General features: G+C 69.3%; 92 protein-coding genes, 1 tRNA gene, 1 other RNA gene and 1 pseudogene (1 of these 95 cut by a window edge). 38 read left to right on the top strand and 57 right to left on the bottom strand.

Annotation, left to right across the window (positions count from 1 at the left end; translation table 11 throughout):
- The 8 genes and pseudogenes from ABTW64_RS11595 to ABTW64_RS11560 form a co-directional block, all read left to right on the top strand.
- On the top strand, positions 1–752 hold a 752-nt coding region (locus ABTW64_RS11595), incomplete at its 5' end, for a FecCD family ABC transporter permease (RefSeq protein ID WP_350622509.1).
- Between the two features lie 81 nt (positions 753–833).
- Complete coding sequence (locus ABTW64_RS11590; RefSeq protein WP_350622507.1) at positions 834–2,558, top strand: ABC transporter ATP-binding protein; 1,725 nt, start codon at positions 834–836, stop codon at positions 2,556–2,558.
- A 193-nt stretch (positions 2,559–2,751) separates the two neighbouring features.
- Positions 2,752–3,768: a hypothetical protein gene (locus tag ABTW64_RS11585; protein ID WP_350622505.1), complete on the top strand. Its 1,017-nt coding sequence runs from the start codon at positions 2,752–2,754 to the stop codon at positions 3,766–3,768.
- 87 nt (positions 3,769–3,855) lie between these two features.
- Entirely contained in the window at positions 3,856–4,281 is a 426-nt protein-coding gene (locus tag ABTW64_RS11580; protein WP_350622503.1) for a YwiB family protein, read from the top strand.
- Complete coding sequence (argS, locus tag ABTW64_RS11575; protein ID WP_350622501.1) at positions 4,278–5,957, top strand: arginine--tRNA ligase; 1,680 nt, start codon at positions 4,278–4,280, stop codon at positions 5,955–5,957. Before ABTW64_RS11580 ends, argS begins: the two co-directional genes overlap by 4 nt.
- Before the next feature lie 6 nt (positions 5,958–5,963).
- Positions 5,964–6,194, top strand: a pseudogene (locus ABTW64_RS11570) (succinyl-diaminopimelate desuccinylase); the annotation flags it as partial.
- Positions 6,176–7,387, top strand: a complete 1,212-nt coding sequence (locus ABTW64_RS11565; RefSeq protein WP_350622499.1) for a hypothetical protein — start codon at positions 6,176–6,178, stop codon at positions 7,385–7,387. The pseudogene ABTW64_RS11570 and the gene ABTW64_RS11565, both read left to right, overlap by 19 nt.
- Positions 7,388–7,508: 121 nt before the next feature.
- The gene (locus ABTW64_RS11560; protein ID WP_203138100.1) at positions 7,509–7,679 is read left to right on the top strand and encodes a DUF3117 domain-containing protein; all 171 of its coding nucleotides are present in this window, start codon (positions 7,509–7,511) and stop codon (positions 7,677–7,679) included.
- A 64-nt stretch (positions 7,680–7,743) separates the two neighbouring features.
- Here ABTW64_RS11560 and ABTW64_RS11555 read toward each other — a convergent pair whose 3' ends face one another.
- Positions 7,744–8,373, bottom strand: coding sequence for an O-methyltransferase (locus tag ABTW64_RS11555; RefSeq protein WP_350622496.1), 630 nt, complete (start codon positions 8,371–8,373; stop codon positions 7,744–7,746).
- Positions 8,374–8,450: 77 nt separating this feature from the next.
- On the opposite strand from ABTW64_RS11555, the gene ABTW64_RS11550 reads away from it, so the two are divergent.
- Positions 8,451–8,828 carry a twin-arginine translocase TatA/TatE family subunit gene (locus ABTW64_RS11550; RefSeq protein WP_350622494.1) on the top strand — a complete coding sequence of 126 codons (378 nt, stop codon included), beginning with the start codon at positions 8,451–8,453 and terminating at the stop codon, positions 8,826–8,828.
- Between the two features lie 172 nt (positions 8,829–9,000).
- On the opposite strand, the gene ABTW64_RS11545 is transcribed toward ABTW64_RS11550, so the two are convergent.
- From ABTW64_RS11545 to ABTW64_RS11530, 4 genes are all read right to left on the bottom strand, one after another.
- The gene (locus ABTW64_RS11545; RefSeq protein WP_350622492.1) at positions 9,001–10,182 is read right to left on the bottom strand and encodes an Mrp/NBP35 family ATP-binding protein; all 1,182 of its coding nucleotides are present in this window, start codon (positions 10,180–10,182) and stop codon (positions 9,001–9,003) included.
- Complete coding sequence (locus ABTW64_RS11540) at positions 10,179–10,718, bottom strand: DUF1003 domain-containing protein (protein WP_350622490.1); 540 nt, start codon at positions 10,716–10,718, stop codon at positions 10,179–10,181. The genes ABTW64_RS11545 and ABTW64_RS11540 overlap by 4 nt, the downstream gene beginning before the upstream one ends.
- Positions 10,718–12,010 (bottom strand): magnesium transporter MgtE N-terminal domain-containing protein, encoded by a 1,293-nt coding sequence (locus tag ABTW64_RS11535; protein ID WP_350622488.1) that lies wholly within the window; start codon positions 12,008–12,010, stop codon positions 10,718–10,720. The genes ABTW64_RS11540 and ABTW64_RS11535 overlap by 1 nt, the downstream gene beginning before the upstream one ends.
- 63 nt (positions 12,011–12,073) lie before the next feature.
- On the bottom strand, positions 12,074–12,562 hold the full coding sequence (locus tag ABTW64_RS11530; RefSeq protein WP_350622486.1) for an ASCH domain-containing protein: 489 nt from the start codon (positions 12,560–12,562) through the stop codon (positions 12,074–12,076).
- A gap of 75 nt (positions 12,563–12,637) precedes the next feature.
- On the opposite strand from ABTW64_RS11530, the gene ABTW64_RS11525 reads away from it, so the two are divergent.
- Together ABTW64_RS11525 and ABTW64_RS11520 are read left to right on the top strand one after the other, a co-directional pair.
- The gene (locus tag ABTW64_RS11525; protein WP_350622484.1) at positions 12,638–13,360 is read left to right on the top strand and encodes a YflT domain-containing protein; all 723 of its coding nucleotides are present in this window, start codon (positions 12,638–12,640) and stop codon (positions 13,358–13,360) included.
- Positions 13,357–14,016 (top strand): alpha/beta hydrolase family protein, encoded by a 660-nt coding sequence (locus ABTW64_RS11520; protein WP_502892330.1) that lies wholly within the window; start codon positions 13,357–13,359, stop codon positions 14,014–14,016. Before ABTW64_RS11525 ends, ABTW64_RS11520 begins: the two co-directional genes overlap by 4 nt.
- A gap of 17 nt (positions 14,017–14,033) precedes the next feature.
- On the opposite strand, the gene ABTW64_RS11515 is transcribed toward ABTW64_RS11520, so the two are convergent.
- Both ABTW64_RS11515 and ABTW64_RS11510 read right to left on the bottom strand, forming a co-directional pair.
- Entirely contained in the window at positions 14,034–15,032 is a 999-nt protein-coding gene (locus ABTW64_RS11515; RefSeq protein WP_350622482.1) for a DUF2804 family protein, read from the bottom strand.
- Positions 15,033–15,105: 73 nt separating this feature from the next.
- Positions 15,106–16,503 (bottom strand): aminopeptidase P family protein, encoded by a 1,398-nt coding sequence (locus ABTW64_RS11510; protein WP_350622480.1) that lies wholly within the window; start codon positions 16,501–16,503, stop codon positions 15,106–15,108.
- Between the two features lie 62 nt (positions 16,504–16,565).
- Here ABTW64_RS11510 and ABTW64_RS11505 point away from each other — a divergent pair, with 62 nt between their 5' ends.
- Positions 16,566–16,958: a DUF3054 domain-containing protein gene (locus tag ABTW64_RS11505; protein WP_350622478.1), complete on the top strand. Its 393-nt coding sequence runs from the start codon at positions 16,566–16,568 to the stop codon at positions 16,956–16,958.
- A 40-nt stretch (positions 16,959–16,998) separates the two neighbouring features.
- Here ABTW64_RS11505 and ABTW64_RS11500 read toward each other — a convergent pair whose 3' ends face one another.
- A complete protein-coding gene (locus tag ABTW64_RS11500) occupies positions 16,999–18,027 on the bottom strand; it encodes an endonuclease/exonuclease/phosphatase family protein (RefSeq protein ID WP_350622476.1) in 1,029 nt (342 codons plus the stop codon).
- 140 nt (positions 18,028–18,167) lie between these two features.
- Between ABTW64_RS11500 and ABTW64_RS11495 the strand changes: the two genes are divergently transcribed.
- Positions 18,168–19,034: a PHP domain-containing protein gene (locus ABTW64_RS11495; RefSeq protein WP_350622526.1), complete on the top strand. Its 867-nt coding sequence runs from the start codon at positions 18,168–18,170 to the stop codon at positions 19,032–19,034.
- Between the two features lie 125 nt (positions 19,035–19,159).
- Here the strand turns inward: ABTW64_RS11495 and ABTW64_RS11490 are convergent, their stop codons facing one another.
- Complete coding sequence (locus tag ABTW64_RS11490) at positions 19,160–20,614, bottom strand: DEAD/DEAH box helicase (protein WP_350622474.1); 1,455 nt, start codon at positions 20,612–20,614, stop codon at positions 19,160–19,162.
- Positions 20,615–20,792: 178 nt separating this feature from the next.
- Here ABTW64_RS11490 and ABTW64_RS11485 point away from each other — a divergent pair, with 178 nt between their 5' ends.
- Positions 20,793–21,509: a ferritin-like fold-containing protein gene (locus tag ABTW64_RS11485; RefSeq protein ID WP_350622472.1), complete on the top strand. Its 717-nt coding sequence runs from the start codon at positions 20,793–20,795 to the stop codon at positions 21,507–21,509.
- A gap of 98 nt (positions 21,510–21,607) precedes the next feature.
- Entirely contained in the window at positions 21,608–22,786 is a 1,179-nt protein-coding gene (locus ABTW64_RS11480; protein WP_350622470.1) for a MarP family serine protease, read from the top strand.
- A 15-nt stretch (positions 22,787–22,801) separates the two neighbouring features.
- Here the strand turns inward: ABTW64_RS11480 and ABTW64_RS11475 are convergent, their stop codons facing one another.
- Together ABTW64_RS11475 and ABTW64_RS11470 are read right to left on the bottom strand one after the other, a co-directional pair.
- Complete coding sequence (locus ABTW64_RS11475; protein ID WP_350622468.1) at positions 22,802–23,092, bottom strand: hypothetical protein; 291 nt, start codon at positions 23,090–23,092, stop codon at positions 22,802–22,804.
- A gap of 5 nt (positions 23,093–23,097) precedes the next feature.
- A complete protein-coding gene (locus ABTW64_RS11470) occupies positions 23,098–23,322 on the bottom strand; it encodes a DUF3107 domain-containing protein (protein ID WP_350622466.1) in 225 nt (74 codons plus the stop codon).
- A 155-nt stretch (positions 23,323–23,477) separates the two neighbouring features.
- Here ABTW64_RS11470 and ABTW64_RS11465 point away from each other — a divergent pair, with 155 nt between their 5' ends.
- Genes ABTW64_RS11465 through ABTW64_RS11455 form a run of 3 tightly spaced genes read left to right on the top strand, consistent with a single transcriptional unit; the run spans position 23,478 to position 31,104 of the window.
- Entirely contained in the window at positions 23,478–24,251 is a 774-nt protein-coding gene (locus tag ABTW64_RS11465) for a fructosamine kinase family protein (RefSeq protein ID WP_350622464.1), read from the top strand.
- 36 nt (positions 24,252–24,287) lie between these two features.
- Complete coding sequence (locus ABTW64_RS11460; RefSeq protein WP_350622462.1) at positions 24,288–27,545, top strand: PD-(D/E)XK nuclease family protein; 3,258 nt, start codon at positions 24,288–24,290, stop codon at positions 27,543–27,545.
- Positions 27,546–27,585: 40 nt separating this feature from the next.
- Entirely contained in the window at positions 27,586–31,104 is a 3,519-nt protein-coding gene (locus ABTW64_RS11455) for an ATP-dependent helicase (protein ID WP_502892335.1), read from the top strand.
- Here the strand turns inward: ABTW64_RS11455 and ABTW64_RS11450 are convergent.
- A complete protein-coding gene (locus ABTW64_RS11450) occupies positions 31,029–32,351 on the bottom strand; it encodes a phosphotransferase (RefSeq protein ID WP_350622458.1) in 1,323 nt (440 codons plus the stop codon). The genes ABTW64_RS11455 and ABTW64_RS11450 overlap by 76 nt on opposite strands.
- A 250-nt stretch (positions 32,352–32,601) precedes the next feature.
- Here ABTW64_RS11450 and nudC point away from each other — a divergent pair, with 250 nt between their 5' ends.
- Positions 32,602–33,516 (top strand): NAD(+) diphosphatase, encoded by a 915-nt coding sequence (gene nudC / locus ABTW64_RS11445; protein ID WP_350622456.1) that lies wholly within the window; start codon positions 32,602–32,604, stop codon positions 33,514–33,516.
- On the top strand, positions 33,513–35,294 hold the full coding sequence (locus tag ABTW64_RS11440; RefSeq protein ID WP_350622454.1) for an ATP-dependent helicase: 1,782 nt from the start codon (positions 33,513–33,515) through the stop codon (positions 35,292–35,294). Before nudC ends, ABTW64_RS11440 begins: the two co-directional genes overlap by 4 nt.
- An 842-nt stretch (positions 35,295–36,136) precedes the next feature.
- Here the strand turns inward: ABTW64_RS11440 and ABTW64_RS11435 are convergent.
- Positions 36,137–37,579, bottom strand: coding sequence for a zinc-dependent metalloprotease (locus tag ABTW64_RS11435; RefSeq protein WP_350622452.1), 1,443 nt, complete (start codon positions 37,577–37,579; stop codon positions 36,137–36,139).
- 147 nt (positions 37,580–37,726) lie between these two features.
- Between ABTW64_RS11435 and ABTW64_RS11430 the strand changes: the two genes are divergently transcribed.
- From ABTW64_RS11430 to ABTW64_RS11420, 3 genes are all read left to right on the top strand, one after another.
- On the top strand, positions 37,727–38,842 hold the full coding sequence (locus ABTW64_RS11430) for a YlbL family protein (protein ID WP_502892329.1): 1,116 nt from the start codon (positions 37,727–37,729) through the stop codon (positions 38,840–38,842).
- A gap of 75 nt (positions 38,843–38,917) precedes the next feature.
- A complete protein-coding gene (locus ABTW64_RS11425) occupies positions 38,918–41,821 on the top strand; it encodes a UPF0182 family membrane protein (RefSeq protein WP_350622450.1) in 2,904 nt (967 codons plus the stop codon).
- A gap of 183 nt (positions 41,822–42,004) precedes the next feature.
- Positions 42,005–42,078 (top strand) — tRNA-Met (locus tag ABTW64_RS11420).
- Positions 42,079–42,186: 108 nt separating this feature from the next.
- Here the strand turns inward: ABTW64_RS11420 and ABTW64_RS11415 are convergent.
- From ABTW64_RS11415 to dgoD, 3 genes are read right to left on the bottom strand one after another with little or no spacing between them, the layout of a single operon-like run.
- The gene (locus ABTW64_RS11415) at positions 42,187–43,122 is read right to left on the bottom strand and encodes a sugar kinase (RefSeq protein WP_350622448.1); all 936 of its coding nucleotides are present in this window, start codon (positions 43,120–43,122) and stop codon (positions 42,187–42,189) included.
- Positions 43,119–43,751, bottom strand: coding sequence for a bifunctional 4-hydroxy-2-oxoglutarate aldolase/2-dehydro-3-deoxy-phosphogluconate aldolase (locus tag ABTW64_RS11410; protein ID WP_350622446.1), 633 nt, complete (start codon positions 43,749–43,751; stop codon positions 43,119–43,121). The genes ABTW64_RS11415 and ABTW64_RS11410 overlap by 4 nt, the downstream gene beginning before the upstream one ends.
- Positions 43,745–45,004, bottom strand: a complete 1,260-nt coding sequence (dgoD, locus tag ABTW64_RS11405; RefSeq protein WP_350622444.1) for a galactonate dehydratase — start codon at positions 45,002–45,004, stop codon at positions 43,745–43,747. Before dgoD ends, ABTW64_RS11410 begins: the two co-directional genes overlap by 7 nt.
- Here dgoD and ABTW64_RS11400 point away from each other — a divergent pair.
- From ABTW64_RS11400 to ABTW64_RS11380, 5 genes are all read left to right on the top strand, one after another.
- The gene (locus ABTW64_RS11400; protein WP_350622442.1) at positions 45,003–45,746 is read left to right on the top strand and encodes a FadR/GntR family transcriptional regulator; all 744 of its coding nucleotides are present in this window, start codon (positions 45,003–45,005) and stop codon (positions 45,744–45,746) included. The genes dgoD and ABTW64_RS11400 overlap by 2 nt on opposite strands.
- Positions 45,747–45,947: 201 nt before the next feature.
- Positions 45,948–47,303: an ABC transporter substrate-binding protein gene (locus ABTW64_RS11395; RefSeq protein ID WP_350622440.1), complete on the top strand. Its 1,356-nt coding sequence runs from the start codon at positions 45,948–45,950 to the stop codon at positions 47,301–47,303.
- A 73-nt stretch (positions 47,304–47,376) separates the two neighbouring features.
- Positions 47,377–48,294: a carbohydrate ABC transporter permease gene (locus tag ABTW64_RS11390; protein WP_350622438.1), complete on the top strand. Its 918-nt coding sequence runs from the start codon at positions 47,377–47,379 to the stop codon at positions 48,292–48,294.
- A gap of 14 nt (positions 48,295–48,308) precedes the next feature.
- Positions 48,309–49,223 carry a carbohydrate ABC transporter permease gene (locus tag ABTW64_RS11385; RefSeq protein WP_502892334.1) on the top strand — a complete coding sequence of 305 codons (915 nt, stop codon included), beginning with the start codon at positions 48,309–48,311 and terminating at the stop codon, positions 49,221–49,223.
- A complete protein-coding gene (locus tag ABTW64_RS11380; protein WP_350622434.1) occupies positions 49,220–52,204 on the top strand; it encodes a glycoside hydrolase family 2 TIM barrel-domain containing protein in 2,985 nt (994 codons plus the stop codon). The genes ABTW64_RS11385 and ABTW64_RS11380 overlap by 4 nt, the downstream gene beginning before the upstream one ends.
- 105 nt (positions 52,205–52,309) lie before the next feature.
- Here the strand turns inward: ABTW64_RS11380 and ABTW64_RS11375 are convergent, their stop codons facing one another.
- The 10 genes from ABTW64_RS11375 to ABTW64_RS11330 form a co-directional block, all read right to left on the bottom strand.
- Positions 52,310–53,338: an alcohol dehydrogenase catalytic domain-containing protein gene (locus ABTW64_RS11375; protein WP_350622432.1), complete on the bottom strand. Its 1,029-nt coding sequence runs from the start codon at positions 53,336–53,338 to the stop codon at positions 52,310–52,312.
- 16 nt (positions 53,339–53,354) lie between these two features.
- Positions 53,355–54,476 (bottom strand): aminopeptidase, encoded by a 1,122-nt coding sequence (locus ABTW64_RS11370; RefSeq protein WP_350622430.1) that lies wholly within the window; start codon positions 54,474–54,476, stop codon positions 53,355–53,357.
- Positions 54,473–55,960 carry an FGGY-family carbohydrate kinase gene (locus ABTW64_RS11365; RefSeq protein WP_350622428.1) on the bottom strand — a complete coding sequence of 496 codons (1,488 nt, stop codon included), beginning with the start codon at positions 55,958–55,960 and terminating at the stop codon, positions 54,473–54,475. Before ABTW64_RS11365 ends, ABTW64_RS11370 begins: the two co-directional genes overlap by 4 nt.
- A gap of 2 nt (positions 55,961–55,962) precedes the next feature.
- On the bottom strand, positions 55,963–56,769 hold the full coding sequence (locus ABTW64_RS11360; RefSeq protein WP_350622426.1) for a BtpA/SgcQ family protein: 807 nt from the start codon (positions 56,767–56,769) through the stop codon (positions 55,963–55,965).
- A gap of 54 nt (positions 56,770–56,823) precedes the next feature.
- Positions 56,824–57,456: a DAK2 domain-containing protein gene (locus ABTW64_RS11355; RefSeq protein WP_350622424.1), complete on the bottom strand. Its 633-nt coding sequence runs from the start codon at positions 57,454–57,456 to the stop codon at positions 56,824–56,826.
- Between the two features lies 1 nt (position 57,457).
- A complete protein-coding gene (locus ABTW64_RS11350; protein ID WP_350622422.1) occupies positions 57,458–58,459 on the bottom strand; it encodes a dihydroxyacetone kinase subunit DhaK in 1,002 nt (333 codons plus the stop codon).
- Positions 58,456–59,562: an ABC transporter permease gene (locus ABTW64_RS11345; protein WP_350622420.1), complete on the bottom strand. Its 1,107-nt coding sequence runs from the start codon at positions 59,560–59,562 to the stop codon at positions 58,456–58,458. Before ABTW64_RS11345 ends, ABTW64_RS11350 begins: the two co-directional genes overlap by 4 nt.
- On the bottom strand, positions 59,559–60,578 hold the full coding sequence (locus tag ABTW64_RS11340; RefSeq protein ID WP_350622418.1) for an ABC transporter permease: 1,020 nt from the start codon (positions 60,576–60,578) through the stop codon (positions 59,559–59,561). Before ABTW64_RS11340 ends, ABTW64_RS11345 begins: the two co-directional genes overlap by 4 nt.
- Complete coding sequence (locus tag ABTW64_RS11335) at positions 60,578–62,074, bottom strand: sugar ABC transporter ATP-binding protein (RefSeq protein WP_350622416.1); 1,497 nt, start codon at positions 62,072–62,074, stop codon at positions 60,578–60,580. The genes ABTW64_RS11340 and ABTW64_RS11335 overlap by 1 nt, the downstream gene beginning before the upstream one ends.
- 70 nt (positions 62,075–62,144) lie before the next feature.
- On the bottom strand, positions 62,145–63,188 hold the full coding sequence (locus ABTW64_RS11330; RefSeq protein WP_350622414.1) for a substrate-binding domain-containing protein: 1,044 nt from the start codon (positions 63,186–63,188) through the stop codon (positions 62,145–62,147).
- A 156-nt stretch (positions 63,189–63,344) separates the two neighbouring features.
- Between ABTW64_RS11330 and ABTW64_RS11325 the strand changes: the two genes are divergently transcribed.
- Complete coding sequence (locus ABTW64_RS11325; RefSeq protein ID WP_350622412.1) at positions 63,345–64,142, top strand: DeoR/GlpR family DNA-binding transcription regulator; 798 nt, start codon at positions 63,345–63,347, stop codon at positions 64,140–64,142.
- A 31-nt stretch (positions 64,143–64,173) separates the two neighbouring features.
- Here ABTW64_RS11325 and ABTW64_RS11320 read toward each other — a convergent pair whose 3' ends face one another.
- From ABTW64_RS11320 to ABTW64_RS11280, 9 genes are all read right to left on the bottom strand, one after another.
- On the bottom strand, positions 64,174–65,226 hold the full coding sequence (locus ABTW64_RS11320; protein ID WP_350622411.1) for an amidohydrolase family protein: 1,053 nt from the start codon (positions 65,224–65,226) through the stop codon (positions 64,174–64,176).
- 2 nt (positions 65,227–65,228) lie between these two features.
- Positions 65,229–66,986, bottom strand: coding sequence for a thiamine pyrophosphate-requiring protein (locus ABTW64_RS11315; RefSeq protein ID WP_350622409.1), 1,758 nt, complete (start codon positions 66,984–66,986; stop codon positions 65,229–65,231).
- Entirely contained in the window at positions 66,983–68,476 is a 1,494-nt protein-coding gene (locus tag ABTW64_RS11310) for an aldehyde dehydrogenase family protein (RefSeq protein ID WP_350622407.1), read from the bottom strand. The genes ABTW64_RS11315 and ABTW64_RS11310 overlap by 4 nt, the downstream gene beginning before the upstream one ends.
- Positions 68,477–68,506: 30 nt before the next feature.
- A complete protein-coding gene (locus tag ABTW64_RS11305; RefSeq protein WP_350622405.1) occupies positions 68,507–69,316 on the bottom strand; it encodes an ABC transporter ATP-binding protein in 810 nt (269 codons plus the stop codon).
- Positions 69,317–69,324: 8 nt separating this feature from the next.
- Positions 69,325–70,155 carry an ABC transporter permease gene (locus tag ABTW64_RS11300; RefSeq protein ID WP_350622403.1) on the bottom strand — a complete coding sequence of 277 codons (831 nt, stop codon included), beginning with the start codon at positions 70,153–70,155 and terminating at the stop codon, positions 69,325–69,327.
- Positions 70,152–70,964 (bottom strand): ABC transporter permease, encoded by an 813-nt coding sequence (locus ABTW64_RS11295; protein ID WP_350622401.1) that lies wholly within the window; start codon positions 70,962–70,964, stop codon positions 70,152–70,154. Before ABTW64_RS11295 ends, ABTW64_RS11300 begins: the two co-directional genes overlap by 4 nt.
- 41 nt (positions 70,965–71,005) lie before the next feature.
- On the bottom strand, positions 71,006–72,031 hold the full coding sequence (locus ABTW64_RS11290; RefSeq protein WP_350622399.1) for an ABC transporter substrate-binding protein: 1,026 nt from the start codon (positions 72,029–72,031) through the stop codon (positions 71,006–71,008).
- Positions 72,028–73,101, bottom strand: a complete 1,074-nt coding sequence (locus ABTW64_RS11285) for an amidohydrolase family protein (RefSeq protein WP_350622397.1) — start codon at positions 73,099–73,101, stop codon at positions 72,028–72,030. Before ABTW64_RS11285 ends, ABTW64_RS11290 begins: the two co-directional genes overlap by 4 nt.
- Positions 73,102–73,228: 127 nt before the next feature.
- Positions 73,229–73,999, bottom strand: a complete 771-nt coding sequence (locus ABTW64_RS11280) for an IclR family transcriptional regulator (RefSeq protein WP_350622395.1) — start codon at positions 73,997–73,999, stop codon at positions 73,229–73,231.
- 369 nt (positions 74,000–74,368) lie between these two features.
- On the opposite strand from ABTW64_RS11280, the gene ABTW64_RS11275 reads away from it, so the two are divergent.
- Entirely contained in the window at positions 74,369–74,866 is a 498-nt protein-coding gene (locus ABTW64_RS11275) for a DUF6328 family protein (protein WP_350622393.1), read from the top strand.
- Positions 74,863–75,666, top strand: coding sequence for a carbon-nitrogen hydrolase family protein (locus ABTW64_RS11270; protein ID WP_350622391.1), 804 nt, complete (start codon positions 74,863–74,865; stop codon positions 75,664–75,666). Before ABTW64_RS11275 ends, ABTW64_RS11270 begins: the two co-directional genes overlap by 4 nt.
- A 90-nt stretch (positions 75,667–75,756) precedes the next feature.
- Here the strand turns inward: ABTW64_RS11270 and ABTW64_RS11265 are convergent, their stop codons facing one another.
- Positions 75,757–76,959 carry an aminotransferase class I/II-fold pyridoxal phosphate-dependent enzyme gene (locus ABTW64_RS11265; RefSeq protein WP_350622389.1) on the bottom strand — a complete coding sequence of 401 codons (1,203 nt, stop codon included), beginning with the start codon at positions 76,957–76,959 and terminating at the stop codon, positions 75,757–75,759.
- Between the two features lie 136 nt (positions 76,960–77,095).
- Between ABTW64_RS11265 and ABTW64_RS11260 the strand changes: the two genes are divergently transcribed.
- From ABTW64_RS11260 to ABTW64_RS11250, 3 genes are all read left to right on the top strand, one after another.
- Positions 77,096–78,628 (top strand): S1C family serine protease, encoded by a 1,533-nt coding sequence (locus tag ABTW64_RS11260; RefSeq protein WP_350622387.1) that lies wholly within the window; start codon positions 77,096–77,098, stop codon positions 78,626–78,628.
- Between the two features lie 68 nt (positions 78,629–78,696).
- Complete coding sequence (locus ABTW64_RS11255) at positions 78,697–79,989, top strand: CDP-glycerol glycerophosphotransferase family protein (protein WP_350622385.1); 1,293 nt, start codon at positions 78,697–78,699, stop codon at positions 79,987–79,989.
- Entirely contained in the window at positions 79,986–81,467 is a 1,482-nt protein-coding gene (locus ABTW64_RS11250; protein WP_350622383.1) for a CDP-glycerol glycerophosphotransferase family protein, read from the top strand. The genes ABTW64_RS11255 and ABTW64_RS11250 overlap by 4 nt, the downstream gene beginning before the upstream one ends.
- 394 nt (positions 81,468–81,861) lie before the next feature.
- On the opposite strand, the gene ABTW64_RS11245 is transcribed toward ABTW64_RS11250, so the two are convergent.
- A complete protein-coding gene (locus ABTW64_RS11245; protein WP_502892328.1) occupies positions 81,862–83,001 on the bottom strand; it encodes a glycosyltransferase family 2 protein in 1,140 nt (379 codons plus the stop codon).
- A 51-nt stretch (positions 83,002–83,052) separates the two neighbouring features.
- On the opposite strand from ABTW64_RS11245, the gene ABTW64_RS11240 reads away from it, so the two are divergent.
- Positions 83,053–84,297 carry a CDP-glycerol glycerophosphotransferase family protein gene (locus ABTW64_RS11240; protein WP_350622381.1) on the top strand — a complete coding sequence of 415 codons (1,245 nt, stop codon included), beginning with the start codon at positions 83,053–83,055 and terminating at the stop codon, positions 84,295–84,297.
- On the opposite strand, the gene ABTW64_RS11235 is transcribed toward ABTW64_RS11240, so the two are convergent.
- Together ABTW64_RS11235 and ABTW64_RS11230 are read right to left on the bottom strand one after the other, a co-directional pair.
- Positions 84,284–85,711: an MFS transporter gene (locus ABTW64_RS11235; protein WP_350622379.1), complete on the bottom strand. Its 1,428-nt coding sequence runs from the start codon at positions 85,709–85,711 to the stop codon at positions 84,284–84,286. The two genes, ABTW64_RS11240 and ABTW64_RS11235, sit on opposite strands and share 14 nt — an antisense overlap.
- Positions 85,708–87,081, bottom strand: coding sequence for a M20/M25/M40 family metallo-hydrolase (locus ABTW64_RS11230; protein WP_350622377.1), 1,374 nt, complete (start codon positions 87,079–87,081; stop codon positions 85,708–85,710). Before ABTW64_RS11230 ends, ABTW64_RS11235 begins: the two co-directional genes overlap by 4 nt.
- 155 nt (positions 87,082–87,236) lie before the next feature.
- Between ABTW64_RS11230 and ssrA the strand changes: the two genes are divergently transcribed.
- Positions 87,237–87,606, top strand: a transfer-messenger RNA (tmRNA) gene (ssrA, locus tag ABTW64_RS11225).
- A gap of 197 nt (positions 87,607–87,803) precedes the next feature.
- The gene (locus ABTW64_RS11220) at positions 87,804–88,199 is read left to right on the top strand and encodes a hypothetical protein (protein ID WP_350622375.1); all 396 of its coding nucleotides are present in this window, start codon (positions 87,804–87,806) and stop codon (positions 88,197–88,199) included.
- Positions 88,200–88,247: 48 nt separating this feature from the next.
- Here ABTW64_RS11220 and ABTW64_RS11215 read toward each other — a convergent pair whose 3' ends face one another.
- A complete protein-coding gene (locus tag ABTW64_RS11215) occupies positions 88,248–88,523 on the bottom strand; it encodes a hypothetical protein (RefSeq protein ID WP_350622373.1) in 276 nt (91 codons plus the stop codon).
- A gap of 74 nt (positions 88,524–88,597) precedes the next feature.
- Between ABTW64_RS11215 and ABTW64_RS11210 the strand changes: the two genes are divergently transcribed.
- Complete coding sequence (locus ABTW64_RS11210) at positions 88,598–88,909, top strand: DUF7882 family protein (protein WP_350622371.1); 312 nt, start codon at positions 88,598–88,600, stop codon at positions 88,907–88,909.
- Between the two features lie 22 nt (positions 88,910–88,931).
- Here ABTW64_RS11210 and ABTW64_RS11205 read toward each other — a convergent pair whose 3' ends face one another.
- The 17 genes from ABTW64_RS11205 to ABTW64_RS11125 all read right to left on the bottom strand — a co-directional run.
- Positions 88,932–89,108 (bottom strand): hypothetical protein, encoded by a 177-nt coding sequence (locus ABTW64_RS11205; protein WP_350622369.1) that lies wholly within the window; start codon positions 89,106–89,108, stop codon positions 88,932–88,934.
- A 136-nt stretch (positions 89,109–89,244) separates the two neighbouring features.
- A complete protein-coding gene (locus ABTW64_RS11200; protein WP_350622367.1) occupies positions 89,245–90,333 on the bottom strand; it encodes a YhjD/YihY/BrkB family envelope integrity protein in 1,089 nt (362 codons plus the stop codon).
- Positions 90,334–90,428: 95 nt separating this feature from the next.
- The gene (locus ABTW64_RS11195) at positions 90,429–91,004 is read right to left on the bottom strand and encodes a DUF3618 domain-containing protein (protein ID WP_350622365.1); all 576 of its coding nucleotides are present in this window, start codon (positions 91,002–91,004) and stop codon (positions 90,429–90,431) included.
- Entirely contained in the window at positions 91,001–91,417 is a 417-nt protein-coding gene (locus tag ABTW64_RS11190; protein WP_350622363.1) for a phage holin family protein, read from the bottom strand. Before ABTW64_RS11190 ends, ABTW64_RS11195 begins: the two co-directional genes overlap by 4 nt.
- Complete coding sequence (locus ABTW64_RS11185; protein ID WP_350622361.1) at positions 91,407–92,342, bottom strand: hypothetical protein; 936 nt, start codon at positions 92,340–92,342, stop codon at positions 91,407–91,409. The genes ABTW64_RS11190 and ABTW64_RS11185 overlap by 11 nt, the downstream gene beginning before the upstream one ends.
- A 274-nt stretch (positions 92,343–92,616) precedes the next feature.
- Positions 92,617–93,162, bottom strand: coding sequence for a hypothetical protein (locus ABTW64_RS11180; protein ID WP_350622359.1), 546 nt, complete (start codon positions 93,160–93,162; stop codon positions 92,617–92,619).
- On the bottom strand, positions 93,159–94,019 hold the full coding sequence (locus tag ABTW64_RS11175; protein WP_350622357.1) for an inositol monophosphatase family protein: 861 nt from the start codon (positions 94,017–94,019) through the stop codon (positions 93,159–93,161). The genes ABTW64_RS11180 and ABTW64_RS11175 overlap by 4 nt, the downstream gene beginning before the upstream one ends.
- A 111-nt stretch (positions 94,020–94,130) precedes the next feature.
- The gene (locus tag ABTW64_RS11170; protein WP_350622356.1) at positions 94,131–94,823 is read right to left on the bottom strand and encodes a hypothetical protein; all 693 of its coding nucleotides are present in this window, start codon (positions 94,821–94,823) and stop codon (positions 94,131–94,133) included.
- A complete protein-coding gene (locus ABTW64_RS11165) occupies positions 94,820–95,920 on the bottom strand; it encodes a PilN domain-containing protein (RefSeq protein ID WP_350622355.1) in 1,101 nt (366 codons plus the stop codon). The genes ABTW64_RS11170 and ABTW64_RS11165 overlap by 4 nt, the downstream gene beginning before the upstream one ends.
- Positions 95,917–96,930, bottom strand: a complete 1,014-nt coding sequence (gene pilM / locus ABTW64_RS11160; RefSeq protein WP_350622353.1) for a type IV pilus biogenesis protein PilM — start codon at positions 96,928–96,930, stop codon at positions 95,917–95,919. Before pilM ends, ABTW64_RS11165 begins: the two co-directional genes overlap by 4 nt.
- Before the next feature lie 22 nt (positions 96,931–96,952).
- Positions 96,953–97,780 (bottom strand): prepilin peptidase, encoded by an 828-nt coding sequence (locus ABTW64_RS11155; protein WP_350622351.1) that lies wholly within the window; start codon positions 97,778–97,780, stop codon positions 96,953–96,955.
- Positions 97,777–99,384, bottom strand: coding sequence for a hypothetical protein (locus ABTW64_RS11150; RefSeq protein WP_350622349.1), 1,608 nt, complete (start codon positions 99,382–99,384; stop codon positions 97,777–97,779). The genes ABTW64_RS11155 and ABTW64_RS11150 overlap by 4 nt, the downstream gene beginning before the upstream one ends.
- Positions 99,372–99,899, bottom strand: a complete 528-nt coding sequence (locus ABTW64_RS11145) for a prepilin-type N-terminal cleavage/methylation domain-containing protein (RefSeq protein ID WP_350622347.1) — start codon at positions 99,897–99,899, stop codon at positions 99,372–99,374. The genes ABTW64_RS11150 and ABTW64_RS11145 overlap by 13 nt, the downstream gene beginning before the upstream one ends.
- Position 99,900: 1 nt before the next feature.
- Positions 99,901–100,326 carry a hypothetical protein gene (locus ABTW64_RS11140; protein WP_350622345.1) on the bottom strand — a complete coding sequence of 142 codons (426 nt, stop codon included), beginning with the start codon at positions 100,324–100,326 and terminating at the stop codon, positions 99,901–99,903.
- A 77-nt stretch (positions 100,327–100,403) separates the two neighbouring features.
- Positions 100,404–100,841 (bottom strand): type IV pilin protein, encoded by a 438-nt coding sequence (locus tag ABTW64_RS11135; protein ID WP_350622343.1) that lies wholly within the window; start codon positions 100,839–100,841, stop codon positions 100,404–100,406.
- A gap of 147 nt (positions 100,842–100,988) precedes the next feature.
- Positions 100,989–102,218 (bottom strand): type II secretion system F family protein, encoded by a 1,230-nt coding sequence (locus tag ABTW64_RS11130; RefSeq protein ID WP_350622341.1) that lies wholly within the window; start codon positions 102,216–102,218, stop codon positions 100,989–100,991.
- Positions 102,215–102,626, bottom strand: partial view of a type IV pilus twitching motility protein PilT gene (locus ABTW64_RS11125; RefSeq protein WP_350622520.1) — the end only. It continues 767 nt past the right edge of the window; only the last 412 of its 1,179 coding nucleotides appear in the window; its start codon lies off the right edge, out of view; its stop codon occupies positions 102,215–102,217. The genes ABTW64_RS11130 and ABTW64_RS11125 overlap by 4 nt, the downstream gene beginning before the upstream one ends.

Here is a 102,626-nt window from a genome sequence, read left to right as displayed (position 1 = left end):
ATGCACTTGCAGACCCAGGGATTTTAGGGATTAATTCTGGTGCAGGGTTAGTCGTTATGTTATTTATCGCATTTTATCCTGCAACCACAGCGGTACCTGTGCTCGCGTTGCCATTTTTAGCGCTGGTGGGTGCTTCGTTAACAGCAACAATAATATATGGATTGTCTTATAAACGTAATAAAGGTATATTGCCTACGCGTTTAATTTTAACTGGGGTCGCAATATCCGCGGGCATTAGTTCAGCTATGATTGTGCTGACATTACGTTTAAGCCCTGAAAAATACCAGTTTGTTGCTACATGGCTCGCAGGTAGTATTTGGGGTACTACATGGAAGTTCGTATGGACACTACTTCCTTGGATTGTAATTTTGCTTCCCTACATATTCATAAAAGCTAGGGTGCTTGATGTGCTTAATCTTGGCGAAAATACGGCAATGGGCTTGGGCGCAAACGTGTCTAGAGAGCAAATCAAGTTCCTTGCGGCAGCAGTAGGCTTAGCAGCTTCTTGTGTTTCAGTGAGTGGGGGAATTGGCTTCGTAGGTTTAATTGGACCCCATGTGGCAAGACGATTAGTAGGCCCAAGACATCAATACTTGTTGCCAACCTCAGCCCTAGTAGGTAGCTTGCTGGTCATTGCGGCAGATACGATAGGCAGATGGATTTTACAGCCAACTGAAGTACCAACAGGTCTAGTTGTAGCTGTATTGGGTGCACCATTCTTCCTTTACTTATTAGCCAAAGCTAAAGATTAATGAACATAGTAATAAAATGGTAACAAATAGGCTGGAATAAGCAGTTTTTTAAATATTAAAATTTGAAGAGAGAGGGATGACATGCTCAGGCGCTTTTTTGAATATTATCGGCCCTATAAGTGGCTTTTTATTATAGATTTTTCATGTGCAATTTTTGCAGCTTTATTGGAATTGGTGTTTCCGCTCGCAATTAATAAAGTGATTGATGATTTGCTTCCTCAAGGCAATTGGAAAACGATTTTGTATGCCTGCATTATTTTGTTAACGATTTATTTGTTTAGTGCATTTTTAAATTTTGTAGTCACGTATTGGGGACATAAGCTAGGGATTAGTATTGAGTCGGATATGCGTAAAAAGCTGTTTGATCGTGTGCAGAAGTTATCTTTCCGCTTTTTTGACAATACGAAAACAGGACATTTAGTATCGCGTATGACAAATGATTTAATGGATATTGGGGAAATTGCCCACCATGGGCCAGAGGACTTATTTATTGCGATCATGACGTTAACGGGTGCCTTTGGCATTATGTTAGGGATCAATTGGAAGCTGGCAGTATTAACCTTCATCATTGTTCCATTAATGATTTACCTATCGTTGTATTTCAGCCGGAAAATGTCTAGAGCATTTAATAAAATGTTTGCAGATATCGCGGATTATAATGCAAGAGTAGAAAATAACGTAAGTGGAATTCGTGTTGTTCAAGCTTTTGCAAATGAAAATCATGAGATTGAAAAGTTTGCAGTTAATAATGAACGTTTTCGTCTAACTAAACTATTAACGTATCGCATTATGGCATGGAACGCCTCAGTGAGCTTTATTTTAATGCGGTTTGTTAATTTGTTTGTATTAGTCTGTGGGACATGGTTTGTGATTCAAAAAGAAATGAGCTACGGTGAATTTGTTGCTTTTGTGATGTTATCTAATATATTTTTAGGACCGATTAAGCAGATTAACAGTGTCATCGAGACCTACCCGAAAGGGATTGCTGGCTTTAAACGGTATATGGAGCTGTTAGAAACAGAGCCAGATGTAGCAGATGCTCCTAATGCTAAAACGATAACAAATATTAAAGGGAACATTTCCTATAAGGATGTTACCTTTGGTTATGAAAATAAAGATAAAATTTTGAAAAACCTAAACTTACACATCAACGCTGGAGAAACAGTGGCGCTGGTTGGCCCATCAGGTGCGGGTAAAACCACACTTTGTAGCTTATTGCCAAGATTTTATGATGTGGATGAAGGTGCAATTCAAATTGATGGCATTGATATCCGTGATTTAACATTAGAGTCACTCCGTACCCATATTGGGATCGTGCAGCAGGATGTCTTTTTGTTTGATGGTACAATACGTGAAAATATCGCTTATGGTGATTTGAATGCTTCGGAGGAAGCCATTTGGGAGGCGGCAAGACGAGCCCAGCTAGAGGAATTAATATTAGAATATCCGGAAGGCTTAGATACGATGATTGGGGAGCGTGGAGTAAAGCTGTCTGGTGGTCAAAAGCAACGCCTGTCCATTGCACGTATGTTTTTGAAAAATCCTCCGATTTTAATTTTGGATGAAGCGACTTCTGCACTAGATACAGAAACCGAAGCAGCGATTCAGCTTGCTTTGTCTGAGTTGTCCAAAGGCAGAACGACATTGGTCATTGCCCATCGTTTAGCGACCATTAAGGATGCTGATCGGATTGTCGTTGTTGCAGAGCAAGGCGTATTAGAGGAAGGAACACATGAGCAACTACTTCAATTAGAGGGTACTTACAGCCGTCTGCATCGTGCTCAATTTGGTACACAATTCGCTTAATCATTTTATATTAAGAAGCAACTAGAAGCAGAATAGTTATAAATTCCCTCATTCTGAGCGTGCTTATTGGAGCTACGTGTTAAGAATGAGGGTTTTTATCGTATCAAAAGCTATGCTATGATGGGCAGTAGGCAGTATACAGAGGATCAAGAATGAGTATACAATTAGGAATTTCCTTGGAGGAGTTATGCATATGAGGGAACCTCGAAATAAACCACCAAAACCAAGGTCTGCGCTGGCAATCATGTTTATGGTACTATTCACGATTGCGGTTACGACCTATTGGCCTTCTTCTAAGGAGGAGGATCGTGAGAAGGAATCTCCGCCTCCACAGTCAGAAGAAAAAATAAATAAACAAATTACAAACAGCCCCCCACCCTCTAGTGAGCTACATTCTAGTGGTAAGGTAATTAATCCTTATTTACTAGAGCAGCAGTCGTGGAGGGAAAAGGACGTTAAAGCCATTACAATCAAATGGGAGGGGAAGAAGTCTTCACTTTCCAAATATGATACACAAACTATACTTGATGCATTGAGATGGACGGATACGACCATTGCGGAAGCACAGGTTGCAACTGCTACATCTTCTACGTCTTCTATGTTTTCTGCCCAAAATGTACAGGTTCAAATTGATGTTGGGGCAAAGGAACCTATTGTGCTTCCATATGATGTTACCGTGAATGCGTATGAGGTGGATAGCAAATGGTATTATGCAAATGATCAAGTATTATTGCTGATGAATCGGGTGCTGGAACAAGATAAGAAGCTAGCCTTATTTGATCATTTAAAGCAACAAGCGACGATAGAAGAGCAGCAGGCGACTACTGATGAAGCGGATCAAATACAAGCGGAGCAGCTTCAAATTGATGAGCTAGACTTTAAGGGATGGCAGCAAAAATTGACGCAGGAAACAGCGCTTTGGAAAATCCCTTTTTATGATAATGATTCAGTCCAAATTTCTGAAGTGATCAATATTGCTGATGAGATTGTAATGTTACCAGGTCAAATCGTATTTATGGATCGCTCACATAAGACTAAGAACGGGATTAAAATAGGAATGAGTAAAAATGAAGTCGAACGTATACTTGATGTTAAAACATTAAAGCTACCGAGTAGGTGGAGCTACAAAGTTGGCGATTACTATACATTTCATCTTTATTTTGAGCAGGATAAGGTTGCATTTTTAGTTTTAACGCGCCCCTTAGTCTAAACTATAGAGATAGATATAGCATTACAAGAGTGCTAACGGTATAATAAATACCTGTGAGTATTTGAGGGAATGGGGATTATACTAGTTATGTCAGAGAAAAAGAAGGTTCTTATCCAAATTGTGAGTCAGCAGGGATCTGAGCAGACTAGAGGGCAATTTGATGGGGTGATGCAGGTGAAAGGCAACACCTGTTATGTTCAGTACACAGAAGAGCAATCGATGCCTCATCAAGGACAAGTCCGTACGTTACTTAAAATTTCTGATCATAGTCTGAAAATAATTCGCCATGGCAGCGTTGAATCGGAGCAAAGCTTTATTGCCGAGCAGCGTTGTCCAGGTTTTTATCGTTCGCCATACACAAGCTTTAATCTGTCTACACAGACCGATAAGCTAGAAATCCACAATCATGGAAACGAACTAAAGATTACATGGGAGTATGATTTGTATGTGTATGAAGAGCTAAACGGACAGTTCATTAATAGTTTACATATACAGGAGGAAGTGAAATCATGACAATAAGTCCATTAGAACAACTGAACTTAGATGTAAAGCAAGCAATTAGCGATGCAATTGTTGCGGCTGGTTTAGCCTCATTAGAGGAAGTCCCGACGATTACATTAGAAGTTCCAAAAGATAAAGCGCACGGTGATCTCGCTACAAATGCAGCGATGCAGCTTACCCGTATCGCAAGACGGAATCCAAGGCAAATAGCCGAGGAGCTTATTAAGCATATGGACTTAGCCAAAGCAGGCATTGAGCGTGCAGAAATTGCTGGGCCAGGATTTATTAACTTCACAGTAAGCAAAAGCTATTTGTATCCCGTTATTAAACAAGTGTACGAGCAAAATGAACGTTATGGACGTGTGGAGGATGGCGCAGGTCAAAAGGTTGAGATGGAGTTTGTCAGTGCCAATCCTACAGGAAGTCTACATTTGGGTCATGCTCGTGGGGCGGCAGTAGGGGATGCATTGTGCAACATTCTAGATTTTGCAGGTTATGATGTGACACGCGAGTATTATATTAATGATGCAGGCAATCAAATTGTGAATTTGTGCAAATCGATTGAGGCACGTTATTTACAAGCGCTTGGTCAGGACGTTCCAATGCCTGAGGATGGTTACCATGGCGAAGACATTAAAGGTTTTGCTAAGGAGTTAATTGAAGAGCAAGGAGAAGCACTTCTGCAAATGTCAGAGGAAGATCGAATGGAATTCCTGCGTAAATTTGGATTGGAAAAGGAATTAAATAAGATCAAACGTGACTTAGCTCGTTTTCGTGTTGATTTTGATATTTGGTTTAGTGAAACGTCCCTTTATGAGAATAAAAAGGTTGAATTATCTCTAGAGGAGCTCAAAAGCAAAGGACAAGTCTATGAGCATGAAGGTGCGACATGGCTAAGAACAACAGATTATGGCGATGATAAGGATCGTGTTTTGGTGAAAAATGACGGGACGTATACGTATTTAACACCGGACATCGCTTATCATCGTGATAAATATGAACGTGGTTATGACCGCATGTTTAACATTTGGGGAGCAGATCATCATGGTTATGTGCCTCGGATTCGCGCGGCAATGGAAGCATTAGGGAAGGACCCTAATAAATTGACCGTACTCATTGCACAGATGGTGAGCTTGTTCCAAAATGGCGAGAAGGTCAAAATGTCTAAGCGGACAGGCAAAGCGGTTACGATGGTAGATTTGATGGATGAGGTTGGCGTAGATGCGATTCGTTACTTCTTTACGATGCGTAGTATGGATTCTCATCTTGATTTCGATATGGATCTAGCGGTATCGACCTCAAATGACAACCCTGTATTTTACGTACAATATGCACATGCTCGTATTTGCAGCATCTTCCGTCAAGCTGAAGAGCAGGGCATTATCATTGATGACATTAACAAGGTGAACTTTAATAAGCTTACTACAGAGCATGAATATGATTTGCTACGTAAGGTAGGAGAGCTTCCAGAAGAAATCAGTGCTGCGGCTAGTCTTTACGCCCCTCATCGTTTAGTTCGTTATGTGTATGAGTTAGCTTCGTTATTACACAGCTATTATCGTGCAGAACGTGTCATTACTGAGGATATGGAGCAAAGCCTTGCTCGTCTAGCGTTGCTAGGTAGTGTACGTACAGCGATAAAAAATGTATTAACGTTAATTGGTGTTTCTGCACCAGATCGCATGTAATTTAAGCGTCCCGGTCTCGAGGCACCGCTCGCACAGGACTTCCTGCGCGCGGTGGGCGGCACGCCGCGCCCCAAGTACGGGTGGACCGACGTCGCCCGCTTCTCAAAGCTCGGAGTGCCCGCCGTGAACTACGGCCCCGGCGACCCGCTGCTCGCGCATCATGATCAGGAGCGCGTGGCCGTCTCGCAGATCGAGGAGGTCGAGCGGGGGCTGCGGGCGTGGCTGACGTCCCGCTGACGCCCGGGGCGCGTGCCCGCGCCGCGTGGCGGGTGTGGCCCGTCGCCGCGCGAGTCGCGCTGATCTATGCGGCCTCGCGCCTCCTGACCACGGCGATCATGCTCGTCGTCGCGGGCGCCTCTCCCGCCGACTCCCGCTTCGGCTCCGACCCCTCGCTCGCCGATTACGTGCTCGGATGGGACGCCCAGTGGTACTGGACGGTGGCGTTCGGCGGATACCCCAGCGAGCTGCCGCTCGACGAGAGCGGCGTGGTCCGGGAGAACCCCTGGGCCTTCATGCCCGTGTACGCGCATGCCGCGAACATCGTGGGGTTCGGCACGTGGGGAGCCGGCGCGCTGGCGATCTCGCTGGTCGCGGGTTACGCGGCGTGCCTCGCGCTGCACGCCCTGCTGCGGCCGCGCATCGGCGAGGACTCCGCGACGTGGGCCGTCGTGCTCTTCGCCAGCTCGCCGCTGGCGGCGCTGTTCCAGGTGGGATATGCCGAGTCGCTGTTCATGGCCCTGCTCCTGGCGGCCCTGCTGGCCCTCGTGCGGCGCCGATGGGGGTGGCTGTACGTGCTCATCCCGCTGCTCGGATACACGCGACCCGGGGTGCTCGCCTTCGCCCTGCTGCTGGGCCTGTACGGCGTCTGGCGCTGGTGGCATCGTCGCTCCGACTCGCTCGCCGCGCGCGAGATCGCGCACATCGTTGCCCTCGGTGCACTGGCTGTCGCGGTCGGGTTCTCGTGGCAGGTCATCGCCGCTCTCGTCACGGGCGTGCCGGACGCCTACCTCGAGACCGAGCTCGCGTGGCGTCGCAGCTGGATCCCCGGCATCGAGTCGTTCGTGCCCCTCGAGGGATGGGTGCGCGCCGCCGAGTTCTGGTTCGCGCGCTGGGGGCTGCCCGAGTGGAGCGGCTACGTCGCCCTCGCGCTGCTCGTGGGGGGAACCGCGGTGGGGCTGCTCTCGCGGCGGGTGCGCCGGCTGGGACCCGAGATGCAGCTCTGGGCCGTGAGCTACATCCTGTATCTGCTCGCCGTGTTCTTCCCGCAGTCGAGCACGTTCCGGCTGCTGCTGCCGCTCTCGCCGCTGTGGGGCGCGGCACCTCGATCCGCGCTCGGCAGGACCGTCACCCTCGGCGTCTGCGTCGCCGGTCAGTGCCTCTGGATCGCGCTCATGTACGGCCACGGGAATACCTACTGGCAGGTGCCCTGACACATGCCGCAGGGCGCGCGTGATCGGCTGGTATATCGCGTCGGCGATTCGGTCACGAGTGGGCCGGGGCGCTCCAGACCGGTAAACTCACAGGGGGAGACCACGACGAAAGGAAGCCACGATGGCAGCCATGAAGCCCAGAACCGGTGACGGACCGATGGAGGCCGTGAAGGAGGGGCGCCTCATCATCGTGCGCGTTCCGCTCGAGGGTGGCGGCCGTCTGGTCGTCTCGGTGAACGATGACGAGGCCAAGGAGCTGTACGGCGTGCTCGGCGAGGTCGTCGGCGCCTGAAGCCCGGAGAATCAGAAGGGCCGGATCCCCGTGGGGATCCGGCCCTTCTCTCGTTACCGGGCGCTCACTCTGCCACGGTCGTGAGCTGGAGCAGGCCCTCGCCGATCGTCGACAGCGCGGGGATGACCGCGGCCGACCCCTGCGTCTCCTGCAACAGCGTGCGATACGCGGATGTGACGGCGTCGCGCTGCACCGGATCGGCGACGCGACCGTTCAGCACGCGCGGCACCAGCACGGTCCCGCCGGCGCGCGCGAGGCGCAGGCCGTGCTCGACGTACGGGATGACGTTCTCGGGGTCGGCGTCGACCAGCACGATGTCGTACGACGCCTCGTTCATGCGCGGCAGCACATCTGCGGCGCGGCCCGTGATGAACCGCACGCGCGACGACGGGACCCGGGCCTGGGTGAACGCCTGGCGGGCGGCAGCGAGATGCTCGGGCTCGTAGTCGATCGTCGTCAGCACCGCTTTCGGGGCTCCGCGCAGCAGCCAGAGCCCCGAGACGCCCGCGCCCGTGCCAATCTCGATGATCGACCGCGCGGCGGTCGCGGCGGCGATCACGGCGCACTGCGCGCCCACGCCGGCACTGATCGGCGCCGCACCGAGCTCGAGGGCATGCAGGCGTGCGCGTGCGATGTGGTCCGGCTCGACGACCGTCTCCCGTGCGAAGCGCGCGATCGCGTCATGCTCGCTCATCCAACCTCCTGATTCCCCTCCAGCGTACGGTCGACGGCGGAGCGGACCGTGCAGGCGCGGCCGGTAGGCTGGAAGCCATGTTCTTCGGGCTCACCTTCGAGAAGGTGCTGCTGATCGCGGCGATCGCGGCCCTTCTCATCGGCCCCGAGCGGCTGCCCCGCTACGCCGAGCTGCTGGCCCAGACCGTGAAGCGCGTGCGCTCCTTCGCGCAGGGCGCCCAGAGCCGCGTGCGCGAAGAGATGGGGCCCGAGTTCGACGACGTCGACTGGCGCAAGCTCGACCCGCGCCAGTACGACCCGCGCCGCATCATCCGTGAGGCGCTGCTCGACGACGACGAGCCCGCCGCGGCCACGCCCGAGCCGCGCGTGATCGCGCCGCCGCGCCCCTCCGGCCCCCTCACCCGGCAGACGTTCACGGCCGAGGCCCCGCCCCCGTTCGACTCCGAGGCGACCTGACCCCGTCCCGGTGCTCCGGTTCGAGTGCACACCAATGAGAGTGTGCACTCGACCCCGAGTTCCGGGCGCGAGTGCACACGGACTTTGGTGTGTACTCGGGGCCGGGGCGGGGTTGCCGGTCGAGTGCACACGGACTTTGGTGTGTACTCGGGCTTGGCGTGTGCTCGTCCGGTCAGCGGGCCGGGGCGACCGGCAGCAGGCGGCCGGCGAGGCGGCGCCGCTGCGTTGCGATGCGCTCGGCCAGGCGGGTCAGCGCGACGGCGGCCGGATCGTCCGGGTGGGCGACGACGACCGGATGTCCCGCGTCGCCGGATGCGCGGAGCGCTTGGCTGAGCGGGATGGACGCGAGCACCGGAACGGTGTCGCCGTCCGCGGAGAGCGCCTCCGCGACCTCGGCCCCGCCGCCCGCGCCGAACAGATCCATCAGGGTGCCGTCGGGCAGCGTCATCGCCGCCATGTTCTCGACCACGCCGATCACGCGCTGGCCGGTCTGACGGGCGACCAGGCCGCTGCGCACCGCCACGTCCGACGCCGCGGCCTGGGGGGTCGTCACGACCAGCACGTCGGCGTGAGGCAGCAGCTGCCCGACCGAGATCGCCACGTCGCCCGTCCCGGGCGGCATGTCGAGCAGCAGCACGTCGAGGTCGCCGAAGTACACGTCGGTGAGGAACTGCTGCACCGTGCGATGCAGCATCGGGCCGCGCCACGCGACGGCGCCCGTCCGCCCGCCGGCGCCCGATCCGTCGTCCTGCAGGAACATGCCGATCGAGATCGCCTTCACGCCGTGGGCGACGGGGGGCAGCATGAGCTGGTCGACGCGCGTCGGCTGAGCCACCGTCCCGTCGTGCGCGAGCCCGAGCAGGGGAGGGATCGAGAAGCCGTGGACATCGGCGTCGATCAGCCCCACGGCGAGCCCGCGCTGCGCGAGGGCCACGGCGAGGTTCGCGGTGACGGTCGACTTGCCGACGCCGCCCTTGCCGCTCGTCACGGCGATCACCCGCGTGAGGGAGTCCGGCCCGAAGGGCATGCCGCGCGCAGGACGCAGCCGCGACGTCAGCGCCTGCCGCTGAGCGGGTGTCATGACGCCGACGTCGATCGTCACGGCGCCGACGCCGTCGACCGACTCGGCCGCACGCCGCACATCCGACTCGATGCGGTCGGCCGCGGGGCATCCGACGATCGTCAGAGCGATCTCCACTCGCACGTCCGTGCCCGCCGCCTCCACGCCGCGCACCATGTCGAGCTCGGCGAGGGGACGGCGCAGCTCGGGGTCGGACACGCGGCCCACGGCGTCGCGCACCCGGTCGGCGAGCGCGTCAGGCGCCGCCGCGGGACGGGCTGGGTCCTGGGTCACTTGCTCTCTTCCGCGGGCTCGTCGCCGGCGCGCTCGGCGCGCGCGTCGAGCTCCTCGAGCAGCGCCTTGAGCTCCTCGCGCAGGGCCTCGCGGGTCACCACGCGCTCCTCCATGTCGCCGAGGGCAAGGCGCAGCGAGACCATCTCGCGCGCCAGGTACTCAGTGTCGGCGAGGTTGCGTTCGGCCCGCTGGCGGTCCTGCTCGATCTGCACACGGTCGCGGTCGTCCTGGCGGTTCTGCGCGAGCAGGATGAGCGGCGCGGCATACGACGCCTGCAGCGACAGCGCCAGGGTGAGGGCGGTGAAGCCGAGATCGGCCGAGTCGAAGCGCCATCCCTCGGGCGTGAGGGAGTTCCAGAGCATCCAGAGCGCGCAGAACAGGGTCAGCGCGATCAGGAACGCGGGCGTTCCCATCGCTCGTGCGATCCACTCGGTGGCGCGGCCGAACCGGTCGCGGTCGCGCGCCGGGCTCGTCGAGGCGAGCCGCGGGGTGCGGCCACGGGCGTCCTGGGGGCGGGACATGTCGCGCGCGGTCATCACCCTCGCCTCACCGTCGGGATCGAGCCGGTCACGGGGGCCGGCGGCAGGGGCTCGTCGGCGTCCTGCGAGCGCCAGTCGTCCGGCAGCAGGTAGTCGAGCATGTCGTCGACGCTGATCGCGCCGACGAGTCGACGGGCCTGATCCACCACGGGGAGGGACACGAGGTCGTAGCTGGCCAGGCGCCGCGCGACCTCGGCGGCCGACGCCGTGACGGGCACGGGCTCGAGCGTGTCGTCGAGGATCGCCCCGATGCGCTCGTGCGGGGGATATCGCAGCATGCGCTGGAAGTGCACGGCACCGAGGAAGCGGCCCGTGGGCGTCTCGTACGGCGGCAGCGTGACAAACACGCTCGCCGCCAGCGCCGGGTGCAGCTCATGACGCCGGATGGTCGCGAGCGCCTCGGCGATCGTCGCATCGGCCGACATGATGATGGGCTCGGGTGTCATGAGGCCACCGGCCGTGTCGGCTCCGTAGCGCAGCAGCATGCGGACGTCCTCGGCCTCCTCGGGCTCCATGAGCTGCAGCAGCTCTTCGGAGCGCTCCGGCTCGAGCTCGGCCAGCAGGTCGGCCGCGTCGTCGGGCTCCATGGCGTCGAGCACGTTCGCCGCGCGCTCGTCGCCGAGCTTCTCGAGGATGTGCACCTGCTCGTCCTCGGGCATCTCCTCGAGGGCGTCGGCGAGGCGCTCGTCGGACAGCTCCTCGGCGACCTCGATCATCCGCTCCTCGGGCAGGTCGAGCAGCGTGTTCGCCAGGTCGGCGGGGCGCAGCTCCGCGTAGCTGGCCGCCAGCGCCTCCGCAGACTGGGCCTCGCCCGGCGTGTGCTGCTCGCGTACCTCACTCCAGGCCGCGAAGCGCGTGCGCCCCTTGGCGAACGGCGACGCACTGGTCTTGGGCATGCGCAGGAACAGCTGGCCGATGGCCCACTCGCCGACGCGGTTGGGTTCGATCGCGACGTCCTCGATGACCGCCGAGCCGCTGCCGTCGACGAAGTGCACCCGGCGCCCGACGACCTCGGCGAGCACGCGCACCTCGTCGGCACGCGGCTGGAAGCGGCGCACATTGATGAGGCCGGTCGTGATGACCTGCCCCGAGGAGATGGAGGTGACGCGTCCGATCGACACGAACACCTGGCGACGGCCGGGGATCTCGCACACGAGGCCGATCACGCGCGGGGCCGCCTTACTTCGGTAGACGACGACGACGTCTCGGACCTTGCCGAGCCGGTCGCCCGCGGGGTCGAAGACGGGGCAGCCGGCCAGGCGCGCCGCGAAAACCCTCTGCGTGCTCATGCCTCCCAGACTAGCCCGGGCGCCCCGTCCGCGATCCCGGCGGAGGCGCCGCGACAGCAGGCATCAGCAGTGGATGACGCGGAATCGCTCGACCACCACGGGCATGTCGGGAGAGAACCCGCGATCGTGCCCGGCATAGGCGGTGAAGAACCGCTCGTGCACGTCGCGCCAGTGCGCGAGCGAGCGATCACCCTCGCCTTCCGCGTGCGCGTGCGCGGCATCGACGTCGCGGAACGGGAGGATCTCGAGAGCCGTGTTGAGCAGCACGGCCCGGGGCGTGCCGGATCCGTCGGTCACGATATCGAGCTGACCACGCTGGGGGAGCGGCTCGCCCGAGACCTCGTAGTCCCACAGCGCGCTCGACGTGCCGGTCTTGATGCCGTCGATCACCAGAGCGAGGAGCGCGTCGGCGTGCTGCGGGGTGGCTCCGAATCCCCATGCGGAAGGCGGTTCGTGCGGCAGCGCCAGCCCTGGCTCGGTGTGCGCGATCCCGGTGCGCGCCCGCGACCAGAATGCGGCGAGGATCGAGGGGTCCGGATCGGGGATGCTCACCGGCCCAGCGTAGGGGGATCCGCGCTGCGCGAAACGCCCCGGGGCCGGCGGAGGGCGCATGGGAGAATGGCGCACATGAGCATGATGAGCGGGATGGGCAGGCCGTTCGAGGTGGGCGAGACGATCGCCAGCTTCAAGGAGTACGACGCCGCGCAGAAGGCGGTGTCGCGCCTCATCGCGGGCGAGGTTCCGGCTGCCGACATCGCGATCGTCGGCACTGCGCTGCGCTCGGTCGAGAAGGTGACCGGGAAGCTCGGCTACGCCCAGGCGGCGTGGTCGGGCGCCGTGAACGGCGTGCTGCTCGGCCTGCTCTTCGCCGCGATGGTCGTGATCTGGACGCCCGGTCTGCCGATCTCGGCGTTCGCGGGCGTGCTGCTCGTCGGCATCGCCTTCGGGATGCTCTTCCGCCTGATCGCCTACGCGATGCTGCGCCGCCGCCGCGACTTCGCGAGCGTCATGCAGGTCACGGCGGACCACTACGAGGTGACCGTGCTGCCCCGCAGCGTCGCCAAGGCGCGTCAGGTGCTGGGCGGCGGCGGTGCCGGCGTGCCGCCGAACGCGCCGGCGGTGTCCGCGCCGCGCTCGTTCGACGAGCCGCCGCGCTATGGCGTGCGGGTGGATCCCGCGCCGCCGGCCGTACCGGGGGCGCACGCGGCGCACACCGGACCCGAGGCGCACGTGCCGCCGGCTCCCGAGACCGAGACGCCGTCGGGCGCCGCGCCGTCGCCCGACGCGGAGGGGACGCCGCAGGCTGAGGAGCCCCGCGGAGAGGCTTCGAAGGACTCCGACCGAGCGTGACGGTGGAGTCCACCCTCTCCGTGCCGCTCAGCGGCGGCCCGCAGGAGGTCTCCCTCGCGATCGACCGGGCTGACGACGCGCGGGCGGTGCTGGTGCTCGCCCACGGCGCGGGCGCGGGCATGCGCCACCCGTTCCTCGCAGGTCTCGCGGGAGCCGTGGCCGCCGGCGGGGTGACGGTCATCCGGTTCAACTTCCCCTATGCCGAGGCCGGGCGGCGGATGCCCGGACGACCGGCCGACGCGATCGCGACGTGGCGAGCGGCAGTGGTGCGGGCGGCTGCCGAGGGGCTGCCCGTGTGGGCGGCGGGCAAGTCATATGGCGGACGCATGGCGTCGATGGCGGCTGCGGAGGGCGGCTTCCCGGTCGAGGGTCTGGCGTACCTCGGCTACCCGCTGCACGCGCCCGGCAGACCCGAGAAGCCGCGTGCCGAGCACCTGCCGCACGTGGTGCAGCCCCAGCTCTTCGTCGAGGGCGACCTCGACCCGTTCATCCAGCCGCTCGCGCAGTTCCGCGAGGCGCTCGCCTCCTGCCAGGACGCGGCAGTCGAGTGGGTCGAGGGCGGCAACCACTCGTTCGAGGTCAAGGGGCGCAAGCGTCCCGCCGATGTGATCGGCGCCGAGTTGGCGCCCATCCTCACGCGGTTCATCAGCGGCTGACGCCGCGGCGTACGGCGTCAGAGCCGCGCCGCGAAGTCCTCGCAGACTCCGCCGACCGTGCCGATGTCGATGCCGTTCACCGTGCCGGTGTAGGTGCCGTACATCTGGAAATAGCGCAGCGCGGCGACGACGAAGTTCACGTTGACGTCCTTGCGGCCCTGCGGGGAGAAGGTCACGTCGAGCCGTCCGTCGGCCGACCGGATGCGCCACGGGCTCAGGCGGTCTTCGCCCTGCGGCGTGAACGTGATGTCGGAGAGGGGTTCGACGCCCGTGGGGGTCCAGATCGCCGACTCCTCCTCCTCGCCCGGCGTGTGCGGTCGGTGCGCGAAGTTCGCTCCGAGGAAGCCGCCGTCGTGCGGCAGCGCGAACGTGCCCCACACCCAGCGCGTGCGGTAGGGCAGGTGCGACTTGTGCTCGTCGAGGATCGCGAAGTCGCGCGCCGGGTCGAACGCATACTCGCGGCCGCCGACCCGCAGCGAGCCGGACGCCGGGAAGACGATCTTGTTGGTGTACATCCGGCCGCCGCCCGGAAGCCTGCTGCTGACGACCAGCGGAGCCGACGCGCGGGAGGGATCCAGCTCGAGACGCCCTGTGACGGCGGGGCCTTCAGCCTGCGCGGCGATCTCGATCGTGATGACGATGCGCTCGTCCGCGAAGTCGTAGCCGATGCGGTGCCCCTTCTTCTCGTCGGCGAACCTCACGCGCGAACGCAGGATGTCGGCGGGCAGCGTCAGGCGACGCGGGCTCATCGATCCCGCCCACTGCGACAGGCTGCCGGTGGCGCGGTCGAACACGTACATCTCGCTGCTCGCGAGGTACTTCGCGTCCTGCACGATCATCGAGCTGAACAGCTCGGGGTGGCCCAGCGTGAAGCCGGCCCATTCCTTCGTGCGCCAGTCCTCGAAGAGGCGCCGGACGCCCCGGAACTCGTCGGCGGGGTTCGCTTCGCGCGGGGTGCGCGCGAAACGACCGAAGTGGCGGGAACCGTTCTCGACGACACTGTCAGCGGTGATCACACGATCACGCTAGTGGCTCGCAAGGCCCGAGCCGTGCGTGCCGAGCCGCCTCCGCCGTCGGCGGCGCGGAGCGCTACGACAGCCGTGCGATCCAGGCCTCGACCTCGTCGGCCGTGCGCGGGATGTCGGCCGACAGGTTGACGGGGCCGTCCGCCGTCATCAGGATGTCGTCCTCGATGCGCACGCCGATGCCGCGATACTCCTCGGGCACGGTGACGTCGTCGATCTGGAAGTACAGGCCCGGCTCGATCGTGAACACCATGCCGGGCTCGAGCACGCCGTCGTAGTACATCTCGCGTCGGGCCTGCGCGCAGTCGTGGACGTCGATGCCGAGGTGGTGGCTCGTGCCGTGCACCATGTACCGGCGGTGCTGGCCGCCGCGGTCGGCGTCGAGCGCCTCCTCGGCCGTGACCGGCAGCAGGCCCCATTCGGCGGTGCGCTGAGCCAGCACCCGCATGGCCGCTTCGTGGAGCTCGCGGAACCGCACACCGGGCTTCGCCGCCGCGAACGCCGCGTCGGCGGCCTCGCGCACGGTCTCGTAGATCGTGCGCTGGATGGGCGTGAACGTGCCGCTCACGGGCAGCGTGCGCGTGATGTCGGCCGTGTAGAGGCTGTCGACCTCCGCGCCGGCGTCGATCAGGATCAGATCTCCCGGCAGCACGGCGCCGTCGTTGCGCGTCCAGTGCAGGTAGCACGCATGCGGACCCGAAGCGGCGATCGTGTCGTAGCCCTCCCAGTTGCCGTCGCTGCGCGCGCGCTGGTGGAAGACGCCCTCGACCACGCGCTCACCGCGCGGGTGCTCGACGATGCGCGGCAGCTCGCGCACGATGTCGTCGAAGCCGGCGGCGGTCACCTGCACCGCCAGGCGCATCTGCGCGATCTCGTACTCGTCCTTGCGCAGGCGCAGCTCCGACACGAAACGCGTCAGCTCCTCGTCCTGGTCGACCACGAGGTCGTCGTCGCCTGCCTCGAATACGTCGATGTGGGCGGTCGCGAGCCCGAGCTCGCCGGCCACGCCCCCGAGCGCCGGTCGCGGGCCGATCCAGAACTCGCCGATGGTGGCGTCGGAGTAGAACTCCGCGGTCGTGCGGTCGGCGCGCTCGCGGAAGTAGAGCGTGACGTCGTGGCCGTCGGCGGTGGGCTCGAACACCAGCAGCGAGTCGGGCTCGGAGTCGGTCGCCCATCCGGTGAGGTGCGCGAACGCCGAGTGCACGCGGAAGGGATAGTCGGTGTCGTTGCTGCGCTGCTTGAGCGCCCCTGCCGGGACGACGAGCCGCCTGCCGGGGAAGGCGGCCGACACGGCGGCGCGCCGGGCCGCTGCGTAGGGCGCCTGCTCGCGCAGGGGCGGCAGCTGCTCGGGGCGCTCGGCCCAGCCCTCCGAGATCGTCTCGAGGAAGCCCTGCGGGAACGGCTGCCTGCGGTTCGTCACGCCCTGCGGCTGCTGCTCGGTCTGCTGCTCGGTGTCGCTCATGTCCACAAGTCTCGCACCGACATCCGACGCGGTCACGCCGCCCGTCTTCCTAAGCTGGTCGCGTGACCGATGCCTCCCGCACCCGCCGCCTCCACCCCGCCGTCGCGTTCGCGCTCGATCTCGTGCTCGTGCTCGTGTTCTGCGCGATCGGTCGGGCGTCCCACGACGAGGCGGTCTTCGGCCCGGGGTACATCGTCACTGCCTGGCCCTTCGTCGCCGGCCTTCTCGCGGGCACCCTCGTGGCCCTCGCGTTCCGCCGCCCGCTCGAGCGTGTGGCGGCGGGGGCGATCGTGTGGATCGCGGCCGTGGCGGGCGGAATGATCCTGCGCGGTGTCTCGGGACAGGGCACGGCACTGCCGTTCGTGATCGTCGCCACCATCAGCCTCGCCGTGCTGCTCTTCGGCTGGCGGCTCGCGGCGCTCGCGGTGCGGCGCGCACAGCGCGAGCGCGCATAGGGGAAGCCGCCGCAGGGAAGCGCGCGCAGGGAAGGCCGGCTCAGCCGGTGGGCTCGAGCTGAACCACGATCGGGCGGTGGTCGCTGCCCGCGCCGTCGAGGTTGGTGAGCACGACCGAGCCGGTGGCGCGCCAGTGCGCCGAGTGCATCACGTGATCGATCGGCGTCGACAGCAACGCGGGCACGTCGGTGGGCCAGGTTCCCACCCCGCCGTTGCCGGTGGCTGCGGCGGCATCGTGGCAGTAGCCCAGGTCGGCGTCGCCCTCCGCGAGGGGCGTCAGGTGGTCGAGGGTCGCGTTGAAGTCGCCCGCGATGATCACGTTCTCGCCCTCGGGGCACTGGTCGGCGATCCAGCGCAGGTCCTGCTTCCAGACGTCCATGTAGGCCGGACGCGGCGCGATCGCATGCACGGCGACGACGGTGGGGCCTTCGCCGTCCACCGGCATGACCACGGCGCTCGGCAGCAGCTGGGTGTTGCTCGAGCCGTCGCCCGACGACTCGATCACGGCGTAGTCGCCCAGTTCGGGAGAGATCAGGATCGTGGTCACCCACGACTGCGGGCCGCGCTCGATCTCCTCGTTGTATTGCACGTGGTGCACCCACATCGGGCGGCCGAGCTCGCGCATCTCGACGGCGACGTCCTCGCCGACGCTCTGCGCGGTCTCGGGCAGGGCGATGATGTCGGCGTTCATCGCGACCGCCGTCTGCGCGATCTGGTACGCGCCCGTGGCATCACCGGCGGTGTTCCAGGTCATCACGCGCACGCTCGACGCGGTCTCGGACGGCAGGGTGTCGCCGTAGCCGCGCAGACCGAGCGTCACGCCGCCGGCGATCGCTCCCACACCGGCCACGAGTGCCATCGAGAGGGCGAACCCGCGCATCGGGCGGGCCAGCGCCATCAGAGCGAACAGCAGCGTGAGCAGAGCGAAGGCCACCACCAGGATGCCCCGCATCGACACGATCTGAGCGACGGGCAGCGTCTGCTCGAGACGGAAGAACTGCGGCCATGTGACGACGGCGGTCGCGATGGCGAACAGCACCGTCACGAGGACCCCGAAGACGCGCAGCACGGTGAGAGCCTAGGTCGCGCCGCTGGGAATCCGGCGGATGTCGTGCGTATGCGGCGTGGGAGCGGTCGCACTCGCCGCGCCCGTCGCCGGGGGAGCGGCCGCGGGGGACTACCATCGGCTCCGTGGGGGAAGCGGGAGGCATGCGGCCGCGGTTCAGCGGACCGAGCGACCTGCACCTGCACTCGGCCCGCTCGGACGGCACCGAGCCGCCCGCCGAGGTGATGGCGTCGGCCCATCGTCACGGGCTGCGCACCGTGGCGCTGACCGACCACGACACGACGGCCGGTTGGGCGGAGGCAGCGGAGGCCGCCACGTCGCTGGGCATGACGCTGCTGCCGGGCATGGAGTTCTCGGCCAAGCACGAATGGCGCAGCGTGCACATGCTGTCGTACCTGTTCGATCCGGACGACGCCGCTCTGCGCGCCGAGACCGAGCGGATCCGCGGCGACAGGATCGGCCGTGCCGAGCGGATCGTCGCCAACATCGGCCGCGACTACGACCTCACCTGGGACGACGTGCTCGCGCAGACGACGCAGGACGCCACCGTGGGCAGGCCCCACATCGCCGATGCCCTCGTGGCGCGCGGGCTGGTGCGGGACCGCGGCGAGGCGTTCGCGGGCATCCTGCATCCCAGGGAGGGCTACTACGAGCCCCATTACGCCCCGGACCCCTTTCGCGTGGTCGAGCTGGTCACGCGCGCCGGGGGCGTCGTGGTGATCGCCCACCCCAGCACGGCGGGACGGGCGCGGATGATGCCCCAGGAGACCCTGCACGCGCTCATCGACGCCGGGCTGGCGGGATTCGAGATCGATCACCGCGAGAACACCGCGCAGGGCAAGCGCATCCTGCGACGGATCGCGGAGGAGCGCGACCTGATCGTGACGGGATCGAGCGACTACCACGGTCGGGGCAAGCCGAACATCCCGGGAGAGAACACCACGAGCGACGAGATGGTCGCGCGCATCATCGAGCGGGCGACGGGCATCGAGCCCGTCTACCCCGGATAGCGGGATCAGGTACCGGCGCACCGCCGTGCGGGGCCGAGAGAGAATGCGGGCGCGTGCGCCTGGGAAGACGCGAGAACCCCCGCCGAAGCGGGGGTTCTGCTGCTCATGAGACGGGATGCGCGTGCTCACGCACCCTGCGGGGCCTGGCCCGAGGGGCGGCGGCGACGGCGACGACGGGGAGCCGGCTTGCCGTCGTGGTGCTCCTTGCCGGCGCCGTCGTGCGTGCCGGCGCCCTCGGGCTTCTCGGCGGCCGCCTCGGGAGTCGAACCGCCTTCGGACGAACCGCCCGAGCGGCGGCGACGGCTGCGACGGGGCTTGTCGCCCTCGGCCGGCGCGCCGCCCTGCGAGCCCTCCTGCGAGCGGCGCTCGGGACGCTGACGCTCCGCCTTGGGCGCCGTGGTCAGGCGGCCCTTGGTGCCGGCCGGGATGTTCAGGTCGGTGTAGAGGTGCGGACTCGACGAGTAGGTCTCGGTCGGCTCGGGCTGGCCGAAGTCGAGGGCGCGGTTGATGAGGGCCCACTTGTGCAGGTCCTCCCAGTCGACGAACGTCACGGCGATGCCCGTGCGGCCCGCGCGACCCGTGCGGCCGGCGCGGTGCAGGTACGTCTTGTCGTCGTCCGGGATCGTGTGGTTGATCACGTGTGTGACGTCGTCGACGTCGATGCCGCGCGCGGCGACGTCCGTGGCCACCAGCACGTCCTTCTTGCCCGCCTTGAAGGCGGCCATCGAGCGCTCGCGCTGCTCCTGTCCCATGTCGCCGTGCACGCCGCCCACGTTGAAGCCGCGGTCGGTGAGCTCGTCGACGAGGCGCTGGGCGGCGCGCTTGGTGCGGGTGAAGATCACGGTCTTGCCGCGACCCTCCGCCTGCAGGATGCGCGCGATGACCTCGTCCTTGTCGAGCGAGTGCGCACGGTAGATGACGTGCTTGATGTTCGCCTGCGTGAGGCCCTCATCCGGGTCCGTCGCCCGGATGTGGATGGGGTTCGTCATGAAGCGGCGCGCGAGCGCGACGATCGGGCCCGGCATGGTCGCGCTGAACAGCTGCGTGTGACGCACCTGCGCGACCTTCTGGAAGATCTTCTCGATGTCGGCCAGGAAGCCGAGGTCGAGCATCTTGTCGGCCTCGTCGAGCACGACCTCCGTCGCGTTCGACAGGTCGAGCAGGCGCTGGCCCGCGAGGTCGATGAGGCGGCCGGGCGTGCCGACGACGATCTGCGCCCCGGCCTTCAGCTGCTCGATCTGCCCCTCGTAGGCCTTTCCGCCGTAGATCGCGACGACGTTGGTCGAGCGGTTCGAGGTGAGCAGGTCCATGTCCTCGTACACCTGCACCGCGAGCTCGCGGGTCGGCACGACGATGAGCGCCTTGACGCCGGGCTCGGGGTTCTGGCCGAGGCGCTGCACCACGGGGATGCCGAAGCCGAAGGTCTTGCCGGTGCCGGTCTTGGCCTGGCCGATCACGTCCTGGCCGGGAAGGGCCAGAGGGATCGTCTGCTCCTGGATGGGGAACGCGTCGACGATCCCCTTGGCGGCGAGGGCGTCGACGATGTCCTGGTCGACGCCGAGGTCGGAGAATGTGGTCACGATGTGAGAAGTGCCTGTCCGGCGGCCGTCGCCGCCTGAGGGAATGCGATCCACGCCCTTTTCTGCTCCAGGCGCGGCGGCCCCGGTCCGTCGCCGGGGACCGCACCAGCCTAGCGGAGCGGCCCTGGGACGCCGCGGCCATGCCGGTGGGCGGGTGGCCACGCTCTAGGCTGGGGCCGTGGTGAACTGGAAGTTCTGGCAGCGGCGCCCGCCCGCGCGCATCCTGCGTCTGCGGCCGCGCGGCGAGATGGGCGACGCGAGGCGCGTGGACTTCGAGGAGCTCGCACCGGATGTCGAGACCTTCCTGGGCCAGGCCGCGTACCTGCAGCTGGGCTATTTCGAGACGCTGACGCGGCTCATCCGGGCGACGCCCGAGCTCGAGGAGAAGGAGGCGCTGTCGCTCGCTGCCGGCGCCGCGCTCGTCAAGCACCGGGCCATCATCGACGTGATCCGCGCACGCGGAGACGACCCCGCGCTCATCATGCGTCCCTTCCAGGAGCAGCTCGACGCCTTCCGTCGGGCGACGATCGGGGCACGGCCGCGGGAGACCATGCTCTCGGTGCACATCACAGCCGGCATGCTGGACGACTTCTATCGGGCCCTGGCGAGGAGCTACGGCGACACGGGGCGCCGCATCGCGCGCATCCTGAACGTCGACAGCGACCGCGAGCTGATCGTCGATCTCCTCCGCGCCACGATCGATTCCGACGAGGAGATGCGCTCGCTGCTGTCGATGTGGGCCCGACGCCTGGTCGGCGACACGCTGCTCGTGGCACGCGCGGCGCTGCGTCCCAAGCGGCTGGGCGAGGACGACGAGAAGAAGGTCGAGCCGGTCTTCACCGCGCTCATGGCGGCGCACGCGCGCCGCATGGACTCGCTGGGACTGGCCGCCTAGCGCCGGGTGGCGGCGCCGCCGACGGCGAAGTCGCGGCCTCACGGCGGAGGCGCAGTCGCCGACCGTAGGGTGGACACGCGCCGCCGAGAGGAGAGCACGTGCCGGTCGCCGACATCCTGATCGCCGTGCTGCTGCTCGCGGCACTCGTCACGGGCCTGCGCGTGGGCCTGTTCTCCGCCGCCGGTGCCCTGTGCGGACTCGTGGCCGGTGGTCTCTTGGCGCCCTGGGCGCTGCCCCTGGTGGCGGAGGCCGTGCCGGATGCCGCGTGGCGTCCGCTCGCCGTGATCGGCGGCGCCATCGGCCTGCTCGCGCTGGGCTCGGCCCTGGGCGCCGTGGTGGGCGGGCTCATCCGGCGCGGAGCCGATCGGCTGCGGCTGAAGGCGCTGGAGCGCCTGCTCGGAGGCGTGCTCGCGCTGGTGGCGGCGGCACTCGCCATCGCGCTGGCCGGTTCCGGGATCGCGGCCGCGGGCATCCCGACGGTGTCGTCCGCGGTCGCATCGTCGAGCATCCTGCGAACGATCGACCGGATCACGCCGCCGCCGGTCGCCGAGGCCATGGCGCGGCTGCACTCGGCCGCGCTCGGCGACACCGTGCTGCCGACGATCGACGGACTGCTCGACGAGGGCGATGCGACGGTCGAGGCGGAGGGCGTCGACCCGGACGATCCCGAGCTGCGTGCCGCCGCCGCCTCGGTGGCCCGGATCAGAGGCGTGGCATACGCGTGCGGGCGCGGCGCGAGCGGCACCGGCTTCGTGGTGGCGGATGACCTCCTCGTCACCAACGCGCACGTGGTGGCCGGAATGGAGAACCCCATCGTGGAGCTGCCCGGAGAGCCCGCGCACGACGGCCGGGTGGTGTACTTCGACCCGATCGACGACCTCGCCGTCGTGGCCGCGGACGTCGACGCCGCCCCGCTGAGCGTGGCGGAGCCGCTCGCGGCGGGCGACGCGGCCGCGGTGCAGGGGTATCCGCACGGCGGCCCCTTCCGGAGCGTCCCGGCGGGCGTGGTGGCGACCGGCTCGGCGCCGATCGAGGACATCTACGCGGAGAGCACGACGCCGCGGGAGGTGTACGCGCTGTCTGCCGACGTGCAGCCCGGCAACTCGGGTGGGCCGCTGCTGACGGGCGACGGCGCGGTGGCCGGTGTCGTGTTCGCGCGAGACGAAGTGCAGGCGGGCGTCGGGTACGCCATGACGACGGGCGAGCTCATGCCGGTGCTCGATGCGCTGTCGGGCGCGCTCGAGCCGGTGCCGACCGGCGCCTGCGTGGGCGGCTGAGCGACGGGTGCGGCGTCAGGCCAGGCCGAGGCGCTCCGCCTCGGCGGCGTCGCGCGCGGCGCGCACGCGCGAGAGCGCGTCGGTGCCGACCCACGCCAGAAGGGTCGAGACGATGAGCGTGACGAGCCAGGTGAGAGCGTTGCCCTCGCCCAGCCCCGACCACGTGCAGATCCCGTAGACGACGGCCGACGCCGCGGCGCCGATCGAGGGCGCCAGTGCTACGCCGCGCACACCGCGGCGGGGCAGCAGGAAGTGCACGGCCACCCCGATCGCGACGGCAGCGACCAGTGCCAGCAGGATGTACATCGGCGTCAGGCGACGAAGCCGACGCGACGGGTCTCCTCGCTGCCCACCTCGACGAACGCGAGGTTCGCGGTCGGCACGATGTAGGAGTTGCCCTTGACGTCGGTGAAGGAGAGGTGGCTCGCGCCCCCGTCCAGAGCGGAAGCGACCGCGGCCTTGACGTCCGCGGCGTTCTCCGACGACTCGAAGCTGAGCTCGCGGCCGGTGTTGGTGATGCCGATGCGGATGTCCACGGGTGACTGCCTTTCGTCGTGCCTGAGGCCCGCAAGCAGAAGAGCAGGCGGGGCTGCCACAACTCTATGGCCCGCGACTGCCGGCGAGGGGCGTCGACACCGCCGGCCGTGAACGCTGACGGCGAACGGGCGGAAGCGCCGGCGAGACTGGAGCCATGCCTGAGACGATCGAGAAGGCCGATCCGCGCGCCCCACAGGGCTTCTTCCCGGCCGAGGCGGCGGGCCTGCGGTGGCTCGGCGAGGTGGATGGCGGCGCGAGGACCGTGCGCGTGCTCGAGGTCGCCGAGGGGCGCATCGTGCTCGAGCGGATCGCGCAGACGCGGCCCTCGGCCGAGGCCGCCCGAGCGTTCGGAGCGGCGCTCGCGCGCACGCACGACGCCGGCGCCTCGGCCTTCGGGGCGCCGCCCGCGGGATGGGCGGGCCCGGGCTTCATCGGGCGGCGGCCGCAGGCGTATGCGCACGAGGAGCGCTGGGGCGCGTTCTACGCGCGCGACCGGGTGCTGCCCTTCGTCGACATCGCCGTAGAGGCGGGCAACCTGACGCCGGAGGAGGCGGACGCGGTGCGCGCGTGCTGCGACGTGGTGTCCTCCGGTCGCTTCGACGACGATGAGGCGCCCGCGCGCATCCACGGCGACCTGTGGGCGGGCAACGTTCTGTTCTCGCCCGGCGGCGTCGTGCTCATAGACCCGGCGGCCCACGGCGGACACCGCGAGACCGACCTCGCCATGCTGGCGCTGTTCGGCGCACCGCACCTGGGCGACATCCTGGACGGGTACCAGCGGGTGCACCCGCTGCGACAGGGGTGGCAAGAGCGGGTGGCCCTGCACCAGCTGCACCCGCTCGCCGTGCACGCCGCCGGCCACGGGCGCTCGTACGGCATCGAGCTGGCGCGCGCTGCGGAGGCGGTGCGGGCTCTGTCCGCGCGCTGAGCCGGGATGTCCGAGGCCGCGATTAGCGTGGAGGGCATGACGTCGACGACTGCGGATGCGCCGGTGTGGGACGCGCGCCAGCGCGCCGTCCTCGAGCTGCCGCCGGAGGCGTCGGGAACCGTCGTGGGCGCGCCGGGGACGGGCAAGACAGCCGTGCTGGTCGAACGCGTGGCTCGGCTCATCGATGGGGGCCTCGCGGCCGACGAGCTCGTGGCGCTCACGCCCACCCGCGTCTCGGCCACGCGCCTGCGCGACGAGCTCGGGGTGCGGGTTCGGGTGGCGACGCCCGGCCCGCTGGCGCGGTCGATCGGCGCGTTCGCATTCCAGGTGGTGCGGGCGGAGGCCGTGCGCCGGGGCACCGAGCCGCCGAAGCTGCTCACCGGAGCGGACCAGGATCGCATCGTCGCCGACATCCTCGCGGGCGATGAGGAGGACGAGCGCGACGGCATGACGCGCTGGCCCGAGCACCTGGGCCCGAGCGTGCGGGCGTCGAAGGGATTCCGTTCCGAGCTGCGCGCGTTCCTCAGCGACCTCACCGAGCTCGGGGTGAAGCCGGCGGAGCTGGCGGCGCTGGGGGTGCCGGCATGGACGGCGGTGGCGGGGTTCATGCGCGACTACCGCGGCGTGCTCGACGGCATGCGGGCTCCGCATCGAGATGTCGCAGAGCTGTACGGCGAGGCCGCCGTCGCGCTCGCCGACGGCGCCGTGATCGCAGGGCTCGAGCGCTTGCGGGTCGTGCTGATCGACGATGCCCAGGAGCTGACGCGCGGCGGCATCGCGGTGGTCGAGGCGCTGCGGGCGCGCGGCATCGCGGTGCTCGCGTTCGGCGACCCGGACATCGGCTCCGGCGCCTTCCGCGGTGTGACGCCGGAGCTGTTCCAGCGCCTCACGATCGCGCTGGGCGAGCGGCACGTGCTCGACGGCGCGCACCGCGCGGTTCCCGCTCTCACGGCCCTGACGCGGACTGTCACGCAGTCCATCGGCGCGGCCGGCGTCGTGGCGCACCGTCGCCCGCCCGCACCGGACGTGGACGGCACCGGCATCGTCGAGACGCTGCACGCGGCGTCGCCGTACGAGGAGATCGACCGGATCGCGTGGACCCTGCGCGACTGGCACCTGCTCCGGGGAACACCGTGGTCCCGCATGGCGGTGATCGCGCACGACACCCGCCAGCTGACGATGCTCGAGGCCGAGCTCGCGGCGCGCGAGGTGCCGACGCGCGCGGCCGGCGTGCAGCGGCCGCTCGGCAGCGAGCCGGTGGTGCACGACATCGTCGAGATCGTGCGTCTCGGCTTGCAGCCGCACGACGAGCGCGACCCCGAGCGGCTCATCGAGGCGCTGCGCTCGCCCTTCGGCGGGCTGGACGGCGTCGGCCTGCGCCGGCTGCGCGCGCACATGCGTCACGCCGAGCTGGCCGAGGGCGGCAACCGCCCGGCGCGCACGCTGCTGCACGACGCTCTCGGTCAGCCCGCCGCTTTCGACCTGATCGACACGCCGGAGGCGCGCGCCGGGCGCCGGCTGGCCGAGACGCTGCGCCTGCTGCACGAGGAAGGCGGTCGCGGCGCGACGATCCACGAGCTGCTCTGGCTCGTCTGGGATCGCGCGCGTACGGGGGACGGGCGCCGGCTGGATCGCGCCTGGCATGAGACGGCTCGGGGCCAGGGGCCGCTGGCCGCCGAGGCGGGTCGCGCGCTCGATGGTCTCGTCGCGCTGTTCGCCGCGGCGAAGCGCGCCGTCGAACGCAACCCCGAGGAGGGGCCGCTGCCGTTCATCCGGGAGATCCTCGACAGCGACGTGCCCGAGGACACCCTCTCTTCGCCCGACCGCGACGGCGCCGTGGTGCTGCTGACGCCCGCGAACGCGCTCGGCGTGGAGTTCGAGGCGGTCGTCATCGCCGGGGTGCAGGACGGCGTGTGGCCCAACGTCCGCCTGCGGGGCGGTCTGCTGGAGTCGTGGCGTCTCGGGGATGTCGTGGCGGCGCATCGCGAGGGCCGCTCGGACATCGTGGCCGCGGGAGTGCTCGACCGGCGCCGCGCGGCGATGCACGACGAGCTGCGCCTGTTCGTGCGGGCGGTCTCGCGCGCGCGTTCGCGACTGCTCGTGACGGCGGTCGACGACGACGCCACGGGCCCCAGTGCGCTGTTCTCGTTCCTGCCCCCGCCGCCGGTCCACGACGACGAGCGCGTGGCCCATCCGCTCACGCTGCGAGGGCTCGTCGCGCGGCACCGGCGCACATTGACGGAGCAGACCGATGACGCCGCGAGGGCCGAGGCCGCCGGACAGCTCAGCATGCTCGCGGCGGCCGAGGTTCCCGGCGCCTCGCCCGACGAATGGTACGGCGTGATCGAGCCGTCCACCGATCGTCCGCTGCGCGACCTCGACGAAGGCCCCGCCCGGGTGTCTCCGTCGCGCCTGGAGGCTTTCGAGGAGTGCGGCCTCGGCTGGGTGATCGACAGCTTGGGCGGCAGCACCGTGACGCCGCCCAGCGCCGGCATCGGCACGATCCTGCACGCGGCGCTCGAGCGCTTCCCCGACGGTGACCTCGACGGTCTGCGCTCCGTCGTCGACGAGCGCTGGTCGGAGCTCGATTTCGAGACGCCGTGGATCGCGGCCAAGGAACGCGCGCGCGCGGACGTCTATGTCGAGCGGCTGCACGCGTACCTGCGCGCCGCGCGCGCCGATGGTGGCGCGCACCTCGCCTCCGAAGCGGAGTTCCGGTTCGCGGTCGACACCTCCGCGGACGACACACCGAACGGCGGGGTGCCGGCCGTGTACGTCGGGGACGACGTCCAGGGGCCGCGGCGCGCGATCGTCAGCGGGGTCATCGATCGGGTCGAGACCTACCCGATCGGAGCCGGTGAGCACGCTCCCGGGCGCGCCCGCGGCTGGACCGCGATGGACTGCGCCGACAGCGGGTCCGCCGAGCACGTCGTGGTCGTCGACCTCAAGAGCGGGCGGTACGAGAAGCCCGGAGACAACGACGTCGTGCAGCACGCACAGCTCGCCGCCTATCAGATCGCGGTGCAGGAAGGACTCGTCGAGGGCGCCCCTGCCGGCGCGCTCGCCGGCGCGCGTCTCGTGATCGTCTCGCAGACGCTCGCCAAGAGCGACTACCGCGTCGCGCACCAGCATCGCCTCACCGACGAGCCGCGCGCCGAGTTCCTGCATCGGGTCGCCGAAGCGGCGCGCGGCATGTCCGCCAGCAGCTTCACGGCGCAGGTCGACGCCCACTGCACCGAGGGGATGTTCGTCAAACCATGCCGCATCCACACGATTCCTTCCGTGAGCGCGTGAGGGGGATCAGCGCATGACCGTGCAGAGCGACGCACCAGAGATGCTGTCGGAGCGCATCGAGACGCCGGCCTGGCACAGCGGCCACGGCATCTTCGCGACCGACATCGCCGCCGCGCTGGGTCTGCCCACGCCGACCGCGGCGCAGCAGCGCGTGATCGAGGCGCCGCCGAGCCCGGCGCTCGTCGTGGCCGGTGCGGGGAGCGGCAAGACCGAGACCATGGCGGGCCGCGTCGTGTGGCTGGTCGCGAACGAGCACGTGCGCCGCGACGAGATCCTGGGTCTGACCTTCACCCGCAAGGCAGCCGGAGAGCTGGCCGAGCGCATCGGCTCGCGTCTCGCCCTGATCGACGAGTTCGGACGCCGGGGTCTGCTTCCGTACCTGCGCGAGATCGTCGGCAGCGGTGCGCTCGACCGGGTCGCCGCGGCCGCCACGCCCACGCAGCGCGACGCGGTGCGCCGTGACGTGCTGGACGGCCTGGCGACGCGGTACGGCACCGGATGGGACCCGCGCGCGCCGCGCACGGTCGACGACCTCATGATCCGGCCGCGAGTGGCGACGTACAACGCGTTCGCCGACTCGATCGTGCGCGAGCACGCCGCGCGGATCGGACGCGACCCCGACGCGGCGATGCTCACGCAGTCCGCGTCGTGGCTGATCGCACGTCACGTCGTGCTCAAGGCCGACATCCCCGGGCTGGAGGACGTCGATCGCGCGCTGAACGGCGTGATCGACGCGGTGCAGCGGCTCGCGGCGGAGGTGCTCGACCACCGCGTCGACCTCGACGAGCTGCAACGCGTGGCCCTCGATCAGGCCGCGGCCTTCGAGCCATACCGCGAGAAAACCGACGTCGACAAGGCGGCGGCGAACCTGCTCGCCATGCCGATCCTGGTCCAGCTCGTGCGTGACTGCATCGCCGAGAAGGAGCGCCGCGGCGTACTGGACTTCGCCGATCAGGTCAACGGCGCCTACGCGATCGTCGAGAGCGCGCCCCAGGTGCGGGAAGACCTGCGCGAGCAGTACCGTGTCGTGCTGCTGGACGAGTACCAGGACACCTCGGTCATCCAGACGCGGTTCCTCGCTGAGCTGTTCCGCGACAGCACGGTCATGGCGGTCGGCGATCCGCACCAGTCGATCTACGGCTGGCGCGGCGCGAGCGCCGACAATCTGTACGCGTTCGACGCGGCCTTCACCAGAGACGTGCCGGCGTCGCACTTCAGCCTCATGACCAGCTGGCGCAACGACGCGCGCATCCTGCGCGCCGCGAACCGCGTGCTGCGTCCGCTGCAGGGGCGCGGGTCGTTCACCGTGCCTGAGCTCGAGCCGCGGCCGGGGGCCGGGGAGGGGCGCGTGGCGTGCCGCTTCGAGCTCACCGTGGATGACGAGGCGGCTGCCGTGGCCGACTGGTTCGCCGACGTGCGCGCGGCCCACACGTCCCCGAAGCCCCACACGGGGGCCATCCTGTTCCGCTCCAAGAAGCACATGCAGACGTTCGCGACGGCGCTGGGCGATCGCGGCATCCCGCACCGCATCCTCGGGCTGGGCGGCCTCCTGTCGACGCCCGAGGTGACCGACGTCGTGTCGGTGCTCCGCGTGCTGCACGACCCGACGGCCGGCTCGGCGCTGATCCGGCTGCTGGTCGGACCGCGGTTCCGCATCGGCGTGGCCGACATGGCCGCGCTGTACGACCTCGCGGCCACCCTGGCCGTGCGCGACGGCGGCCTGACGCCCCTGCCCGACGAGCTGAAGGCGCGGCTGCGCACGTCTGCGGGTGTCGACGAGGCCGTCTCGATCGTCGATGCGCTCGACTTCGTGCGCACGTCGCGAGACGACTATCGCCTGCTCGCGGCTCTCTCGCCCGAAGGGCGGGGGCGGCTGCGGCGCGCCGGCGAGATGCTGGAGCGCCTGCGCCGCGCGGCAGGACAGCCCATCCCGGAGCTGATCCGCCTCATCGAGATCGAACTGCGGCTCGACATCGAGCTGGCCGCCAACGAGACGCGCGGACCCGCGCGCATCGCCTCCACGCAGCTGCGGGCCTTCGTCGACGAGGTGCGCGCGTTCCTCTCGGCCGACGAGCGCGGCACGATCGGCAGCCTGCTGGCATGGCTCGACAAGGCGGAGTCCACCGATGAGCTCATGCCCCGCACGGAGCCGCCCGAACCGGGAGTCGTACAGCTGCTCACGATCCACGGATCCAAGGGGCTGGAATGGGACGCCGTCGCCGTGGTCCGCATGGTGGACGACGAGCTTCCCAGCCGTGTCAGCGACACGTCGGGGTGGTTCGGGTTCGGCGTCGTGCCGTTCTCGCTGCGCGGCGACGCCGCGGCGCTGCCGCGATTCGCGTGGGACCCGGCGAGTGCCATGGCGGCTGCCGGAGAGGACCCGGTCAAGCGGCACAAGGCCGCGCTCGACTCACTCGCCGCAGGCAGAACCAAGGCGTACCCGACCGGCGGCGCCCTCACGCGCTTCAAGGACGCGTACCGCGAGTACCAGCAGGAGGAGGAGCGGCGTCTGGCATACGTCGCGGTGACGCGAGCGCGCAGCGACCTGCTGCTCACCGGCGCACACTGGGCGGGGCAGAAGTCGCCCCGCAAGCCGAGCCCGTATCTGCTCGACCTGATCGACGAGCTGGGCCTCGATGAGATCGGCGAGGTCGACAAGGACGAGAACCCCTACGAGGGCACGGCCCTGACGCAGCAGTGGCCGCTGGATCCGCTGGGACACCGCCGGACCCGCGTCGCCCAGGCGGCGGAGCTCGTGCGGAGGACGCCACCCGCCCACCCGACCCCGCAGGCCGCGCGGCTGCTGGCGGAGCGCGAAGAGCGCGGGCGTGAGCGCGTGCTGAGGGCGCCGACGCGCATCCCGGCCTCCCGCTTCAAGGACTACGTCTCCGACTTCGCGGGAACGGTGTCGGCGATCGACCGCCCGATGCCCGAGCGCCCGTACACGCAGACGCGCATCGGCACGCTGTTCCACCAGTGGGTCGAGCAGCGCTCCGGGACGGCGGGTGCCGGTTCCTCGACAGACGACGCACTCTGGGAGAGCGACGAGGAGCTCTGGGGCGACGAGCCGCAGAACGACGCGTCGCGGGCGGCGACCGAGGTGTCGGCCGAGGACGAGGCGGCGTTGGCTCGCCTGCGCGAGATCTTCCTGCGCAGCGAGTGGGCCCACCTGAAGCCGCTCGAGGTGGAGACCGAGATCGACTTCGCGATGCCCACAGAGCCGGTGCGAGGAGACGGCGGCTCGGAGCCGGAGCACATCGTGATCTGCAAGCTCGATGCCGTCTACGAGCGTGACGGGCGAATCGAGATCGTCGACTGGAAGACGGGCAAGGCGCCGCGCACGGCCGCCGAGCGCGAGCAGCGCATGCTGCAGCTGGCGCTCTACCGGGTGGCGTACCACCGACGGCATGGCGTGCCGCTCGACCGCATCGACGTGGCGCTGTTCTATGTCGCCGACGACCTCGTCATCCGAGACGACCGCGTCTACTCCGAGGAGGAGCTCATCCAGCGCTGGAACGCGGCACGACTCGAGCGATCGGGCACTTCGCCGGGGGACTGACGCGACTCGTCCGCCACGGGAATCGCGTCTGTCTCGTCGTCGGCACCGTGACGACGTCCCAGCCGATCGGCGTCGCCGGTGGCGATGCCTGCGAGCTCGGATCGGTCGATCGGCTGTGTCTCGTGGGCCGCCGACGCCGCACGGGCACGGGATTCGTCGCCCCACGACGAGTCAGGAGCCAGAGCGAGATCGTCCGGGTCGAACGCATCCGTCTGCATCGACGTGTCGACCGCCGGGGCGTTCTGCGCCTTCGGCACGTTGGCCAGCACGGTCAGGGCGTCGTCGATGTCGGTGCGACCCTCGTCGTCGATGTCCGCGAGCAGCACATCGTCGCGCACGCCCTCGGCGAGCGACTCCAGCAGGGCGGCGGCATCGTCAACGACGTCGGTGCGGTGCGCCTCGAGCCCGTGCACGAGCCAGCGCGCGAACTCGAGCTCCGCGTGCAGCCGCGCCCGTACGCGCAGCGCGGCGTCGGGCGCGCGGTGAGCGGCGTCGACATACGCGCCGAAGATGTCCTTGGTGGCGTCAGGCGCCGAAGCGACCCAGCGCAGATCGACGGCGGGGTCGTCGATCGAGAGCCCGTGCCAGTCGAGCAGCCCCGAGACCGCGGGGGCGCCGCGCTCGTCGTCGGTGAACAGGAAAGATGTCGCCTGAGTGCCGCCCAGGCACACCGACGGCTCGAACGCCCACAGGCGGTCGTCGTCGGCCGCGTCGCGCCAGCGCACCGTCAGGCGCACGGGCAGACGCCCGCTTCGAGAGGCGGCGTCGATCACCCGGCGCACGTCCGCACGCGACTGCTCGGGCGTGCGCTCGCGCAAGCCGGCCGACCGCACGACCGAGGGAGGCAGGGCGTGCAGCGCCGCGAGAGCCCGGCCGATCGAGGTGGCGGCGCCCTCGCCGCGAGGCAGCTCGTCGGCATCGATGAGATATCCGGGCACGTACGTCGTGACGATGACCCGCCCGCCGTTCAGGGCCGCGGCGCCGACGTACTCGGGGGCGAGGAACGGCAGCATGCCGCGCACGCCCGGCGTGAGCGCGCGCAGCGCCACCACCTCGGCGGCGACCTCCTGATCGACGCTCTCCTCGTTCGCGACCCGTGCGACGAGCTCCGTCCCGTCGGCGAGCGTGGCCACCGCGGCGTCGAAGCGTCCGCCGCCGCCCGCGGTGAGTCGCCGGACGCCGACCACCTCGGCGTCCGGGACGGCCGCGGTGACGGCCGCCGCTAGAGTGAGGGGAGAGCGTGCCATGCCCCCCAGGGTAGGTCGCGGGCCCCGCCGTTCGCCCCGCGCCACGCCCGCGAAGCGCAGGCCGCGGCGCAGACGACCCGGCACGCGACCGCGCCGGCGCCCAGCGGGTCGCCTGCGGGGCCCGGCCGCGCGTGGGACCACCACAGAGCCGGATCGCCGCACTCGGCCAGCGGACCCGGCTCGATCCCAGCCGCAACCGGATCGTGCACCAACAAACCGACCGGCCGAGGCGCAGACGAGAGGAGTCGCGATGACGACAGGTCGAGCGGCGGGCGTCGCCGCCTCGGACCGAGCGGCCGCCGAACGCGACGTGCCGGACCTTGTGGAGCGCTGCCGCTCCGACGCGCGCACTCGCGTGATCGCGGTGCGTGGCGATGCCGCCGCGCGCGCCACCGGCGAACCCGTGCGCCTGCATGCCTTCTCGCCCGCCGACATCCCGGACGGGGCCGAGTGGGGCTTCCTCGGACGCGCGGACGGCGGTGCCGCCGTGCTGGTGGCCGCGTTCGATCCGGATGGCCCCCCGCCCCTCGATGCGCCCGGGGGCTGGGCGGGGCTGCGGGAGATCGGCGCGGCCCTCGAGCCGGTGGAGGCGGAGACGTTCGTCGGCGCCGTCAGTCTCGGCCGATGGCTCGTGGAGCACCGGTACTGCCCGGCGTGCGGAGGGCTCGCCGTGCTGCGGCAGGGAGGGTGGTCGCGTCAGTGCGTGGCATGCGCCCGAGAGCACTTCCCACGCACCGATCCGGCGGTCATCGTGGCCATCACCGATCCGGCCCGAGAGCGCCTGCTGCTCGGCGCCAACGCGGCATGGGCGGCGCGCACGGGCGGCCGCATGCACTCGTGCTTCGCGGGCTTCGTCGAGGCCGGCGAGTCGCTCGAGACCGCGATCCACCGCGAGATGCTCGAGGAGGCGGGCGTGCGCGTCTCCGACGTGCGGTATCGCGCCTCCCAGCCGTGGCCCTATCCGCGCTCTCTGATGCTCGGCTTCGAGGCGACGGCGGTCGACCCGGCGGAAGCCCGCGCCGACGGCACCGAGATCGTGTCGCTGCGGTGGTTCACGCGCGCCGACATCGCCGAGGCGCTCGGGGGGCGCGGCGAGCTTCTGCTGCCGGGGCCCGCATCCGTCGCGCACCGGCTCATCCGCGAGTGGCACGAGGGGGCCGCGTGAGCGCGCTCGACGGGCTCGACGAGCACCAGCGCGAGGCGGCCACGCGCCTGCGGGGCCCCGTGGTGGTGCTGGCGGGAGCGGGCGCGGGCAAGACCCGCGTCATCACCCACCGGATCGCGCACGGTGTCGACACCGGCGCGTACTCGCCGCAGCGGGTGATGGCCGTGACCTTCACGACCAAGGCGGCGGGCGAGCTGCGCGGGCGGCTGCGCGCCCTCGGGATCGAGGGGGTCTCGGCGAAGACGTTCCACGCCGCGGCGCTGGCGCAGCTGAACTACTTCTGGCCGCAGGTCGCGGGCGATGAGGCGCCCCGGATCGTGGACAACAAGGTCAAGCTGCTGGCGCATGCGGCCGACGCGCTGCGGCTGCGGCCCGACCGTGCGACCCTGCGCGACATCGCGGCGCAGATCGAGTGGCGCAAGGTCACGATGCGCTCGATCGAGCAGTACGGCCGCCTGAACCGGACCATCGGCACGCTGCGGCCCGAGGCGCTGGTCGACCTCATGTCGCAGTACGAGCAGCTGAAGGACGAACGGCGCCAGCTCGACTTCGAGGACGTGCTGCTCGCCTGCGCGGGCATGCTCGAGGCCGAACCTCGCGTGGCCGTGGCCGTGCGGGAGCAGTACCGCCACTTCACGGTGGACGAGTTCCAGGACGTGTCGCCCCTGCAGAACCGCCTGCTCGAGCTGTGGCTGGGCGACCGCCGCGACCTGTGCGTGGTGGGCGACGCCAGCCAGACGATCTACTCGTTCACGGGCGCCGACGCGCGCTACCTGCTCGAGTTCGCGACGCGCTATCCGGATGCGACCGTGGTGCGTCTCGAGCGCAACTACCGATCTGAGCCGGGCGTTCTTGACGTCGCCAACGCGCTGATGCAAGGGCGGCCGGGCGCGCTCACACTCGTCGCCGCGCGCTCTGAGACGACCGCTCCGCGGCCCGACGTCACCGCGTACGCCGACGACCGGGCCGAGGCCGCAGGCGTCGCAGACACCGTCGTGCGCCAGCTCGACAGCGCGACGGCGGATCAGATCGCCGTGCTGTACCGGTCGCATGCGCAGTCGGCCGCGATCCAGCAGGCACTGGCTGAGCGCGGCGTCGCGACGAGCGTGCTGGGCGGCACGAAGTTCTTCGACATGCCCGAGGTGCGCCAGGCGGTGCTGGCGATCCGTGCCGCGGCGGTCGCTCCGCACGGCGACGGCTTCGTCGACGCCGTGCGCACGGCGCTGCGCGGGCTCGGGCATCAGGACGAAGCGCCCGCCGCGGGCGGTGCGCTGCGCGACGCGTGGGAGGCACGCAGCGCCATCCTGCGGCTCGCGGAGCAGGCGCCGGACGGAACGACGCTGCGCTCGTTCGCGGATGACCTGATGGCCCGTGCGAAGGATCAGCACGATCTCGCGATGCGCACGGTCACGCTGTCGACGCTGCACGCGGCCAAGGGCCTGGAATGGCCCCATGTGCATCTGATCGGGTTCTCGGAGGGGCTCCTGCCGATCTCCTACGCGACGACGGCCGAGGGCATCGACGAGGAGCGGCGACTCGCGTACGTGGGCATCACGCGGGCTGCGCGAACCCTGTCGCTGTCGTGGGCCCGGATGCCGGATGCGCAGCGACCCGGGCGAGGGGAGCGGGCGCCTTCGCGCTTCCTCGCCGAGATCGGTCCGCGTCTGCGGCAGCGGGACGGCGCGTCGCCGCGCCGCACAGGCACTCCGGATGCGGGCGGTGGGTCCGCCAGCGGCGGCGGGCGTCCTCGCCCGACCGCACCGACGCGCTCGCGCTGATCAGGCCGCCGACGTCGCGCCGCAGGGGGTCACGGGTGGCGTCTCGCAGCAGCCGCGCCGCCAGGGTTCCGGCCTCCATGGCGCGCGCCCGCGGGACCGCGACCGCCCGCCGTGCCACGAGCTGCGCCACCAGTGCGGGCCACGCCGCGTCGCGATCGCGTTCGTGCGCGGCGACACATGCCAGGCACGCGGTGCGGCCCGGCACCACGACCGGGCCCACCGTCACGCCGCCGCCGTCGAACACGATCGGCAGGTGCGGGGTGTCGTCGGACATGGGCTGGGCGGCCATGTGCGGGGGCAGATGGTGCTGCGCGACGAGCACGACGGCGTCCGCGTCGGTCGTCGCCCACGACTCGGCCCACCGCGTGGCGATGCCTACGGCGTCCAGCGCCTCGGCGATGTCGAAGCCCGTGCCCGCGTCGACGCCGTCGGCGGCGCGCAGGCGGACGCTTCCGACGGCCGCCGCGCCCGTCAGCCGGTCGTCGGTCGATCCGGCGCGTGTGCCGCTCGGCGGCGCCAGCGCGGGCTCGACCCGCGCGAGCAGCAGCGACAGCTCCGCGGCGGGCACGTCCAGCGCCGCCGTCAGCCTCTCCAGCGTCGCCGCGTCGACGCCGCGCTCCAGCGCGGCGAGCACACGCTGCTGCCATGGCGCGGGATCGTGCAGCGTGGCCACGGGGCGCGCGCCGAACTGCAGGGTCGTCTCGTCGCGCCAGAGCGCGGGATGTGCCGGATCGAGCCGCAGGAACGTCATGCGCCCATGGTGCGCGCTGCGCGGGGCGCGCCGGATGCGCTGTCCACAGTCTGGCGCCGTCGACCCCGTCGCGCGCGACTGTGGACGAGCATCACACGGGGCGCGGGCCCTCCGGCGACTCGCCCTCGCCCGACGAATCGCCGCCGGGCTCGCCGCCATCCCCATCGGAGCCGGCCGACGAGCCGCCCTCGGCCTCCGCCAGGAGCCGCTCCAGCGCATCGTCGAGCTCGTCGCGCTGCGGCGCCTCGCCGCGCGCGTTCGCCTCGAGCCGTGCGATGAGGGTCGACGGGTCGTCGATGTCGCCCGCCTCGGGCACGAAGTCGGGGGAGTCCCACAGCGCGTCGCGCGCCTCGACGCCCACCGCGTCGGTCACCGCGCGCCACATCGCCGCGGCCTCTCGCAGGCGTCGCGGTCGCAGCTTCAGGCCCACGAGGGCTCCGAGCGCGTCCTCCGCCGGCCCGCCGACCGCGCGACGGCGGCGGATCGCCTCGGCGATGCGGTCGAGCTGCGGGATGCGACCGGTGGCATCGGCCGTGACGACATCGACCCAGCCCTCGATGAGCGCGAGCATGTTCTCGAGCCGGTCGAGCGCGCGCTTCTGGGCCTCGGTCTGCTGCGGCAGCAGGGCACCGCTCTCGAGCGCCTGGCGCAGCTCGTCGAGGTCGGACGGGTCGAAGCGCGACGCCATCTCCTCGAGCCGCTCGGTGTCGATGTGCACCCCCCGGGCGTACTCGGTGACCTGAGACAGCACGTGCAGGCGCAGCCACTTCGCGTGGCGGAACAGGCGGGCGTGCGCCAGCTCTCGGGCGGCGACGTACAGCGCCAGCTGGTCGTCGGGGATCTCCAGGCCGCGTCCGAGATCCGCGAAGTTCTGCGGCAGGATGGCCGCGGTGCCGGTCGGCAGAACGGGGATGCCGACATCGCCGCCGCTGACCACCTCCAGCGAGAGGCGCCCCACGACCTGGCCCAGCTGCGCCGCGAACAGCGAGCCGCCGAGGCTGCGCATCATCTGCCCCGCGTTCGCGACGAGGCCCTGCATCTCCTCGGGAACCTGCTGACTCAGGCTCTCGGTGAGCGCGTCGGCCATGCTGGTGGCGACGGGCTCGGCCAGCTCCTGCCACACGGCCAGACTCCTCTCGACCCACTCTCCGCGCGTGACGGCACGGGGGGCCTCCGCGAGATCGGAGATGCTCGTGGCCTCCGAGAGCCACAGGTCGGCGAGGTGGAACGCCTGGTCCAGGTCGGCGCGCTGTCCGGCGGTGACGCTCTGGCCATCCTGGTTCGCGATGTGCAGCGCCTGGCGCCTCGTCACATCCCAGTCGATGCCGTCACCGGATGAGCGGAAGGCGCTCTGCAGGTTCTGCATCACCTGCGACAGGGTCGCCGGGTCGATCGGCATGCCCGTGAGCCGGGCCAGCTGCTCGGGGTCCATCCGCGCGAACTGCTCGGGATCGAGCTGGCTGCCCGAGGCGCCGAAGAGCTGTCGCATCAGCTCCTGGAACTCCTCCTCGGGGGAGCGATCGTCATCTGCCACGTCAGCCGCCTTTCAGCCGGTCTCACCGAACGAGAACTACGCTAGTCTCACCCGTCTTCGCCCACCTCGGCCTTCGCCGCAGTCGCCTTACGCCGCCCGCGAACGACGGCGCGAGGCCGATTACCGCGGGGACGCAAGGGAGATCACGTGACGCTGTTCGATGGGTCGGAGCCGACGCGCGAGCGATCCCTGCCGCGCCGCACGCGGGTCGGCATGTGGTCCGTGGCGATCGCTGTGGCCGTGCTCGTGGTGCTGACCTTCCTTCCGTCGGCTTACGTCATCCAGCGGCCCGGCCCGGTGTACGACACGATCGGCAGCGCCGAGTCGGCCGACGGCGAGCAGGTGCCCCTGATCGAGGTCTCCGGTGCCGAGACGTATGAGACCGAGGGAACGCTCGATCTCACGACCGTGCAGGTGATCGGAAACCGAGAGCGCACGCCGTCGTGGTTCGAGCTCGCCGTCGCGTGGCTCGATCCGGCGCGCGCCGTCGTCCCCATCGATGCCGTGTTCCCGCAGGGCGTGACGACGGAGCAGCGCGAGCAGCAGAACACGCTGCTGATGGTCGACTCGCAGGCCGAGGCCACCGCGGCCGCCCTGAGCGAGCTCGGCTACGACGTCGGCGCGGAGGTCGAGGTCGCCGCGCTCGCAGGCGACGACGCGCCGGCGGCAGGACTGATCGAGGCGGGCGACCGCATCCTGTCGGCGAACGGGCGGCCTGTGACGGACGCCGCGCAGCTGCGCGAGCTGATCCAGGAGGGGGACGGCGCGCCGGTCGAGATCGAGTACGAGCGCGACGGACGCCGAGACACCGCCCGCATCACGCCGGAGGCCGGCGAGGTCGAGGGGGAGCGGCAATGGCTGATCGGCATCACGCTGACGACGGCGTTCGACTTCCCCTTCGACGTCAGGATCCAGCTCGACAACGTCGGCGGACCAAGCGCCGGCATGATGTTCGCGCTCGGCATCGTGGACGTGCTGACCCCTGGTGCGATCAACGGCGGCGAGAACGTGGCGGGCACGGGGACGATCTCGGCTGACGGCACGGTCGGGCCGATCGGCGGCATCCGGCAGAAGCTGTACGGTGCCCGCGACGCGGGCGCGGAGTGGTTCCTCGCTCCGACGGACAACTGCAACGAGGTCGTCGGGCACGTGCCCGACGGGCTGCACGTGTTCTCCGTGGCGACACTCGACGACTCGATCGCGGCGCTCGATGCGATCTCATCCGGCGACGTCGCCGACCTGCCCACCTGCACCGCCGGCTGAGGCGCTGCCGGCTGAGGCGCTCCCGGCTGAGGCGCTCCCGGCTGAGGCATAGAAGCCTCTGCCTAGACTGACAGGGTGACCACGACCTCCGCGCCCAGGGCGGCCGCGCCGTCCCCCTTCCGACGCATCGTCACGATCTCGCTCGCGATCATCGCAGCGCTGGTCGTCGCGTTCTTCACGTTCTCGAACCTCTACGCCGAGTTCCTCTGGTTCGCCCAGCTCGGTTTCGAGGGGGTGCTGACCACCCAATGGCTGGCGCGGGTCCTGATGTTCGTGATCGGATTCGTCGGGATGGCGGGCCCCGTGTGGCTGGCGATCTTCCTCGCCTACCGGCTGCGTCCGGTCTACGCGCGTCTGAGCTCGCAGCTGGACCGCTACCAGGAGGTCGTCGAGCCCCTCCGTCGCCTGGCGATGTGGGGCATCCCGGTGTTCTTCGGCTTCTTCGCCGGCTTCGCCGCGTCGGCGCAGTGGGAGACCACCTGGCTGTGGTTCAACGGCGTGGGAACCGGCCAGACCGACCCCGAGTTCGGCCTCGACACCGGCTTCTACATGTTCGCGATGCCCTTCTACCAGGCGCTCGCGGGCTTCGCGTCTGCCGTGGTGCTCATCAGCCTGCTGATGACGGGCCTCGTCGCCTACCTCTACGGCTCGGTGCGCGTCGGCCAGGGCGAGCTGCGGATCTCCAAGCCCGCGCGCATCCAGCTCGCGGTGCTCGCAGGCCTCTACCTGCTGGTGCAGGCCGGCAGCCTGTGGCTCGACCGCTACGTGAACCTCGTGGAGGCGGGCAACCGCATCACCGGTCCGGCATACACCGAGGTCAACGCGGTCATCCCCGGGCAGACCATCCTGGCGGTCGTGGCCGCGCTGGTGGCCGTCCTGTTCTTCGTCACGGCCGTCATCGGCCGCTGGCGCTACCCCCTGATCGCGACCGCGCTGCTGATCGTCACGTCGCTCGTCGTCGGCGTCGGCTACCCGTGGGCGGTCGAGACCTTCCAGGTGCGGCCGAACCAGCGTGAGCTCGAGATGGACTACTACCAGCGCAACGTCGACGGCACGCGTGCCGCGTACGGCATCGACGGCATCGAGAAGACCGAGTTCAACGCCGAGACGGACGCCGAGGCGGGCCAGCTGCGCAACGACGCCGACACGACCGCGTCGCTGCGTCTGATGGACCCCGCGATCATCAGCCCCACCGTGCAGCAGCTGCAGCAGTATCGGCCGTACTACGGCTTCAACCAGCGACTGGACGTCGACCGGTATGAGATCGACGGCGAGACGCAGGACACCGTGGTCGCGGTGCGCGAGCTCAACCTGCAGCAGCTCGACGCGACGGCCCAGACCTGGCAGAACTCGACCATGGTCTACACCCACGGCTATGGCCTCGTCGCCGCGAAGGGCAATGAGCGCACGAACGAGGGCGAGCCGGTCTTCATCGAGAGCGACATCCCGTCGTCGGGCTTCCTGTCGGAGCTCGACTACGAGCCGCGCGTGTACTTCGGCGAGAACTCACCGCCGTACTCCATCGTCGGCGCGCCCGAGGGGACGGATCCGATGGAGCTCGACTACCCGCGCGGTCAGGAGGGCGCGAGCGAGACGCGCACGACCTTCGAGGGCGACGGCGGACCGAGTGTCGGCAACTTCTTCCACAAGCTGCTGTACGCCATGAAGTTCCAGTCGGAGCAGATCCTGTTCTCCGACAACGTCAATCCGGAGTCGCAGATCCTCTATGACCGCGACCCCGCGACGCGCGTGCAGAAGGTGGCGCCGTACCTGACGATCGACAGCGACCCGTACGCGAGCGTCGTGGACGGCCGCATCGTCTGGATCGTCGACGCCTACACGACGAGCTCGACGTACCCGTACTCGACGGGCGTGAGTCTGTCGAGCGCCATCAGCGACTCGACCAACCAGGCGCCGAACCTGCGCATCGACGACATCAACTACATCCGCAACTCGGTCAAGGCCACGGTCGACGCCTACGACGGCAGCGTCACGCTGTACGCGTGGGACGAGGAGGACCCTGTGCTGCAGGCGTGGCAGAAGGTGTACCCGACGACGGTCGAGCCGATCAGCGAGATGTCGGGCGAGCTGATGAGCCACGTGCGCTACCCGACCGACCTGTTCAAGGTGCAGCGGGCGATGCTCGGCACGTACCACGTCGACACCGCCGGCCAGTTCTACCAGCGCGACAACGCGTGGACCACGCCGGCCGACCCGGCGGACGACAGCGTGCTGCAGCCGCCGTACTACCTGTCCATGCGGATGCCGGGCCAGGACGAGGCCACATTCTCGATGTTCACCACCTTCATCCCGGACGGCGGTGACCGCCAGGTGCTCATGGGCTACCTGTCCGTCGACTCGGATGCCGGGAAGGAAGCGGGCGTGAAAGCGGAGGACTACGGCAAGCTGCGGCTGCTGGAGATCTCGGCGGACACGACCGTGCCGGGACCCGGTCAGGTGCAGAACGCGTTCAACACCGACACCGTGATCGCCGACCAGGTGAACGTGCTGCAGCTCGGCAACTCGCAGGTGCGTCTCGGCAACCTGCTGACTCTGCCGGTCGGCGGCGGTCTGCTCTACGCCCAGCCGGTGTACGTGCAGTCGGCGGGCGGCACGAGCTACCCGCTGCTGCGCAAGGTGCTGGTGGCGTTCGGCGATCAGCTGGCGTTCGAGGACACCCTCGCTGAAGCTCTCGACGAGCTGTTCGGCGGCGACTCGGGTGCCCCCACGGGCGACGAGGAGGTCACCCCGGTCGACCCCGGGGAGGAGCCCGAGCAGCCCGCCGAGGGCGAGACGCCGGCAGAGGGAGAGACGCCGCCTCCCGCCGAGGGCGACGAGTACGCCCAGGCGCTGGCCGAGGCGCAGGCGGCGCTGCAGGCCAAGCAGGAGGCACAGGCGGCGGACGACCTGGTGGCGTACGCCGAGGCCGACCAGCGGCTCAACGAGGCCGTGCAGCGCCTGCTGGAGCTGAGCGAGTAACGCCGCCGGCGCCGCGAGGCCCACGACGCGAGGCGAGGAGGATCCGGCCGGATCCTCCTCGCCTCGCCGCTTTGTCCTCGGGCGGACGCTGGCGATGCGGTGCCCACGACGCGCCCGGGATGCATGAAAGCGGCGCCCCGATTGGCCAGCGTTCAGATCCCGTGCTAGTGTTATCTCTTGTGCCGCGGGGTGGAGCAGCTCGGTAGCTCGCTGGGCTCATAACCCAGAGGTCGCAGGTTCAAATCCTGTCCCCGCAACAAAGAAGGCCCGGAATCCTTACGGATTCCGGGCCTTTTCCTTTGCCTCGGGAGCGCGATCTCGGTTCTGGACTCCGGCCGGGGGCCCGCAGGATCCTGCGGGCCGCGTCAGCGGACGGCGTCGCTCGTCGCGCCGAGCCGGTCCAGCTCGGCGCGAGTAGGCGCTTGTTCCCAATCGCCGACTCCGGCGACGGCAAGTGCGCCGCACAGTGCGCCGCGCCGCAGGCGCTCGGCCGTCTCCAGGCCGTCGAGCAGCCCCGACAGGTAACCGGCCGTGAACGCGTCTCCGGCCCCGATGCTGTTGACCTCGTCGACGGGGTAGGCCGGACACGACGTGACGGCCTCCCCGTCGTAGTGATCGGCGCCGCTTCGGCCGCGTTTGACGATCACCTCGCGGGAGCCCCCGTCCAGCAGGTCGGCCAGGCGCGCGGCTTCGTCCCGGCCGTCGGCGACGAGATCGAGCTCGTCCTCGGACGCGATGATGACATCGGCCTGACGAGCAAGCGGCGCGAGCGCGGCGCTGGCCACGCCACGGTCCCAGAGCTTGGCGCGGTAGTTGACGTCGAAGGAGACGAGGGCTCCCGCACGCCGTGCCTCGTCGATTCCCGCCTGGGTCGCGGCCAGCGCCGAGGAGGACAGAGCCGGAGTCACGCCTGTCAGGTGCCAGACGCGTGCCGTCCCGCCTGCATCGCTGACATCGGCCGGCGCGATGCGCGAACCGGCGGAACCACGCCGGTGGTAGGTCACGACGGGCGGCAGCGCAGGCGGCATGTCGACCAGCATGAGTCCCGTGGGGGCGTCCGCGTCTAGACGAACGCGGCTGACGTCGACGGCCTCGGCGCGCAGCGTCCGCTGCACGAGGTCGCCTGCCGGGTCCTTCCCCAGGGCGCCGATCCAGCGGACGTCGTGACCGAGGCGGGCGAGCCCGATGGCGACGTTCATCTCGGCGCCCGCGGGGGAGGCGGACAGCGGATCGCCGAGGCCCAGACGCCCGTGCGTCCGGATCGCGATCAGCGCCTCGCCGAACGTGACGACGTCGGTCATCGCGCCTCCGCGACCATGCGCTGGAATGCCGTGGCACGTTCGGCGATGACCGCAGGGTCCACGGGGTCGCTCGCGCGCCCGGTGAGCGGGGATCCGACGCCCAGGGCGAGGGCTCCGCGCGCCAGGTAGTCGCGCCCCATCTCCAGCGTCACGCCGCCCACGGGGATGAGGGGGATGTGGGGGAGGGGAGCGCGCAGCGCGGAGAAGTACGCGGGCCCCCCGAGCTCGGCGGGGAAGAGCTTGACGGCTGAGGCGCCCGCGCCATGGGCGGCGAGGATCTCGGTCGGCGTGAGGGCTCCCGCGAGCACCGGGATGTCGAGTCGCACCGAGGCGTCGATCGACTCCGTGACGGCGGGCGTCACCATGAACTCCGCGCCGGCGTCGCGCGCTGAGGCGACGTCCGAGGCGGTCAGCACCGTGCCCGCGCCGATGAGCCCGGGGGCGAACTCTCGCAACTCCGCGATCACATCGAGGGCGCCGGGCGTCGTCAGCGAGACCTCGAGCACGGTGCACCCCGCCTCGAGCAGTGCACGCCCGATCGCGGCAGCGTCCTCCTGCCGCTCGCTGCGGATGATGGGCATCAGCCGCTCCGCGCGCAGGCGGGCCAGCAGCTCCGTTGTCGTCACCATTCGGCGAACCCTCCGTCCTTGTGGCGCCAGATCGGACCACGCCATGCGTGGCCGCGCGCCGCGGCTTCGCGGACGGCCGCCTCATCGATCTCGATGCCCAGTCCCGGCGCGGTCAAGCGCTCGATGTAGCCGGAGTGGAAGTCGAAGACGGACGTGTCGGCGAGGTAGTCCAGCACCTCGCCGTCCTCGTTGTAATGGATGCCGATGCTCTGCTCCTGGATGAAGTAGTTCGGCACGGCGAACCCGATCTGCAGGCTGGACGCCAGCGCGATCGGTCCGAGCGGGCAATGAGGCGCGAGCTGCACGTCGTAGATCTCCGCGAGGCTCGCGATCCGGTGCACTTCCGAGATGCCGCCGGCATGCGAGAGGTCCGGTTGGGCGATGGCGATGCCGGCCTGGAGAGCGGGCAGGAACTCGTGTCGTCCGAACAGCCGCTCACCCGTGGCGATCGGCACCGACGTGCTCTCGGTGATCCGGCGCAGCAGGTGGCTGTTCTCGGGCGTCGTCGGCTCCTCCACGAACATCGGACGCAGCGGCTCGATCGCGGGGATGATGCGCCGCGCGTCGGGGAGGCTGATTCGCCCGTGGAAGTCGACGCCGACGTCGCCGGTGTCGCCGAGCACGTCTCGCGCGGCCGCCACCCGGGCCACGATGGCGTCGATCTCGCGGTTGTTGGAGATCCGGTCGAAGCGACCGCTGGCGTTCATCTTGACGGCCGTCAGACCCTGCTCGAGCCGTGCCGAGATGGCATCCGCGACCTCGGCGGGCTCGTCGCCGCCGACCCACCCGTACATCCGGATGCGGTCGCGCACCGGCCCTCCCAGCAGCACGTGCACGGGCAGGCCCGCGTGCTTCCCGGCGATGTCCCAGAGTGCCTGGTCGAGTCCCGCGACGGCGCTGGAGAGGATCGGTCCTCCGCGGTAGAAGGACCCCTTCGTCATGACCTGCCAGTGATCCTGGATGCGCAGCGGGTCGGCTCCGAGGAGGATCTCGCTCAGCTGCTCGACCGCGGTGCGTACGGTCTCGGCGCGACCTTCGACGACGGGCTCGCCCCAGCCCACCACGCCGGTGTCGGTCTCGACGCGCACGAAGAGCCACCGCGGTGGCACAAGGAACGTCTCGATTCGCGCTATCTGCATGGGGTCCCTTCTTGGGGCGGGTCCACCGATCTTTTCGACCGTGGAGAAGTATTGCTGCGTGCAGACTATAACGTATGTCTTTTGACGAATCCGAGCTTGGTAACGTTCCCTCATGACCACGCAGGATGCATCGGCCATCGTTTCGCTGGCGGGACAGCACTCCCGCGCCCTCGACGAGCTGGGGAGACTGATCTGCTCGGGCGAGCTCGGCCCGGGCTCGAGCCTCACCCTCGAGACGATCGAAGAGAGGTGCGGGATCTCCCGTTCGGTCGCGCGGGAGACGGTGCGTGTCCTGGAGTCGATGCGGCTCGTGGCCTCCCGCCGTCGGATCGGCGTGCTCGTGCTGCCCGACACCGAGTGGAATCTCTACGATCCCCAGGTGATCCGGTGGCGGCTCGGCTCTCCGGATCGCGCCGAGCAGCTGGCCTCGCTCGTGGAGTTGCGGGCGGCGATAGAGCCCGAGGCTGCTCGGCTTGCGGCGTCGCGCGCCAGTTCGGAGGAGATCAGCGAACTGATCGCCCTCTCTGGGCAGCTGTGGGCGGCAGGCGAGCAGAACGACCACGAGCGCTTTCTCGCGCTTGACGTCGAGTTCCATGCGCGCATCCTCGGTCTTTCCGGGAATGCGATGTTCTCCCGCCTGTCGGGGCTGATCGGCCAGGTGCTGGTGAGTCGCACGGAGCACGGCCTCGTGCCGGAGAGGCCGGCGAGCGAGGCTCTGCAGCTGCATGCGGATGTGGCGGGCGCGATTCAGCGACGCGATCCGGATCGCGCCTACGCCATCATGCGGTCGATTCTCGTGGCGGCCCTCGACGAGATCGACGTCCTCTCCGTGGATGCGCCGTCCGTCGAAGCGTGAGCACCGGCGGCGTAAAAGGCATACGTTCTACTTCGAGAGTGTGATAACGTCGCCGCAACGCCGTGGCCATCAGGAGTCAGAACTCAGCCGGCCCTTCCCTGAGGGCCCGCCGCTCGCCGAAGAGCACGAGGGTGCGGCGCACCCCAGTCGCCGGGTCCGCACACGCCATCGCGGAGGCCGGATCTCCAAAGGAGGACAGAAATGACCGCAGTGCAACGTCGCCGTGGGGTCGCCATCGGCGCGCTCGTCGTGTCGTCGGCCATCGTGCTGGCCGGATGCTCGACGCCGTCGGCCCCGGAAGCGGGCGAGGCGGAGACCGTGACGCAGGAGCAGATCGACGAGGCGCTCAGCACGCCCACGACGATCGACTTCTGGTCGTGGGTGCCCGACATCCAGAACCAGATCGACATGTTCGAGGAGCTCCACCCGGAGATCACGGTGAAGCTGTCGAACCAGGGCGGCGCGACCGCGCAGTATCAGAAGCTGCGCGCCGCGGTGAAGTCCGGTGACGTCCCGGATGTCGTGCAGATCGAGTACTCCTTCCTTCCGTCCTTCACCATCACCAACAGCGTGCTGGACCTGACGCCGTACGGCGGGGCCGATCTCGCCGACCAGTTCGTGGACAGCGCCTGGGGCATGGTGGCAGCGAACGACGCCGTATGGGGCCTGCCCCAGGACCTCGGTCCCACCGGGCAGCTCTACCGCACCGACATCTTCGCGGAGGCCGGCGTCGAGGTGCCCGCCACGTGGGACGAGTACGCGGAGGCCGCGGCGGCGATCAAGGAGAAGACCGGCTCGTACATCTCGGACCTGCCGGGCAACAGCTTCTCGCCGATCCTGGCCCTGCTGTGGCAGGCGGGTGCTCGCCCGTTCGCCTTCGACGGGGACAAGACCGTCACCATCGACCTCGACTCCGATGAGGTGACGAAGGTCGTGGGCTATTGGGACGACCTCATCCAGCGCGACCTCGTCGACACCGCTCCGCAGCTGGACGACAACTGGTACCAGAGCATCGCGAGCGGGAAGTACGCCAGCTGGCTCGCCGCCGCCTGGGGCCCCGTCTTCCTGCAAGGCACCGCGGCCGACACGAGCGGACTGTGGCAGGCGACGCCGATGCCGCAGTGGGACGAGTCGGCTCCGGCCTCGGGCAACCAGGGCGGCTCGGCGATCTCCGTCACCGCCGATTCGGATGCGAAGATCGTGGCCGCCGAGTTCGTGAAGTTCCTCACGACGAACAGCGAGTCGACGCAGAGTCTCGCCACCGAGCAGTTCATCTTCCCGTCTCTGGTCGAGACGCTGAACTCGCCGGAGGTGCGCGACCAGGAGATGGAGTTCTACGCGGGTCAGAAGGTGAACGCCGTCTTCGCCGACGTGTCCGAGACCGTCTCGGCCGACTGGCAGTGGCTGCCGTACAACGACTACGCCAGCTCGAGCTTCAAGGAGACGCTGGGCGCCGCCATCACCGAGAAGGGCGACCTGCTGGCCGCGCTGGAGGAATGGGAGAGCGAGCTCGTCTCGTACGGCGAGTCGCAGGGCTTCACGGTCGTCACCGAATGACGCCGACGGGGGTGGGCCCTCAGGGCCCACCCCCGTTGCCGTGTTCTCTCTCACACGTAGAAAGGCGATACCGATGAGCACGACGGCTCTCGGACGGAAGACCTGGGGCGATACGCGCCGCAAGCACATCGCGGCGTATCTCTTCATCGCGCCGTTCATGATCCTCTTCGTCACGATGCTGCTGATGCCGCTGTTCTATGCGGGCTATCTCAGCCTGTTCCGGGTGCAGCTCGTCGGGGGCGACTCGTTCGTCTGGTTCGAGAACTATGCGCGAGCGCTGAGCGACGAGCGCTTCATCGGCGGCGTGCTGCGGATGTGCCTGTTCCTCGTGATCCAGGTGCCCATCATGCTGGTCCTGGCGCTGATCTTCGCGCTCGCGCTCGACTCCACGCGCGTGAGAGGCGGCAGGTTCGCTCGCCTGGCGATCTTCGTCCCGTACGCCGTGCCGGGTGTGGTGGCCACGCTGATGTGGGGCTACCTCTACGGCGACAACTTCGGACCGATCGCCCAGGTCATGCGAGCCATCGGGCTCGGCTCGCCTCAGCTGCTGTCCCCGGACAACATCCTCGGGTCGATCATCAACATCGTCACGTGGCAGTTCGTCGGCTACAACATGGTGATCATGTACTCGGCGATGCGCGCCATCCCCGCCGAGCAGTACGAGGCCGCGCGCATCGACGGCGCGGGTCAGTTCCGCATCGCCTGGAGCATCAAGATCCCCGCCATCCGCTCGGCGATCGTGCTCTGCTCGATCTTCTCGGTCATCGGCGCGTTCCAGCTGTTCAGCGAGCCGAAGCTGCTGTACGAGATCGCCCCGAACGCCATCGGCTCGTCGTTCTCGCCCAACCTCTACGCCTACAACCTGGCCTTCACCAACCAGGACGTGAACTACGCGGCCGCCGTCGCCTTCCTGCTGGGGTTCATCATCATGATCGTCTCGTACGTGTTCCAGCTGTCGGCAGCACGTCGGGAGAAGGGAGCACGGTCGTGACCGTCACCGAGGCAATGGTCGTGGCCGGGACGCCGCTGCAGCAGCGCCGGCGTGCTCGCCGCCGACAGACCGGACTGGCCCCGGGGGAGGGCCGCAGCACGGTGCTGACCGTCGTGATCTGGGTCGCGGCCGCCTACTTCCTGCTGCCGCTGTTCTGGCTCATCGTCGCGTCCACCAAGGACAACTCCGGTCTGTTCTCGAGCTTCGGGCTGTGGTTCGCGGACGACTTCAGCCTGTTCGACAACCTCGTGCAGCTGTTCACCACTCGCGACGGCGTCTTCACGCAATGGATCCGCAACACGGTCCTGTATGCGCTCGTCAGCGGTGTGGGCGCAGCGATCCTCTCCGCAGCAGCCGGTTACGCGTTCGCGAAATACGACTTCCCCGCCAAGAAGTTCCTGTTCGCCGTCGTGCTGGGCGCCATCATGATCCCGACGACCGCCCTCGCCATCCCGACGTATCTGCTCTTCGCCGGCGCGGGACTGACCAACACCGTATGGGCGATCATCCTGCCCTCGCTGGTCAGCCCGTTCGGCGTGTACCTCATGCGCATCTACGCCGAGGAGTCCATTCCCGACACGCTTCTCGAGGCTGCGCGCATCGACGGAGCGGGAGAGTTCCGCATCTTCTGGCAGATCGGGCTGCGCATCATGGTCCCGGGCATCGTGACGGTGCTGCTGTTCGCGATCGTGCACACCTGGAACAACTACTTCCTGCCGCTGATCATGCTCACCGATCCGGACCTGTTCCCGTTGACGCTGGGCCTCGCCCAGCTGCAGGCGGCCAGTGAAGCCGGCGGCGGCGCATCCGCTCAGTTCTCCACCGTCATCACGGGCTCGCTCGTCTCGATCCTGCCGCTCGTGGTCGTCTTCCTGTATCTGCAGAAGTACTGGACCTCGGGCCTGACCACGGGAAGCGTCAAGGAATGAACAATCTCAGCGCCATGAACGACCGGGTCGCGTGCGACCTCGCCGCGGGTGACCGCGAGCGCGGCATCGTGCACTCCCCGGTCGCGATGGACCGCCCCTTCGCGTACTACGAGGAGCTGCTGCCGTCACGCAACGCTCTGCCGCCCCGTGCGCATGCCCGTTCGGACGCGCCGGAGCTGAGCCTCGACGGCACATGGGGCTTTCGGTACTCGCCGAGCGCCTCCGCGCCGGTCGACTTCCTCGGCGGTGCGGCCACGGGGGAGGACTGGACGTCCATCCCCGTGCCGGCGCACTGGCAGCTCCATGGCTTCGGCGCGCCGGTCTACACCAACCGCCTGTACCCGTTCCCGGTGGATCCGCCGTACGTCCCGGCGGACAACCCCACCGGCGACTACCTCCGCACGTTCACGGTGCCCGACGACTGGGACGTCGAGCGCGTGCTCCTGCGGTTCGACGGTGTCGACTCGATCGGCCGGATCTGGCTCAACGGCACCGAGGTCGGAATCGTGTCGGGCAGCCGGCTGCGGCACGAGTTCGACGTCACCGGCCTCATCCGACCGGGAGAGGAGAACGTTCTCGCGGTGCGCGTGCACCAATGGTCGTCGGGCAGCTACCTCGAGGACCAGGACATGTGGTGGCTGTCGGGGATCTTCCGCAGCGTGACGCTGCTCGGGCGCCCCGCAGGCGCGATCGACGACCACTTCGTGCACGCCGACTTCGACGCCGCCACCGGCGAGGGCATCCTGCGGATCGACGCGTCCGCCCCCGCGCGCGTCATCGTCCCGGAACTCGGCATCGACATCGCGGCAGGCGAGACCGCGCGTGTGCCGGTCGAGCCCTGGTCGGCCGAAGTCCCGCGCCTCTACGATGGCCGGCTCGTCGGAGCGGGCGAGAGCATCCTGCTGCGCATCGGCTTCCGCCGCGTCGAGATCGCCGACGGCGTCATCCTCGTCAACGGGGCGCCCGTGCTCTTCCGGGGCACCAATCGCCACGACTACGATCCGGACACCGGGCGCGTGGTGTCGGAGGAGCGGATGCGCTCCGACATCGTGATGATGAAGCGCCACAACGTCAACGCGGTGCGCACCAGCCACTACCCGCCCTCCGCCCGGTTCCTCGAGATGTGCGATGAGCTGGGACTGTGGGTCGTCGACGAGTGCGACTTCGAGACCCATGGCTTCTTCCCTGTGGACTGGTTCCACAAGCTGCCGGGCAACCCCACCGAGGATCCGCGGTGGGCGCCCGCGCTGCTCGATCGGATGCAGAGGCTCGTCGAGCGCGACAAGAACCGCCCGAGCGTGGTCATGTGGTCACTGGGCAACGAGTGCGGCACGGGCGAGAACCTCGGCGTCATGGCGAGGTGGGCGAAGGATCGCGATCCGTCCCGCCTGCTGCACTACGAACGCGACTGGTCGTGCCAGTACGTCGATGTCTACAGCCGCATGTACGCGACGCATCGCGAGCTCGATCTGCTCGGACAGCGCCAGGAGGCGCCGTTCCCGGACGCCGACCTGGACGCCCGCCGCCGACAGATGCCATTCATGCTGTGCGAGTACGTGCACTCGATGGGCAACGGGCCGGGCGGCCTGTCGGAGTACCAGGAGCTGTTCGAGCGCTATCCGCGGCTCGCCGGAGGCTTCACGTGGGAATGGTTCGACCACGGTCTGCGCACGCGCACCCGCGACGGCGAAGAGTACTTCGCCTACGGGGGCGATTTCGGGGAGGAGCGCCACGACGGCAACTTCATCGCTGATGGCATCGTCTTCCCCGACGGCACGCCCAGTCCGGCGCTGCACGAGCTGAAGCGGGTCTTCCAGCCCATCGCGTTCACCCGCGAACGCGGGCGGATCGTCATCTGGAACAAGCGTGACCACCGCGACCTGGCGGACGTGCGCGTCGAGTGGGAGATCCTGGACGACGGGGTCGTCCGCGAAGCTGGAGCCACCATCCCCGGTGCGGTGCCGGCCGGGACATCGGCGCCGATCGACGTGCCCCTGGACGACAGCGGGGAGGGCGAGCGCGTGCTCACGGTGCGGGCCGTGCTCGCGGCGACGACCACCTGGGCCGACGAGGGCCATGAGATCGCATGGGAGCAGTTCGTCCTTCGAGAGCCCCTTCCTCCGTCTCGTCCCGCGGGTGCCATGCCTCGCCGGCAGGGAGACGAGGTAGCCCTGGGTCCGGCCCGCTTCTGCCCCCGGATCGGCGCCTTGCTGTCGCTCGGTGGCATCCCGCTCACTGCTCCGACGTTCGACACCTGGCGCGCCGTGATCGACAACGACCGGGGCTTCTCCTGGGAGCCGCGGGAACCGCGGTGGCGGCAGCTCGGTCTCGACCGGCCCCGGCACACGGTGCGGAGCGTCGAGCTGGATGACCGGACGCTGGCGGTGACGGGCCGGTTGGGATTCGACGGGACCGACCTCGGCTATGCCACTCGCATGAGCTGGACGGCGTCGGATGATGCGGTGCGGCTCGACATCGAAGCCACGCCCACCGGCGACTGGGACGTCCCGCTTCCGCGGTTCGGCGTGCGCATGTCGCTGCCGGAGGATTTCGCCAACGTCACCTGGTACGGGCCGGGCCCCGGCGAGGCGTATTCCGACAGCCGCAGCGCGGCGAGGCTGGGGGTGTGGCGTCGCAGCGTCGACGAGATGCAGACGCCCTATCTGATGCCGCAGGAGAACGGCAACCGCGTCGATGCGCGCTGGGTTGCGCTGGATGACGGCTCGCGCACGCTGCGCATCGAGGCCGATCCCGTTGTCGACTTCACGGTGCGTCGCTGGACCACCGAGGCCCTGGATGCCGCGCAGCATCCCTTCGAGCTGAGGCCTTCCGGTCGTCTGTGGCTCAACCTCGATGCGGGCCAGAGCGGCCTCGGCTCGGGTTCGTGCGGACCCGGGGCGTTGCCCGGGGCGCTGATGCTCCCGGGCTCCTTCCGCTACGCGGTGACGTTCAGCGTGCACGGAGAGCCCACCGTCGCCTAGGGTTCCCGCGGACGAAGCGGACGGGACGACGTCGCCATTCTCTGCCCAAAACAGGAAGGAGGCCCCCTGATCAGAGGCTCTGATCAGGGGGCCTCCTTCTGCGGATCAGGCGAGGTCGTCGACGCCGGCAACCTCGAGGACCGCTCGCGAGCGCAGGCGACCGTCGGCGAGCAGCTGCAGCGCGTCGGCGGCCTGCTCCATCGGGAACCGGTCGACGACGGTGCGGATCCGGCCCTCCGAGGCCAGGCGCAGCACCTCGTTCATCTGCTGCCGGTTTCCGAGGATCGACCCCTTGATCGTCTGCGCTTTGTTGAAGTGGAACTCCTCGAGCGTCAGCGGCACGCCGGAGACGAGCGTGCCGCCCCACTTCAGCACCCGCAGCGCCTGCTCGCTGACCGCGTCCGAGGGGGCGAACGTGAGCACGGCGTCGAAGCTGTCCTCCAGTGCCGCGCCGGGGTCGGCCTGCGAGGCATCGAAGACGTGGTGGGCGCCGAGCTCCTGGGCGACCGCGAGGTGGTCCGCGCTTCGTCCGACGGCGGTGACCTCCGCGCCCGTCAGCAGCGCGAACTGCAGGGCGAGGTGCCCGACGCCGCCGAGGCCGAACACGGCGACGCGATCGCCCGGGCCCACATCGAGCTTCGCGACGGCGCCGAACCCCGTGATGCCCGGGCAGAACAGCGGGGCGGCCTCCACGAGGTCGAGGTTGTCGGGCACGTGGTACGTGTGCGCAGCGTTGGCGAGCAGGTACTCGCCGTATCCGCCGTTCACGTGCTCACCGGTGATGATGCGGCGCCGGCAGAGCTGCTCACGGCCGCTCGTGCAGTACTCGCACTCCTCACAGGTCCACCACAGAGGCTGCACGCCGACCCGGTCCCCGACGACGAAATCAGTCACGCCCTCACCGATGTCCGACACGACACCGGCGACCTCATGACCGGGGATGATGGGGCTGATCGCAGGGACGCCGCCCGCGACCCAGTCGCCCTCGACGACGTGCAGGTTGGACCGGCACACGCCACATCCGGCGACCGCGATCACCACCTGCCCCGCGGCGGGCGTCGGGGTGCGGGTCTCTCGCCACACCATGGGGCGATCGGCCAGCGGAGCCGGCGTGTCTACTTCGTTCGCGAACATGCGTCCTCCAGGTTGCTCAGTACTCGTGACGTGCGTCGTGCCCGGCGACCGCGGCGTCGCGCAACGGTGCTTGCACCACCCCGTCATGGATCAGCGACAGGTCGTCGGCGGTGAGGGTTCCGCCGTCGGAGCCGCGCAGGTCCTTCACGATGTCCCAGTGCACCGACGAGCGGTTCACGCCGCCGCACTCGGGATAGGCGCGCCCCAGCGCGATGTGCACGGTGCCGAGGATCTTCTCGTCGATCAGAAGGTCCCCGGTGGGGGTGCGAAGCGCGGCGTTGACGCCGACGCCGAGCTCTCCCACACGGCGGGCGCCGTCGTCGGTGCCCAGGAGCTCACGGACGAACTCGATCCCCTCGGCGGCGCTCTCGCGCACGACGAGGCCGGCGTCGAACTCCAGCCGGAGGTCCCGGATCCGCACTCCTGCGAACCAGAAGTCGCCGGGGAAGGCGATGGTTCCGGTCACCTCTGCCTCGAGCGGCGCGGTGGCGATCTCGCCGTCCGGCCAGTTCGCGTTGCCGGAGAAGGGCACCCACGAGCGCCCGGAGACGGGCAGCTCGAGTCGCCCATGCGCATCCTCGATGACGACCGTCCCGGTGTCGGCCAGACGCGTGCACAGGCCCTGCATGCGGTCGCGCGCCTCGTCCCAGTCGGCGCGGAACGAGTCGGTCCATTCCGCCAGCATCGTCTCCGGGTCTTGGCCCACGACGGCAGCCCATTCGGGCGTCGGCACTCGCACAAGCGCCCACCGGGTGCCTTCCCACCGCATGGTCGAGACGATGCCGCGCCCGTGCCGCAAGGCGGCCACGCGTGCAGGATCGGCACCGGCGACGGGCGGGGTCAGAGCGCGGAACGAGACGTGCACGTCCGACCACTCCATGGCCGCCGCCTCGATGGGGGGTGCCTGCTGGAGGACGGAGAGCTCCGCCCAGCGCAGGGCGCTCTGATCGAAGCGCTCATCCGTCGCGATGACCTGCGGGATCGCACCGCGACGCCAGCTCTCGTCGACGAAGGCTGCGGCGGCGTCCATCGCGGAGGGATCGGTCAGGAACACGGAGACACGGTCGCCGCCCTGCAAGCGGACGCCGTCCGCCACCAGCGTGGCGATCTGCCGCCAGTCGACGGCGCCGCGGCTCACGCGGCCCTCCCGTGGTTCCATGGCGCGAGGTCGCGGTAGAGCGCGACGAACGACCCGTGGTCGCGTTGCAGGACCTCCCGGCTCGTGGCGTCCGGCTGGATGGTCTCCCGGGGGCGGACCCAGTGGTGCACCGCGGTCCGGGCGCTCACGGCGCCGACGCCGAGCGCCGCCAGGAACGCATCGCCATACGCCGCGCCGGCCGTGTCGGCGACCTCCTGGGTCAGCCCCGTCACGGTCGACACCGTGCCGACGATGTATGGATTGCGCGTCGCGCCCCCGATCGCGACCACCCGTGAGAGCTCCTGGCCGGCCCGACGGAAGGTCAGGATGGCCTCCGCGATGGAATGTCCGATGCCCTCCAGCACCGCGCGCGCGATGTCGGCGCGGGTGTGCTCGAGGCCGAGCCCCACGATCGCGGCGCGGCTCAGCGGGTCCTGGAACGGCGTCCGCTCGCCTGCGAGATGGGGGAGCGCGAGCACACCGCGCGCCCCCGGCTCCGACCGCCCGGCGAGATCGAGCAGGCGCGAGAAGGTGACGTCATCCGACTCGTCGGCGATTCCCAGCGCATCGGCAACCCAGCGCGTCGCGGTGCCCGCGGTCGACGTCCCTGCCGCGAGCACCGAGGTGCCCGCGAACACGAAGGGCGCGGCCCAGAGCCCCTCGGCCACGGTCGGGGAGTCCCCGACCCGGATGAAGTAGCCGCTGGAGCCGTACATCGCCATCAGGTCGCCCGCCTCGACGACACCGGCTCCGACCGCCTCGGCCGGGGAGTCCGTCGTGCCGACCACGACCGGGACGCCGACGGGCAGACCGGTCTCCGCGGCAGCAGCCGGCGTGACGGTGCCGGCGACCCGATCGCTCCACTCGATCCGCGCCAGGCGCCGCTCATCGACGAAGTCCTCGCATCCGGACGTGTCCCAGGAACCGCGCGCGAGGTCGTACAGCGGGTGGAAGTACCCTGCGGTGGCGTGGTCGATGACCACGGCCCCCGTGAGCTTCGCGACCAGCCAGGACTGGCTGGTGAGGAACCATCGCGCCGCCCGCCACACCTCCGGTTCCTCGTCCTTCAGCCAGGCGATCTTCGGCCCGGCCGACTGGCTGGTCAGGCGGTTCCCGCTGCGGCGCAGGATCTCGTCCTCGCCCAAGCGTCGAGTGAGCGCATCGATCTGCGCGCTGGCCCGCGTGTCGACGCCGTAGAGGATCGCGGAGCGCAGCGGACGAAGGTCCACGTCCGCCGCGACGACGCACGGGCCGATCGCGCTCACTGCGACGCCGGCCAGCTCGTGCGCCCGCGGGTGCTGCATGAGCTCGCGCGCGATCTGGGTCAGATCCCGCCACCACACGCCCTCCGGGTCCTGCTCGACACGACCGGGGGCGGGCGTGTCGATGTCGTGCCGGCGGCGCGCGGTGCCGAGGACCGCGCCGGCGGGGTCGACGAGCACGCCCTTCGTCTCGAAGGTCCCCACGTCGATGCCGAGGAACATGCTCAGCGGACGCTCCTCACGACGCTCATGAGCTCCTCCACGCGTGCCGACTCCGCGTCGTTCTCGAAGCGGCCGTCCTTCTTGAAGAAGGTGCCGACGATCGCCGCGTCCGCGAAGCGCAGGCTCTCCGCGATCGTGTCCGGGCGCACGCCGGTGTTCACGAAGACCGGGACGTCCCCCGCGTGCTCCTTCACGATCTTCAGGGTCGAGGTGTCCGTCGGCGCGCCCGCGGTCAGGCCCGAGACGCAGAGCCCGTCCGGCACGCAGTTGAAGACCGTCGACTTGGTGAGCTGCGCGATGTCGCGGTCCGCCACATACTCTGCCGCCTCGGGGACGATGTTGAACAGCAGCCGCACGTCGCCGCCCGACACCGCCAGGCGGTGCCGTGCCGTGCGTCCGACGTTGGTGTTCCAGAGGCCGAAGTCGCTCGCGTACACCCCCGTGAACACCTCGCGCACGAAGGACGCGCCCGTTGCGACCGCGAGATCGATCGATGCCACGGCGTCCCACAGCACGTTGACGCCGAACGGCACCGCGATCTCGTCGCGGACCTCGCCGATCACGCGGGCCATGGAGATCGCGGTGATCGGCTCGGTCTGCGTGAGGTAGGGCAGGCTGAACTCGTTGGAGATCAGGATGCCGTCGACTCCGCCGTCCTGCAGTGCGGCGATCTCCCGCCGCGCATGTTCCACGATCGCCGCCATTCCGGCCGTCCGGTCATAGCCGGGGTCTCCCGGCAGCGCCGGCAGATGGCACATGCCGATGATCGGCTTCGTCACGGGAAAGACTTCGTCGAGCCAGGTGCTCACGGGGTGTTACCGCCTTCTTCTATCTCTTGCGTGGGAGTGGGTCGTGTGGGCGCGTCAGGCGACAGGCCGGCCGGAGGCGGCCTTCCAGGCCTCGACGAAGCGCAGCAGCGCGGTGGCGCCCGGATCGGGGATGCCGATGCTGCGTTCCTGAAGCCACGAGGCGCGGCCACGGCGCGACTGGAGATCCTTGGTGCTCTCCACCGCGTACGCCGCGGCGGCGATCGCGCGGTCGGCCGCGGCGGCGGCGTCGTCATCGCCTGTGTCGGCCAGCGCGTCGGCGACGGCCGCGAGACCGTCGTAGATCGTCTTGTCTCCGAGCTGCGTCTTGCCGCGCTGGGCGATGCTCGCCGCCGCCGCGGCGGCGAAACGCTGCGCGTCCGTCACGGTGATGTCGCTGCGATCGGCCCACGTGCGCGACCCGGCGAGCAGAGCACCGGCGACGAGCGCCGCCATGGTCGAAGGGTTGGCGTTCGCGAACGCCTTGGCGCTCGCACGCGCGACGTCGGTCGGCGTCGCATCGTCGGGCAGGTCCTCGAGCGCCGCGATGACAGCGCCGGAGCCGGCCGAGATCGTGATGCCGAGGTCGCCGTCGCCGAGCGCCTGGTCCAGGTCGCGCAGCTCGTCAGCGGAGTCGACCAGGATCGCGAGGCTTCCGCGGATCCGCGCGTTGAGTTCGTTGGCGTCCATGTCAGCCCTCCTGGAAGAACGGCGACCTGGCGGGCGCCTCGAGGAGCGCCAGGCGGTCGTCGTCGAGCTCGAGCAGGGAGATCGACGCGCCGGCCATCTCGAGGCTGGTGGCGTACTCCCCGACATAGGTCTTGGCGATCTCGATGCCGCGATCCTGCAGCACCTGGAAGGCCTTGCGGTAGAGGACGTAGAGCTCCTCCAGCGGCGTCGCGCCCAGGCCGTTGACCAGCACGGCGACGCGGGCGCCGGAGGCCAGCCCGAGGTCATCGATCAGCGCGTCCACGATGTGCTCTGCGATCTCATCCGCCGTCTCCAGCGGCCCGCGGCGCGTCCCGGGCTCGCCGTGGATGCCGATGCCGATCTCCATCTCGCCGTCGGGCAGCTCGAAGCTCGGCTTCCCGGTCGTCGGCAGGATGGTCGGGGCGAGTCCGATGCCCATCGTGGCGGTGTGCTCGATGACGTCCTCTGCGATGGCGGCGACCTCGTCCAGCGAGTCTCCGCGTTCGGCCGCGGCACCGGCGGCCTTGTAGGCGAAGATGATGCCGGCGACGCCGCGACGATCCTGCTTGCGCTCCTTCGGCTGGCTGGCGACGTCGTCCCGTCCCAGCACCGTCCGAGTCGGGATGTCCTCGAGCTCCGCGAGGTCGGCTGCGAGATCGAAGTTGAACACGTCGCCGCCGTAGTTGCCGTACAGGTAGAGCACGCCGGCGCCCCCGTCCACCGCCTTGGTGGCCTGGAAGATCTGATCGGAGCTGGGGGAGCTGAAGACGTTGCCGATCGCGACGCCCGAGCAGAGACCGCGACCCACGTACCCCTTGAACAACGGCAGGTGGCCCGAGCCCCCGCCGGTCACGATGCCGACCTTGCCCTCTTGAGGCGCGTCCGCCCGTACCAGGATGCGGATGTCGTCGCCCGGCGTCTTCACCAGGTCCGGGTGCGCGAGCAGGATGCCCTCGACGAACTCATCGACGAACGCCTCCGGCGCGTTGATGATCTTCTTCACGGCCGTGTGCCGTCCTTTCGGTTCTGGGTGGCGATGGCCACCGTCTCGCTGGTCGCCGGAGCTGAGCGCACCCGGCGGCGTCGGAAGTCGAGCTGGTCGAAGACCATGACGGCGATGAGCAGCACGCCCTGTGCGATGGCGTACTCGTAGGCGGAGAGCCGCAGCGCCGTGAAGCCGCTGGAGACGACCTGCAGCGTCAGCGTCGCCAGCAGCACGCCGAGCACGGTCGCGAAGCCGCCGTTCGGATTGGTGCCGCCGAGCACGGCGATCACGATGGCCAGCAGCACGTAGCTGGAGCCGTAATCGGCGCTCGCAGAGGGGCTGCGGGCGAGGAAGATGAGCCCCGCGACGGCTCCGAGCAGCCCGCTCACGACGTACGTGAGCATGAGCGTCGATCGTGCGCTGATGCCGGAGTACCGCGCGGCGACGGGATTGGCGCCCTGCAGCTGGATCTTGCGGCCCAGCGGCGTGCGGTCGACGAGGACGGCGAGGAGCGCTGCCACGACCAGGAGGATCAGGAACAGCGCCGGCACGCCGATCAGGGTCGCCTTGCCGATCGTCGCCAGCAGCGACGGAGCGCCGGAGATCGTGACGCCGCCGGTCCAGACCAGCGCGATCCCGTTGAACAGCTGCATGGTGCCGAGCGTGGTCAGGATGGGGGTCACCCCGACGACGCTGATCAGGATGCCGTTCACCGCTCCCAGGAGCGCGCCGGCCAGGAGTCCTGCGAGCAGGATCGGAACCGCCAGTGCCTCCGCTGTCTCGGGCCCTGCTCCCGTGGAGATCGCCGTGAAGAGGGACGAGACGGTGATGGCGGCCACGTTGGCGATCGCCACCACCGAGAGGTCGATCCCTCCGGTGAGCATGGCGATCATCATGGCGAGCGCGATGATGCCGATCTCCGGTGCGGCGACGCCGATGTTCTGCAGGTTGACGGGGTTGAGGAACACCCCCGGGTTGAGGATCGCGAAGAGCGCAAACGTGACGACGAGCAGCACGATCATGCGGCCCGTGCCGCGCTGCACGTGGATCCGCGAGACGATTCCGCTGAATCCGCTGTCGAGCCGGCGTCCGGCGTCCTTCAGGCTGGTCGGCTCGCTCATGCTGCGCCCACCTCCTCCTCGATCACGACGGGCTGCCGTCGGCGACGGACGGCCGCGAGCGCCTGGACGCTCACGCCGATGATGAGCAGCAGGCCGACGGCGGCTCGCTGCCACGTGCTGGGGATGCCGATCAGCACGAGGTTGTTGTTGATGAGCTGCACCAGCAGCACCCCGAGCACCGTGCCGCCGACGGAGCCGCGGCCGCCGAAGATCGACGCACCGCCGAGCACGACGGCCGCGATGATGTCGAGCTCGGTGCCGACCAGCGTCTGCGGGTTGGCGTTGCGCCCGAGGATGACGTAGACGACTCCGCCGAAGGCGGCCAGGGCGCCGACGAGCACGTAGAGCAGCACCTGCGTGCGGACGACCTTGATGCCGACGCGCCGCGCGGCCTCGATGTCGCCGCCGATGGCATAGACGCTCCGCCCGAACGTCGTGTACGTGAGCATCCACCAGACCAGGAGCGCGATCACGACGACCGGGACCATCATGCCGTGCAGGTATCCGGCGCCCGGGATGTCGACGAGATGGGCGTTGCCGGCGTCCCCGACGCTGGCGGGGAGCCTGCCCGCCGAGATGTAGGTCGAGCCGATGTACGTGAGCAGGATGCCTTTGATGACGCCCTGTGTGCCCAGCGTGACGATCAGGGTGGGCAGGCGGAAGCGGGCGATCACCAGGCCGTTCAGCAGGCCCCAGGCGGCTCCGATCAGCAGCGCGATCGCGAAGATCCCCACCAGGGTGGGATCGAAGCTCGCCTCTGTGGACCACGCGACCGTGGTGTACGCGGCGAAGATCGCGATGGCGGGGAAGGAGACGTCGATGCCGCCGGAGATCATGATCAGCAGCACGCCGAGCGCGAAGACAAGCGGTACGAGCGAGCTGCGCACGAGGCCGAAGAAGGTGGAGGGGGTGAAGAACGCCGGGCTGGCGAGCGCCATCGCGATGACGACGACGAGGATGACCGCGACGAGAACGCCCTCGTTGTTGGCACCGCGCAGGCGGCGGAGCGTGTCCATCAGGCCGTCATCCTCTCCTCGATGCGGTCGACGTCGATCTCGTCGCCCGCGAGCTCGGCGACGATGCGACCCGACCGGACGATCAGCACGCGGTGACAGTTCGCGGCCAGCTCAGGGATGTCGTCGGAGATGACGATGATCCCGGTGCCCTGCGCGGCCTGCGCGCGGAGGATCGCGAAGATCTCCTCCTTGGAGCCGATGTCGACGCCCACTGTGGGGCCGTTGAGCATGAGCACCGCGGGGTTGCGGTCGAGCCACTTGGCGATCACCACGCGCTGGGCGTTGCCGCCCGAGAGGCTGCGCACGGGCGCCTGCACGTGGGGCGCCTTGATGCGCAGCCGTGCGAAGAGCTCGGCGATCGAGCCCGAGATCCGGCGGCGATCGAGCAGCCGGGCCCGCGTGCGATACGAGTCGAGTGAGGCGGCGACCATGTTGTCGGCGATCGACTTCTCGAGGAACAGGCCCTGCGTGAGCCGGTCTTCCGGGACGTAGCCGATGCCGGCGCGCACGCCATCGGCGATCGAGCGGATGGTGTGCTGCCGCCCGCTCACCGCGATGGTGCCGGTGTCAGCGGGCGCGACACCGAAGATCGCGTCGGCGATCTCACCGCGTCCCGATCCGAGCAGGCCCGTGATGCCGAGGATCTCCCCGGAGGAGAGCGTGAAGTCGACGTCGCTGAACGCCCCCTTGCGCCCGAGGCCGTTCACGACCATCAGCGGCGCGGCATCGGGCGCCAGCGGCTGCACGATGCGTTCGTCGCTGATGTCGCGACCGGTCATCGCCTTCGCGATGGATCGGGCCGTGTGCGCGGAGGCCGGGCCCGAGGCAACCACTTCGCCGTTGCGCAGCACGGTCACGCGCTGCGAGATCTGCAGCACCTCGTCGAGCTTGTGGCTGACGAACATGATCGCGACACCGCGTTCCTGCAGGCGTCTCACGACCGAGAACAGTCGGCGCACTTCGGAATGGGTGAGCGCCGTGGTGGGCTCATCCATGATGAGCACCTTCGCGCTGCCGACGAGTGCGCGGCAGATCGCGATGAGCTGGCGATCCGCGACCGAGAGCTCGGCGACGTCGGCGTCCAGATCGATGTCGAGCCCCAGGGTCTCGACCACCCGCTGCGCGGCCGCGCGGATGCGCCGGCGCGAGGAGAGCCGTCGGCGGGCCGCGAGCTCGTCGAGCATCGCGATGTTCTCGGCCGCCGTGAGGTTCGGGAACAGGGAGAAGTCCTGGTAAATGACCTGCACTCCCGCCCGGATGGCGTCGCTCGGCGTGGTGTGCGAGAGCGTGTGGCCGTCGATCACGAGCACGCCCGAGTCGGGGCGTTCGACGCCGCTGATGATCTTGATGAGGGTCGACTTGCCGCTGCCGTTCTCGCCCGCGAGGCAGTGGACCTCACCCGGTTCGAGGGCCAGGGAGACGCCCCCGAGCGCGCGGACTCCGCCATAGGTCTTGACGACGTCCCTCACCTCGAGGACCGCGTGTGCGGATCCCATCTCGTCCTTCTTTCGTGCCTGGCGCGGGGGCATGCGCGTCGGCATGCCCCCGCGCGAGCGGCGGATCGGGTCAGAAGTCGTACTCGGCCACGTTCGAGGCGTCGACGGCCACGCCGGCGTCACCGGCGAAGACGTTGTCGAAGCCCTCGAGCTTGACGAGCGATTCGTACCCGGGGACGCCGAGGTCGGTGCCCTCTTCGACGGTGCCGCCCTCGGCGAGGATCTTCGCGATGGCGAGCTGGGCCTTGCCTGCCAGCGCCGGGTCCCAGAAGAAGATCTTGTCGATCGCGCCCGACTCCAGGTAGCTGCCGGCCACCGACGGGATCGAGGTGCCCATGACGCAGACGTCGTCGGTCTTGCCCGCCTCTTCCACGGCGCGGGCGATGCCCACGACGTCGGTTCCCGCCGAACCCTGGAAGCCCTTGATGTCGGGGTACTTGGCGAGGAGCTCCTTGGCCTTGTTGTAGGCCACCTCCTCGTTCTCCTCGGACTCGATGGGGTCCTCGAGGCGCGTCATGTCGCTGTAGTTGTCTTCCTGGTTCTCCAGCGCGCCCGCGACCCACTCGCTGTGCGAGCCGTTGGTGAGGCGCCCGACGAACTGGACGTATCCGCCCTCCTCGCCCATGCACTCGGCGAGGTTGTCCATGATCTGGGCGCCGTACGCCTTGTTCTCGAAGCCCTCGATGTCGATGTCGGCGTTGTCGATGCCGGCGGCCTCGTGCGTGACCACGATGATGCCTGCGTCGCGGGCATCGGCGAGAACCGACGCGACGCCGGCGACGTCGTTCGGGACGACCGTGATCGCGACCGGCTTCTGGGCGATGAGGTTCTGGATGATGTCGACCTGGCCTTCGTTGGTGGCCTCCGCCGGGCCCTCCTGTCGGGCGTCGATGCCGGTCTCGGAGGCCCACTCGTCGACGCCGACCTCCATGCGGTCGAACCAGCCGATGCCGGTCGCCTTCACGACCGTGACGTAGGCGCCCTCGGCGCTCCCGCCCCCGCCGCCGCCGGTGGCGCCGCTCTGCTCGGGCGTGCCGGCCGTCGTGCCGCAGCCCGCGAGGACGAGCGCGGTGGTGGTGGCGAGCAGTGCGATCGCAGGGCTCTTTCGCTTCATGTCCACTCCTTTGTGATCTGAGGGCCTGATCGCCGGGGTGCGATCGTCGCCGCGAGCGGGTGCCTCTCTCGGGCGTGGCTTGGCGCGAATCTAGCTGGCAATCGCGCACCACGTCAATCACTTTCGCGCAAAAGAGTCTGCCTTTCGCGCGAAGTAATGCGCGAAAGCACGCATAACGCGCGATATGCTTGTGCGAGTCCAGGGGGAGGAGTCGCAGTGTCGCGCCAGGCTCAGATCGTGGAACTGCTGGTTGAACAGGGTTTCCAGTCCGTCACGACGCTCGCGGACGCGTTCGACGTGACCCCGTCGACCATCCGCCGAGACCTGGAGCAGCTGGAAGCGCGCGATCTCGTGCAGCGCACGCATGGCGGTGCGCTGCCCGTGCGGCAGACCGACGCCCCCTTCGATCTGAAGGAGACCCTCCATCGCCGCGAGAAGGTGGCCATCGGCAAGGCCATGGCGGATCGGATCCTCGACGGACAGACGGTGCTGCTCGACAGCGGCACGACGACGCTCGAGGTCGCCCGTCACCTCTCCAGCTCGCGGGTGACCGTGGTGACGAACGACCTGCAGATCGGCATGGTCATCGCAGAGAAGCGGACCGCCAACCTCGTCTTCATCGGCGGCGAGCTGCTGCCCAACGACGTGTCGATGTGGGGGCCCACCTCGGTGCAGCAGCTGCAGACCCTGCGGGTGAACGTCGCGGTCTTCGGCTGCGACACGGTCATGGACGATGGCCTCTACTCGACCTCGAGCTACGAGCTCGAACTCAAGCGCACCATGCTCTCGATCGCGAGCGCGTCGTTCTTCGTGGCCGACAGCTCGAAGTTCGGTCGCGAGGCCCTGTTCAAGTGCTTCGGACTCGAATCGTTCACCGCCGGCATCACCGACGAGCGCCTCGATCCCATCCGGGCCGCCAATTTCCCGGTGCCCCTCATCCGCGCGACGCTGTGACGGACGCCGCCGGCCTCCCGCACCCCTCGGTCTAGAACTCCAGCCGGAATACGCGGCGCGCGATGTTCTCGAAGAAGTCGGCCTTCTCCGTGTCGCTGAGCGGCAGCGCATCCTGCGCCTGCACCTCCGCGGCGTCGAACTGGTACGGGTAGTCCATGGCGTACATCACGCGGTCGGCGCCGATGACGTCGCGCGTGAACAGGATGGCCGGAGCCCACGGCATGCCCGACGTGGTGAGCCAGATGCTGGTGCGGAAGTACTCGGACGGCGGCTGCCGCAGCGGCTTGATGCGCTCGTAGCGGCCGGAGGCGACCTGCTTGGCGTGCATATGGTCGATGCGGTGCAACCAGAACGGCAGCCCCTCGCCGAGGTGGCCGACCACCAGGCGAAGCCGCGGATGGCGGTCGAAGATGCCCGACGTGATGATGCGCAGCAGGTGCAGCCCGGCGCTGGCCCCGAACCCGTGCACGGCCCCGTCGAGGCCGGCCTCGCGGTACGGCTCGATCATGCGGTCGGGCGGCGTGTTCGGGTGCAGGTACAGCGGCACGTCGAGCTCCTCCAGCGCCGCGAGCAGCGGAGCGAAACGAGGGTCGTCGATGTGCGATCCGCGGATGTGGTCGTTCAGGATGAGGCCCTTGAGGCCGAGCTCCCGCACGGCGCGGCGCAGCTCGGCGACAGCCGCGTCGACGTCCTCGTACGACACCGCCGCGAGCGCCGAGAACCGCGTGGGATGCGCTCGGCAGAGCTCGGAGAGGCGGTCGTTCGCGATGCGCGCGATGCGGGCGCCCTCCTCGGCGTCCAGCACCTGGGTACCCGGTGCGGTCAGCGCCATGACCTGGTGGTCGATGCCCGCCGAGTCCATGTCGGCGAGGCGTCGCTCCGCGGCGGCATGCAGGCGCTCCACCACGGCGCGCGGCTGGGGGTGCGCGGAGCCGAGGAAGTAGCCCATGAGGCTGTGGAACCCGATGTCGGCGATCGTGCCCTCGGACAGGTGCCTGCGGTACAGGTCGATCATCTCAGTGGGCGCCCAGGCCTCCTCTGTCGCGATGCGGAGGTACGGGCGGTGCTCGTCGGTCGGTGTCATGGTCAGGGCCTTTCTGCGGCGAGGTCGACCGCGGATGCTTCCTCGGGCTGGCGGGAGATCGGCGTCATGCGCACCGTCACGACCGCCGGCGTTCCGTTCTCGACCTGCCGGAGCCCTTCCCGCAGCACGCTCTCGAGGTCGTCGAACGCAACGACGGTCGCCGCCCAGGCGTTGCCCGCCGCGGCGGCGACCCCGCCGTAGTCGGCGCTCTGCTGCAGGTTGACCCAGTAGCGGTCGGTGCGGGCAGCCGCGCCGTCGGGGTGGATCCGTTCGAGGTTGCGCTTGGTGGCGTTCCAGCCGCCGTTGTCGAGCACGACCGTCAGCACCGGGAGGGCGTAACGGTCGGCGATCCACGCGGACGACGCCGGTGCGCTGAAGAAGAACGTGCCGTCGCCCATGATGGCGACGACCGTGCGCTCGGGCGCCGCGAGCTTGACGCCCAGCGCGCCGCCTCCCGACCAGCCCAGCGACGTGCCGCCGTTGGCGTACATGGTTCCCGGCCGGTCCCGGGGAAGATGCCGCCACACGGTCGGGGCGACGGAGATGGCCTCGTTCACGACCACCGCGTCGTCGTCGAGCAGCTCGCTCAGTGTCCGCGCGATGCTCGCCGCCGTCAGGCGCCCGGCAGCGACGTCGGCCGCGGACTCCTGGTCCCAGCCCTCGTGCAGGGCGCGGTGCTCGGCGGCGAAGGCGTCGGCGCGGGCGGCGGCGGCCTCATCCGGTGCGGCGGGGCAGCGGCTCAGCAGCTGCTCGAGCACCAGCCGGCTGTCCGCCCGCACGAACCTGTCGGCGGGCACGTACCAGAGCGGAAGCGACTCCTGGAGCGGGTTCTCGTCGACGAAGAACACCGTGGCATCCGGATCCGGACGGCCCACGACATCCACCCACGGCACGGCGGTGCCGATCGCGAGCACGACGTCCGCATCCGCGATCGCGCGATGAGGGTCGTCGCCCGCGTGCAGCGGATGCGAGCGCGGGAAGTTGACCGCCTCGGCGTTGTGCTCGACCACGGCGAGTCCCAGTCGCTCGGCGAGCTGCACCAGCAGCGCGACGGACTCCTGGTCGCGGCCGAGGTAGGTCGTCACGACCACCGGACGGCGGGCGCCGGCCAGGGCCGCCAGGATCTCGTCGGCGATGTCGTCCGGAGCCGGGGCGGGCGCGACGGGCTGCCACCGCCGCACCGCGACGTCGGGCTGCGGAGCGCGCTCGGCGAGCACCTCGCGCGCGCCCGTCACGTACACGGGGCCCGCCGGCGCGCTGCGAGCGATCTGCAGGGCGCGGTGCACGACCTGCGGCGCGTTGGCGGCCGTGCGGAGGTCGTAGCTCCACTTCACATAGGGACGCACCAGTCCATGCTGATCCGGCACATCCTGCAGGTGGTTGACGAAGGTGTTCCTGCCGCCGGGAAGCTCGCCCTCCAGGGTGTAGGGCGTCAGCCCCGCGAAGATGAACACCGGCACGCGCGAGCGCGCGGCGTTGTGCACCGCGCCCCCGAGGTTCGCCGTCCCCACGTCGGTGTGCACGAACACCGCCTGGGGCAGGCCCGTGACGGCGGCATACCCCTGCGCCGCGCTGAGCGCGGTGTACTCATGCGGGCACAGGATGACCCGGGGGCCGTCGATCCCGCGTTCCCGGTCTGCGGCGAGCGCCTCGATGATCGCGGGGTGGTCGCTGCCGAAGTTCGCGAACAGGTGCGTGACGCCGGCGTCCCGAAGCGCATCGATGACCAGCGAGCCGGCGGGTCGCTCCGACCCGCTCATGCCGCGCCCGGCGTCGGCAGGGCCTGCGCGTCGATGCTGTGGAACTGGAGGTACTCCTCGATGCCGTGCGGTGACCCCTCCCAGCCGATGCCGCTCTGCTTCCATCCGCCCATCGGGATCTCGCGCGTGCCCGTCTCCGAGAACATCGCGTTGTTGATGAACGTGGTGCCGGCCTCGATGCGCCCCGCGACATCGAGCGCCCGCTCGCGGGAGCGCGACCACACGGACGAGCAGAGCCCGTACTCGGTGTCGTTGGCGAGGGCGATGGCCTCCTCCTCGCTGTCGCACACCACCACGGGAAGGATGGGGCCGAACTGCTCCTCGCGCACGATCTCGTCCTCCTGCTGCGCGTCGAGCACGACGGCGGGCAGCAGGAAGTTTCCGGCGTCCCACGTCTCGGGATCGAGGGGCGCACCCAGCACACGCACGTCGCGACCGGCAGCGCGCGTGCGCTCGATCAGCCCCTGGAGGCGCTCGAGCTGCCCCGCGTTGTTCACAGGCCCCATCGCGGCGCGCTCGTCCTGCGCGTCGCCGACGGTCATGGCGCCGACCCGTTCGATCAGCAGCCGCTGGAACTCGTCCGCGATGGCTCGCGGCACGTACACGCGCTTCGTGGCGAAGCACACCTGGCCCGCGCGGCGGTACGCCGATGTCACGATCCGGTCGACCGTGGCGGGCAGGTCGGCGTCCTCGAGCACCACGGCGGGGTCGTTTCCGCCGAGCTCGAAGTGCACGGGCAGCAGCGCATCGGCCGCCTGCCGCATGATGTGGCGGGCGGTGGCGCCGCCGCCGGTGAACGACACCTTGCGCACACGCCGGTCGTCGAGCAGAGCGCGCACGACCTCGGCATCGCCGTTGACGATGTTGACGACACCGGGTGGCAGCTCCGCCGCGGCGAGGCTTCCCAGCAGGGTCACGCCGAGCGGCGCGAACGGGGACGGCTTCAGCACGACGGCGTTGCCGGCGGCGATCGCGGGAGCGATCTTGTTGGCGGTGAGCAGCACCGGAGCGTTCCAGGGCACGACGCAGGCGACCACGCCGTACGGGCGGCGCTCCACGCGGACGAACTCGTCGCCGAGGCCTCCGGGCACCGTCTTCGGCTCCAGCACGCGCGGCAGGTAGTCGGCGACCGCGCGGAAGGCCTCGGCGGCGCCCGCCACCTCGCGCCGGATGGTGCCGACGACGCTGCCGTTCTCGCGAGTGGTGAGGTCGATCAGCCGCTCGGCGTGCGCGTCGATGGCGTCGGCGATCCGGCGCAGGCGCTCGGCACGATCGGCCACGGACGTCGCCGCCCAGCCGGGGGCGGCGGCCGTGGCCCCGTCGACGGCGGCGGCGGCATCGACGGCCGTGCCGTCGGCGACGACCCCCACCACCTCCGCCCGGCGGCTCGGATTGTGCACCTCGAAGGTGCGCGTGCCCGGCACGGTCGCGCCGGCGATCAGGTGGCCGATCGCATCCGGTTCGGTCCGGTCATTGGTCATGGTCGTCATCTCGATCCTCTCGGCGTGGTCGGGCACCGGTCACGCGTCCTTCGGCATGACCAGGGACAGCAGGTGGTTGCGCAGGGTCAGGAACCCCTCGCTGGATCGGGTCTCGACCTGGCTGCGCTGCTCGCCCAGCGGCACCTCGACGACCTCGCGCACGACGCTCGGGTTCTTCGAGAGCACCACGATGCGGTCGCTCAGGTAGATCGCCTCATCGATGTCGTGCGTGACCAGCACCACGGTGATGCCGAGCTCGCGGCGCACGCGCAGGATGAGATCCTCGAGATCGAAGCGCGTCTGCGCGTCCACGGACGCGAACGGCTCGTCCATCAGCAGCAGCTCGGGGCGGTACGACAGCGCGCGGGCGATGGCCACGCGCTGCTGCATGCCGCCCGACAGCTCCCACGGGTACTTCTTGGCCACGTGGCCGAGGCCGACGCTGTGCAGCGACTCGTCCACGCGAGCGGCGCGCTCGCCGCGGGGCACCCCGCGCGCCGAGAGCGGCAGCGCGACATTGTCGCCGTTGGTCAGCCACGGGTACAGCGAGCGGCTGTAGTCCTGGAACACCAGGCCGAGCTGCTCGGGCACCGTGGTGAGGGGCCGGCCCTCGAAGGTCACCGCGCCGGCGCTCGGCGACGCGAGGCCCGAGATGCAGCGCAGCAGCGTGGTCTTGCCGGCGCCGCTGGGGCCGACGATACAGACGAACTCGCCCTTGTCGACCTCGAACGAGACGCTGTCGATGGCCATGTTGGCCTGCTCGGTGCCCTCGTTGTAGATCTTGCGCAGGCCGTCGACCGAGAGCACGGTGTCGGTCGAGGTGGGGCGGGTGGCGGTTGCAGACGACATGGGGCTCCTTATGACGATCCCAGCGCGCGCGACCGGTAGTACCAGCGCAGCGCCCGGCGCTCGACGAACACGAACAGGTAGTTGAGAAGGGTGCCGATGAGGGCGAGCACGAGGATGCCGCTCCACATCTTCTTGATGGCGAACTCCGCCTGGGCCTGCAGGATGAAGAAGCCGATGCCCGATCGGGCGGCCACCATCTCGCTCACCACCATCAGCACGATGCCGATCGTGAGGCTCGCGCGCAGTCCGGCGGCGATCTGCGGGGCGGCGCCCGGGAACACGAGCCGCAGATACGTGCGCCACCCGCCCAGGCGCAGGGCCTTGGCCGTGTCGAACTTGACCGTGTCGATGCCCCGCATGCCGTCGAGCGTGTTCAGCAGCGTGGGCCAGATCGAGCCGAGGGCGATCAGGGCGATCTGTCGCATGTCGCCGATGCCGAACAGGGCGATCATGGCCGGAAGCAGCGCGGGCGCCGGCAGCACGTAGAGGAAGTAGATCAGCGGATTGACGGCGACGCGCAGGTAGCGCACCCGCCACAGCAGCGATCCGCCGACGATGCCGATCACCGTGCCCAGCACGTACCCGAGCAACAGGTTCCGCAGACTGGCGACCGCGTTCGTCCACGCGCCGAAGACCACCCACTGGTTCCAGGTCTCGACCAGGATGTCCTGCAGCGGCGGGAAGAACGGCGACACGCTGCGCGCGGTCGCGATCCACCACACCGCGATCAGCAGCACCGGCAGCCACAGGGGAGTGAGAGCGGCGCCCGCGCGGCGCACGGCTCCTCCCTCGCGGCGCAGGCGCACCGTGGGCACGACGCTCGTGGTCAGCCGGGTCATGCCGCGCCCGCCTTGTTCGAGGCGCGGATGTTGCGCTGCGATTCGTGCCAGTGCATGACCCTCTTCTCCATGAGGAAGAACGCGCCGGTGAGCGCCACGCCGAGCACCCCGGCGACGATGATGTAGGCGTACATGGTGGGGTAGGCGATAACGCCGGTGTTCTGCGCGAGCAGGATGTTCCGACCGATGCCCGCCGCCCCGCCCACGATCTCGGCGACGATCGACAGGATGAGCGCCTGGGCGGAGGCGATGCGCATGCCGGTCACGAGGTACGGCGACGCGCTCGGCACGCTGATGGCGAGGAACCGCCGGATGCCGCGCACCCCGAGGGCCCGCGCGGTGTCGAGCACGATGGGATCCATCGAGCGCACGCCGTAGATCACCTGGATCACGAACGGCCAGAAGGCCGCGAAGCAGATCAGGAACACCTTCATCGGCAGGGTCGAACCGGCCACCAGGATCACCAGCGGCAGGATCGCGATCGCGGGGATCGCCTTGAAGATCTCGATCACCGGGGCGGCGCTGCGCTGCGCGAACGCGTTGAACGCGAGCGCCGTCCCGATGACCAGGCCGAGCACGATCGTGATCACCATGCCGATGAGCCAGCCCAGCAGGGTCGATCCCACGGCCGGCCACAGCCGGCCGGTGGCGAACTCGCCCCCGAGCGCGACCATCGTGTCGGTCATGGTCGGGAACTGCGTGGGACTCACCACCCCGCCGACCGTGACGAGCTGCCACAGGGTCAGCACCGCCACGATCGTCAGGGCCGGCAGAGCCCAGTTCAGCCAGGCGTGCGCACCGTTGCGCATCGGTTCTCCTCTCCGAGGGATGTCGTGCGTCGGGCTTCGGTCTACTCGAGCGCGCCGGGCCAGACGACCGTCTCGATGTCGAGGTTCTCGAGGGCGGTGCGCGCCGCCTGGTCGGTGCTGAACTTGACCAGCAGATCCCGGGCGATCTCGAACGCGTCGAGGTTCAGCTCGGGACGACCGCCGACGTTCCAGCGAGCCGTCTCCGCCTGCTCGGCGGTGATGCCCAGCCCGTCGACGAGCGATTCCTTGGCGGCATCCTGGTTCTCGGTCGCTCCGAGAATGGACTCGTGCATCGCATCCGCGAACGCCCGGACCGTGTTCGGGTTCTGGTCGATGAACGACTGCGACGCGTTGAACAGCGTCGTGGCGGTGTCGACGAACAGCTCGCGGTTGTTGTAGCCGAGCTCGACCCCGCCGGCCTCCAGCGCCTCGGCGGCGAACGGCCACTGCATGATCGCCGCGTCGACGTCGCCGCTCTCGAGCGCCGCGGCCATCTGGCCGAACGGCAGCTGCACGAGCTCGATCGTGGAGGTGTCCGCGCCGGCGCGGTCGGCGAGCTCCCACATCGTGAGGGTGTTGTGCGACGAAAGGCCCACCGTCGCGACGCGCTTGCCCTCGAGCCCCGCGAAGTCGGTGATGCCGGAGTCGGCGGCCGCGATCGTGACGGTGCCCTCGTCGTCCTCCTGGATCTGGCCCTCGATCGTGCTGACGCCGCGGATCGGGATGCCGTTGGCGTTGGCCGTGACGACGTGCACGACCGTGGCGAACCCGATGTCGTACGTGCCGCTGGCCAGCCCCGAGACGATCGCGGCGATGTCGGTCTGCGGAACCACCTCGAGCTCGAGGCCGTGCTCTTCGAAGATGCCGCTCTCGATGCCGTAGTAGAACGGGGCGAACTGGGTGGAGGGGTTGATGGCGACGGTGAGCGTCGCCTTCTCGGGCTCACCCGTCGCGCCCGCCTCGGGCGTCGTGGCGCCGGAGCAGGCGGACAGGAGGGCGAGCGACGCGATGGCGGCGACGATGCCGGCACCGCGTCGTGCGGCGCGACGTGCGGCGCGGATGGTCATGAGGCGATCTCCGATTCGACGGTGGGGGAGACGGCCGCGCCCTGGGCGGGCAGGCCGAGCAGGCGGGTGACGTTGCCCTGGTAGATCCGGTCGCGATCGGCGTCGTCGAGGATGTCCATCTCCTGGAGGTTCGCGATCGTGTCCCGGATGTACCCGGGCCCCTTCTCGGGATCGAACGGCGTGTCCGAGCCGAAGAGGGTGTGGTCGACGCCGAAGAACTTGATTGCGGTGCGCATCGAGTCGCCCGCGCCGAAGTAGGCCGTGTCGACGTAGAACTTCTTGAAGTACTCGATCGGCCGCAGCGTCAGCGGGTAGCCGGCGATGTCGTCCGCCTGGTCGGCGGGAGTGCGGGCCCCGAGCTGGTCCCAGCCCGGTCCGACGCGCCCCGCGAAGTGCGGGATCATCGCGCCGCCGTGGTGGATGAGGATCTTGATGTCGGGCAGGCGCTCGAACACCCCGGAGAAGACCAGGCGCGACATGAAGGCCGACAGGTCGTACTCCCACCCGAGCGTCCACCAGATCTCGAACTTCGAGCGCTCCTCGGTCTTGTAGTCCGACCAGCTCGAGTCCCGGCAGGGGTGGACCTGGATCATCTTGTCGCCGCGACGGGCGATCGCCTCGTAGAAGGGGAAGAAGCGCTCCTGGTCCATGGGGCCGCCGTGCACGTGCGTGTAGATCTGCACGCCGACCGCGCCCAGCTCGTCGAAGGCCCGCTCCGCCTCGGCGATGGCGCCGTCGACGTCGTCGAGGGCGACCGCGGCGCAGAACCCGGCGAAGCGGTCGGGGTTGTCGGCCACGAGCTCGGCCATCCCGTCGTTCGCGATGCGCGCGAGCTCGGCGGTGCGCTCACGCGGCCCGAGGTCGTCGAGCGGCGGCGCCGCGGTGTTGATGATCTGGCGATAGTCGGGCCCGAACTCGTCCATCACCCGGAAGCGCTCGTCGAGATCGAACAGGGCCGGAACGCCGCTCACCCGCTTCTGGATGTTGCGCGCCACGGGGCTGTCCGAGATGGCGAAGAGCCGCTCGGCATAGGCCGCCGGCAGCAGATGGCAGAAAGCGTCGATCTTCATCGATGTCGTCCTCTCGTCCCCGAGCGCATCGTCGCGCCGGAGTGAGGCGAGCCAAGCAACCGGTGCGTGGCGGCGTAAACCCTCGAGCCCTCCCCATTCCGCAGGACGGAATACGCGGGGGTGCGCGTCACCGGGACAGGTGGGACCGGATGCCGGCCGCGCACGCCCGGAGCTCGATGACCACCTCGCGCACACGCGCGAGCGGCAGCCGCTCGCTCGGTGCCGACATCGCCACAGCAGCGATCGTGTTCCCGCCCCGATCCCTCAGGGGCACGGCCACCGCGCTCAGGCCCAGCAGGCTCTCCTGGTCGTTGACCGCGTAGCCGCGCATCAGCACGAGGGCGAGCTCGTCGAGCAGCTGCGTGAAGGTGCGCGTGTGCGGCGTGAACCGCCGCAGACCGTGAGGGTAGAGCGCGCGCAGCTGCTCCCGTGGGAGCTCGGCGAGCAGCACCTTGCCTCCCGAGCTCGCGTACGCGGGCAGCAGCGTTCCGGTCAGCACATGGGTGCGCACGCGCTGATCGGCCTCGAACCCCGCGACGAACCGCACGGAGGCGTCCTGGAGCACCAGCAGGTTGACCGTCTCGCGCAGGCTCTCGCTCAGGGCGCGCAGGTGAGGCTCGCTCACCTCACGCAGGTCGATGGCGCGCGTGCTCGAGAATGCGAGCTCGATGAGGGCCGGCCCCGCGCGGTACGCGCGGGTGACCCGATCCTGCGCCACGAACCCGCGGTGCTCGAGCGTGGCGAGCAGCCGGTGCGCCGTCGACGGGGCGATCCCCAGCTCCCGAGCCGCCGCGGTCACCCGCAGGTCGGGCTCCTCGCGCAGGAGCAGCAGCAGCCGCAGGGCGTGGTCCACGGATCCCACCGGATAGCGCGGCGCCGTGCTCATCTCGCCGTCCATCCACCGAAGATAGCGCTGGGGTTCCCGTGGCGGTCAGGCGGATGCGCGCCCGCCGAGAGCCGGAGCACATCGGGGCCGACGCGCCCCTCACACCGCGCGCACAGCGACTGCTCACCGAATGGGCAGTTCATCCCCTGTCGTACGGGCCAGCGCGGTGCGAGCCTGAGAGGGCACGCCGACGTCCGGGGGGACGCCGGGGTGCCGGCCCCATCGCCGATCGGGATCGTCGTCTCGGGGGATTCGACGAGACCCCTCAGCCCGGGCCCGGTCTCAGGCAGTCCCGTCGCCCGGCCGGACCCGGGCTCTGCTGTCCCCTCGAGACCGGCGCGCGGGTTTGCCCGGTCACGCCGGCGGCGGGAGGATGGGCGCATGACCGGCGACATCCAGAGCGAGCCGCTGCGCGACGAGACGCCCGCAGAGCGGTACGACCGCAACTGGATCGAGCTGCTGCAGGAGCTGCGCGTGCTGCAGACGGGCACGCAGATCCTGACCGGGTTCCTGCTCGCCCTCGCCTTCCAGCCCGCCTTCGCCGACCTCGACGGGGGACAGCGGGTCTTCTACCTTGTGCTCGTGATCCTCGCCGCCGTGAGCGCCGTCATCGCGCTGGCACCGGTCGCGCTGCATCGCCTGCTGTTCCGCGCGGGCGCCAAGGGCACGATCGTCTCGTATGGTCACGCGGCGCTGCTGTCGGCACTGGTCATCGTGTCGGCCTTGCTGGTGGGCGTCGTCGCCTTCATCTTCGACGTCGTGCTCGCCGGCTCCGCCGCCTGGATCGCCGCCGCTGCGCTCGCCGCCTTCCTCGTCGTCCTGTGGCTGGTCGTGCCGTTCGCCCTGAGGGGGCGGCGCAACTCGAGAGGGGAATCATGACCGTATCCGTGGGCATCGGCGTGGCGCAGTTCGCGCCGACGGCCGACGCATCGGCGAACCTCGAGGTGATCGGGCAGCTCGCTCGCCGCGCCGTCGAGCGCGGCGCGTCGGTGGTGCTCTTCCCCGAGTACTCGAGCTTCTTCACCGATCCCTTCGACGAGACGCTCGCCGAGAACGCCGAGTCGCTCGACGGGCCGTTCGTGCAGACGCTCACCGCTCTGGCCGGCGAGCTCGGCGTGCACCTCGTCGCCGGCGTCGCCGAGAGGGCGAGCGACGGCGAGCGCGTGCGCAACACCGTGGTGGCGGTCGACGGTTCCGGCGTGCGCGCGCTGTACCGCAAGCAGCACCTCTACGACGCGTTCGGTCAGCGCGAGTCCGACTGGATCGAGCCGGGCCCGGTGGAGCCGCCGCAGACGTTCGAGGTCGCCGGGCTCACCTTCGGTCTGATGACCTGCTACGACCTGCGCTTCCCCGAGGTCGCGCGGGTGCTGGCCGACGCGGGTGCCGACGTAGCGCTGGTGCCGGCGGAGTGGGTGCGCGGCCCGCTCAAGGAGCACCACTGGACGACGCTGCTCGCGGCGCGCGCGATCGAGAACACCATGTACGTCGCGGCGGCGGATCATCCGCCCACGCTCGGAGTGGGCCACTCGGCGATCATCGATCCGCTCGGGGTCACCGTAGCGGGGCTCGGCACGGCCACCGACGTCGCGGTGGGCTGGGCCGATCGCGACACCATCCGCAACGTGCGTCGGGTGAACCCGGCGCTCGAGCTGCGCCGGTACCGCGTGACACCGCGCTGACGGCCGCGCTGACGGCCGCGTCGCCGGTCGCGCGGCGGGTCGTCGGGGAGCGCGCGTCGGGAGTCGCGGCCGCCGAGCGGCGCGGCGCGGTCAGCGGGGCAGGGCTGCGAGCCGGGCCGCTGCGGCCTCGAGCACGTCGGTGCGTTTGCACGCCGCGAACCGGACGAGCGTCGCGTACTCGTGCCGGCGCTCCGGCGTCGTGAACGCGGTGATCGGGATGCCGACCACCCCGGCGGCCGCGAGCTCGCCCTGGCAGAACGCCTCGGCGTCGGCGACGCCGAGGCGGGCGGCGTCGGCGACCGTGAAGTACGACCCGCGGGGCTCGGACACCGCGAAGCCCGCGGCGCGCAGCCCGTCGCCCAGGATGTCGCGCTTGTGCTTCATGTCGGCGGCGATGCCGGCGAAGAACGCGTCCGGCAGTCGCAGGCCCACGGCGACGGCCGGCTGGAACGCCGAGCCGCTCGTGTAGCTCAGGTACTGCTTGACGGTGAGCACGGCCGTGATCAGCTCGGCCGGGCCGGTGACCCATCCGACCTTCCATCCGGTTGTCCGGAAGGTCTTCCCGGCAGAGGAGATGCTGAGCGTGCGCTCGGCGGCGCCCGGCAGGGTGGCTATGGGGGTGTGCGGCACGTCGAACGTGAGGTGCTCGTACACCTCGTCGGTCAGGATGATCGCGTCGTGCGCGTGCGCCAGCCGCACGATCTCGTCGAGCACGCCGCGCTCGAAGACGGCGCCGGTCGGGTTGTGCGGGTCGTTGACCAGGATGATGCGGGTGCGGTCGTTGACGACCGCCGCGAGCTCGTCCAGGTCGGGCTGGAAATCGGGCCACCGCAGGGGCACGGTGCGCAGCGTCGCGCCCGACAGCGCCACGCACGCCGCATACGAGTCGTAGTACGGCTCGAACACCACGACCTCGTCGCCGGGGCCGTCGACGAGCGCGAGCAGCGCGGCGGCGAGCGCCTCGGTCGCGCCCGTGGTGACGATCACCTCGGTGTCCGGGTCGACGCGCAGCCCGTAGAACCGTCGCTGGTGCTCGCAGATGGCCTCGCGAAGCTCGGGGACGCCGACGCCCGGGGCGTACTGGTTCGCGCCGCTCGCGATCGCCTCTCGCGCGGCCTCGAGCACCTCGGCGGGGCCGTCCTCGTCGGGGAAGCCCTGACCCAGGTTGATCGCGCCGGTGCGCGCCGCCAGGGCGGTCATCTCTGCGAAGATGGTGCTCGCCACCGATCCGTCGGTTCGCAGGAGCCCCGCTCCTTCCGCCGTGCGTCGCCAGGCCCCGGCTGTCTCATGCATTCGGCCAGGCTACCGGCGGCCCCCGCAGGCGGCGGTCGCGGGGTGCACGGCAAGTCACACGGACGGCTTACGGCCGTCATAGGGAGTGCATAGACAGCGGCGAGACGCTGTAAGGGCTTTGGAAGAAGGAGCACTCATGGACACGCAGCGTTCCGACGAGAACGACGCCCCCCGCACCGATGCCGCGCAGGCCGGGTTCCCTCAGGATCCGCAGACGGCCGGCGAGTACCGGGCACCGCAGGACTTCCACATCCCGCCGCGGCCGCCGGCCCCGCAGGGCGCGTTCGCGCCGCCGTACGGCTCGATGACCCCGCCGCCGGCCGGCGCTCACGGCCAGGCGGCCCCGGGCCACGCCCAGGGCTATGCCGTGCAGGGCGCGCACGGGCAGGCCTTCGGGCCGGCCGCGTCGCACACCGAGCCGACCCAGCCGCTGCCGCACGAGTATCGCGTGGCCGCGCCGGAGGAGCCCGCGAAGAAGCGCGATCGCCGCGGCGGGCGCGCGGCAGCCCTGCTCGTGGCCGCCGCGCTGGTGGGCGGGCTCTCGGGCCTGGGCGGCTCGTACGCCGGCGAGCAGTGGTTCGGCGACGCGGGCACGGTCGGCACGGCGACGGGCCCGTCGAACATCACCGTCAACAACCCGGGCTCCGTCAACGAGGCCACGGCCGTGGCGACCGAGGTGCTCCCGAGCGTCGTCACGATCGAGGTGAGCGGCGGGCAGCAGGCCGGCAGCGGATCGGGTGTCGTCGTGAGCGACGACGGGTACGTCGTCACGAACACGCATGTCGTCACGCTGGGCGGGGCGACTGCCGACCCCGACATCCGGGTCACGACGTCGAATGGCACCATCTACCGCGCCGAGGTGGTCGGCACCGATCCGATCTACGACCTCGCCGTCATTAAGCTGCAGGACGCGCAGGGCCTCACGCCCATCGAGTTCGCCGATTCGTCGAAGCTCAACGTGGGCGACACGACGGCCGCGGTCGGCGCTCCGCTCGGCCTGTCGAACACCGTCACCACGGGCATCGTCAGCGCGCTCAACCGCAGCATCGAGATCGCCTCGTCGGCGGCCCCCGACTCGGGCGACGAGGCGCAGCCCTCGCCCGAGGAGGAGCAGCAGAGCCCGTTCCGCTTCGACAACGGCCTGCCTCAGCAGAGCGTGCCGAGCGAGTCCATCTCGATCGCGGTGATCCAGACGGACGCGGCGATCAACCACGGCAACTCGGGTGGCGCGCTGGTCGACTCGCAGGGGCGCCTGATCGGCATCAACGTCGCCATCGCGTCCGCGGGCGGCGAGGAGGAGTCCGGGTCGATCGGAGTCGGCTTCGCGATCCCGTCGAACGTGGTCAAGCGCGTCAGCGACGAGCTGATCGCCGACGGCGTCGCCACCCACGGCCTGCTGGGCGCGAGCGTGCAGCCGGCCAGCGTGGATGAGAACGCCACGACCGCGGGCGCCCTGATCGCCGACGTGACGGCGGGCGGGGCGGCCGAGAAGGCGGGCCTGCGCGAGGGCGACATCGTGACCGAGTTCAACGGTGTGCGCATCGGCTCGGCGGTCGACCTCACGGCGCAGGTGCGCGCCGCCGCGGGCGGAAGCGACGCGACGCTCACGTACGTGCGTGACGGGCAGTCCCGCACGCTGGATGTGACGCTCGGCGAGCTGCAGCAGTAGCGGGAGCTTTTCGGACGCCGCCCCGCGAGCCCGGACAGGCCCTCACCGGCATGTCATAGGCTCGCGGGGTGGCGTCTTTCTCCTTCGGTGCGGGCAACGCGCGGAAGATCGCACGGCTCCCGCTGTACGCCCTGGGGCGGCTCGTCACGCTCGTGACGCCGCGCACCGATCGGTGGGTGTTCGGATGCGGCGCGGGCATCGGCGACGGGCCGCTCGAGGTCTGGAGAACAGCCGCCGAGCACGGGCGCGACGCCCTGTGGCTCACGGACGACGAAGACGAGCGGCGGCAGGCGGCCGCGCTCGGCATCCCCACCCTCCGCCGCTCGACGCCGAGAGGCTTCTGGGCCACCGCGCGCGCCGGCGTGATCGTGGTGGCCTACGGGTTGGGCGATGTGAACCCGTACGCGATCAGCGGCGGCCTGTTCGGGCGGCCGGTGGTCGCGCAGCTGTGGCACGGCATCCCGCTCAAGCGCATCGGGCTCGACGCTCCCGAGACCCTCCGCAGCCCCATTCCGTTCGCGGCGGGCCTCGTCAGCCGGGCCCTGGGCATCCTGTATCGGCTCTCGGCGCGCCGCATCGACGTGCTACCCGCCGCGTCGCATCTGGTGCGGGGTCGCCTCGAGTCGGCGTTCGGACTCCCGGATGAGCGCGTCGTCGTGACGGGCGAGCCCCGCGTCGACGCGCTGTCCCGCGGCACGGACGACGACCGCCGCGAGACCGCGCGTTCCCTCATCCGGCGCGTCGTTCCCGGACTGCCCGGCGGGCCGGAGCGCGCCGGACCTCGCCTGGTGCTGTACGCGCCGACGTGGCGCGACGGGGAGGCGGATCCCGCCGTGCCGGGCGACGACGACTGGCGCCGCATCGACGAGGTGCTCGCACGGCATGACGCGGTGCTGCTGGTGCGCTCGCACCGCCTCGGGGCGGGGGACTACGTGCCCCCGGCGGGCGTGCAGCGCGTGAGGGGGCTGGGCGCCGACGTGCTCGGCGACATCACGCCCGCGCTGCCGGGCCTCGACGCACTCATCACCGACTACTCGTCGCTCGTCTACGACGTCGCGCTCGTGCCGTTGCCGGTGCTGTTCCTCGCGCCCGACGTCGCGGCCTACGCGCGGCGGCGGGGCTTCTACGGCGCGTACCGCGACATCGCCGGGGACGACGCCGCGACCACGTGGAGCAGCCTCGTGCCCCAGCTCGACGCGCTGCTGGGCGATCCCGCCGTGGCGGCCGAGCGCACCGCGCGGTCCCGTGCGCTGAGCGACCGGGTGCACGCCTTCCGCGACGGCCGCAGCGCCGAGCGGGTCTACGCCGCGATCACCGCCCGCGCCGCCGCGCGCGGCCTCTCCAGGAAGGCGACAGGATGACCCCGCAGAGCCCCGCAGGAGGCGTCCCCGCCGAGGGGCGCGTCACGGCGCGCTTCGAGCCCGCCGACGGGCAGCTGGTGCTCCGGGGCGCGGGCGCGCGCCCGACCGCGGCGCGCCTGGAGGGGCGGAGGGCGCACGTCGCGGCGCGGGTCACCGGCGGTGGAAAGACCTGGACAGTTCGCTTGCCGCTGCGGATCGCGCGCTGGGGCGGGCCCGAGCTGCCTCTGCCCTCGGGGGAGTACCGGCTGAGCATCGACGGCGTCGACGCCGCCGCTCTGGACGCCGTCGCCGTGCCGCTGAGCGTGCTGCCCGGCCTGCGGGCGCAGCTGAAGGGCGACCGGCTCATCGTCGGTCCGCCCGTCGATCCGGTCTACGACGGCTCCGAGGCGCTGGCCGCGCTCGAGCGCCGCTACGCCGCCCACGAGGCGCCGCTCGAGAACGCGGTGTTCTTCGAGAGCTTCTACGGCCGCGGGGCCGGTTGCAACCCGCTCGCGATCGACCGCGAGATCGCCCGTGTGGCGCCCCGGGTCATCCGCTACTGGAGCGTCGTCGACCTGTCGGTGCGCGTGCCCGAGGGCGCCGTCGCCGTGGTCGAGGGCAGTCCCGAGTGGTGGCGCGCGCGCAGCGCGGCGCGACTGCTGGTGGTGAACGACTGGCTGCGCCGGCGGTTCGTGCGGCGCGCCGGTCAGACCGTGCTGCAGACCTGGCACGGCACGCCCCTCAAGCGCCTGGCGCTGCATCGCCCGGGCTTCGACCCGCGCCGTGCGGGCGCCGTGGTCAAGGAGTCGCTGCGCTGGGACGTGCTGCTGGCGCAGAACCCGTACGCGGCGCGCATCCTGCGCAAGGCGTACGCGTTCCTGGGCCGGCCGCTGTGGGTGGAGGGGTATCCGCGCAACGACGTGCTCGTCGGCGGCGACGCGGGCGCCGTGCGCGCCGAGCTGGGCATCGCCCCGGACGAGCGCGTGCTGCTGTACGCACCGACGTGGCGCGACGACCGGCAGGAGATCGTCGACTTCCTCGACCCCGAGGCGCTGGCTGCGGCGACCGGCGCGGTCGTGCTGGTGCGCGGGCATTCGCGCACCCTCATGCCCGGGCAGGATGTCGCGGGCGCCCGGGTGATCGACGTGACCGGATATCCCGACACGGCTCCGCTGCTGCTGGCGGCCGACGCTCTCATCACCGACTACTCGTCGGTGATGTTCGACTTCGGTGTGACCGGCAAGCCGATGTACTTCTTCGTGCCCGACATGGAGCACTACCGTGGCCAGCTGCGCGGCTTCTACTTCGACCTCGCCCGGCGCGCGCCGGGGCCGCTCGTGCGCACGCAGGACGAGCTCGTCGCGGCGCTCGCCGGCGATCCCGCCGACTACGCCGAGCGCTACGCCGCGTGGACCGCGCGCTTCAACGCCCGCGACGACGGACGCGCGGCCGAGCGCGTCGTGGCCCGCATCCTGGACCGCGGGTACATCCAGCGCTGAGCTCGGGTCGAGTGCACTCCAATGTGCGTGTGCACTCGGTCGTGCCTACGGTGTGCCCCGCCACTGCACACCAACGTGCGTGTGCACTCGGTCGGTCGTGCGTGGTGTGGGCCCGGTCAGTGCACACGAAGTTTGGTGTGTACTCGGTCGGTCGTGCCTTCGGTCGGCCCGGCTAGTGCACACCAACGTGCGTGTGCACTCGGTCGGTCGTGCCTTCGGTCGGCCCGGGCTAGTGCACACCAACGTGCGTGTGCACTCGGTCGGTCGTGCGTGGTGTGGGCCCGGTCAGTGCACACGAAGATTGGTGTGTACTCGGTCGGTCGTGCCTTAGACGCGGCGGGCCAGTGCACACGAAGATTGGTGTGTACTCGGCCCGTGCGGCTCGCCGGGGACGCTACGGCAACGGGGTGTTGCGGCCCGCGAGGCGTGAGGTGTCGACCGTGTCGCGGGCGCCGCGCACGAGGCCCACGAGGAAGCCGGCGCCCCACGAGAGATGCATGGTCGGCAGCACGGCGAGGGTCCAGAGCCTGTCGCGCAGTCCCGAGCCACCGGCCGGCCCGATCGCGACGCACAGGATGAGCAGCGCGTATGCCGCGACGGGAAGGTGCGCCGCCGAGGCCATCGCCGCCCAGGCTCCCGCCAGCACGCCGCTCACCTGCAGCGTGCCCAGGATCGCGCTCACCGCCACGGCGAGCACGAGGGCCGGGGGAGCGAAGTACCGCAGCGAGTTGCGCAGGCCGTATCGCCGCACGAGCTCGCCCCGCCACGTGCCGGTCGCCAGGAACTGCTGGGCCAGGCGCTGCCAGCTCTCGCGCGGCCAGTAGGTCACGGCGAGCGCCGGATCGAACCACACGCGGTATCCGGCCGTGCGGATGCGGAGGTTGAGCTCCCAGTCCTCGCCGCGTCGGATGGTCTCGTCGAACAGCCCGACCTCCTCGAGCACCGACCGGCGCATCACGCCGAGGTAGGCCGACTCGGCCTCTCCCTCCCGGTCGCCGCCGTGGTAGGTGCCGCCGCCGAGGCCGATGCGGGAGTTGTATGCCCGCGCGACCGCACGCTGGAACGGGGTGCGGCCGTCGGCGCGCATCACCCCGCCGACGTTGCCGGCGCGCGTGCGCGACAGCGTCGCCAGCGCGCGCGCGGTGTAGCCGGGCGCGAGCTCCGAGTGCGCGTCCACGCGCACGATGGTCGGATGCGTGCTGGCCCGGATGGCGGCATTGAGACCGACGGGGATGTCGGCGGCCGGATTCTCGACCAGCAGGATGCGCTCATCCTGCGCCGACAGCTCGCGGGCGAGCTCGGTGGTGCCGTCGCTCGACGGACCGAGGGCGAGCACGATCTCGACCGGGCCGTCGACATCCTGCTCGAGCACCGTCTCGACGGCCCGCTGCAGGTAGGCGCGTTCGTTGAGCACGGGCATCACGAAGGAGACCCCGGATCCCTGGGGTACAGCCGGCGCATCACGACGCTCGGCGTCGTGGTGGGGGGTCTCCCGCCGCGGCGCGTGCGGCCGCTCGGCGGGATCGTTACGCATTCGAAGATCATCCCACGCAGAGGCCGAGAGAGGCCTGGTTAGGCTTGGTCGGTGGGTATTGCGCGGGACGTGAGGAAAGCTGTCGAACTCGTCCGGAAGGCCCTCGAAGCCCGTGAGGCGAAGCAGGAGATCCGTGCGGTGCTCGCCGCGCGGCCCCCGTTCACGGCGCATCGCTTCCGCATCGCGGTGTACTTCGCCGATGGGGCGGTGAACATGTACCAGATGCGCCAGTGGTACCGGCCGCTGGCCGAGCTGGCGCAGACGCATCCGGTCGTGGTGATGGCCCGCAACGCCACGGGCGCCGCCGCACTGCTGAAGGACGACGCGCTTCCGGTCGTCTTCGCGCCGAACGTGCGCGACATGGAGCGCTTCCTGGCGGCCCAGGACATCCGCATCGTCCTGTACGTGAACCAGAACACGCGCAACTTCCAGATGTTCCGCTACGGCGAGCGGTGGCACGTGTTCATCAACCACGGCGAGTCCGACAAGATGTACATGACCACGAACCAGTACAAGGCGTACGACTACGCGCTGATCGCCGGGCAGGCCGCGCGCGACCGCCTGAGCCGCACGCTATGGGACTTCGATCTCGACCGCCGCACGCTCGAGATCGGCCGGCCGCAGGCCGACCACTACGCGGGCGAGCTGCCGTACACGCCGGATGACCGCACGGTCGTGCTGTACGCCCCCACGTGGGAGGGAGACCGCCCCGCCGCCCACTACGGCTCGGTGAAGACCCACGGCGAGGCGCTGGTCGGGGCGCTGCTCGCGACGGGCCGGCACCGGGTGATCTACCGGCCGCACCCGCGCAGCGGTGTGGTCGACGCGTCGTTCGGTGCCGCGAACCAGCGCATCATCGCGGCGCTCGCGGCGGCGAACGCGTCGGATCCGGATGCGCACCACGTGTACGACGACGGCCCGGAGCTCGGATGGCAGCTGGCCGCCGCGGATGTGGCGATCGCCGACATCTCGGCCATGGTCTACGACCGCCTCGCGGCGGGTAAGCCGCTGCTCATCACGCGTCCTTCGGATCCTGCGGCGCAGGTGGACGAGGGCGGCTACCTCTCCGCGTGCGAGTGGCTGATGGCCGAGGACGCGCCACGCATCGTCGAGGAGGTCGAGCGCGTGCACCACGATCCCGAGGCCGCCGCGCGCCTGGAGCACTGGGTCATGCACTACTTCGGCGACACCACCCCGGGCGCCGCCACGGCTCGCTTCCACGCCGCGATCGACCAGCTCATGGCGAAGTGGGACGAGTGGAGCGCGCGGTCGCTCGAGACCTCTACCGGTCGGTGAATGCGCCCTTCGGCACGAGCGTGAGCGCTGCCGCGGCGACCAGGGCTGTGACGCCGCACACGATCCAGACGGTCACGTAGCCGGCGAAGGATCCTGCGGTCGACTCGGCGACATCCGTCGCGCCGTTCATCAGCGCGATGCCGAACACGCACGACGCGATCGCGCCTCCGACGGTCTTGACGCCGTTTGTGAGGCCCGTCGCCTGGCCGGTGGCGGTGACCGGGGCGGCGGCCGCCGCGGCGGCGGGGAGGGCGGCGACCAGGGCTCCGGAGCCGACGCCCGCGATGGTCATGTTCGTCACGAGCTGCCCGTATGCGTCGTGGAACGGAAGGAAAAGCAGGTAGCCGATGCCGACGAGCGCGCTGGCGCCGATCAGCGCCCGCCGCGGACTGGTCCGACGCGCCGCGAGCGGGTACAGCAGGGCGCCGGCGATCATCGCGATCAGGTACAGCCCGATGATCAGCGACGTGGCGAAGCCGGTCGTGCCGAGACCGTAGCCGTGCACGTCGGGATCGGTGCGGGCGAACGTCGACAGCGGGGCCTGTGCCCCGAGCACACTGACGCCGAACAGTCCCGCTGTGAGGAACACCGGCCACAGGGTGGGATCGGCGAACATGCGCACGTCGATCAGCGGATCGGCGGAGCGCCGCTCCCATGCCGCGAACGGCCACAGCAGCGCGAGCCCGGCCGCCGTCAGCGCCCACGCGATCGCGCCGGCGTCGAGGCGCAGGAGGCTGAGTCCACCCGTGAACGCCAGCAGCGCGAGAGTGAGCAGCACCATCCCCACCGTGTCGAAGCGCCCGCCGTGCAGGTCGGGCGACTCGGTGACGCCCCACAGGATGACGAAGAAGCAGGCGACGACGGCCAGCGCGGGCACGAGCAGCACGATCCAGAGCGGCAGCGCGTCGATGAGCGCGCCGCCCACGAGCGCTCCCGAGATCGCCCCGGCTTCGAGCGCCGCGACGAGCAGACCCGCGGCGCGGGCGGTGAGCAGCGCTCCGTGCCCACCGGCGCGCGAGCGCGACCAGATCAGCGCGACCTCGAGCGGAAGCCAGACGACATAGAAGCCCTGCAGGGTCCAGGCGATGAGGAACACCGCGAACGAGTCGGTGAACGGAAGGGCGAGCGAGGCGGCCGCGGTCAGTGCGGTCGAGACCAGCAGCATGCGCTTGTGCCCGATCATGTCGCCGAGCTTCGCGAAGATCGGCACGACGAGGGCCGAGAGCATGAGCTGCGATCCCTCGAGCCAGTTGACGTCGGCGTCGTGCACGCCCAGGTGCCGCGCGATGTCGGTGAGCATGGGCGTGTACCAGCCCTGCAGTACGCCGCTCGTGAACTCGACGAACGCGAGGAAGCCGACCACGCGGGCCAGGGCGCCGAGACGGGCGCGGACGGGGCGCGCGGTGGTGGTCATGCCCTCTCCAGCCCGGTGAGGAGGGCGACGTGGAAGTCGCGCCCGCGTTCGAGCGACGCGACCTCGACGCGTTCGTCGACGCCGTGGATGGCCGCGCGTTGCGCCGCCGACATCTCCAGCGGCGCGAAGCGGTACACGGCGGGGCAGAAGCGGTGGAAGTGCCGCGCGTCGCTGGCCTGCATCATGATGTACGGCGCGGGCAGCGCGTCCGGATACGCCGCGAGCGACGCGCGCGCGAGCGCGGCGAACTCCGGGCCGTCGATCGGCGACTCGGGCGAGGGATCGCTGCCCTCGAGCAGCGTCACGGTCACCTTCGGGTCGCGCACGCGGCGCCGGATGCGACGCAGCGTCGCCGCGACCGTCTCTCCCGGCAGGATGCGCACGTTGAGCGTGGCGGACGCGCGAGACGGCAGCACGTTCGCGGCGGAGCCGCCGTCCTGCATCGTGGCGGCGATGGTCGTGCGCACGAGAGCGGCGGGCTCGCCGCCCGCCAGCGCGAACAGCTGAGCCGTGACCGGGCGAGCGAGGGCGAGCGCCCTCAGCACCACGGCGACGGGAGCGGCGGCACGCGTGGCGAGAACCCGCAGCATGCGGGCGATGGCGGGCGATGTGCGGGCGGGGAAGGTGCGCGGGCCGAGGCGGTCGACGGCGCGGGCGATGCGTCCCACCGCGGTGGGGCCGTGTGGCGCCGAGGCGTGGCCGCCGTCACCTGTCGCGTCGAGCCGGAACGTCGCCACGCCCTTCTCGCCCACGCCGATCATGGCCGCGCGGCCGGTCACGAAGGGCAGGGGCGCGTCGACGACGGCCCCGCCCTCGTCGATCACGAGCCACGGGGCCACGCCACGCTCGCGCAGCGTGCGGGCGATGGCCGCAGCCGCGTCGCCGTACGTCTCCTCGTTGCCGCCGAACGACAGGTACACGTCGCATGCGGGGCTGAAGCCGCCGGCGAGCAGGTCCTCCACCGCCTCGAGGACCACGAGCAGCGGCCCCTTGTCGTCGAGAGCGCCGCGACCATGCACCCAGCCGTCCTCGACACGTCCCTCGAAGGGCGGGTGCGTCCATCCATCGGCCTCGTCGGCGGGCACGACGTCGTAGTGCGCCATGAGCACGACGGGGCGATCGGCTGTGCGTCCGTGCCACCTGTACAGCAGGCCGTGCGCGGTGACGCGCTCGAGGTCGAGGTGGGCGTGCACGCGCGGGTACAGCTCGGCGAGCAGCGCGACGAAGGCCTCGAACGGCTCGGCGCCGCGCGCCTCGAGCTCGGCGCTCACCGTGGGGATGCGGATCATGCGCGCCAGACGCTCGCCGATGCCGTCACGGCGCGGGATGTCGGCGGGCGCGCCGACGGGGGAGAGGCTCGGGTCTGCCATGCGCTCACCCTAGTGGCGTGCGTCGGCGCGGCCGGGAATGGCGCGAGGGTCGGATCCGTTGTAGTCTGTGATGCTCGGTGCGATGCCACCGAGAGCGGCCCTCGGGCCTGGTAACTCCACAGTGCGACAACGCCTCCTTCGTTCGAGGGATTCACGGGGCTGATCGGTTTCGACAGTGCTTGCGAATCTGCGAGAAGCGGGCCGAGGATGCAGGGTTATCTCGTTAACGCTCCCTGTAAACCAATAAGTGCCGAATCCAAGCGCACTGACTTCGCCCTCGCTGCCTAAGCGAGCCCGATAGTCCGTCAGACCGTGGTTGATCCCGACACGGATCCTGGCGTCATCTAGGGATCTTGCTGAGTGACGGTGTCGGGACGTCACTCGGGACTCTTTCTCGACTGGGCCCGTCGACTTAGGTGTCTGTGACAAAGGTCGGGGCCGAGCAGAACGCTTTCACAGACTGCGCCCGGAGAAGCCCCAGAGACTCAGCGCTGGACGGGGGTTCGATTCCCCCCAGCTCCACGGACGTTGTCGCACCGCACGGTTGTCACACCGCACAGAAGCCCCGCGATCCTCACCGAGGACAGCGGGGCTTCTGCGTGCGGGCTCCGATCGCCATTCGCCCGGCGCGACGACGTCTGCGCCTGGGGCGATCGCTCGCCCGGTGTCAAGCCCTCGCAGCGTTCTGGACAGCACAGCGGAGCCAAAAATACCGTGGCGCCATGTCCGCCCCCGCAACGCTCCTGCTGCTCGCCGCATGCTTCGCCGGGCTCGCGGGGGTGTGCTGGATCCTGGCCGTCGCGATCGAACGTGTCCGCCGAGGACGCTGGGTGAGGACCGAGGGCGAATGGGCGGAGTGCGAGACGCGTCTGGCCCGCGTCTGGCAGGTCGGTTACGTCGTGGAGGGGCAGCCGTACCGGGTGATGCCGCTGCTGAACGCCGGCCCGCTTCGACCGGACCACCCTGTCGTCGTGTCGTACAGCCCGCTCAATCCCAGGCGCGCGGTCATCGACACCCGCTATCACCGCTCCGGTGCGGTGATCCTGGCCGGGATCTCGTCGGCGGGAACGGCGCTGGTGCTGGCCCTGGGCGCGTGCGCGGTCGCCGTGTCGGCGTGATGACGTCCTCACCGCCGCGGCCTTCAGTCCACGGCGGAGCAGCTCCGCTCAGGCGGGGCGCACCGACATGAGGGCCCAGCCGTCGGGCACCTGCGCCTGGAGCGCGTCGAGGTTCTCGGCCTCGAGCTCACGCGTCTCGCCCCAGCGCGCCATGCGCGCCTCGGCGGTGAGCGCCGTCGATCCCTTGGGCATCGAGACCTTCTTGTGGGTGAGCTGCCATCCGTCGGGGACCTGCGCCAGCAGCGCGTTCTGGATGGCCTCGAGCGACTCGCCCTCGGCGGTCAGTTCGCGGGTCTCGGTAGGACGGATGACGCCGATCAGCACCCTTCGAGTCTACGGCCGGCGGGCGACGCGCCGGGGATGACGGTATACCGTGGCGGGAGCGTATGGTGACCGCTATGGGCAGCCTCATCTATGACGGATTCGGTACGCCGGTGCGGGTGGACGATCGGGAGCTCGCCCACCTGAAGATGGTGATCACGACCAAGCTCCGGCGAGCCGAGAGCTTCGCGCTCTCGTGGCTGCACTCGGACGGCGACGGCCGCAGCACGGTGTGGGTGCACCCCGCGATCAACCTGCGCTTCGACTTCGACGATCCCGAGCCGCCTCAGCTCGACCCCGAGTGGCTGGCCCGCCTGGCCGACGAGGGCGTGGCAGGCATGATCACGTTCTCGGGCACGGCGGGAGTCCCGCGTCGCGCGGCGGCCTGACACGAGTCGCCGCCCCGACAGGTCACGCGATCGACCACAGGCCCTGGCTGATGCGGCGGCGGATGACCGTGCCCCCGATCTCGGCGGCGAGGCGCTCCGCCTCGTGGCGCGAGAGCGGACCGACGGCGTTGCCCGCGACCGGGCGTCGCACCGCGTACTCGAACCAGAAGACGCTCCCGTCCGCATCCATGTCGGGCATCGCCCACCTCCGCAACGCTGCGGCTCCCGCCGCGGCTGCTCGATAGGAAGCGCGAGCCCCGCCCCCAGATACACGCATCGGGCGAACACAGGGCGAGACCCGGGATGCGTCATCCCGGGTCTCGCCATACGCCGCGTCAGCGATCCGGATCGCGATCACGGCGACCGTCGTCGGAGCCGTTGGTCTCGCGGAGGCGACGGGCCTCGGCGAGATCCTTCTCCTCCTTGGCCGCCGCCTTCTCGATCTTGGTCATGTCGCGCGCCGGCAGCTGGATGCGCTCCTCGGCCTCCATGCCCGCCTGCAGCTCACGGCCCCGCTCGAGCTCGGCGTCGAACTCGGCGCCGAACAGCAGGGCGATGTTGGTGATCCACAGCCACAGCAGGAAGATGATCACGCCCGCGAGCGACCCGTAGGTGCGCTCGTAGTTCGAGAAGTTCGCGACATAGAACCCGAAGCCGAGGGTTGCGATCACGAGGGTGACGATCGCGATCACGGCGCCCGCGCTGACCCAGCGGAACTTGGGCTGCTTCGCGTTCGGCGTGAAGTAGTACAGCGCCGCCACGAGGAACACGACCACGAACGCCAGGACGGGCCACTTGGCGATCTGCCAGATGAGCAGGCCCGTGTCGCCGATGCCGATGGCCTGCCCGATCGCCTCGGCGATCGGGCCCGACACGATCAGCAGCACCACGGCCACGACGACGAGCAGGATGGCCAGCAGCGTGATGCCGAGCTGCTGCGGCTTGAGCTTCCAGAACGGCCGGCCCTCGTCGATCTCGTAGATGCGGTTCATCGCGCGGCTGAACGCACCGACATAGCCGGATGCCGACCAGACGGCCAGCACGACACCGCTGATGAGGGCGAACCCGGCCGCCTGCGATCCGGCGAGCTCCTCGATCGGACCGCGCAGCGTCTCGGAGGCGCCGCCCGGCGCCACCTGGTCGACGATTCCCAGCACGGCGTTCGCGGCCTGCGGGCCCTGCCCGATGACACCGAGCAGCGAGAAGATCGCGATCAGGGCGGGGAACATCGACAGCACGGCGTAGTACGTCAGCGCCGCGGCGAGGTCGGGGCACTGGTCGTCGCTGAACTCGCCGATGGTCTTCTTGAGCACGTACTTCCACGACGGCTTCTCGATGTCGCCGAGGGAGTCGGGCTTGTCGGGGTGGTTCGGGTCGGGGGAGTGCTTCTGATCCCGGACCGATTCGGAGGTCGAGCGGCTCATCCTGCGCCTTTCGTCGGGCCCTCACAGGGCTGTCAACGTCGGTGGGAACGCGAGCGGGGCGGCGGTCCGGCCGCCGCCCCGCCCGCATTCATGCGTCAGCCGCCACTGACGTTGCCGCGCGCCTCGTCGGCGCGGTCGCGCACGGTGCCGGCGGCATCCTGCGCGTCGGACTGCACGTTCGAGGCCGCGTCGGAGGCGGTGTCCTTGACAGCGGTCGCGGCGTCCTTCACCGGTTCCTTCAGGTCCTGACCCACCTGCTGAGCCACCTGCTTCGCCTCGTCGACCAGGGGCTGCGCCTGGTCCTTGACGCCCTCGGCGAGCTCCTTCTCCTTGGAGGACGCGGGGATCAGCGACGAGACGACCAGGCCCGCGGCGAACGCCATGAGGCCGACGGCGAGCGGATTGCCCTCGGCCTTCGCCGCCACGCGGTGGGTGGCGTCCGAGACGTTGCCCGCCATCGACGAGCCGCTGCCGTGCAGCGAGCTGCCCGCGCTGTCGGCGGCGCCCATGACGCGCTCGCGCACCGAGCTGAAGGCGCCCTTGATCTTGTCGGTCTGGCGGTGCGCGATCTTGGAGGGCGTCACCTTGTCGACCAGGGCGTCGGTGTCATAGCTGAGTTCACGGCGAGTGCGCTCGATGTCGGCGCGGATCGCCTCCGGCGAATCGGTCATCGGTTCTCCTCATTCCTCTTCAGGGCGTCGGGGATCTCCCCGAGGGTCTCCACCGTGCGCGGAGCACCCTTCACTTCCTTGATCTGATTGCGTCCCACCAGGAACAGCACGGCGGCGATCACGGCCCACAGCAGGGCGACGATCACGGCCGACCACCCCAGGCCGGTGAGCTGTCCGATGCCCCACCACAGGGCCACCGACAGGAAGAAGACCGCCATGAGGGCCGCGTATCCCGCGCCGCCCATCATCCCGGCGCCCTTCCCGGCCTTCGACGCGGACTCCTTCAGCTCGGCCTTCGCCAGCTCGATCTCCTGGCGCATGAGCACCGAGATGTCGCGTGTGACCTCGCCGAGCAGATCTCCGAGCGACGTGTTGGCCGCCTTCTGCTCCGAGGGGGTCGGTTCATCGGCCATCATGCGGCTCCTGCTCGATCGACGTCTCGGCAGCGGGGTTGGCGGCGCGCGACTGGTCGTACATCGGGGTCGGCTCGTCGAGGCCCGCCTCGGGGTACTCGCCCGTGGCGTCGACGCCCGCGCCGATGGTCGTGGCCGAGCCGGCCGGGCTGGGGCTGCCGGCGCCGAACTGGCCCACCGCTCCCTCGCCGCCCGGAGCGGGCTGCGCGGCCGAGCCGCTCGTCGCCGTCGCTCCGTAGACACCCGTCATGCTGTCGCCGACCGAACCGCCGGTCGTGCCGGTGGCCCCGTATCCGGTGGCGCCCGTCGCGCCGTACCCGGTGCCGCCGGTCGTCCCGTAGTCGCCCGTCGCGCCGTAGCCACCGGTCGTGCCGTAGTCGCCCGTCGTGCCGGAGACGTGCTCGTCCTTGGCGTTCTCGGTCAGCGCACGCGTGAGGCGTCCGGCGACCACACCGGCCACCAGAGCCCCGGCGATGAACATGCCGGGCTTGCGGCGCGCGAACGACTTGACCTCGTTCAGCAGGCTGCCCGGGTCGCGCTGCGACAGCCACGACGAGGCGTCGTTGATGCGGGCCGAGGCCTGCTCGACGAACTCCGTGGCCATGCCGCGGTTCTCGGCGTTGCGGGTGAGCGACTGCAGCTCATCGCCGATCGACCGCAGCCCGTCGGCCACGCGCTGCTGCTGGCTGGCGGCCTGGTCGCTCAGCTCCTGGCGGGTCTGCGCGTACACCTGCTTCGCCTGGGTCTTGGCCTCGTGGGCGACCGACTTGGCCTCCTGCTTGGCGGTGTCCACGACGTGGCCCGCCTCGGCCTTCGCCGTACCCGCGACCTCCGAGGCCTCGTGCTTCGCCGTCTCGGTCGTGCCCGACGACGTTCCGGTGTCGGTCGTCGACGACGGCGGCACTGCACCATAGTTCTGCGACATCGTGTTCCTCTCCGTTTCCACTCGAACGTGGGGTTCCGATGTAACGCGCAAATCACCGTTTCCGCTTGTGGCTTGACCCGGCGGCGGGAACGTGGCATGCGGGCGCGCGGGGACGGGGCCGTATGCAAGCAGGGGCGGCGGGATGCGGCGCGCGAAGCGGCGCGCGGCAATGCTCAGCGGCAGCGCGCCGCGACGGTGTGCACCTTGGCGGGGTGGACGGGCGCGCGCGAGGAGACGGTCGGATGGGCAGTTGTGCCCGGGGCGGGGAGGCGGCTCAGCGCCAGGTGATGAGGCTGAGGCCCTGCTTGGTGTCGGCCATCAGCACGTAGCCGTCGCCGAACTCGTACGTCATGCCGTAGCCGTTCTCGTCCACGGTCATCGCGAACTCAGGGTCTTCCGTGAGGTAGACGACGCCCGCTCCCTCTTCGCGCGCCCAGCCCTGGGCGGCGAGATACTGCTGCAGCTCGGCGGCGCGCGTCGCGTCGAGCGGAGCCCAGCCGTACTGCTGCACGTGGTCGGTGGCGACCTCGAGATTGCCCCAGGTGCACTGCAGGCCGCCGTCGACGATGTGCTCGCCGACGCGGAACTCCTCGGGCTGCGCGTCCATGTCGTAGCTCTCGAACTCGGCGACGAGCGATGCGGGGATGATGGTCTCGCACGTCGGCTCGGCGTCGGGATCGGCAGGCTTCGGGCTCTCGTCGTGCGTCGGCATGGCCGTCGGCCCCTGGTTGGGGTCGGGTGCCGTGCCCGTGCACGATGCGAGGGTGAACGCGGCCGCGATGGCGAGCAGGATGACCGCCCCGCGGCGTGCGGGGATCATGAGGTCCCCGTGTCGGGGGGTGCCACGGGGGCGGGCCCCTCGGCGCCGTGCAGCACCTCGAGGATCGCGTCATGCAGCAGGCCGTTTGTCGCGATGGCCGATCCGGCGGCGATGGTGGGCTCGCCCGCGAACGACGAGAACCGGCCTCCCGCCGCGGTCACGATGGCCGCCGCGGCGGCGAGGTCGTACTCCTTGACGTCGAACTCGCCGACCATCTCGAGGCGCCCCTCGGCCAGCAGCATGTACGACCAGACGTCGCCGTAGGCGCGGTCGCGCCACACGCGGCGCGTGAGCGCGACGAGCGCGTCGAGGTGACCCGCGTCATCCCACTGCGCGATGCTCTGGAAGCTCACGCTCGCGTCGTGGAGGGTCGCGACATCCGACACCCGGATGGCGCGGGGCTCGCCGCCGTCGGCGTTCGTCCACGCGCCGAGGCCGGGCGCTCCCCACCAGCGTCGGCCGAGCGCGGGCGAGCTGACGACGCCCAGGCGCATCACGCCGTCGATCTGCAGCCCGATCATCGTGCCCCACACGGGCACGCCGCGCAGGAAGTTCGCGGTTCCGTCGATCGGGTCGATGATCCAGCGGCGCGAGCTCGGCTCGTCGGCGCCGTACTCCTCGCCGAACACGCCGTCTCCGGGGCGGTGCTGCGTCAGCAGCTCGCGCACTGCGCGCTCGGCGGCCAGGTCGGCGTCGGTCACGTGCGTGCGGTCGGCCTTGCGCGACACGTCGAGGTCGGCCGCATCGAAACGCGGCAGGGTCTGGGCGTCGGCCGCGTCGGCGAGACGCAGCGCGAGCTGCAGATCGGCGTCGAGATCGCCGTGCGAGAGGGGGGAGGCCGACGCCGCGGAAGTCACCCGTTCAGGATAACGGCGGGCGCGGACACCGCCCGCCGCCCCGGCGCGGCGGGTCCGGTGGGGCAGCCGCCGGTGCGCAGGATCACCCGGGCAGAGACACCTGGGGCAGCGTCACTCGGGCAGCACCCAGACGAAGCCGTCGAGCAGGGCGGTCGCGGCGACGTCCAGTACGTCGCCGGCGTCCTCTTCGGACGAGAGCGACACCTTGCTCACGAGCGTGTAACGGTCGCCGCTCTGAAGCGCGTCGATGAAGCGGCGCACCGAATCGCCGGGCCCCGTGACACCCACCTGGACGGGGATGGACAGCAGGCCGCCCGCAACGGCAGGCGTCGCGGGGGTGGCCGCAGTCCCCCCGGATGGGTCGGTGGGGGCCGAGGTCGTGGCGGGATCAGTCGTGCCCTCCGTGGCAGGCGCGTCGCCGGCAGCATCGGTTGGGGCCGGCGCGGCGCCGGCGGTCGCGCCGAAGGGAGCGGCATCGCCGAAGGTGATCCGGTCGATCACCACGCCCGTGCCGCGGGCGAGCCCAGAGATCTCGTCGAGGTACGCGTCGTAGGCGCCCTCGCTAGGCATGGCACGGCGTAGGTCGGCGAGTTCGGCGCGGTGCTCGTCGAGCTCGGCCTGAACCTGCCCGAGCTGGGCGAGGCGCAGCTCGAGCACGGAGTTGTCGGCGACGATCCGGTCGCGCTCCGCGTCGGCGCTCGATGCGCCGGCGATAAGGGGACTGATGCCGACGATCCAGCCGATCGCGAGCAGGCCAGCGCAGAGGATGGCCGAGACGATGTAAGTCAGCTTAACGCGGTTCACGGCGTCCCCTCCTCGGCGTCATCCCCCGCGGCGCCATCCTCGGTCGCGCCTTCATCGGCCTCCGGTGGTGTGCGGAGACGCTCGGTGCTCAGGTCGAAGGCCATCTCCACCGTGTAGCCCGGCTCGTCCTCGAGCGTGGTCGATGCCCGAGGCGACACGAACGTGACCCCCTCGATGCGCTCCACGGCGCGCACCCAGGCTGAGACATCCGGCACCTCCGCGGTCAGTGCGGTGAACGTGACGGTGGCGGCGCGTTCGCCCGACTGCAGCACATCGGTCGGCGCGGCGAGAGGCGCCCCCGGGCTCGGAGCTTCGATGGTCAGCGACGTGACCCGCGCCTGCGACGGCAGAGTGGCCCTGAGATCATCCAGCACGGTCGCCCAGAGCACATCCGTCGCGCCGGCCTGCGTGAGCGCCTGCTCGGCGGCGTTGATGCCGCCCTGCACCGCGTTGACTTCGGTGAACTGCGACTGCAGCGAGAGCAGCTCATCGGTGCGCGCCTGTGCGGCGTCGCGCGCGTCGATATTGACGCGCGCCCACGCTGTCGCGCCCGCGACCCCTGCCAGCACCATCAGCGCCGCGCACAGGAGGAGGATCAAAGAACGGCCGCGCGCCTGGCGCCAGGCGCGCGCTTCCTTCAGCTCGGGAGGAAGCAGGTCGACGCGGGGCACACCGCCGATCGGCAGCTGGTCGGCATTCCGCTTGGGCTTCGGGGCCGACGGCGTGCCGGCCCGGGTGCCCTTGGGTGCCTTGGGCTGCCCGGACGTCTTGTGGGGCCTGTCCTCCGCGGCCTTCTTGGCTTTCTTGACCTTCTTCGCCGGCGCCGGTGCCGGGGCGTCGACCTCGCTGGCCGCACCGGGCGCGAGGAGGTCGTCGATGCCGACGACGTCAGGCGCCTGGGGTTGCACGACGGGAACCTCGCCGGATGCGCCCAGGCGCGCGCGACGCGCGCGGCGGTTCTCGCCGGGCTGGGCGCCGATCTCGTCCGTGACGATCGGGATCGACTGTGTCGAGGTCGACCGGGCCGAGACGGGGGCGTCATCCGGGATGCGCGGATCGAGCGAGAACCCGATGGGGCGCGACTCGTCGAGGCTCACGAGGCCGCCCCCATCGCCAGACCGATCGCGACCGCCGGCGATCCGCCGCGGATGACCGCTGGGTCGACCTTTTTGCCGATCCGCACGCCCTCCAGCGGGTCGGCGGGAGTCACCATGCGCCGGATGCGGGCCTGCAGCTGATCCTGCAGATAGGGGACGCCCGCCGAGCGCCCCGCGAGCAGGATGTGCTGCAGAGTGCCGTCGGCGTGCGTGTTGGCGTAGTAGTCGAGCGTGTTGGCGATGGCGTTGACCAGGGGAGAGGTGGCATCGAGCAGCGCCTCCCGGTCGGGGGCCATGCCGTCGCGGCCGTCGACCATGTCGGCGGCGGCCTCCTCCTCGATCCCGAGGAGCGCGGCGAGGTGGCGGGTGACCTCGTCGCCGCCGCTGGGAATGATGCGCAGGAACTGCGGGATGCCGTGCACGGCGATCAGCACGTTCGTGCTGGATGAGCCGACCTCGACCAGTCCCACGGTGCCCTGCGCGCTGGCGTTGCGCAGGTGGGTTCGCGCGAGGGCGAAGGGCACGAGGTCCACCGCCTCGGGGTGCAGCTTGGCGCGGCGCACGGTGCGCACGTTGTCGTCGACGGCGTCGCGCGCGGCGGCGACGAGCAGGCCGCGCACGCGACCGGGCTGGTCGGCCGGCCGCTCGATCGGATAGAAGTCCATCAGCGCTTCGTCGGTGGGGAAGGGCAGCAGCTCGTCGGCGTACATCGGCAGCGCCGAGCGCACCTGCTCTGGCCGCCCATCCTCGACCACGAGCGGGCGGGCGATCACGCGGTGGCTGCCGATACCCAGTGCGACCGCGCGCGTCGAGAACTTGACGCTCTGCCACAGCCGCTGCAGCGCGTCGGCCACGGTGTTGGGTTCCACGACCTCGCCGTTGACCACCGCGCCCGGGGGCAGACGCACCTCGCCGTAGCGCTCGACGCGCGGCTCGGCCGTGCCGAGTCCCGACACCTCCGCGGCGCGCACCGAGTCGCTGTCGAAGTCGAGCCCGATCATCTTCGCCATGCCGTCGCCTCCCTTCCTTGCCTCACGCCAACCCGAACAAGTCGAGATACCAGCCGGCAAGGGGGTTGCCGAACAGGATGCCCACCCACGCGCCGACGATCATCCACGGTCCGAACGGGATGCCGCCCTTGCGCTCGATGCGCCGCGCGGCCATCAGAGCAAGGCCCACGGCGGCTCCCAGCGCGAAGGCCGCGATGAAGCCGACGGCGAGGGCGCCCCATCCTGCCCACCCGAGGAAGAGCCCCAGGGCGAGGGCGAGCTTGACGTCGCCCATGCCCATGCCGCCGGCCTTGGCGAAGGCGACCGCCAGGTAGATTGCGCCCATGGCGGCGGCGCCGACGACGGCACGCAGAAGGGCGGCCCCGTCGCCGCTGAGCAACGCAGCCGCGGCGAACAGGATGAGCCCGGTGGTGGCGAGCGGGTAGACGAGCACGTGGGGCAGGCGGTGCGTGTCGAGGTCGATCGCCGCCAGGGCGACGCCGAACCCGGCGAGGGCGAGATAGGCGACCAGGACGAGGCCCGCGGCCCACGCGGAGGTCGCGCCGGGCGCCCCCAGGACGGCCGGCCCCATGACGAGGGCGACCACGACGAACAGCACGCCGGTGATCGCCTCGACGATGGGGTAGCGCGGCGAGATGGGCGCGGCGCAGTCGCGGCACCGCCCCCGCAGCGCGAGCCACGACACAACGGGGATGTTGTCGTAGGGCCGGATCTCGTGCCCGCACTTCGGGCAGGCGCTGTTCGGCAGCACGATCGACTCGCCGCGCGGCACGCGCCACGCGACCACGTTGAGGAACGAGCCGATGGCCAGGCCCAGGGCGCCGGCTCCGGTCGCGACGAGGGGGATCATGGTGCGATCCACTGCTCGGCACGCGCCGAGCTGTTCGTGTACGACGTCAGCGTGCGGGGCTGGTTCTCCTCGACAGGCTTTCCCGTGTCGAGGTCATAGCCCGGCAGACCGGAGGGCGCATAGGTCAATGTCGCGCCGCCGGTGATGTCGACCTGTCCGGCGAAGATCTGACCGCGAAGGGAGAGACTGGAGGCGATGACGACCTTGCAGGGCGAGTAGATCATCAGGGTGAGGCCGGCGAAGGAGAAGGTTCCTCCGATCTTGAACGACTGCGTGCCGCAGTCGGGCACCTTGTTGACGGTGGCACCCAGGTCGGCGTTGACCAGCCACAGCCGCGCGCCGTTGGATCCAGCGAAGCCGCCGCTGCCCCCGAGGTCGAACTGCTTTGCGTAGATCACCAGATCGGCCGGAACCGGCAGCTTCTGGTAGTCGGAGACCTTGAGCGCGCCCAGGCAGTTGCGCGCATCGAGCAGTCCGGGCCGCCCGTTCAGTCCATCGATCGCATTCTTCAGTGCTGTGTAGTCGCAGGTGCCCGACAGCACCACCGGGGTGAACCCCGGCCAGCGCGCAGTGTCGTACTTCAGGTCGATCCAGTCGGCCACGATCGGCACATCGGGGGCCTTCGGCGCGCCGACAACTGACGTGACGGTTTGGCCGCCGTCGACCGTGCCGGATCCGGTGCCGGTGATCGCCTTGGCATAGAGGTGGCCGCGGAAATCGACGTTGCTGGGATTAAGCTGCGCGGTGCCGTTCACCCAGCCGTTGCCCTTGATCGTGCCGCCCTTGTAGGTCAGGTTGCGCGCTGAGGTCGCATTGCCGTTCAGCGTCGCGCCCCAGTCAATGGTTGTGTCGACCCGCGACCAGGTGCTGCCGCCGATCGTGCCGCCGTTGAAGAGGATGTTCTCGGCGATCAGGTCGCCGCCGAGCGTGGGGTTGCCTGTGAGCGTCGCGGTCTTCGAGGCCCACACGTCACCCGACACGTTGCATGAGCCCTGCGCCTCGAAGGCGCCGTTGTTGATGACCCAGTCGGCCTGACCGCCGCTGTCGCCGTCGCAGATCACGTTGCCGTCTCGGACGTGCACGCTCGGCTCCAGGCCGTTCTCCGCCAACAGCTTGCCGGAGCCGCCCATGCCCTGTGAGCTGTAGGCGAATACGGCTGCGCCGCTGGGCTCCAGCCACTGGGGTCGACCGGTGTAGACGGCTTCGACGCTGCGGGTGGTGCCCGACTTTGCGAGATAGTCGGAAGCACTGGAGTAGCCGGTGGAGACGATGCGTACTTCCTCGCTATCGCCTGGGCAGCGCTTTCCGCCGCCAGTGAGCACGACGGTGCGGTAGTACGGCGGAGCGCTGGCCCCGCTCTCGAACAGCGGCCCGTGAGCCGCGCACGTGTTGGCGGTGATCGCCGCTTGTGCGACGGTGACACCCGCTTCGGCCGCGAACTCTGCCGAAATCGTGTCCCGCGTCTCGTCTGTGCGCTCGAGCGCCTGCATCGTAATCGCCGAGAGAGTTGTGGCGATGACGATAGTCGCCAGAATAATGCCGACGACCGATACCAGCGCAGAGCCACGTTCATCGCGGTGAGGAGAAGGGATCAAACAGCGCACGGATTCACTCCGGACAATGAAAGGCGAGGAGTGGAGACCGTCTCAACGAGTGTCGGCGAGGTTGCAGTGGCGACGGTGAACCGCACGGCGACGCCGCTGCCCGACTGAATGAAGATGCGCGAGTCGCCCTCCCCGGGGCTGATCGACGAAGCGATGTGCATCCATCCGGACGGATTGTGGCCGGTCGGTCGTGGGATCTTGGTCGCGCTGATGCGCGCGAAGACGTCGCCGTCGCCCTCGGCATACCAGCCGTGGCAGGTATGCGACGGGGTGGCGGCAACGAAGAAGCGGCCGTCCGACGACACCGTCACATGCGTGGCGTTACGTATGGACTCGTTGATCGTTCGCGCAACCGTCTGCCCATCCCTCGAGGCGGCGGTAGAAGCCATCACAAGTGTCGAACCGCGAAGCGAGTTGACGAGCAACCCGAATCCCGCTGCGAGAATCACCCCGAGTAGCAGGACATAGACTAATAGCTCGACCAAGGTGAAGCCATCGTCGTGCGGATCGCGCATGTCATGGTCCTTTGACGCGGACAATGGTGCTGGCAGATGTCAGAACTGTGGTCTCGGGGCTTCCCAGGACCGGGGTATCAGTTGCTGACACCGTGAGTGTGACCGTTCCGCCTGTTGAGCAAGTCGGCCATCCTGCCCCTGCCGTACGGTGCAGATAAGTCTTCACTCCACGGGGATCGCTGTGCGTGATCGTGCCTGCTGTCAACCAGTGCGATATCTCACTGCAGAGAAACTCCCGCGTAGAGATCGTCGACAGCTGCTCGTTCACCGCTTGAGTGGCGGTCGTCACAGTGGTGTTGACGGTAGCGGCTTTCAGGCTCGTCGCGAGCAATGGAAGGAAAGCGGCGGCGATGACCGCAAGCAGGAGCATAGAAACAAGGGCTTCGGCCATTCCGAAACCCTTGTCGTCGTCGCGGCGCAAGCGCATCGTGCTTCTCGGACCGTCAGGCGCGACTAGTTGCTGTGCTGGCGCGGCAAGCACAGCGCCAGCACAGCAGCCAATAATCAGTCGACCGCAGTGGGCTCGCCGCCGGTACCCGTGTTGTACGTCCAGCCGTTGCCCGTGGCAACGAACTCAACGGTCTCCGGGTCAGTGTCGGCAGTGACCTCTGCAGGGTCGGTCGTGATCGTAATTCCGTCGCCGGCTGCCTTCGTGATGGCGGTTCCTGCGGCGGTCTGCGGGGCGTTCGGGCTCGCAAAGAGCTCAGAGACGAAGATTGACTTCGCTTGCGTCGCTGATGCCTTGACGGCCGACTTCTCGGCGTTGTCAACCGAGCTCAGGTACACCGGAATGGCGATCGCGGCGAGGACGCCGATGATGAGGACGACGACGAGCAGCTCGATGAGCGAGAAGCCCTTTTCGTCGTTGTTCTTGAGTTCGGTGCGGCGGCGAACCAGTGCGTCGATGACGCGGTTCGTCGTCCGGGGGGCGGCAGCGAACATGTGGGGGCGCTCCTGTTCAGGAAATATGACTGTGTTGAGACACCTGCCGGCGTCGAAGAAAGTCTGGCAGAAACAGCAATGACACGCCCAGCGGTGGCGAAGAATTCGGGGGGAGGATCTCTGCGCCCTGAAACCGGTGGGTGGGTGTCAACCCGTCTGCTGGATCTGGTCGAAAACTCCGAAGATCGGCAGGTAGAGGGAAAGTATCATGCCGCCGACGATGATTCCAACGATGACGACCATGACCGGTTCGATCATCGCAGTAAGTCGCTGCGCTGTCTGCTTGACCTCCCGATCAGTGAAATCGGCCACGCGTTTCAGCATGGCGTCGAGTGCGCCGGTGTCCTCTCCCACCGCGACCATCTGGCTCACGAGCGGCGGGAAGATCGGCTCGGCGACCACGAGCGCGGCGAGCGATCGGCCGCGGCGCACGCCCTCGGCGATGCGCCCGACCGCGTCTTCGACCGACGCGCTGCCCGCCGTCTGCTTCACGATCGCGAGGGCCTGCAGGATGGGCACGCCGGCGCTGAGGGTCGTCGACAGTGTGCGGGTGAAGCGCGCGATCGCGGCCTTGCGGAAGAAGGGGCCGAGCACAGGGATCTTGCTGCGCGCGGTGTCGATCGCCTGCCGCACGGCGTCGGTGTGCCCGTAGCGGCGGAACCAGAACGTCCCTCCGACCGCAAGCACGACGAGCAGCGGCCCGAGCCACACCATGTTCTGCGACAGCACGACGAGGATCTGCGTCGGCAGGGGCAGCTCGCCACCGAGGTCGTCGAACATCTTCTGGAACACCGGCACGATGAAGATGAGCATGGCGATCACGGCGAGCACCGCGACGCACAGCACGATCACGGGATAGGTCAGTGCGGCCTTGACCGTGTCGCGGATCTCGAGATCCGAGTCGAACGCGTCGGCCGCCGAGTTCAGCGACTCCGCCAGGAATCCGCCGGCCTCACCGGCGCGCACCAGGTGTACGAGAAGCGGGGGGAAGACATCCGGTCGCTTCGCGAAGGCGTCCGAGAGGGGGCTGCCGCGCTCGATGTCGCGCAGCACCGTGGTGAACACGTCGCGCAGCCGCGCGTTCTCGAGCTGGCCGACGATGATCGACAGACCCCGCACCAGGGTGAGGCCCGCGTCGATCATGGTCGAGAGCTGCCGGATGGCCAGCGACACCTCGCGCAGGCCGATCTTCTTCTGCAGGAACGAGAACTCGAGCTCCCGCGTCAGGATGCTCGACTCGCTGACCTTCTCGGGCGTGATGCCCATCTCACGCACGCGCACCATCGCGGCGGCCTTGCTCGGGGCGTCGACCGTGCCCCGGCGGCGCTTGCCGGTGGTGTCGCGCCCGACGTAGTCGAACGCCTGCGCGTTGCTCATTGCCTGCGGCTGCGACGCGAGTACAGGTCGCCGTAGTCGGGCTCGGCGGCGCCGCCCGAGGTCGAGCGGCGGGCCAGCTGGCGGAAGCCGTCCTTGTCCTGCGCGCGCTCCTGGGCCGCCTCGTACGTGATGCGTCCGGCGTCGACCAGCTCGGCCAGGTTCTGGTCGAGCGTGTGCATGCCGTGGATCGACCCGGCCTGCAGCACGCCGGGGATCTGGTGCATCTGCTCCTCGCGGATGAGGTTCGCCACGGCCGGCGTCATCACCAGCACCTCGGTGGCGGCCACGCGGCCGGTGCCGCTCGCATCCGGCACCAGCGTCTGACAGACCACGCCGCGCAGCGTCGCCGCGAGCTGGGTGCGCACCTGCTGCTGCTGGTGCGGCGGGAACACGTCGATGATGCGGTCG

The sequence above is a fragment of the Microbacterium sp. NPDC096154 genome, assembly GCF_040302945.1.
Lineage (GTDB): Bacteria > Actinomycetota > Actinomycetes > Actinomycetales > Microbacteriaceae > Microbacterium.
This window is presented reverse-complemented; position numbering and strand designations above follow the sequence as displayed.

Excerpts from the sequence above, each read along its gene's own strand:
- ABTW64_RS11590 (WP_350622507.1), top strand. The coding sequence starts at position 834 with ATGCTCAGGCGCTTTTTTGAATATTATCGGCCCTATAAGTGGCTTTTT.
- ABTW64_RS11585 (WP_350622505.1), top strand. The coding sequence starts at position 2,752 with ATGAGGGAACCTCGAAATAAACCACCAAAACCAAGGTCTGCGCTGGCA.
- ABTW64_RS11580 (WP_350622503.1), top strand. The coding sequence starts at position 3,856 with ATGTCAGAGAAAAAGAAGGTTCTTATCCAAATTGTGAGTCAGCAGGGA.
- argS (WP_350622501.1), top strand. The coding sequence starts at position 4,278 with ATGACAATAAGTCCATTAGAACAACTGAACTTAGATGTAAAGCAAGCA.
- ABTW64_RS11560 (WP_203138100.1), top strand. The coding sequence starts at position 7,509 with ATGGCAGCCATGAAGCCCAGAACCGGTGACGGACCGATGGAGGCCGTG.
- ABTW64_RS11555 (WP_350622496.1), bottom strand. The coding sequence starts at position 8,373 with ATGAGCGAGCATGACGCGATCGCGCGCTTCGCACGGGAGACGGTCGTC.
- ABTW64_RS11550 (WP_350622494.1), top strand. The coding sequence starts at position 8,451 with ATGTTCTTCGGGCTCACCTTCGAGAAGGTGCTGCTGATCGCGGCGATC.
- ABTW64_RS11540 (WP_350622490.1), bottom strand. The coding sequence starts at position 10,718 with ATGACCGCGCGCGACATGTCCCGCCCCCAGGACGCCCGTGGCCGCACC.
- ABTW64_RS11535 (WP_350622488.1), bottom strand. The coding sequence starts at position 12,010 with ATGAGCACGCAGAGGGTTTTCGCGGCGCGCCTGGCCGGCTGCCCCGTC.
- ABTW64_RS11525 (WP_350622484.1), top strand. The coding sequence starts at position 12,638 with ATGAGCATGATGAGCGGGATGGGCAGGCCGTTCGAGGTGGGCGAGACG.
- ABTW64_RS11510 (WP_350622480.1), bottom strand. The coding sequence starts at position 16,503 with ATGAGCGACACCGAGCAGCAGACCGAGCAGCAGCCGCAGGGCGTGACG.
- ABTW64_RS11495 (WP_350622526.1), top strand. The coding sequence starts at position 18,168 with ATGCGGCCGCGGTTCAGCGGACCGAGCGACCTGCACCTGCACTCGGCC.
- ABTW64_RS11475 (WP_350622468.1), bottom strand. The coding sequence starts at position 23,092 with ATGTACATCCTGCTGGCACTGGTCGCTGCCGTCGCGATCGGGGTGGCC.
- ABTW64_RS11465 (WP_350622464.1), top strand. The coding sequence starts at position 23,478 with ATGCCTGAGACGATCGAGAAGGCCGATCCGCGCGCCCCACAGGGCTTC.
- ABTW64_RS11460 (WP_350622462.1), top strand. The coding sequence starts at position 24,288 with ATGACGTCGACGACTGCGGATGCGCCGGTGTGGGACGCGCGCCAGCGC.
- ABTW64_RS11455 (WP_502892335.1), top strand. The coding sequence starts at position 27,586 with ATGCTGTCGGAGCGCATCGAGACGCCGGCCTGGCACAGCGGCCACGGC.
- ABTW64_RS11450 (WP_350622458.1), bottom strand. The coding sequence starts at position 32,351 with ATGGCACGCTCTCCCCTCACTCTAGCGGCGGCCGTCACCGCGGCCGTC.
- nudC (WP_350622456.1), top strand. The coding sequence starts at position 32,602 with ATGACGACAGGTCGAGCGGCGGGCGTCGCCGCCTCGGACCGAGCGGCC.
- ABTW64_RS11415 (WP_350622448.1), bottom strand. The coding sequence starts at position 43,122 with ATGACCGACGTCGTCACGTTCGGCGAGGCGCTGATCGCGATCCGGACG.
- ABTW64_RS11410 (WP_350622446.1), bottom strand. The coding sequence starts at position 43,751 with ATGGTGACGACAACGGAGCTGCTGGCCCGCCTGCGCGCGGAGCGGCTG.
- ABTW64_RS11400 (WP_350622442.1), top strand. The coding sequence starts at position 45,003 with ATGACCACGCAGGATGCATCGGCCATCGTTTCGCTGGCGGGACAGCAC.
- dgoD (WP_350622444.1), bottom strand. The coding sequence starts at position 45,004 with ATGAGGGAACGTTACCAAGCTCGGATTCGTCAAAAGACATACGTTATA.
- ABTW64_RS11395 (WP_350622440.1), top strand. The coding sequence starts at position 45,948 with ATGACCGCAGTGCAACGTCGCCGTGGGGTCGCCATCGGCGCGCTCGTC.
- ABTW64_RS11390 (WP_350622438.1), top strand. The coding sequence starts at position 47,377 with ATGAGCACGACGGCTCTCGGACGGAAGACCTGGGGCGATACGCGCCGC.
- ABTW64_RS11385 (WP_502892334.1), top strand. The coding sequence starts at position 48,309 with ATGGTCGTGGCCGGGACGCCGCTGCAGCAGCGCCGGCGTGCTCGCCGC.
- ABTW64_RS11380 (WP_350622434.1), top strand. The coding sequence starts at position 49,220 with ATGAACAATCTCAGCGCCATGAACGACCGGGTCGCGTGCGACCTCGCC.
- ABTW64_RS11375 (WP_350622432.1), bottom strand. The coding sequence starts at position 53,338 with ATGTTCGCGAACGAAGTAGACACGCCGGCTCCGCTGGCCGATCGCCCC.
- ABTW64_RS11365 (WP_350622428.1), bottom strand. The coding sequence starts at position 55,960 with ATGTTCCTCGGCATCGACGTGGGGACCTTCGAGACGAAGGGCGTGCTC.
- ABTW64_RS11355 (WP_350622424.1), bottom strand. The coding sequence starts at position 57,456 with ATGGACGCCAACGAACTCAACGCGCGGATCCGCGGAAGCCTCGCGATC.
- ABTW64_RS11345 (WP_350622420.1), bottom strand. The coding sequence starts at position 59,562 with ATGAGCGAGCCGACCAGCCTGAAGGACGCCGGACGCCGGCTCGACAGC.
- ABTW64_RS11340 (WP_350622418.1), bottom strand. The coding sequence starts at position 60,578 with ATGGACACGCTCCGCCGCCTGCGCGGTGCCAACAACGAGGGCGTTCTC.
- ABTW64_RS11335 (WP_350622416.1), bottom strand. The coding sequence starts at position 62,074 with ATGGGATCCGCACACGCGGTCCTCGAGGTGAGGGACGTCGTCAAGACC.
- ABTW64_RS11330 (WP_350622414.1), bottom strand. The coding sequence starts at position 63,188 with ATGAAGCGAAAGAGCCCTGCGATCGCACTGCTCGCCACCACCACCGCG.
- ABTW64_RS11325 (WP_350622412.1), top strand. The coding sequence starts at position 63,345 with ATGCGCGAAAGCACGCATAACGCGCGATATGCTTGTGCGAGTCCAGGG.
- ABTW64_RS11320 (WP_350622411.1), bottom strand. The coding sequence starts at position 65,226 with ATGACACCGACCGACGAGCACCGCCCGTACCTCCGCATCGCGACAGAG.
- ABTW64_RS11315 (WP_350622409.1), bottom strand. The coding sequence starts at position 66,986 with ATGAGCGGGTCGGAGCGACCCGCCGGCTCGCTGGTCATCGATGCGCTT.
- ABTW64_RS11310 (WP_350622407.1), bottom strand. The coding sequence starts at position 68,476 with ATGACGACCATGACCAATGACCGGACCGAACCGGATGCGATCGGCCAC.
- ABTW64_RS11305 (WP_350622405.1), bottom strand. The coding sequence starts at position 69,316 with ATGTCGTCTGCAACCGCCACCCGCCCCACCTCGACCGACACCGTGCTC.
- ABTW64_RS11300 (WP_350622403.1), bottom strand. The coding sequence starts at position 70,155 with ATGACCCGGCTGACCACGAGCGTCGTGCCCACGGTGCGCCTGCGCCGC.
- ABTW64_RS11295 (WP_350622401.1), bottom strand. The coding sequence starts at position 70,964 with ATGCGCAACGGTGCGCACGCCTGGCTGAACTGGGCTCTGCCGGCCCTG.
- ABTW64_RS11290 (WP_350622399.1), bottom strand. The coding sequence starts at position 72,031 with ATGACCATCCGCGCCGCACGTCGCGCCGCACGACGCGGTGCCGGCATC.
- ABTW64_RS11285 (WP_350622397.1), bottom strand. The coding sequence starts at position 73,101 with ATGAAGATCGACGCTTTCTGCCATCTGCTGCCGGCGGCCTATGCCGAG.
- ABTW64_RS11280 (WP_350622395.1), bottom strand. The coding sequence starts at position 73,999 with ATGGACGGCGAGATGAGCACGGCGCCGCGCTATCCGGTGGGATCCGTG.
- ABTW64_RS11275 (WP_350622393.1), top strand. The coding sequence starts at position 74,369 with ATGACCGGCGACATCCAGAGCGAGCCGCTGCGCGACGAGACGCCCGCA.
- ABTW64_RS11270 (WP_350622391.1), top strand. The coding sequence starts at position 74,863 with ATGACCGTATCCGTGGGCATCGGCGTGGCGCAGTTCGCGCCGACGGCC.
- ABTW64_RS11265 (WP_350622389.1), bottom strand. The coding sequence starts at position 76,959 with ATGCATGAGACAGCCGGGGCCTGGCGACGCACGGCGGAAGGAGCGGGG.
- ABTW64_RS11260 (WP_350622387.1), top strand. The coding sequence starts at position 77,096 with ATGGACACGCAGCGTTCCGACGAGAACGACGCCCCCCGCACCGATGCC.
- ABTW64_RS11250 (WP_350622383.1), top strand. The coding sequence starts at position 79,986 with ATGACCCCGCAGAGCCCCGCAGGAGGCGTCCCCGCCGAGGGGCGCGTC.
- ABTW64_RS11245 (WP_502892328.1), bottom strand. The coding sequence starts at position 83,001 with ATGCGTAACGATCCCGCCGAGCGGCCGCACGCGCCGCGGCGGGAGACC.
- ABTW64_RS11235 (WP_350622379.1), bottom strand. The coding sequence starts at position 85,711 with ATGACCACCACCGCGCGCCCCGTCCGCGCCCGTCTCGGCGCCCTGGCC.
- ABTW64_RS11230 (WP_350622377.1), bottom strand. The coding sequence starts at position 87,081 with ATGGCAGACCCGAGCCTCTCCCCCGTCGGCGCGCCCGCCGACATCCCG.
- ABTW64_RS11220 (WP_350622375.1), top strand. The coding sequence starts at position 87,804 with ATGTCCGCCCCCGCAACGCTCCTGCTGCTCGCCGCATGCTTCGCCGGG.
- ABTW64_RS11210 (WP_350622371.1), top strand. The coding sequence starts at position 88,598 with ATGGGCAGCCTCATCTATGACGGATTCGGTACGCCGGTGCGGGTGGAC.
- ABTW64_RS11205 (WP_350622369.1), bottom strand. The coding sequence starts at position 89,108 with ATGCCCGACATGGATGCGGACGGGAGCGTCTTCTGGTTCGAGTACGCG.
- ABTW64_RS11200 (WP_350622367.1), bottom strand. The coding sequence starts at position 90,333 with ATGAGCCGCTCGACCTCCGAATCGGTCCGGGATCAGAAGCACTCCCCC.
- ABTW64_RS11195 (WP_350622365.1), bottom strand. The coding sequence starts at position 91,004 with ATGACCGATTCGCCGGAGGCGATCCGCGCCGACATCGAGCGCACTCGC.
- ABTW64_RS11190 (WP_350622363.1), bottom strand. The coding sequence starts at position 91,417 with ATGGCCGATGAACCGACCCCCTCGGAGCAGAAGGCGGCCAACACGTCG.
- ABTW64_RS11185 (WP_350622361.1), bottom strand. The coding sequence starts at position 92,342 with ATGTCGCAGAACTATGGTGCAGTGCCGCCGTCGTCGACGACCGACACC.
- ABTW64_RS11180 (WP_350622359.1), bottom strand. The coding sequence starts at position 93,162 with ATGATCCCCGCACGCCGCGGGGCGGTCATCCTGCTCGCCATCGCGGCC.
- pilM (WP_350622353.1), bottom strand. The coding sequence starts at position 96,930 with ATGGCGAAGATGATCGGGCTCGACTTCGACAGCGACTCGGTGCGCGCC.
- ABTW64_RS11155 (WP_350622351.1), bottom strand. The coding sequence starts at position 97,780 with ATGATCCCCCTCGTCGCGACCGGAGCCGGCGCCCTGGGCCTGGCCATC.
- ABTW64_RS11145 (WP_350622347.1), bottom strand. The coding sequence starts at position 99,899 with ATGCGCGATCCGCACGACGATGGCTTCACCTTGGTCGAGCTATTAGTC.
- ABTW64_RS11140 (WP_350622345.1), bottom strand. The coding sequence starts at position 100,326 with ATGCGCTTGCGCCGCGACGACGACAAGGGTTTCGGAATGGCCGAAGCC.
- ABTW64_RS11135 (WP_350622343.1), bottom strand. The coding sequence starts at position 100,841 with ATGTTCGCTGCCGCCCCCCGGACGACGAACCGCGTCATCGACGCACTG.
- ABTW64_RS11130 (WP_350622341.1), bottom strand. The coding sequence starts at position 102,218 with ATGAGCAACGCGCAGGCGTTCGACTACGTCGGGCGCGACACCACCGGC.